Annotated in this window: 107 protein-coding genes and 12 pseudogenes (1 of these 119 cut by a window edge); 66 read left to right on the top strand and 53 right to left on the bottom strand. The window is 68.5% G+C overall.

What is annotated here, in order from left to right:
- On the top strand, positions 1-653 hold a 653-nt coding region (locus tag ACWCO8_RS17430), incomplete at its 5' end, for a tetratricopeptide repeat protein (protein WP_451032916.1).
- Positions 654-1,088: 435 nt separating this feature from the next.
- On the opposite strand, the gene ACWCO8_RS17435 is transcribed toward ACWCO8_RS17430, so the two are convergent.
- From ACWCO8_RS17435 to ACWCO8_RS17450, 4 genes are all read right to left on the bottom strand, one after another.
- Complete coding sequence (locus tag ACWCO8_RS17435; RefSeq protein ID WP_451032917.1) at positions 1,089-2,552, bottom strand: ATP-dependent nuclease; 1,464 nt, start codon at positions 2,550-2,552, stop codon at positions 1,089-1,091.
- A gap of 96 nt (positions 2,553-2,648) precedes the next feature.
- On the bottom strand, positions 2,649-2,879 hold the full coding sequence (locus ACWCO8_RS17440) for a hypothetical protein (protein ID WP_451032918.1): 231 nt from the start codon (positions 2,877-2,879) through the stop codon (positions 2,649-2,651).
- A 1,133-nt stretch (positions 2,880-4,012) separates the two neighbouring features.
- On the bottom strand, positions 4,013-4,378 hold the full coding sequence (locus tag ACWCO8_RS17445; protein WP_451032919.1) for a hypothetical protein: 366 nt from the start codon (positions 4,376-4,378) through the stop codon (positions 4,013-4,015).
- A 66-nt stretch (positions 4,379-4,444) separates the two neighbouring features.
- Positions 4,445-4,918, bottom strand: a complete 474-nt coding sequence (locus ACWCO8_RS17450) for a hypothetical protein (protein ID WP_451032920.1) — start codon at positions 4,916-4,918, stop codon at positions 4,445-4,447.
- Positions 4,919-4,978: 60 nt separating this feature from the next.
- On the opposite strand from ACWCO8_RS17450, the gene ACWCO8_RS17455 reads away from it, so the two are divergent.
- Entirely contained in the window at positions 4,979-5,749 is a 771-nt protein-coding gene (locus tag ACWCO8_RS17455) for a transposase (protein WP_451032921.1), read from the top strand.
- A 480-nt stretch (positions 5,750-6,229) separates the two neighbouring features.
- Here ACWCO8_RS17455 and ACWCO8_RS17460 read toward each other — a convergent pair whose 3' ends face one another.
- Positions 6,230-10,237, bottom strand: coding sequence for a polymorphic toxin-type HINT domain-containing protein (locus ACWCO8_RS17460; RefSeq protein WP_451032922.1), 4,008 nt, complete (start codon positions 10,235-10,237; stop codon positions 6,230-6,232).
- A 272-nt stretch (positions 10,238-10,509) separates the two neighbouring features.
- Between ACWCO8_RS17460 and ACWCO8_RS17465 the strand changes: the two genes are divergently transcribed.
- From ACWCO8_RS17465 to ACWCO8_RS17475, 3 genes are all read left to right on the top strand, one after another.
- Positions 10,510-11,019, top strand: coding sequence for a hypothetical protein (locus ACWCO8_RS17465; protein ID WP_451032923.1), 510 nt, complete (start codon positions 10,510-10,512; stop codon positions 11,017-11,019).
- 144 nt (positions 11,020-11,163) lie between these two features.
- Positions 11,164-12,690: an FG-GAP-like repeat-containing protein gene (locus tag ACWCO8_RS17470; RefSeq protein ID WP_451032924.1), complete on the top strand. Its 1,527-nt coding sequence runs from the start codon at positions 11,164-11,166 to the stop codon at positions 12,688-12,690.
- A gap of 369 nt (positions 12,691-13,059) precedes the next feature.
- Positions 13,060-14,286 (top strand): acyltransferase family protein, encoded by a 1,227-nt coding sequence (locus ACWCO8_RS17475; protein WP_451032925.1) that lies wholly within the window; start codon positions 13,060-13,062, stop codon positions 14,284-14,286.
- Between the two features lie 178 nt (positions 14,287-14,464).
- On the opposite strand, the gene ACWCO8_RS17480 is transcribed toward ACWCO8_RS17475, so the two are convergent.
- The 6 genes and pseudogenes from ACWCO8_RS17480 to ACWCO8_RS17505 all read right to left on the bottom strand — a co-directional run.
- Entirely contained in the window at positions 14,465-14,695 is a 231-nt protein-coding gene (locus tag ACWCO8_RS17480) for a hypothetical protein (protein ID WP_451032926.1), read from the bottom strand.
- Between the two features lie 102 nt (positions 14,696-14,797).
- Positions 14,798-15,178 (bottom strand): hypothetical protein, encoded by a 381-nt coding sequence (locus ACWCO8_RS17485; protein WP_451032927.1) that lies wholly within the window; start codon positions 15,176-15,178, stop codon positions 14,798-14,800.
- Between the two features lie 79 nt (positions 15,179-15,257).
- Complete coding sequence (locus tag ACWCO8_RS17490; RefSeq protein ID WP_451032928.1) at positions 15,258-15,626, bottom strand: hypothetical protein; 369 nt, start codon at positions 15,624-15,626, stop codon at positions 15,258-15,260.
- A 317-nt stretch (positions 15,627-15,943) separates the two neighbouring features.
- Positions 15,944-16,345 (bottom strand): hypothetical protein, encoded by a 402-nt coding sequence (locus tag ACWCO8_RS17495; RefSeq protein ID WP_451032929.1) that lies wholly within the window; start codon positions 16,343-16,345, stop codon positions 15,944-15,946.
- Positions 16,346-16,415: 70 nt separating this feature from the next.
- Positions 16,416-16,673: a DUF6221 family protein gene (locus ACWCO8_RS17500; RefSeq protein ID WP_451032930.1), complete on the bottom strand. Its 258-nt coding sequence runs from the start codon at positions 16,671-16,673 to the stop codon at positions 16,416-16,418.
- A 33-nt stretch (positions 16,674-16,706) separates the two neighbouring features.
- Positions 16,707-16,991: pseudogene (locus tag ACWCO8_RS17505) on the bottom strand (transposase); the annotation flags it as partial.
- A 296-nt stretch (positions 16,992-17,287) separates the two neighbouring features.
- Between ACWCO8_RS17505 and ACWCO8_RS17510 the strand changes: the two are divergent.
- From ACWCO8_RS17510 to ACWCO8_RS17525, 4 genes and pseudogenes are all read left to right on the top strand, one after another.
- Positions 17,288-17,665 (top strand): hypothetical protein, encoded by a 378-nt coding sequence (locus ACWCO8_RS17510; RefSeq protein WP_451032931.1) that lies wholly within the window; start codon positions 17,288-17,290, stop codon positions 17,663-17,665.
- 682 nt (positions 17,666-18,347) lie between these two features.
- On the top strand, positions 18,348-18,914 hold the full coding sequence (locus ACWCO8_RS17515; RefSeq protein WP_451032932.1) for a hypothetical protein: 567 nt from the start codon (positions 18,348-18,350) through the stop codon (positions 18,912-18,914).
- Positions 18,913-19,434: pseudogene (locus ACWCO8_RS17520) on the top strand (ISL3 family transposase); the annotation flags it as partial. The gene ACWCO8_RS17515 and the pseudogene ACWCO8_RS17520, both read left to right, overlap by 2 nt.
- A gap of 57 nt (positions 19,435-19,491) precedes the next feature.
- The gene (locus ACWCO8_RS17525) at positions 19,492-19,923 is read left to right on the top strand and encodes a DUF4259 domain-containing protein (protein ID WP_451032933.1); all 432 of its coding nucleotides are present in this window, start codon (positions 19,492-19,494) and stop codon (positions 19,921-19,923) included.
- A 24-nt stretch (positions 19,924-19,947) separates the two neighbouring features.
- On the opposite strand, the pseudogene ACWCO8_RS17530 reads toward ACWCO8_RS17525, so the two are convergent.
- The 3 genes and pseudogenes from ACWCO8_RS17530 to ACWCO8_RS17540 form a co-directional block, all read right to left on the bottom strand.
- Positions 19,948-20,172 (bottom strand): annotated as a pseudogene (locus ACWCO8_RS17530) (HNH endonuclease); the annotation flags it as partial.
- Between the two features lie 194 nt (positions 20,173-20,366).
- A complete protein-coding gene (locus tag ACWCO8_RS17535; RefSeq protein WP_451032934.1) occupies positions 20,367-21,302 on the bottom strand; it encodes a cupin domain-containing protein in 936 nt (311 codons plus the stop codon).
- A gap of 186 nt (positions 21,303-21,488) precedes the next feature.
- Entirely contained in the window at positions 21,489-22,304 is an 816-nt protein-coding gene (locus ACWCO8_RS17540; protein WP_451032935.1) for an SDR family NAD(P)-dependent oxidoreductase, read from the bottom strand.
- Positions 22,305-22,837: 533 nt separating this feature from the next.
- Between ACWCO8_RS17540 and ACWCO8_RS17545 the strand changes: the two genes are divergently transcribed.
- The 4 genes from ACWCO8_RS17545 to ACWCO8_RS17560 all read left to right on the top strand — a co-directional run bounded on the left by ACWCO8_RS17545 (position 22,838) and on the right by ACWCO8_RS17560 (position 27,559).
- Positions 22,838-23,800 carry an oxidoreductase gene (locus ACWCO8_RS17545; protein WP_451032936.1) on the top strand — a complete coding sequence of 321 codons (963 nt, stop codon included), beginning with the start codon at positions 22,838-22,840 and terminating at the stop codon, positions 23,798-23,800.
- Positions 23,801-23,965: 165 nt separating this feature from the next.
- Positions 23,966-24,835, top strand: a complete 870-nt coding sequence (locus tag ACWCO8_RS17550; RefSeq protein WP_451032937.1) for an SDR family oxidoreductase — start codon at positions 23,966-23,968, stop codon at positions 24,833-24,835.
- Positions 24,836-24,972: 137 nt separating this feature from the next.
- Entirely contained in the window at positions 24,973-25,983 is a 1,011-nt protein-coding gene (locus tag ACWCO8_RS17555) for a hypothetical protein (RefSeq protein WP_451032938.1), read from the top strand.
- A gap of 217 nt (positions 25,984-26,200) precedes the next feature.
- Positions 26,201-27,559 (top strand): aldehyde dehydrogenase family protein, encoded by a 1,359-nt coding sequence (locus tag ACWCO8_RS17560; RefSeq protein WP_451032939.1) that lies wholly within the window; start codon positions 26,201-26,203, stop codon positions 27,557-27,559.
- Between the two features lie 617 nt (positions 27,560-28,176).
- Here ACWCO8_RS17560 and ACWCO8_RS17565 read toward each other — a convergent pair.
- Complete coding sequence (locus ACWCO8_RS17565) at positions 28,177-28,797, bottom strand: TetR family transcriptional regulator (protein ID WP_451032940.1); 621 nt, start codon at positions 28,795-28,797, stop codon at positions 28,177-28,179.
- A 114-nt stretch (positions 28,798-28,911) separates the two neighbouring features.
- Between ACWCO8_RS17565 and ACWCO8_RS17570 the strand changes: the two genes are divergently transcribed.
- Entirely contained in the window at positions 28,912-31,137 is a 2,226-nt protein-coding gene (locus ACWCO8_RS17570) for an MMPL family transporter (protein ID WP_451032941.1), read from the top strand.
- 66 nt (positions 31,138-31,203) lie between these two features.
- Here ACWCO8_RS17570 and ACWCO8_RS17575 read toward each other — a convergent pair whose 3' ends face one another.
- The 3 genes and pseudogenes from ACWCO8_RS17575 to ACWCO8_RS17585 form a co-directional block, all read right to left on the bottom strand.
- Positions 31,204-32,298: a flavin monoamine oxidase family protein gene (locus tag ACWCO8_RS17575; protein ID WP_451033322.1), complete on the bottom strand. Its 1,095-nt coding sequence runs from the start codon at positions 32,296-32,298 to the stop codon at positions 31,204-31,206.
- A gap of 110 nt (positions 32,299-32,408) precedes the next feature.
- A complete protein-coding gene (locus tag ACWCO8_RS17580; RefSeq protein WP_451032942.1) occupies positions 32,409-32,780 on the bottom strand; it encodes a zinc-binding dehydrogenase in 372 nt (123 codons plus the stop codon).
- Between the two features lie 298 nt (positions 32,781-33,078).
- Positions 33,079-33,435: pseudogene (locus tag ACWCO8_RS17585) on the bottom strand (alcohol dehydrogenase catalytic domain-containing protein); the annotation flags it as partial.
- A gap of 143 nt (positions 33,436-33,578) precedes the next feature.
- Here ACWCO8_RS17585 and ACWCO8_RS17590 point away from each other — a divergent pair.
- The 4 genes from ACWCO8_RS17590 to ACWCO8_RS17605 all read left to right on the top strand — a co-directional run bounded on the left by ACWCO8_RS17590 (position 33,579) and on the right by ACWCO8_RS17605 (position 36,938).
- Positions 33,579-34,451, top strand: a complete 873-nt coding sequence (locus tag ACWCO8_RS17590; protein WP_451032943.1) for a LysR family transcriptional regulator — start codon at positions 33,579-33,581, stop codon at positions 34,449-34,451.
- Positions 34,452-34,840: 389 nt separating this feature from the next.
- Positions 34,841-35,374, top strand: a complete 534-nt coding sequence (locus ACWCO8_RS17595; protein ID WP_451032944.1) for a DinB family protein — start codon at positions 34,841-34,843, stop codon at positions 35,372-35,374.
- A 78-nt stretch (positions 35,375-35,452) separates the two neighbouring features.
- Positions 35,453-36,232, top strand: a complete 780-nt coding sequence (locus ACWCO8_RS17600; RefSeq protein ID WP_451032945.1) for an SDR family NAD(P)-dependent oxidoreductase — start codon at positions 35,453-35,455, stop codon at positions 36,230-36,232.
- A 154-nt stretch (positions 36,233-36,386) separates the two neighbouring features.
- The gene (locus tag ACWCO8_RS17605) at positions 36,387-36,938 is read left to right on the top strand and encodes an OsmC family protein (protein ID WP_451032946.1); all 552 of its coding nucleotides are present in this window, start codon (positions 36,387-36,389) and stop codon (positions 36,936-36,938) included.
- A gap of 227 nt (positions 36,939-37,165) precedes the next feature.
- Here the strand turns inward: ACWCO8_RS17605 and ACWCO8_RS17610 are convergent, their stop codons facing one another.
- Complete coding sequence (locus ACWCO8_RS17610) at positions 37,166-37,405, bottom strand: hypothetical protein (RefSeq protein ID WP_451032947.1); 240 nt, start codon at positions 37,403-37,405, stop codon at positions 37,166-37,168.
- 89 nt (positions 37,406-37,494) lie between these two features.
- Here ACWCO8_RS17610 and ACWCO8_RS17615 point away from each other — a divergent pair, with 89 nt between their 5' ends.
- The 9 genes from ACWCO8_RS17615 (at position 37,495) to ACWCO8_RS17655 (ending at position 44,418) form a co-directional block, all read left to right on the top strand.
- Entirely contained in the window at positions 37,495-38,211 is a 717-nt protein-coding gene (locus ACWCO8_RS17615) for a GntR family transcriptional regulator (RefSeq protein ID WP_451032948.1), read from the top strand.
- Positions 38,212-38,380: 169 nt separating this feature from the next.
- A complete protein-coding gene (locus tag ACWCO8_RS17620; RefSeq protein WP_451032949.1) occupies positions 38,381-39,598 on the top strand; it encodes an MFS transporter in 1,218 nt (405 codons plus the stop codon).
- A 54-nt stretch (positions 39,599-39,652) separates the two neighbouring features.
- Positions 39,653-41,014: an acyclic terpene utilization AtuA family protein gene (locus tag ACWCO8_RS17625; protein ID WP_451032950.1), complete on the top strand. Its 1,362-nt coding sequence runs from the start codon at positions 39,653-39,655 to the stop codon at positions 41,012-41,014.
- A gap of 4 nt (positions 41,015-41,018) precedes the next feature.
- Complete coding sequence (locus ACWCO8_RS17630) at positions 41,019-41,333, top strand: DUF4387 domain-containing protein (protein ID WP_451032951.1); 315 nt, start codon at positions 41,019-41,021, stop codon at positions 41,331-41,333.
- Complete coding sequence (locus ACWCO8_RS17635) at positions 41,330-41,557, top strand: hypothetical protein (protein WP_451032952.1); 228 nt, start codon at positions 41,330-41,332, stop codon at positions 41,555-41,557. Before ACWCO8_RS17630 ends, ACWCO8_RS17635 begins: the two co-directional genes overlap by 4 nt.
- Before the next feature lie 321 nt (positions 41,558-41,878).
- Positions 41,879-42,088, top strand: coding sequence for a hypothetical protein (locus ACWCO8_RS17640; protein WP_451032953.1), 210 nt, complete (start codon positions 41,879-41,881; stop codon positions 42,086-42,088).
- The gene (locus ACWCO8_RS17645) at positions 42,085-42,723 is read left to right on the top strand and encodes a sodium:solute symporter family transporter (RefSeq protein ID WP_451032954.1); all 639 of its coding nucleotides are present in this window, start codon (positions 42,085-42,087) and stop codon (positions 42,721-42,723) included. Before ACWCO8_RS17640 ends, ACWCO8_RS17645 begins: the two co-directional genes overlap by 4 nt.
- A gap of 138 nt (positions 42,724-42,861) precedes the next feature.
- Entirely contained in the window at positions 42,862-44,055 is a 1,194-nt protein-coding gene (locus ACWCO8_RS17650; RefSeq protein ID WP_451032955.1) for a protein-L-isoaspartate O-methyltransferase family protein, read from the top strand.
- 201 nt (positions 44,056-44,256) lie between these two features.
- The gene (locus ACWCO8_RS17655) at positions 44,257-44,418 is read left to right on the top strand and encodes a hypothetical protein (RefSeq protein WP_451032956.1); all 162 of its coding nucleotides are present in this window, start codon (positions 44,257-44,259) and stop codon (positions 44,416-44,418) included.
- Between the two features lie 332 nt (positions 44,419-44,750).
- On the opposite strand, the gene ACWCO8_RS17660 is transcribed toward ACWCO8_RS17655, so the two are convergent.
- Together ACWCO8_RS17660 and ACWCO8_RS17665 are read right to left on the bottom strand one after the other, a co-directional pair.
- Complete coding sequence (locus ACWCO8_RS17660) at positions 44,751-45,161, bottom strand: hypothetical protein (RefSeq protein WP_451032957.1); 411 nt, start codon at positions 45,159-45,161, stop codon at positions 44,751-44,753.
- 42 nt (positions 45,162-45,203) lie between these two features.
- The gene (locus ACWCO8_RS17665) at positions 45,204-46,418 is read right to left on the bottom strand and encodes an IS110 family transposase (RefSeq protein WP_451032958.1); all 1,215 of its coding nucleotides are present in this window, start codon (positions 46,416-46,418) and stop codon (positions 45,204-45,206) included.
- A gap of 330 nt (positions 46,419-46,748) precedes the next feature.
- On the opposite strand from ACWCO8_RS17665, the gene ACWCO8_RS17670 reads away from it, so the two are divergent.
- Positions 46,749-46,970 (top strand): hypothetical protein, encoded by a 222-nt coding sequence (locus tag ACWCO8_RS17670; RefSeq protein WP_451032959.1) that lies wholly within the window; start codon positions 46,749-46,751, stop codon positions 46,968-46,970.
- 94 nt (positions 46,971-47,064) lie between these two features.
- Here the strand turns inward: ACWCO8_RS17670 and ACWCO8_RS17675 are convergent, their stop codons facing one another.
- A complete protein-coding gene (locus ACWCO8_RS17675) occupies positions 47,065-47,541 on the bottom strand; it encodes a hypothetical protein (RefSeq protein WP_451032960.1) in 477 nt (158 codons plus the stop codon).
- A 483-nt stretch (positions 47,542-48,024) separates the two neighbouring features.
- The gene (locus ACWCO8_RS17680) at positions 48,025-48,288 is read right to left on the bottom strand and encodes a hypothetical protein (protein WP_451032961.1); all 264 of its coding nucleotides are present in this window, start codon (positions 48,286-48,288) and stop codon (positions 48,025-48,027) included.
- 1,969 nt (positions 48,289-50,257) lie between these two features.
- Here ACWCO8_RS17680 and ACWCO8_RS17685 point away from each other — a divergent pair.
- The 3 genes from ACWCO8_RS17685 to ACWCO8_RS17695 all read left to right on the top strand — a co-directional run bounded on the left by ACWCO8_RS17685 (position 50,258) and on the right by ACWCO8_RS17695 (position 54,737).
- Positions 50,258-52,939: a tetratricopeptide repeat protein gene (locus tag ACWCO8_RS17685; RefSeq protein WP_451032962.1), complete on the top strand. Its 2,682-nt coding sequence runs from the start codon at positions 50,258-50,260 to the stop codon at positions 52,937-52,939.
- 107 nt (positions 52,940-53,046) lie between these two features.
- Positions 53,047-53,979, top strand: coding sequence for a non-homologous end joining protein Ku (ku, locus tag ACWCO8_RS17690; protein WP_451032963.1), 933 nt, complete (start codon positions 53,047-53,049; stop codon positions 53,977-53,979).
- Positions 53,980-54,158: 179 nt separating this feature from the next.
- The gene (locus tag ACWCO8_RS17695; RefSeq protein WP_451032964.1) at positions 54,159-54,737 is read left to right on the top strand and encodes a hypothetical protein; all 579 of its coding nucleotides are present in this window, start codon (positions 54,159-54,161) and stop codon (positions 54,735-54,737) included.
- Positions 54,738-54,843: 106 nt separating this feature from the next.
- Here ACWCO8_RS17695 and ACWCO8_RS17700 read toward each other — a convergent pair.
- The 3 genes and pseudogenes from ACWCO8_RS17700 to ACWCO8_RS17710 all read right to left on the bottom strand — a co-directional run.
- Positions 54,844-55,452: pseudogene (locus ACWCO8_RS17700) on the bottom strand (SOS response-associated peptidase); the annotation flags it as partial.
- A 10-nt stretch (positions 55,453-55,462) separates the two neighbouring features.
- Positions 55,463-55,825 carry a hypothetical protein gene (locus ACWCO8_RS17705; protein ID WP_451032965.1) on the bottom strand — a complete coding sequence of 121 codons (363 nt, stop codon included), beginning with the start codon at positions 55,823-55,825 and terminating at the stop codon, positions 55,463-55,465.
- 400 nt (positions 55,826-56,225) lie between these two features.
- A complete protein-coding gene (locus tag ACWCO8_RS17710) occupies positions 56,226-56,564 on the bottom strand; it encodes a hypothetical protein (RefSeq protein WP_451032966.1) in 339 nt (112 codons plus the stop codon).
- Between the two features lie 342 nt (positions 56,565-56,906).
- Here ACWCO8_RS17710 and ACWCO8_RS17715 point away from each other — a divergent pair, with 342 nt between their 5' ends.
- The gene (locus ACWCO8_RS17715) at positions 56,907-60,368 is read left to right on the top strand and encodes a DNA polymerase III subunit alpha (RefSeq protein ID WP_451032967.1); all 3,462 of its coding nucleotides are present in this window, start codon (positions 56,907-56,909) and stop codon (positions 60,366-60,368) included.
- Positions 60,365-61,381: a DNA polymerase Y family protein gene (locus tag ACWCO8_RS17720; protein ID WP_451032968.1), complete on the top strand. Its 1,017-nt coding sequence runs from the start codon at positions 60,365-60,367 to the stop codon at positions 61,379-61,381. Before ACWCO8_RS17715 ends, ACWCO8_RS17720 begins: the two co-directional genes overlap by 4 nt.
- A 15-nt stretch (positions 61,382-61,396) precedes the next feature.
- Here ACWCO8_RS17720 and ACWCO8_RS17725 read toward each other — a convergent pair whose 3' ends face one another.
- The gene (locus ACWCO8_RS17725) at positions 61,397-61,819 is read right to left on the bottom strand and encodes a hypothetical protein (protein WP_451032969.1); all 423 of its coding nucleotides are present in this window, start codon (positions 61,817-61,819) and stop codon (positions 61,397-61,399) included.
- A 219-nt stretch (positions 61,820-62,038) separates the two neighbouring features.
- Between ACWCO8_RS17725 and ACWCO8_RS17730 the strand changes: the two genes are divergently transcribed.
- Positions 62,039-62,263 (top strand): hypothetical protein, encoded by a 225-nt coding sequence (locus ACWCO8_RS17730; protein WP_451032970.1) that lies wholly within the window; start codon positions 62,039-62,041, stop codon positions 62,261-62,263.
- Positions 62,256-63,443, top strand: a complete 1,188-nt coding sequence (locus ACWCO8_RS17735; RefSeq protein ID WP_451032971.1) for a sigma-70 family RNA polymerase sigma factor — start codon at positions 62,256-62,258, stop codon at positions 63,441-63,443. Before ACWCO8_RS17730 ends, ACWCO8_RS17735 begins: the two co-directional genes overlap by 8 nt.
- Positions 63,444-63,647: 204 nt before the next feature.
- Here ACWCO8_RS17735 and ACWCO8_RS17740 read toward each other — a convergent pair whose 3' ends face one another.
- Positions 63,648-63,857, bottom strand: a complete 210-nt coding sequence (locus ACWCO8_RS17740; RefSeq protein ID WP_451032972.1) for a hypothetical protein — start codon at positions 63,855-63,857, stop codon at positions 63,648-63,650.
- A 212-nt stretch (positions 63,858-64,069) separates the two neighbouring features.
- Entirely contained in the window at positions 64,070-64,678 is a 609-nt protein-coding gene (locus tag ACWCO8_RS17745) for a TetR/AcrR family transcriptional regulator (protein WP_451032973.1), read from the bottom strand.
- A 142-nt stretch (positions 64,679-64,820) separates the two neighbouring features.
- Between ACWCO8_RS17745 and ACWCO8_RS17750 the strand changes: the two genes are divergently transcribed.
- Both ACWCO8_RS17750 and ACWCO8_RS17755 read left to right on the top strand, forming a co-directional pair.
- Entirely contained in the window at positions 64,821-65,624 is an 804-nt protein-coding gene (locus ACWCO8_RS17750; protein WP_451032974.1) for an alpha/beta fold hydrolase, read from the top strand.
- On the top strand, positions 65,621-66,250 hold the full coding sequence (locus ACWCO8_RS17755; protein ID WP_451032975.1) for a dihydrofolate reductase family protein: 630 nt from the start codon (positions 65,621-65,623) through the stop codon (positions 66,248-66,250). The genes ACWCO8_RS17750 and ACWCO8_RS17755 overlap by 4 nt, the downstream gene beginning before the upstream one ends.
- A gap of 103 nt (positions 66,251-66,353) precedes the next feature.
- Here ACWCO8_RS17755 and ACWCO8_RS17760 read toward each other — a convergent pair whose 3' ends face one another.
- The 3 genes from ACWCO8_RS17760 to ACWCO8_RS17770 are packed head-to-tail and all read right to left on the bottom strand — an operon-like array spanning position 66,354 to position 67,716.
- Positions 66,354-66,755, bottom strand: coding sequence for a Tn3 family transposase (locus ACWCO8_RS17760; protein WP_451033323.1), 402 nt, complete (start codon positions 66,753-66,755; stop codon positions 66,354-66,356).
- Positions 66,647-67,087, bottom strand: coding sequence for a Tn3 family transposase (locus ACWCO8_RS17765; RefSeq protein ID WP_451033324.1), 441 nt, complete (start codon positions 67,085-67,087; stop codon positions 66,647-66,649). Before ACWCO8_RS17765 ends, ACWCO8_RS17760 begins: the two co-directional genes overlap by 109 nt.
- Positions 67,060-67,716 (bottom strand): restriction endonuclease, encoded by a 657-nt coding sequence (locus ACWCO8_RS17770; protein ID WP_451032976.1) that lies wholly within the window; start codon positions 67,714-67,716, stop codon positions 67,060-67,062. Before ACWCO8_RS17770 ends, ACWCO8_RS17765 begins: the two co-directional genes overlap by 28 nt.
- 390 nt (positions 67,717-68,106) lie before the next feature.
- On the opposite strand from ACWCO8_RS17770, the gene ACWCO8_RS17775 reads away from it, so the two are divergent.
- The 3 genes and pseudogenes from ACWCO8_RS17775 to ACWCO8_RS17785 all read left to right on the top strand — a co-directional run.
- On the top strand, positions 68,107-68,292 hold the full coding sequence (locus ACWCO8_RS17775; protein ID WP_451032977.1) for a hypothetical protein: 186 nt from the start codon (positions 68,107-68,109) through the stop codon (positions 68,290-68,292).
- 116 nt (positions 68,293-68,408) lie between these two features.
- On the top strand, positions 68,409-69,368 hold the full coding sequence (locus ACWCO8_RS17780) for a hypothetical protein (RefSeq protein ID WP_451032978.1): 960 nt from the start codon (positions 68,409-68,411) through the stop codon (positions 69,366-69,368).
- 166 nt (positions 69,369-69,534) lie between these two features.
- Positions 69,535-69,762: pseudogene (locus tag ACWCO8_RS17785) on the top strand (transposase); the annotation flags it as partial.
- A 413-nt stretch (positions 69,763-70,175) separates the two neighbouring features.
- On the opposite strand, the gene ACWCO8_RS17790 reads toward ACWCO8_RS17785, so the two are convergent.
- The 3 genes from ACWCO8_RS17790 to ACWCO8_RS17800 form a co-directional block, all read right to left on the bottom strand.
- Entirely contained in the window at positions 70,176-70,475 is a 300-nt protein-coding gene (locus ACWCO8_RS17790) for a hypothetical protein (protein ID WP_451032979.1), read from the bottom strand.
- Positions 70,476-70,532: 57 nt separating this feature from the next.
- On the bottom strand, positions 70,533-71,141 hold the full coding sequence (locus ACWCO8_RS17795) for a hypothetical protein (RefSeq protein ID WP_451032980.1): 609 nt from the start codon (positions 71,139-71,141) through the stop codon (positions 70,533-70,535).
- A 233-nt stretch (positions 71,142-71,374) separates the two neighbouring features.
- Complete coding sequence (locus ACWCO8_RS17800; protein WP_451032981.1) at positions 71,375-72,529, bottom strand: pentapeptide repeat-containing protein; 1,155 nt, start codon at positions 72,527-72,529, stop codon at positions 71,375-71,377.
- 217 nt (positions 72,530-72,746) lie between these two features.
- Between ACWCO8_RS17800 and ACWCO8_RS17805 the strand changes: the two genes are divergently transcribed.
- From ACWCO8_RS17805 to ACWCO8_RS17825, 5 genes are all read left to right on the top strand, one after another.
- Entirely contained in the window at positions 72,747-72,959 is a 213-nt protein-coding gene (locus ACWCO8_RS17805) for a hypothetical protein (protein ID WP_451032982.1), read from the top strand.
- A 31-nt stretch (positions 72,960-72,990) separates the two neighbouring features.
- Entirely contained in the window at positions 72,991-73,116 is a 126-nt protein-coding gene (locus ACWCO8_RS17810; RefSeq protein ID WP_451032983.1) for a hypothetical protein, read from the top strand.
- A 145-nt stretch (positions 73,117-73,261) separates the two neighbouring features.
- The gene (locus ACWCO8_RS17815) at positions 73,262-73,696 is read left to right on the top strand and encodes a hypothetical protein (protein WP_451032984.1); all 435 of its coding nucleotides are present in this window, start codon (positions 73,262-73,264) and stop codon (positions 73,694-73,696) included.
- A 78-nt stretch (positions 73,697-73,774) separates the two neighbouring features.
- Complete coding sequence (locus ACWCO8_RS17820; protein ID WP_451033325.1) at positions 73,775-74,158, top strand: DinB/UmuC family translesion DNA polymerase; 384 nt, start codon at positions 73,775-73,777, stop codon at positions 74,156-74,158.
- Positions 74,159-74,296: 138 nt separating this feature from the next.
- Positions 74,297-75,676, top strand: coding sequence for a pentapeptide repeat-containing protein (locus tag ACWCO8_RS17825; protein WP_451032985.1), 1,380 nt, complete (start codon positions 74,297-74,299; stop codon positions 75,674-75,676).
- Positions 75,677-76,600: 924 nt separating this feature from the next.
- Here the strand turns inward: ACWCO8_RS17825 and ACWCO8_RS17830 are convergent.
- Together ACWCO8_RS17830 and ACWCO8_RS17835 are read right to left on the bottom strand one after the other, a co-directional pair.
- A complete protein-coding gene (locus tag ACWCO8_RS17830; RefSeq protein WP_451032986.1) occupies positions 76,601-78,847 on the bottom strand; it encodes an FG-GAP repeat domain-containing protein in 2,247 nt (748 codons plus the stop codon).
- 391 nt (positions 78,848-79,238) lie between these two features.
- Positions 79,239-81,014: an FG-GAP repeat domain-containing protein gene (locus ACWCO8_RS17835; RefSeq protein WP_451032987.1), complete on the bottom strand. Its 1,776-nt coding sequence runs from the start codon at positions 81,012-81,014 to the stop codon at positions 79,239-79,241.
- A gap of 818 nt (positions 81,015-81,832) precedes the next feature.
- On the opposite strand from ACWCO8_RS17835, the gene ACWCO8_RS17840 reads away from it, so the two are divergent.
- Complete coding sequence (locus ACWCO8_RS17840; RefSeq protein WP_451032988.1) at positions 81,833-82,636, top strand: tetratricopeptide repeat protein; 804 nt, start codon at positions 81,833-81,835, stop codon at positions 82,634-82,636.
- 631 nt (positions 82,637-83,267) lie between these two features.
- Here the strand turns inward: ACWCO8_RS17840 and ACWCO8_RS17845 are convergent.
- Positions 83,268-83,570: a MerR family DNA-binding protein gene (locus tag ACWCO8_RS17845; protein WP_451032989.1), complete on the bottom strand. Its 303-nt coding sequence runs from the start codon at positions 83,568-83,570 to the stop codon at positions 83,268-83,270.
- A gap of 6 nt (positions 83,571-83,576) precedes the next feature.
- Positions 83,577-83,714 carry a MerR family DNA-binding transcriptional regulator gene (locus ACWCO8_RS17850; protein ID WP_451032990.1) on the bottom strand — a complete coding sequence of 46 codons (138 nt, stop codon included), beginning with the start codon at positions 83,712-83,714 and terminating at the stop codon, positions 83,577-83,579.
- 433 nt (positions 83,715-84,147) lie between these two features.
- Here ACWCO8_RS17850 and ACWCO8_RS17855 point away from each other — a divergent pair, with 433 nt between their 5' ends.
- Complete coding sequence (locus tag ACWCO8_RS17855) at positions 84,148-84,798, top strand: hypothetical protein (protein ID WP_451032991.1); 651 nt, start codon at positions 84,148-84,150, stop codon at positions 84,796-84,798.
- Between the two features lie 146 nt (positions 84,799-84,944).
- On the opposite strand, the gene ACWCO8_RS17860 is transcribed toward ACWCO8_RS17855, so the two are convergent.
- The 4 genes from ACWCO8_RS17860 to ACWCO8_RS17875 form a co-directional block, all read right to left on the bottom strand.
- Positions 84,945-85,271, bottom strand: a complete 327-nt coding sequence (locus ACWCO8_RS17860; protein ID WP_451032992.1) for a hypothetical protein — start codon at positions 85,269-85,271, stop codon at positions 84,945-84,947.
- 328 nt (positions 85,272-85,599) lie between these two features.
- On the bottom strand, positions 85,600-87,285 hold the full coding sequence (locus ACWCO8_RS17865) for an IclR family transcriptional regulator domain-containing protein (protein WP_451032993.1): 1,686 nt from the start codon (positions 87,283-87,285) through the stop codon (positions 85,600-85,602).
- A 5-nt stretch (positions 87,286-87,290) separates the two neighbouring features.
- Entirely contained in the window at positions 87,291-87,863 is a 573-nt protein-coding gene (locus ACWCO8_RS17870) for an RNA polymerase sigma factor (RefSeq protein ID WP_451032994.1), read from the bottom strand.
- Between the two features lie 20 nt (positions 87,864-87,883).
- A complete protein-coding gene (locus tag ACWCO8_RS17875) occupies positions 87,884-88,189 on the bottom strand; it encodes a hypothetical protein (protein WP_451032995.1) in 306 nt (101 codons plus the stop codon).
- Between the two features lie 664 nt (positions 88,190-88,853).
- On the opposite strand from ACWCO8_RS17875, the gene ACWCO8_RS17880 reads away from it, so the two are divergent.
- Complete coding sequence (locus tag ACWCO8_RS17880) at positions 88,854-89,078, top strand: hypothetical protein (protein WP_451032970.1); 225 nt, start codon at positions 88,854-88,856, stop codon at positions 89,076-89,078.
- Entirely contained in the window at positions 89,071-90,138 is a 1,068-nt protein-coding gene (locus tag ACWCO8_RS17885; RefSeq protein ID WP_451032996.1) for an RNA polymerase sigma factor, read from the top strand. The genes ACWCO8_RS17880 and ACWCO8_RS17885 overlap by 8 nt, the downstream gene beginning before the upstream one ends.
- A gap of 155 nt (positions 90,139-90,293) precedes the next feature.
- On the opposite strand, the gene ACWCO8_RS17890 is transcribed toward ACWCO8_RS17885, so the two are convergent.
- The 4 genes and pseudogenes from ACWCO8_RS17890 to ACWCO8_RS17905 form a co-directional block, all read right to left on the bottom strand.
- Positions 90,294-90,773 carry a hypothetical protein gene (locus tag ACWCO8_RS17890; RefSeq protein WP_451032997.1) on the bottom strand — a complete coding sequence of 160 codons (480 nt, stop codon included), beginning with the start codon at positions 90,771-90,773 and terminating at the stop codon, positions 90,294-90,296.
- Positions 90,774-90,822: 49 nt separating this feature from the next.
- Positions 90,823-91,005 (bottom strand): annotated as a pseudogene (locus ACWCO8_RS17895) (GNAT family N-acetyltransferase); the annotation flags it as partial.
- A 326-nt stretch (positions 91,006-91,331) separates the two neighbouring features.
- On the bottom strand, positions 91,332-92,270 hold the full coding sequence (locus ACWCO8_RS17900) for an SDR family NAD(P)-dependent oxidoreductase (RefSeq protein ID WP_451032998.1): 939 nt from the start codon (positions 92,268-92,270) through the stop codon (positions 91,332-91,334).
- Positions 92,271-92,326: 56 nt separating this feature from the next.
- A complete protein-coding gene (locus ACWCO8_RS17905; RefSeq protein ID WP_451032999.1) occupies positions 92,327-92,512 on the bottom strand; it encodes a hypothetical protein in 186 nt (61 codons plus the stop codon).
- Positions 92,513-92,654: 142 nt separating this feature from the next.
- Between ACWCO8_RS17905 and ACWCO8_RS17910 the strand changes: the two genes are divergently transcribed.
- The gene (locus ACWCO8_RS17910) at positions 92,655-93,245 is read left to right on the top strand and encodes a TetR/AcrR family transcriptional regulator (protein ID WP_451033000.1); all 591 of its coding nucleotides are present in this window, start codon (positions 92,655-92,657) and stop codon (positions 93,243-93,245) included.
- A 64-nt stretch (positions 93,246-93,309) separates the two neighbouring features.
- Positions 93,310-93,519 carry a hypothetical protein gene (locus tag ACWCO8_RS17915; RefSeq protein WP_451033001.1) on the top strand — a complete coding sequence of 70 codons (210 nt, stop codon included), beginning with the start codon at positions 93,310-93,312 and terminating at the stop codon, positions 93,517-93,519.
- 148 nt (positions 93,520-93,667) lie between these two features.
- On the opposite strand, the gene ACWCO8_RS17920 is transcribed toward ACWCO8_RS17915, so the two are convergent.
- A complete protein-coding gene (locus tag ACWCO8_RS17920) occupies positions 93,668-93,856 on the bottom strand; it encodes a hypothetical protein (protein ID WP_451033002.1) in 189 nt (62 codons plus the stop codon).
- 572 nt (positions 93,857-94,428) lie between these two features.
- On the opposite strand from ACWCO8_RS17920, the gene ACWCO8_RS17925 reads away from it, so the two are divergent.
- Entirely contained in the window at positions 94,429-94,785 is a 357-nt protein-coding gene (locus ACWCO8_RS17925) for a hypothetical protein (protein ID WP_451033003.1), read from the top strand.
- Between the two features lie 121 nt (positions 94,786-94,906).
- Here the strand turns inward: ACWCO8_RS17925 and ACWCO8_RS17930 are convergent, their stop codons facing one another.
- Positions 94,907-96,292, bottom strand: a complete 1,386-nt coding sequence (locus ACWCO8_RS17930; RefSeq protein ID WP_451033004.1) for a sporulation protein — start codon at positions 96,290-96,292, stop codon at positions 94,907-94,909.
- Positions 96,293-96,568: 276 nt separating this feature from the next.
- Between ACWCO8_RS17930 and ACWCO8_RS17935 the strand changes: the two genes are divergently transcribed.
- The 7 genes from ACWCO8_RS17935 (at position 96,569) to ACWCO8_RS17965 (ending at position 105,997) form a co-directional block, all read left to right on the top strand.
- The gene (locus ACWCO8_RS17935; protein ID WP_451033005.1) at positions 96,569-97,831 is read left to right on the top strand and encodes a hypothetical protein; all 1,263 of its coding nucleotides are present in this window, start codon (positions 96,569-96,571) and stop codon (positions 97,829-97,831) included.
- 82 nt (positions 97,832-97,913) lie between these two features.
- Positions 97,914-99,215 carry an aminotransferase class III-fold pyridoxal phosphate-dependent enzyme gene (locus ACWCO8_RS17940; RefSeq protein WP_451033006.1) on the top strand — a complete coding sequence of 434 codons (1,302 nt, stop codon included), beginning with the start codon at positions 97,914-97,916 and terminating at the stop codon, positions 99,213-99,215.
- 144 nt (positions 99,216-99,359) lie between these two features.
- Positions 99,360-100,682: a UDP-glucose dehydrogenase family protein gene (locus ACWCO8_RS17945; RefSeq protein ID WP_451033007.1), complete on the top strand. Its 1,323-nt coding sequence runs from the start codon at positions 99,360-99,362 to the stop codon at positions 100,680-100,682.
- Positions 100,683-100,753: 71 nt separating this feature from the next.
- A complete protein-coding gene (locus ACWCO8_RS17950) occupies positions 100,754-101,221 on the top strand; it encodes an N-acetyltransferase family protein (protein WP_451033008.1) in 468 nt (155 codons plus the stop codon).
- A gap of 67 nt (positions 101,222-101,288) precedes the next feature.
- Entirely contained in the window at positions 101,289-102,116 is an 828-nt protein-coding gene (locus ACWCO8_RS17955) for an SDR family oxidoreductase (protein WP_451033009.1), read from the top strand.
- Between the two features lie 561 nt (positions 102,117-102,677).
- Positions 102,678-103,481 (top strand): 8-oxoguanine DNA glycosylase OGG fold protein, encoded by an 804-nt coding sequence (locus tag ACWCO8_RS17960; protein ID WP_451033010.1) that lies wholly within the window; start codon positions 102,678-102,680, stop codon positions 103,479-103,481.
- Positions 103,482-103,798: 317 nt separating this feature from the next.
- Positions 103,799-105,997, top strand: coding sequence for a HEAT repeat domain-containing protein (locus tag ACWCO8_RS17965; RefSeq protein ID WP_451033011.1), 2,199 nt, complete (start codon positions 103,799-103,801; stop codon positions 105,995-105,997).
- A gap of 55 nt (positions 105,998-106,052) precedes the next feature.
- On the opposite strand, the pseudogene ACWCO8_RS17970 reads toward ACWCO8_RS17965, so the two are convergent.
- Positions 106,053-106,508 (bottom strand): annotated as a pseudogene (locus ACWCO8_RS17970) (HNH endonuclease family protein); the annotation flags it as partial.
- A 105-nt stretch (positions 106,509-106,613) separates the two neighbouring features.
- Between ACWCO8_RS17970 and ACWCO8_RS17975 the strand changes: the two are divergent.
- Complete coding sequence (locus ACWCO8_RS17975; protein WP_451033012.1) at positions 106,614-108,875, top strand: FG-GAP repeat domain-containing protein; 2,262 nt, start codon at positions 106,614-106,616, stop codon at positions 108,873-108,875.
- Position 108,876: 1 nt separating this feature from the next.
- Here ACWCO8_RS17975 and ACWCO8_RS17980 read toward each other — a convergent pair.
- A pseudogene (locus ACWCO8_RS17980) lies at positions 108,877-109,127 on the bottom strand (Zn-ribbon domain-containing OB-fold protein); the annotation flags it as partial.
- Between the two features lie 83 nt (positions 109,128-109,210).
- Here ACWCO8_RS17980 and ACWCO8_RS17985 point away from each other — a divergent pair.
- The 5 genes and pseudogenes from ACWCO8_RS17985 (at position 109,211) to ACWCO8_RS18005 (ending at position 112,032) form a co-directional block, all read left to right on the top strand.
- Positions 109,211-109,663 carry a hypothetical protein gene (locus ACWCO8_RS17985; RefSeq protein WP_451033013.1) on the top strand — a complete coding sequence of 151 codons (453 nt, stop codon included), beginning with the start codon at positions 109,211-109,213 and terminating at the stop codon, positions 109,661-109,663.
- A 111-nt stretch (positions 109,664-109,774) separates the two neighbouring features.
- Positions 109,775-109,906, top strand: a pseudogene (locus ACWCO8_RS17990) (ATP-binding protein); the annotation flags it as partial.
- Between the two features lie 78 nt (positions 109,907-109,984).
- On the top strand, positions 109,985-110,479 hold the full coding sequence (locus tag ACWCO8_RS17995; RefSeq protein WP_451033014.1) for a hypothetical protein: 495 nt from the start codon (positions 109,985-109,987) through the stop codon (positions 110,477-110,479).
- Positions 110,480-110,540: 61 nt separating this feature from the next.
- On the top strand, positions 110,541-111,074 hold the full coding sequence (locus tag ACWCO8_RS18000) for a transposase (protein WP_451033326.1): 534 nt from the start codon (positions 110,541-110,543) through the stop codon (positions 111,072-111,074).
- Positions 111,075-111,225: 151 nt separating this feature from the next.
- The gene (locus ACWCO8_RS18005) at positions 111,226-112,032 is read left to right on the top strand and encodes a nucleotidyltransferase domain-containing protein (protein WP_451033015.1); all 807 of its coding nucleotides are present in this window, start codon (positions 111,226-111,228) and stop codon (positions 112,030-112,032) included.
- Between the two features lie 120 nt (positions 112,033-112,152).
- On the opposite strand, the pseudogene ACWCO8_RS18010 reads toward ACWCO8_RS18005, so the two are convergent.
- Positions 112,153-112,326 (bottom strand): annotated as a pseudogene (locus tag ACWCO8_RS18010) (HNH endonuclease); the annotation flags it as partial.
- 311 nt (positions 112,327-112,637) lie between these two features.
- A complete protein-coding gene (locus ACWCO8_RS18015; protein WP_451033016.1) occupies positions 112,638-112,997 on the bottom strand; it encodes a hypothetical protein in 360 nt (119 codons plus the stop codon).
- Positions 112,998-113,482: 485 nt separating this feature from the next.
- Here ACWCO8_RS18015 and ACWCO8_RS18020 point away from each other — a divergent pair.
- A pseudogene (locus tag ACWCO8_RS18020) lies at positions 113,483-113,638 on the top strand (transposase) (its annotated part continues 299 nt past the right edge of the window); the annotation flags it as partial.

Below are 113,638 nucleotides of genomic sequence, written 5' to 3' on the forward strand. Positions count from 1 at the left end.
CTGCCGACCTACACCAACAGAACCTCGACGACACCCTCCGCCTCCTTGGCCCCAACCATCCCGACACGCTCTCCAGCCGCAACAACCTCGCCGCCGCACTACACAACCTTGGGCGGCACCAGGAAGCTGCCGACCTACACCAACAGAACCTCGACGACACCCTCCGCCTCCTTGGCCCCAACCATCCCGACACGCTCTCCAGCCGCAACAACCTCGCCGCCGCGCTCCACTTTCTCGGGCGGCACCAGGAAGCTGCCGAACTACACCAACAGAACCTCGATGACCGCCTGCGCAACCTCGGCCCCGAACACCCCGACACCTTCTCCAGCCGTAGTAACCTCGCCGCCGCGCTCGACAAACTCGGGCGGCATCAGGACGCTGCCGACCTGCTTCAACAGAACCTCGACGACACCCTCCGCCTCCTGGGCCCCGAACACCCACACACTCTCTTCAGCCGCAACAACCTCGCCGCCGCGCTTCATCACCTCGGGCGGCACGAGGAAGCTGCCGACCTGCATCAACAGAACCTCGACGACACCCTCCGCCTCCTGGGCCCCGAACACCCACACACTCTCTCCAGCCGTAACAACCTCGCCCATGCGCAGCAAGCCCTGGGCCGCCGCCGGCGGTACCGGAGGTTCGGGATCGGATAGCACGCTCCGGTGCCCTGAAGAGACCACCACTCCCACCGCCGGGTGGTCTCTTCAGGGCGCGGGGCCTGAGCCGCAATCTGAGACGCACTGAGTCGCGATCAGTATCTTGCGATCCCCCCTTCTGACCTGCGCTGAGACGCGTTGAGTTGCATGAGTCGCGATAATTCAGAAACTAGATGGAACATCCTCAGGGCACTGCCGGAACGGCAGCCTCCGGTGAATACCCGAGAAGAAACCAACGGCGTCAGCTCGGAGGGCGGCTGAGTAGCAGGTCAGTGGCGCGCGGCGGCCGGTGCGGCCAAGTCCCTTCTACGCATCGAGCCTCTGGTGCTGGCTCGACGGCAGTCGGCAGAGACTCCTGGTGGTGCCAGATGAGGTAGCGGTCTTCTTGGCGTAGCTTGGCAGAGCCTCACTGGAGAGCGACGTACGTGGTACTTACCGCCGGTCACCGACCTCTGAGCGGACGAAGCCGACCACATCATTGAAAGCGCTTGCCTGGTGGGCAGCCGCGTACGTCCGGCAGGCCACACTCACCACTGCGGGCTCATCCATCATGAGACGAGCCGCCACTGTCCTGGCGTAGTCATGGTGGTCGGAGACGCCGGCCAGAACCTCGTCGAGATCGATTTGGAACGGCGCTGCGGCAAAGTAGTCCTTGACTGCAGGATGGGCGAAGACTTCCCTCTCCGGTGGCTCCGTCCCAGGCAAAGTGCGCACTCCACCGGACCCATCGTGAGGCATGTCCCCGTCGCTCAGCCCGACAGCGCGCACGTTTGCGCCGCGCAGCAACTTCACCGCCGCAGGAATCTCCTGGCCTCCTCCGATTGTGAGGAACGAGCAGCCCGTGAGGAGATCAGGGTCCACCGTCCGGAAGATTTCGCTGGCGAGGCAGCGCGCGAAGTCATCCTCAACACATACCGTGATGCCCCCAGGCGTTCGCCCTTCCCGCTGGAGATGCGAGTCGATCTGGTATGTGCTCAGCCCGTGGGTGGCAGTTACGTCACCTGCCGGTGTGCGCCGCAGGTAGACGACTGAGTCACGGCCGAGCTGCCCAAGGATCGCGGAGCTGTGCGTGGTGATGATGATCTGGTGCCCTCGTCGAAGAGCCACTTCGACGAAGTACTTGGCGAGGCGGACCTGAGCGTCGCCGTGCAGGGAGGTCTCGGGCTCCTCGAAGATGACAAGGCTCTTGGGCGGGGCCGTCTCCAGGGTGTTCACCATGTACAGGACTCGGCCTTCGCCTGTCCCCATGTGGTTCTCGGAGTAACGCCGGCCTCCACGACCCGCCATGGCAAGTGTCGCAGTCTTATTGGCGGTCAGGACCTCAGTAAAGCTGAGATGGTCGTACGGGACCGCCAGGATCTGCCCGACATGCTGCGCTGCGGTCGGGTCGAGCGGATTCGCCTCTCCGAGCTCCAAGCTGGCCGCGCCGTAGATGGACAGGTCCCGTCGCTCCACCTTCGGGATGAACTGCGCGAATCCGCGGTAATAGGTGGCGCGTGCAGGCTGCCGGTGCTGCCCTGACCAGGACTTCGCCGACCGGCTTACGGTTACCGTCTGCGAGCCGCTGTCCGTGGCATAGAGGTACTGAAGGTGCGCGCCGGAGGTGAACGGGGACGGGTCGGCGACCGAGACCGGGAAGAAGTCCTTCACGTAGTAGCGGTACCACTCGTGGTCGGGGGGCTGGCGGAAGCCAGCGGCTGCGAGCTGTGCCACCGTGCTCTTCCCGGTCCCGTTGAGACCAGAAATCGCAGTGACCGGCGACTTGAATTCCAGGGTCAGGTCCGCGACGCCGCGAAAGCCCTGCACGGTCATCTCCAACAGCACAGGCCCGAACGTTGAGTAGCGCGCGTTCGTGAACTTCTTGCCCAGGCGCCGGACCCTGTCATCGTGACTCATCTGCACATCATCCCAGTGCTGTGTGGGCGGTCGTGCGGCAAATGCCATTGCCTTGCAGTCTGACGTGCACGGACGTGGGAGAACGCGGGCCCACAACTACTGCAGGTAGGCCAGTTGAACGAGACCGGGTGGCCGCGGCGACGTGAGGTGGGCCAGCACCTCAGGCGCGGCCGCCAGGACTGCAACCGCCTCGCAGTCCACCCCCGGCCCCGTCCCACGCAAGCTCACTGCTGAGAGCCGGGCCCCGTCAGCAATCACCTTGGACCACTGGCGAGCCTTCTGCTTGTTCACGTAGCCGGTCGGCTCCTTGCCGTAGTTGGGCTGCACGACCACAGCAAAGGGGTCATGGGGATTGTCGGCCTCGGGTGCCAGCCGCAGAGGGCGCCCTGGGCTCAGATCTGCCCGGCGGGCTGCCTCCGAGTAGCACTTGGCCCTTGCACGTTGGTCACGTAGAGCCCAGCTCGCTGAAGCCGTCGATCGGTCGGGCTGACCAGCAGCCCTGTCTCGTCTTCGCATAGACGCAGGCCGCCTTGGTATTCGATGAGGTGCAGCTGGTGAAGGCTACCGGGCGCCGCCACGAATCGATCTGCGGACCCGTCCGACAGAACGTACATGGCTTTGCCCCTTCGGTGCGGAGTTGCTCCACCCTTCCATGGGGAAGCAGCCCTTGTGCGCTGTTCGGTTTGGCATGACGGCAGCATCTGACGGCAACGTGGCCGAACACTCGCTGCCGTCGGCTGACGGGGCGCATGGTCAGCACGCGGTGCCATGGGAAACCTCCCGCCCCGCAGCGAGGCCCTGGGCGAACTTACAAAGCAGATGTCGGCGGTTCGAAACCGTCCGTGCCCACCAGTACGAAGGCCCCTCGCCGATCATGGCGGGGGCCTTTCGCATCTACATCTGACATCAAGGCGGAGGGTCAACCTCACCGGGGCCGAGCCTGAGCAGCCGATCCACGTGACTCACGGCCGCGCGCTACATGTCTTGGATGACGCGGGTACAGACAGACGTTCATGGTGACGACGATCTGACCGTGCCCGAGGATCCCATGACGACGCGGAGCCGAACGTTTACGGCGGTCAGGAGCCCATACGCGCGATAAGACTTTCCCTACTTCATCAAGGCACCCGCCGCGCACAGCGCGGCGCGCGCGGCCCGTCGCCCGGGCCTGCGCTCCTGTCTCCGCCCCGCTCCAGCCCGACCGCCGACCGCACGCCTGACGGCTCGGGTTGATGGGCGGGGAACCACGATGTGGCCCGAGTGAGTGCGCGAGGCGCGGTTCAGGGAACGCCTCCGGCGGGGGGATGCGTCCCCGGGGCTCGCGCCCTAAGGACTGTCCCGTAAATGATCTACGGTATGCCGATTGACCAGCGACGCTGTGCCTCATCCGGTGAGGGTGAGGTTGTGTAGGAGGGCGACGCCCGAGCATGGTGTGGAGGGGGTGCCGTTGAGGCTGCGTGTCAGCGGGGGATCATCTGTCCTGCTTCGGTGAAGGTCAGTGTGAGGCACCCCAGCCACGTGCCGGATGGCGGGTACTCCCAGTTCTCGGCGTCCGCCAGGACAGCGGGAAGGTCCTGCTTCGGGATAGGGGGACCGGGCTGCTCTCCGAGAGCGCCATCCGCCGCTGTCCAGGGAACGACCCGGCACACTTCGATCCATCCTCTGTCGACGAGGGGAAGGAGGATCGGGACGAGATCCGAGGCAGGCCCTGAGACCAGCGGCTCGTCGAGGTCACCCCAAACACCGGGGAGGATGTCGATCTCGGTGGCGTTGATCATGAAGGCGCGTTCGGCGGAGGACAGCTGGTCTGTCGCGGGATAACTCACGCGCAGAGTGTCGCAGCTCAGGAGAACGGCCGACGAGAGCCCCGGTGGCTCTCTGAGGCACTGTGATCAAGCTGCCGGGCACTTCCGCCACTGGTTCACCACGTCGCCTACTTCATCCAGGGCCGCTTCGCGACTTCCGCTGGGCGCGTAGGCCGGTGACCGGTCGGCGCGCAGTGGAAGATGTGCGCAGTACCAGGCTCGCCGGGCACCGGCTTGCTCCCCGGTCGTGCCCGTGCGGAGATAACCGAGCAATGCTGTCATGACCCTGCGGCGCCCGAATACATAGAGCGCCGGCTCGACGAACCAGCGGCAGAAGCTTGGATCCGGGTCGTAGACAGCAGCAGCCATCAGCGGATCGAAGAACTCCTCAGACAGGGTGACGCGTTCCAGCAGTGGCCTTCGTGCGGCTCCGGCCAGGTGCCGCGCACGTCGGTCTTCAGGCACGTCGGCCGCGGCCTCAAGGTCCAGCAGGCGAGCCACTTCGGCTGCGCATGCAAGGAACGAGCGTGTGGACGCCTCGTGGCGGTCACCTTCGGTCATAGCAGGATGGTCGACCACGGTCCTGAGCAGAAGTGGTCGCATTGGCGAGATGATTTCGATGTGGCTGGTGTGATCACGGCGTCGGAGCCGTCCTGGATAGCACCGTTCTCCGGGCTGAGCCCGCGCGCCTTCGGGAAGCTGGTGACGGTGCTGCGTCGCGCAGGTGCGGACTCGGTCCGCAAGGGCCGGCCGTGGAGCCTTCCACTGGAAGACCGGACCTTGCTGGTCACCGCGTACTGGCGAACGAACCTGACCATGCGCCAGCTCGCCCCGCTGTTCGGGATCTCGAAGTCGGCAGCGGACCGGATCATCGACCACCTGGGGCCGATGTTCGCGCTCCAGTCCCGCAAACGGTTCGCCAAGGATGCCGTGCTCATCGTGGACGGCACGTTGGTCCCCACCCGTGACCACGCCATCGCCGAGCAGTCGAAGAACTATCGGTACTCCACCAACCACCAGGTCGTCATCGAAGCCGACACCCGCCTGGTCGTCGTGGTCGGCCGGCCGCTCGCCGGGAACCGCAACGACTGCAAGGCGTGGGAGGAGTCCGGCGCCAAGGCCGCCGTCGGCAAGACCCTCACGATCGCCGACGGCGGATACCCGGGCACCGGCCTGGTCATCCCGCACCGCCGCAAGCGCGGCCAGAGTGAACTCCCGGACTGGAAGGAGGACCACAACAAGTCCCACAAGCAGGTCCGGGCCCGCGTCGAGCACGTCTTCGCCCGCATGAAGACCTGGAAGATCCTCCGCGACTGCCGCCTCAAAGGCGACGGCATCCACCAGGCCATGCTCGGCATCGCACGGATGCACAACCTCGCCCTCGCCGGATAGACCAGCGGGCCGCACAGCGGCCAGCCGCGCCCGAGACGACTCAGAGATCATTTACGGGACAGACCTTAAGGCGATGATGCGGAACGGTCGAAAATCAGCTTGCGCGTGACTCGCCCATATTGAACGCAGCTCATTTACGCGGTCGAAATTTCGATGAATCGCGCCGGGGTCTGCATGTCGGATCGCTTGGGCGAACCGACATGCAGACCCCGCCAAGTATTACCTCTATTTTTCCGAGTCACCTTCCAGGCGCTCAAGGTTGGACCAGAGCGGACTCACGTCGAACCTGGCGGCGTACTCTTCGAGGATCACGAAGGGAGGGCTGCTGGTTGGATCGACGTCCTCCCAGACGGTGTCGCACTCTTTGCATACCAGGAAGGATTCGCTCCTCCCGCGGATGCGACACAGCACCACCCATCCTTGTTCACACCTGGGGCACCAGATCAATTCAGACTCCTAGATAGATCGGGGCGGGAGTAGTCACTTCTGAGGGAATGCAGTGATTACTCTATTTGTTCCTGGTACGACCACTATTCGGAGATTCTTCTCACCGGCTGTCCCGACTTCTCGCCCCATCGGAACAATGTACCTGGCGGGGTCCTTCGGGTGGGGCGCGCCACGCTTTGACCATCCCTCGTCGATCAGCGAGAGAACGTCTGCCTGGTCAGTGTCCTTGAATACACTGTGTGTGAGCTTTGACGGGTCTGGGCGCGTGTGTTCCATGACGTGTGGAACCCGATGTTTGTGTTCCGATCCGGGCCCATAGATGAGTCCGCCTGGGGACTGGAATCGATCTCCGCCCAGATCCGTGAAACCGACGGGGCAGCTTGCGTTGTGAACCAAGACCGGGGTGGTCTCGGCCAAGACGTAGTAGGTGTGGAGAGAATCGACGGTGAGGGTATACGTGCGCGCGTTCTGCTTAAATGCTCGATTTCCATCGACGACTGCGGAGCTCCCATCGGTTGTCCGCAGTGTCATACCTTGGCGAAGATCGGCGGCATTGGTCCACGATTTATCTGACGCCGACCAGAACGGGTGCTCACTGGTGGCGGTAATCCGCTCCCTGCCACGACTGGTTTGGAGGGTGAGTTCGTTGAATTCCTTGTCGTGTTCAGTGGCGATAACGTTCGTCACGAGACTTGGCGCCGTCTGACCGGAGCTGGGGTCTGCGGAAACAACCTTGTCGCCCGGAGTGACGGATTCGATTCTCTTGACGGAGCTGTCCGCCATGAGAACCATTGTGCCAGCCGGGAAGCACTGGAAGCATTTCGCAGTTGTCTTCGCCGCTCGCGTGCCGTTCGCTATGTCGCCGACACCATCGAATGCCTTCCCAAGGAGCTTCACCTTGCCGATCGGCAGGAGTGACATTCCTGCCATGAGGCATTCGCCGAGGGCGGGGTTTTTGGCACAGGCGATGGCATCCGTGACACCAAACATTTCCATGGCCAATTGCGCGCTTGCGGGATCTGCCCGTGGAACGACGATCTCGTATTTGCTCGAGGCCACCGCGCAGGGCGGAAGGTGGTCCCGATAGATGTTGATGATGCAGCGCCGCTTGTTTTCTTCATCTCGCACAAAACTGCGCTGCTGTTCGGCTTTGCGGCGTGCCTCGGCTTCTTCAGCTTCGCGCAGTTTAACAACGCGATCCCACGCCTGGGAGGCCGAGCTATCCGCTTCTTCGGCGCTCTTCCCGGCCTCCAGAGCCGCCGTACGAGCCTCGGTTTTCGCTTCCTGTGCCATGAGCGCCGAAGAGCGCGCGTAGCTGGCGGAGAATTCTGCTTGTGCCGCGGACTCTTCGGCAGCTACAGCATCTTGCTGTGCTCGGTTGGCCGCGTTGCGGGCGCTATTGGCTGAATTGGCAGCCTTGGCAGCACTGTTTTCTGCGTCGTCCGCTGCTGCATCGGCCTGAGTAGCGTATTGGGTGGCGAGGTTGGCGCTGTTCTGTGCTTCGTCGGCGGCCTTGATGGCGTCGGCCTCAGCATGCTTCGCGTCGGCTGCGGCCTTGGCGGCGAGCCAGCGGTTCCGCTGCGCGTTGGCCGCGATGACGCCGCCCTCGGCGATCAGTCGCTCCACCTGGGCGATGTGGTTGTTTGCCAGCTGGTCCTTGCGATCGGCCACGTACTGACCAGCTTGGATGAAGTTGTGGAGTTCGTCGGCCGGACCCGCCAGGGCGACCTTGGCCGCAGCCTTTACCTCGGGGCCTCCGTCGTTGTACAGCTTGCTGGCGGCTACGCGTTCATCCGTGTGTCGGGCGGTGTACTGGCCGTTGTTGATGAAGGAGAGGAGTGCCTGGATGCTGCCGTTGGAGAGAGCGGCTTCGGCTCCTTCCTTGACGCTTACCCCGCCTGCGTTGTGGATCTTCGAGACGAGGACGCGGTACTCGGTCCCGGCGGCCGTGTGCTGTCCGTCGGTGTAGAAGTCTGCGATCTGCTGGTCCGTGCCGTTGAGCGCTTCGGTGGCGGCAGTGCGCACCGCTGCGTAGGGGCTGTTGGACGCGAGGTTTGCGACCTGCTGTCGGACTTCGCTCTGCTGGGCGGATTTCCAGCCGGTGCGCAGGTAGTCGAGCACGTCGTTGTCTGTGCCGGACAGGGCTTCGGCTGCGGTGTCCTGGCGCCAGGCGCCGAAGTACTTCAGCGCGCGCAGGGCTACCTTGCGCCCCTCGACCGCGATCGCCGCGTTGTCGGTGCCGGGCTGGCTGAGCCGGTCGCTCAGTGCCTTGGTGTCGTCTTCGATGGCCTTGCCTTCGACCACGGTTGCGGCGACCTCTGAGGTGAAACCGTCCGCAATGGTCTTCTGGGTCTTGGCTCGCTCGACAGCGGCAGCGGTGCGGGTGGTCAGGTCTTCGGCTTCAGCCGCTCGGGCGATGTCGAAGGTCTTCTGCGCGGTGGCGACCGCTGCGGTTGCCGCATCGGCGGCGACCTTGGCGGCGTTCGCCTTCTCGGCGGCGTCTGCTGCTGCGTCCGTCGCCTCGCCTGCGTGGGCCGCAGCTTGTTCCGCCGCGTCGGCTGCGTTGTTGGCGTGCGTGGCCGCCGAGTTGGCCGCATCGCGAGCCTCATTCGCGGCGGTGGCCGACTTGCGGGCCAGGGTCTCAGCCGCGGTGGCAGCCCGGTTGGCCTCGTTAGCGTGGCGGCGGGTCTCTGTCGCGGCGGCCCGTGCTTCGGCGGAGGAGACGCCGGCGGCGTCCGCGTAGCCGGCAGCATCGTCAGCAGCGTCGGCGGCGAGGTCGGCGTTCCCGCTCGCGTTCTTGGACGCGGCGGCTGCCGCGGCGGCGGCGAGGGAGGCCTTGCCGGCTTGTTCGGCGGCCTTTCCGGACTGGGTGGCCAGGTTGGCCGCCGCGCGTGCTGCCTTGGCCTGCTCGTTCGCCTTGCCGGCCTGGTCCTTGTCCTGGCCTGCCGCGATGGCGGCGTTGTAGGCACGGTTCGCGGCGTCTGCGGCAGCCGCGGCCGCGTTCGCGGTCTGCGCCGCTGCCAGCGCCGCGATCTTCGCTGAACGGTTCGCCGCGTTTGCCGCGCCGATGGCTGTCTGGGCTGCCTCGGCGGCGGCCCTCGCAGCGTCGGCGGCCTGCTTCGACTTGACCGCGGCGAGCGTCGCGTCGTTCTTGGCTGCCTCCGTCTCCTTTGCAGCCGTCTGCGCGGCCTCCTTGGCCAGCACAGAGGCGGTCGTCGCGCGCTGGCTGGCTTCCTCCGCGGCCTTGGTCGCGTCTTCGGCCTGCTTGCCGGCCAGCTTGGCCTGCTCGGTCAGCTGGGCGATGGTGGCGTGTTCCTGGTCGCGGTTGCGTGCCACGAACTGGCCCACTTCAAGGAACTCGACGAGCTCGTCGTAGGTGCCCTGGAGTGCGAGCTTGGCGGCCGCCTTGATGTTCGGACCGCCCGAGTTGTAGATCTTTGACACTTGAACGCGGTCGTCGATCTTCCGGGCGTTGTGCTGTCCTTCTTCCAGGAACTTCTCGACGTCCGCGGGCGTGCCCTTCAGGGCGGTCTCGCCGGCCTCCTTGACTCCGACGTCACCGAAGTTGATGGCCTTTGCGGCCTCAACCCGCTGGTCAATCTGGTGCGGCGCCTTCCAGCCGCCCGCGAGGAACGCCTCCACATCCGCCGGGGTGCCTCGCCGCGCAGCCATAGCCGCCTCGCGGACCGACGGACCGCCGGCGTTGATGATCCGGCTGAGATCCACGCGGTCGTCGATCTGCTGGATCAGTTCTTTGTCCGCAAGGAATTTCTCAATGTCCGCGTCGGTGCCAAGGAGGGCCCGCTCGGCGGCTTCCTTGACTCCTGTGCCGCCGTCCATCCAGTAGTCGACGGCCAGCCTGCGGTCGGGCGGCAGGTCGGCTTCCTCCGCGATCGCCGGTGTCGTACCCAGCAGTCCTGACACCATCACCGAAGCCAGCAAACCTGCGAAAGCCCGATGGGCATTCGAAGCCGGCTTGCGCTTGACGCTTCGGCTTGCCCTCCTACGCCCCACCCAGCCGGGGCGTGAAAGTTGCTTCACCTGACCGTTCCTCCAAGTCGAAAAAGGGCATGACTTGGCACATCCCGTTGCCACTCGGACATGACGGACATGATCGTCCGAAGCTAGTCAATACGAGGGTGACGCGATCGCCAGAGCCGGTCACGCGGAGCCCCCAGACCCGTGAACACGGCGCGAAATCTCCACAGTTCGGTGAACTCGTGGAGCACGTTCACAAGAACATTACATGTGATTTACTTTTGCCAAGCGGAGGGGGGCAGTCCGCTATCTGATCTTCATTGGGGAGGAACTACATGGCCATGTCACACGCCCGCAAGGCGTTCACGCTGGGAACCTCGGGCATCGTTGCCGCTGCAACGGGAGCGATGCTCCTGACGTCAGGTGCGCAGGCGGCTCCGCAGACTGCGCCCCGTGCGGAAGTTGCCACCGAGATGCCGGTGGCGGTCGAGAACTTCAGCTACCCGGGCGCCGACAAGATCCTTCAGGAACAGCGCATCACCCTGAAGCGGGGCGACGGGCACATCACCCTGGTCCCGTGCACGGGGCCTTGGGACATCAATATTGACTCCCGCTTGGTGTACGGCGGCTTCTGCTTCAAGGTCACCTCCGACACCGGATGGCTGACGCTCGAAATACCGGACGCCTTCTCCATGACGACCGATGACCACGCCGTCAAGGCCACGATCAACGCAGGGGGCGAGCAGACCGTGTTCAACGTCCCCGCCAACTCTCTCGGCACCTTCGGCGAGGCCGGCAACAACGGTGAACGCTCCGTACTGGTCGAGCTCCGCATCACCGGCTGAGCAGTCCACACGCTCACCCACCACGCCTTCTCCGCCCCCTGACCGGGATCGCGCCCAGGAAGCAGTCGCATCGTGGCTTCCCTGCGATCCGACGGGCTTGCGGGCATCTCGATCAGCCTTCCAGCACCGAGGAACATCCAACCCATGACCACGAAGCGTTCACGCCTGGTGTGGACCACCAGCGCCGCTGCCGCACTCACCACCCTGCTGACTACCGCTCCCGCCACTGCTCTCACCGGCACCGACGCCACAGCGCAGCTGAACTTCACGGCGAAGATCACCGTCGGGGAGCAGGGCGCCTGCACCGGCGCGCTCGTCGACACCCAGTGGGTCCTGACCGCAGCCACCTGCTTCGCACCTGACGGCAAGCCCGCCGCCGGCGCGCCCGCGGTCCCCACGACGGTCACCGTAGGCCGTACCGATCTTTCCCAGGCGGGTGGCAGCACCCAGAAGGCCGTTGAGCTCGTCCCCCACCCCGACCGTGACCTGGTCATGGTCAAGCTCACGACGAAGGTCCTCGACCCGGCCATCGCCCCTGTGCGCGTCTCGACCACGCCCGCCACCGGCGAGCTGCTGACGAAGGCCGGGTTCGGCCGTACCAAGACCGAGTGGGCTCCCAACAAGCTCCACACCGGCACCTTCACCGTGGCCTCCAGCACAGCCACCTCGCTGAACCTCAACGGCTCCGACACCGCGACGGTCTGCCAGGGGGACGCCGGCGGGCCCGCCCTGCGCATGGTCGACGGCACCCCCGAGCTCGTTGCCGTCAACTCGCGCTCCTGGCAGGGCGGATGCCTCGGCACCGATCCCGCGGAGACCCGCACCAACGCAGTCGACACCCGCGTCGACGACATCGCCACCTGGGTCGCCAAGACGGCCTTCCGCGTCCAGGACGACTTCAATAGCGACGGCCTCGGCGACCTCGTCGGCATCTGGGGCGACGGCAGCGCCCACGTCTACGCCGGCGACAAGGACAAGGGCCTGTCCGGCACCAGGTTCGCCCAGCCCGGCGGCACCACCTGGAAGGCGACCCTGCACCTGGCCAAGGGCGACTTCACCAACGACGGCGTCGCCGACATCATGGCCATCTGGACTGACGGCACCATGCACGTCTACCCGGGCAACGGGAGCGGCGGCACCCTCGCCAGCAAGACCGTCACCCAGGGCGGCGCCACCTGGAAGACCATGAAGCAGCTGACCGCCGGCGACTTCACCGGCGACGGCAACGCCGACATCATGGCCATCTGGACCGACGGCACCGCGCACCTCTACCCCGGCCTCGGCAACGGCCAGCTCGCATCCGGCATCAAGATCAACACCGGTGCCGCCACCTGGGGCACCACCCGCCAGCTCGTCGCCGGCGACTTCGACAGCGACGGCCTCGCCGACGCCCTGGCCGTCTGGAACGACGGCACCCTCAACTTCTACAAGGGCCTCGGCAACGGCCAGGTCGCCGGAGGCAAGCGCGTCACCACCGGCGCCGACACCTGGGACTCCGTCAAGCTCATGGCAGGCACCGACGTCGACGGTGACCGCATCGCCGACGTCCTCGCCATCTGGGGCGACGGCACCATGCACAAGTACAAGGGCCTCGGCGACGGCCAAATCGCCAGCGGCAGCGCGGCCCTCACCGGCGGAACCAGCTGGCTGACCTTCCTTCATCTCACATAGTCTGACTAAACACCTAAAGCGGAACATTTAGCGTGTCGGCTGGGCCACCAGGGCCCAGTCGACACGCTGCGCCATTCCCTACGCGCCACACCAGTGCAAGGCGACTCCAGCCGGCGTCCACGGCAGGGGCAGATGCTTCACGGCCGGACGCCATCCGGGATGCAGCCACGAGGTCGGACAGGGCGGCCGTTCGCTGCGGTCGTGACTGCGCGGCGTGGCCCGCTCAAGGCTGCGGGGCGGCCTCGTTCCGGCCATCGGCGGTGAGGTAGGGCGGCCGCGCGGTACGCGCCCCGCCCGTGGGATTGGACGCCACCATTCCGGTTGTGGAGCACATGTGAACTTCCTGTAAGGTCCCTGTGGCATATTCACATGAGGGAAGGCATCGCCATGCCCGGCACCAGGCGAGCCAGCAGCAGGAAAGAGCCGGGCACACGTCTCTTCGCGCTGGACGGCATACGGATCACCGCGGCGCTCGTCGTGGTGCTCTACCACTACATAGGCCTCAGCACGGCCTGGGGCCGGAACACCTCTGAGGTGTTCCCGGCGCTGCGCCCCTTCGCACTGTTCGGCTGGCTCGGCGTCGAGATCTTCTTCATCGTGAGCGGATTCGTCATCTGCATGAGCGTGTGGGGCCGGACGGTCGGCGACTTCGCCGTCTCCCGGGTGTCCCGACTCTTCCCCGCGTACTGGGCGGGCATCGCGCTCACCGCACTCACCCTGTGGCTCGTGCCCGGCATCCCGGAACTGCGCCAGATCAAAGAGTGGAGCGACGTCCTGGTCAATCTGACCATGATGCAGGGCGGCCTGGGCGTCGGGCACGTGGACCACTCGTACTGGACGCTGTTCGTGGAGCTCAAGTTCTACGCGCTCTTCGCGATCGTCGTGCTCTGCGGTGTCACATATCGCAATTGCATACTGTTCTGCGGAGTCTGGACCCTGGCCGCGGTCGCCGCGCCGACCACCGGCTTCCGGCTCCTCCAGTTCCTCGCGATGCCGCAGTACGCGCCCTACTTCATCGCCGGCATCGCCTTCTACCTGATGCACCGCTACCGGCCCACCATGCTCCTGTGGGCCATCGTCGGCGTCCAGTTCCTCCTCGCCCAGCACTACGTCCGCGGGCGCATGAACGTGAACCTCGGCCGACACCTCTCCGAGCAGCTGCCCACCTGGCCCGCACGGGTCGTCATCACGGCCGGCTTCCTCGCCATCGCCGCCGTGGCACTCGGGTACCTGAGCCGGATCCAGTGGCGCTGGCTGAAGACCGCCGGAGCGATCACATACCCGCTCTACATCATCCACATGGCCATCGGCATCACCCTGATCCACCACTTCCGCGACCGCGTCCCGCCGGTTCCGCTCGTCGTTTCCGTGACGGCCGCGATGCTGGTCCTGGCCTGGCTGATCCACCTCTGCGTGGAACGCCCGCTGTCGAAGCGCCTGCGCTCAGGAATGCGAAGCGGGATCCAGGAGATCCGGCTGAACACACCTGCCCCCGCACGCACTGCAGCACCCGCGCTCACTCCCGCGACCGCCCCGGATGCCGACCTCCTGAACAAGCCTCTCGTGCACGAGCCGGCATTCGCCGCCACCAGGTGACATGCGTTTGACCAGGCCCCAGGTACACATCCCGTAGTAGTCGAACACGATGTATCGCACTGATGCTGCAGGAGAGACGGCCTCTGCCGAGTCGGGATAACCCACCCCTGGGCGGTCACGCGTCCGGGGTGGTGTCTAGCGGCCATATCTCACCGGACACCACCCCGGAACCTCGCTCTCAGCGGGCGGCGAGCTCCTGGAGCAGGCGAACGGAACGCATGAAGATGCGTATCTCGGTGTCCCATGGCATCTCGCGGGCGAACCCATCGACGACCTCGGTGCTGTGGCGGAGCGGTTGGGGCAGGTGCTGATCGCAGAACCCGAGCAGCAGGGCGATGGCACGCCACAGGCGGGCGTCAGGACTCTGCCCGACGGCCGCGTGGTGCGCGGCAAGGATGTGGGCGGCCAATGGGTCACCTGCACCGGCGGCGAAACGCCACCAGTACAGCGCGCTCTCGCGCCGGCCGAGGTTGTACAGGAGGCAGGCGAAGGTGCGAGCTCCCGCCTCGTCCTAGTCGGCAGCGAAGTCGGCCAGGGTGTCGATGTCGTTGGAGCGCAGCACGGTCTCGCACAGGTGCTGGACGTAGGCGAGGACGGCGAACTGGGAGGCACCGCGGTCGATGGGGATGATCGGTGTGGGGCGGCGGCGTACCGCACGACGGGCGCCGGGCCGGGTCGATCCGCGGGGGCGCGTCGTACCGGCCGCCGGCCGAATGACCCGCTCGCGCCATGGCCTCTGCCCGTTGCCGCAGGCGGCCCGGTGGATCGCATGTTGCCGAAGAAGCAGAGCACCGCGGCCCAGAAGGCCCGCGCCGCCGCCCGCCAGGGCGAGAAGTTCACTACCGCGCCCTCGGGCATCCGGATCGTGTCCGGAGCAACCGCCCGGCAGCATCCTCAACGTCACCTACATGGAGGTCGACTGACCGCTCGCGCAGGGGTGGTCGCATCCGGCGTGGTCGCGGCGTGGCCCCTCACTCCTTCTCCTCCAGGCGAATGGCGCGCCGGAGTTCGTCGGCCGCTTCGTGGCTCGTGCCCTCGTGCTGCTCGAGCAGCGCTGCGGCGATCGCGTCCAGCTTGCGCTGTACAGCATGTGTGTCGCGCCGTTCGCTGTTCTTCAACAAGGCGAGTAGAAGGAGGTTGACCGACGCCATCACGTCTCCGGCGAAGATCAGCCAGGGCAACGGGGGGTGTACGAGGTGCAGCACGACCGTGCCGAGGACCAGCAGCACGCACAGCACATAGAACAGCGGGGAACTGGTGGCGTTCGACGCCCGATCCGAGAACGCAGCGAACCAGTCGCGTCCGGTACCGCCCCGCTCCGCGGGGTGATCAGTGGCCATGCCCGCCATAGTCCGTGATACGACACCCATCGCCCCCGCTTCATCGGCCGGCGGGCGCGCCTCGCCGCCGGCCCAGCACCGACGGCCCGGCAGGAGCACCGGAGCCGGGCGACAGGAACAAGGCCACTACATGCCCGCGGGGCGGGCGTGTAGTGAACGACAGACCCCGCCGGCACGGGGGCGCAGGCGGGGGCTGTCGGGTCTTGCGCGGTTGACGGCGCGCGAGACCCATAGACGAGCGGTGCGGTCCGCTCCGCGCGCATCAACGATTCGGCGCGCCTACGGGGGCACGGGCGGGCTCCCGCGCCCGTACTCGCCTACCGGCCGGATGCGGTTCGGCTGGACGCAATCCGCAGGCCCTGGTATCCGGGGCCGAGCCCGCGCCGCGCGCGTGGTCGCCGGAGCGAGGCCTGCGGTACGACGAGCTGTTCCTGGTGCCCATGGTCGGGGCTGGCGGCTTGCTGGCCGGGCGGAAGGCCGAGGCTTTCGCGGAGCTGGGCCAACTGCTGCCCGATGGCAAGCGTCGCTGCGGCGGCGTCGGGGTGGGCGGCCGCCAAGGCGAGCGCTGTGGTCTCCATCGACTCGACTGCGTCCTCAACGGCGGCCGCACTCCAGCAGGCCGGAGTGCCAGCGGCGTCGTGCAGCTCGCAGGCGGCATCGGCCAGGGCCTCGGCCCTCTCGATGACACCCGGCGCAGCGACGGTGGGCAACAGATCCATGGCCTGCTCAACGACGGCGAGGATCGGATGGCTGCTCCGTTACGTGGACTAGGTCCTGTCTCCTTGAAGGCTATGGGCGCCATTCCTGCTGGTAGGCGGGGTGCTCGGCGTATGACTGGCTGAGGACTCGCAGCGCGTATGCCAGCCCGGCCGAGCGGGAGTCCGAGGGGTCCAAGGCTTTGTAGGCGTGCACCAGTTGCTCGATCAGGTCGAGCATGGGGAGATGGCTGTCGAGAAGAGCCTCGCCGCCCAGGGTGTCGGCCACGTAGGCATAGGCGTGGTTGTCGTCCATGATGCGTGCGACGAGGAACTCCACAAGATCGTCCATGCGGCCATCTTTGCGGGCAAGGTGCTTCGGCGGTCAAGCGGCGGTCCACATGAGGATCGCGGCGAGGTGGAGTGCGGCCTGGTAGGCGATGGCGAGCTTGTCCGTTCGCGTTGCCAGGCCGCGCCACTGCTTGAGCCGGTTGATGCACCGCTCGACGGCGTTGCGCTGCTTGTAAGCCTCGGCGTCGAAGGTCGGTGGGCGGCCGCCGCCGCTTCCTCGCCGCAGCCGGTGGCCGACCTGGTCGGACGGCTGAGGGATGACAGCGCGGATTCCGCGCCGGCGGAGGTGATTTCGGATCGCGCGGGATGACGCCCGCCGGCTCGGACTGGGACGCAACACCGTCCGCAAGTATGCCCGCGCCGCCAGCCCGGAGGCGATGCTGCACGGCCAGTGGCAAGACCGGACCAGCAAACTCGACCCTTACCGGCCCTACCTGGAGCAACGGATCGCCGAGGGCTGCACGAACCTGTCGAGCCTCCATCGCTAGCTGCAGGAACGTGGGGCCCGCTGCGCTTACAGCACCCTGCGCGACTACGTCCATCCGCCGCGTCCCGGACGCCGAGCCGCCGCCGATGGCCCGGCCGCCCTCGCCTCGCGAAGCCACCCGCTGGATCATGAGCCACCCCAACCACCTACGCGCCGACGTCCAACTGCAGCTCAAGACGCTGCTGGCCCGCTCGCCCGAGCTCACGGCCGCCACCACCCACGTCCGGACGTTCGCGACCATCATGACCAACCGTGATGGAGGCCGGCTGCCCGGATGGATCGCCGATGTCTGTGCCGACCAGCGGTGCGGCCTGGCTTCCTTTGCCGCCGGGCTGATCACCGACCTCGACGCCGTCGTCTTCGGCATGAGCACCGAATGGTCCTCGGGGCCCATCGAACGCCGCGTCAACGACCTGAAAGCCCTCAAGCGCAGCATGTTCGGCAGAGCGAAACTGCCGCTGCTGCGCAAGCGGCTCTTCCTGATCGCGGCCAGCCGCCACCCCTAACCTCGGCCGTCGGGCTTGGCGGTCCAGGAAGTCGATCACTCGCGTCTCCGAACGGAGGAGCCGCTCTCGCTGCTCAGGAGGAAGAGAGGCGAGGAGGTCGACCAGGACTCGCTTCCGCGGGACGTGCACCATGTTGCCGGAGTAGATCCTGCAACCTGCACACCACGCGAGTCCGATGCCGCGCTCGAACATCGAGGACTCGGGCGGATGGAAGCGATACTGGTACGAGCAGACGGGCGTTCCGCAGACGACGCAGATAGGTCGATCGCCGTGGGGAATAGTGTCCCAGCTCCCGACCTTGCGCCAATGCTGTCGCCCGGCCGGTGCTCTTCAAGTCGTCATGCCGAGCATTCTCGCTCCCAGAGATCCGCCCAGCACAGCCGTCCGAGCAAGACTCCGGCCGACCGCAGACCGTAACCGCCTCTTGATCGCCTTCACGAAATCCGTGCTTGAACCTTTGAGCCGGCCCCTGTCGGGCGGTCCGAAGCGGCCCCGGTTTGCGCCGGATCCGGTGCTGGTGGCGGCTTGAAGTGGCCCCGGTTTGCGCCGGATCCGGTGCTGGTGGCGGCTTGAAGTGGCCCCGGGTGTTGGTGTGACGCGGCCCCGCCAGATCTGTCGTCGTCCTGTGCTGGGACAATCAGCTGATTCGAATGCAGCCAGCGAGACGACCGGAGGAGAGAAAGTGCCTGCTCAGCAGCCCTTTGATGAGGCTCCGGTGACGGTGGCCACGGACGCCGGAATGCTCGTCTTGTGGGATCCGCAGCGGTTCGAGGCCGTCGTCGATTACGACACCTGGGAGGACGAACTCCTCGACGACGAGGACATCGTCCGTCACATCCAGGCGGGCGCTCTTGTTCCGCTCAACGTCGGCGGAGACGGCGCGTTCAGTGTTCTGGTCCGTTCGGGCACTGCGGCCGCGCCGGCCCGGCTGACCGAGCGGGAGACAGCCCATCAGCCGGTCGCTTCCCAGCCCTACCTGTTCGTCTCCCGCGGCCGCGCGCTCGTGGGTGGCATCGAAGACGTCAGCGGGGACGCCCCGGATGGCGTGATCGAGCACCCCGTGCCCGAGGGCCGCCATGCAGCGGTCGTGCACTTGATCGACTGGCAGGCCGAAGCCGGCGGCCAGGTCAAGGACGGGCGGCCCGTTCCGGAAGCCCTGCCGGACTTCGTGGTGCTGATCAATCCTGCTCAACCCGGTCAGGAAGCCTTCCGGACTGCGGTGCATACGTTCGAAGCACCAAGCGGCTGAGGGCTGCACCAACGCCTGGAAGCTCTGGGAGGAGATCGTTCCCTTGGGCTACCGCGGCAGCTACGGCCGGGTCAGCGCCTACCTGCGAGAGAAGCGCACCTCGCCGCGGCCGGTCGCCGCGCAGCCGCCGGCACCCCGCGTGGTGACGAGATGGATCCTCAGCCGACCCGAGACGCTGACCGAGATCGAACAGCTCCGGCTCAAGGCCGTCCTGGCCAACTGCCCCGAACTCGATGCCCTGACCGGTCACGTCCGGTCCTTCGCCCAGATGCTCACCGCGCGCCAGGGGGAACGACTCCCGCAGTGGCTCGACGCCGTCCGCCAGGACGACCTTCCCAGTCTCCACACTCTCGCGGCCGGCATCGACCGAGACCGCGACGCGGTCATCGCTGGCCTGACGCTGCCCTGGAACTCCGGAGTCGTCGAAGGCCACGTCAATCGGATCAAGATGCTCAAGCGCCAGATGTTCGGCCGGGCAGGCTTCCAACTTCTACGCAAACGGGTCCTGCTTGCCCCGTAGTCATGTTGTCAGTCCCTGATGCGAGGATCCGGGCGACCTTACGCAAGGGAGATCAGCATGGGCACCTGGGATACCGGACCCTTCGACAACGACACAGCTGCGGACTTCGCCAACACTCTCGACGACGCCGAGCCCGAGGCGCGCGAAGCCCTGATCCGAGGCGTCCTCATCCGGACGATCGACACCACCGGCTATCTCACGGAAGCAGAAGAGGCGGTGGCCGCCGCTGCACTCATCGCGGCGCAATGCCCGGGAGGCGAACCCGTTGACACGTCCTACGGTCCGGAATCACCTATGCCCGTCTTCCCTTCCGACCTTCGGGCACTCGCCGACGAAGCCCTGGCCCGCATCGCCGGCGACGAGGACGGGCCAGCCTCAAACTGGGTCGACCCGGAGGACTGGAAGCAGTGGCGGTCCATACTCAGGCGCCTCCGCGCAGTGCTTGTTCCGCCGCCACCTTCCATCGCCCTCTTCGACGTCCAGCCATAGCGGAGCGTCACTCAGCACGGAAGTTGAGCCAGAACCGCTACTCGCGTACAAAGCCAAGCGGAGCTTGGTCGCGGTCCACTCCCCGACATACCGGCAGTGCGCCTCGGGCAGCGGTGGCATCCACTCCGCCGGATCCCGGTCGACCTTCGCCCGGTTGCTGCGCGCGGTGACTGCGACGAGCGAGGTCGCGGCGTCCTGGTCGTTCGCGTACGCCTCCCGACGCTTCGCATCCCACGCCGAGGCACCAGCTGGCGGGGAGCCTCATTCGAACCATGCGGTATTTCTGCTCGGCATCTGCGCGGATGTCGGGCGCGGGGTCGGAGGGGGATGCCGTGGTGTTGCCTGGCAGTCGTGGGTTTGAAGCAGTCGTAAACGAGTACTTCATCCAGGGCCTTGCGCACGACCCCGCCGAGCCGGAGCGCGACGACGAGTGCAAGGCCGTATCAGGCGTTGACGGTGGCTGTGCGGCGGTAGCGGCTCGGTGGGACACCCAGTTCGCGGGTGAAGGCCCGGGAGAAGGCATACTCGGAGGCGTAGCCGACCTTGTGGGCGATGATGCCGAGTGAGTCGTTGGTGTCCCGCAGCTGGCGGGCGGCTTGCTCGAGGCGGACCCGGGAGAGGTAGGCGAGGGGGCTAGCGCCGACGGTGGACTTGAACCGGCGGGCGAATGTGGGGCGGGACATGGCCACGGTGCGGGCGAGGCTCTCGACGGTCCAGTCTTCCTGGGGCTGTTCGTGCATCAGTGACAGTGCGGCGCCGATTTCGGGGTCACGCAGAGCGGTCAGCCATGACGGGCCCGAGTCTGCTTCGCCGGCGCGTTCCAGCCAGTTGCGGACGGTCAGTACGAACAGCACTTCGGTGAGCCGGGTGGCGATCGCCCGGGAGCCCGGCTGACTGTTGGTGGCCTCGGCAGCAAGGAACCGGACAACGCTCTGGAGCTGGGGGTCTGCTGCCATGCCGGGCACGTGTACCACCTCTGGCAGTGCCGACAGCACCGGGTGGCGGTCTGTGGACGTCGCGTACTCGAACTTCCCGCACACCACGCGGACCAGCGGGCCGTCGCCACCCATGTCCACAACGCCCCTGCGGCCGGGAGGATTCTCGGCCGCGATATCCGAGTAGGGGCGGGTCTCGGCGCCCGGGCTGCCCAGGAGCTGGTGCGGGGTGCCCCTCGGGAGCAGCACGACGTCGCCGGACACCAGCTGGATCGGTGCCGTGTTCTCGGTCTGGAGCCAGCATGCGCCGTCGGCGATCAGGTGGAATCCGGCGGTGCCCCCTTTGTTGAGGTCGCACCCCCACTGTGATCCGTTGGAGTGCAGCTGTGCGAGGAGTGCTCCCGTGAACCCTGTTGACGCTAGAACGTCGGCCAGTACATCCATGTTCGTCACGCTATCCGAGCAAGACACACTTCCGCACCTCGGATGAGATGTAGAACCATGCAATCAGGCTAGATCAGTATCAATGCTCTCACTTGATGAGACTGAGGTTCCCGCCCGCAGCGTGACACGCAGGGAGGTCCTGCAATATCACGCTGCGCCGCGCCTTCCCGCCCTGTGGCGTGAGGGCTACTTCAGGGCGCGGTGGGAGAGGTCGGCCCACTCGTCCCAGGTCTTGAGGCGGTCGGCGTAGATGGCGGGGAGCCAGTCGAGGCCGGCGTTGCCGAGGAAGACGCGCAGCGGCGGGTTCTCGGCGTTGGCGATCTCCACGAGGCCTCGGGCGGCCGCGGCCGGGTCGCCGGGGACGATGGTCTTGGCGAACTCCTGGCCGGCGATGCGGGCGGGGTCATAGGCGGGGATCATCGGGGCGACGGCCAGCGAGGGGCCGGCCCACTCGGTGGTGTACGCGCCGGGCTCGACCAGCGTGACCTTGATGCCGAGCGCGCCGACCTCCTGGGCCAGCGACTCGGTGAAGCCCTCCAGCGCCCACTTGGAGGCGTGGTGGCCGCCGAACAGCGGGAACGCCGCGACGCCGAAGGTCGATGAGACCTGGATGATGTGGCCGGAGCCCTGGGCGCGCAGGTGCGGCAGCACCGCCTGAGTGACCCAGAGCGCGCCGAGATAGTTGACCTCGATCTGGTCACGGGCCTGCTGCTCGGTGATCTCCTCGACCGCACCGAACAAGCCGAAGCCGGCATTGTTGACGACCACGTCGAGGCGGCCGAAGTGCGCGATCGCCTCCTGCGCGGCAGCGACAGCCGCAGCCCGGTCGGTCACGTCGAGCTGCAGCGGAAGCACGGCGTCTGCGTGCTTGACGGCCAGGTCCTCGACGTCGTCGATGTTCCGGGCTGTCGCGGCGACCTTGTCGCCCTGGGCGACTGCGGCCTCGACGAAGTGACGGCCCAGGCCGCGGGATGCCCCGGTGATGAACCAGATCTTGCTCATGGTCATAGGTCCTTGTCATGGTCTTCGCGGAGGGATGCCCCCTCTTGGAAAGCCACGCTACGTCTCACGGGTCGATACCTTCCATGGTCAAAAAGCTCATCGACATAACCCAGAGTCTCGGGACTTTCGGACCTGACGGCGACTGCCGTCTGGCACCGGAATGGCCCGCTGCCGTGCAGTGCGGCTACGGCTACGGCTACGGCTACGGCTACGGCATGCCGAACTTCCGACGTGCGCTGCGTACGACTCTTCGCCGGGCAGCTCTTCCTGGCCGTGGGGACCGCTCCCGAGGGCTGACCGGATTTCGCACCCCGCCGCGATCGGGGCTTCTGGCGTACAGCTGACCTCGCCGACACCCATACCCTCAACGCCCATTGGATGAGACTTAGGGGTATGAGAGTGAGAGTTTCTGTCATGGATGCTCTCGCATCGGAAGACGTAGCGTGTTCCTTGAGCGGGGATGTGAGCGGCCTGGAATGGGGCTGCACCCCTCGCTCGGACAGGACTCACGTACCGGAAATGGTGACAGCGCAATGGCAAAGGAACAGCAGACTCCCATGGGCAGCGGGTTCGGCCCCGAGAGCACTGTGTCCGATGTACTCGACGGGATTGACCTCACGGGTCGGCTGGCCGTCGTAACGGGTGGGTACTCCGGCATCGGTCTGGAGACCACGCGGGCCCTGGCTGGCGCCGGCGCCACCGTCGCGGTTCCCGCGCGTCGTCCGGACCTCGCCCTCGGGGAGCTGAAGGACCTTCCCCGAGTCGAGGTCGGTGCGATGGATCTGACCGACCTCGACAGCGTCGCCGCTTACGTCCGCAGCCTCGAGTCCGGCGGCCGGCGCATCGACCTGGTCATCAACAGCGCCGGTGTCATGGCCGCACCGCTCACCCGGGTCGGCCCCGAGGGCTGGGAGTTCCAGGTGGCCACGAACCACCTCGGGCACTTTGCGCTCGTCAACCGGCTCTGGCCCATGCTGAGCAGCGACGCCCGCGTCGTCTCGGTTTCCTCGCGGGGGCACTTCTACTCACCGATGCGGTGGGACGACCCGTTCTTCGAGCACAGCGAGTACGACCGCTGGGCCGCCTACGGGCAGTCGAAGACCGCGAACTCCCTCTTCGCCGTCCACCTTGACCGCCTGGCGCGTGACGCCGGCATCCGCGCTTTCAGCCTGCACCCCGGCGTCATTGCCACGCCGCTGGGGCGCTACCTGAGCGATGCCGATCTGATCGCCGCCGGTGCCATGGACGCCGACGGCAACCTCACCCCCAATTTCGGCAAGTCGCCTCAGGCTGGTGCCGCGACTCAGGTCTGGGCCGCCACCTCGCCGCTCCTGGAAGGCAAGGGCGGCTTGTACCTCAACGACGTCGAGGTCGCCGCCGTCTTCGACCCCGCTACGGAACAGGGCGATGTCCAGGAGTACGCGATCGACCCCGACGAGGCCGCACGGCTGTGGGCCTGGTCGGCGGAACTGACCGGAGTCAACGCCTTCAACTGACCCGCAGATCGCGTCACCTCATCGGCCGGTCGGGACGGTGGTTGATCTGCATCCGCCCGCCACTTCCTTCACCCCGGCAGCCATCTGCTCCCGGCATCCTCCGGCGGCCAGGGGCGACGGCTGCGGACCGCCGACGCGGCACCTACCGAACTTCAGGAGACAGACATGACGAACAAGACGTGGTTCATCACCGGCACGTCGTCAGGCTTCGGGCGCCAGCTCACCGAGCAGTTGCTCACCCGCGGGGACCGCGTCGCGGCCACCGTCCGCAACGCAGCGGCCATGGACAGCCTGGCAGCCAAGTACGGCTCCCAGCTCTGGCACACCGAAATGGACGTCACCGACACCACCCGGATGCGCCAGGTGGTCGAGCAGGCGTTCGCGGATCTCGGACACATCGACATCGTCGTGTCCAACGCCGGCTACGGACTGCTCGGCGCGGCGGAGGAAGCCTCCGACGACCAGATCGACCGGCAGATCGCAACGAACCTCACCGGGTCCATCCAGCTCGCCCGCGCCGTGATTCCCCACCTGCGCGCACAGGGCGGCGGCCGCATCATCCAGCTCTCCAGCATGGGCGGGCAGATCGCGCTGCCGGCCCTGTCCCTCTACCACGCCACCAAGTGGGGCATCGAGGGCTTCTGGGAGTCCACCGCAGCCGACATCGCCCCCTTCGGTATCGGCGTCACCCTCGTCGAGCCGGGCGGCGCCCGTACCGAGTTCGCGGGCGGCAGCGCCGACCTGGCCGAACCCATGCAGGAGTACGCCGATCACGCACCTGGCCAGCTGCGCCGCATGCTCGCCGGGGAGTTGCCCGCCGTCCCCAGCCCGGGCGACCCGGCCAAGATCGCCGCGGCCATCATCGCCTCCGCGGACCAGGCCGAGGCACCCAAACGCCTCACCCTCGGCTCCGACGCCTACGAACTCGTCACCGCCGGCCTCCGCGAGCGCCTCACAGCCCTGGAGGCCGCCAAGGATCTCGCCTACTCCACCGACGCCGACGACTTCACCGAAGCCCGTGCCAACGCGAACTGACACACCGGACAGCGCCGACAGCCCGCCGAAGACAGTCGCCACGGCTGCGACCACACGCCGCCCCTGCGCCCGTTGCCGGATCGGTTTCGGTGTCCAGCCGCCCAGCAGCACCCAGACCTAGACCGGAGACAACCGCCATGTCCAATTCCGCCACCTCACGGCCCCAGGCCCTCATCGTGCTCTCCTCGGCGCGCACGCTCCACCTGAGTGAGCCCGTCGACCACCCCGGTCTCCCCACCGGATTCTTCCTCGTCGAGGTCGCCGCGGTCCTGGCACAGTTCGAGAAGGACTACGACTTCATCCTCGTCACGCCGGACGGCAAGCCGCCGCAGATCGACGTCAACGGCTTGGGGCTCAACTTCATGGGCGGCAAGAACACCGGCAGCGTGGCGGCGCGCACGACGATCCAGAGCTCCCGCAAGAACTTCACTCCCGAAGGTATGCGGAAGAAGAACCCGAAGCTCGTCAAGCGCCGCAACGACGAACTCGCCCTGGGCCGACGCCATCTCGGACGCATCCCCGTCTCCGAGCCCCTGCCCAAGACGGACAAGGAGGCCATCTCCATCCGGGACGAGGTCGTCGCCGGCTTCGAGGCCCTGCCGGAGAAGAAGTACTTCTCCATCCAGGAACTGGTCGAGAAGGACCGTGACCCCAACGAACCGTTCTCCTTCCGGGACGTCGCCTTCATGCACGCGCCCGGCGGTCACGGTCCGATGGTCGACTTCCACGCCAACCCGTGGATGGGTGAACTGCTGAACAGCCTGCGGGAGAACCGTGTCCCGATCTCACTCATCTGCCACGGCCCGGTCGCGCTCACCTCGGCCCGGTACCGCGTCCGCAGGGACGGAGAGGTCATCACCAACAACCGGCACGGCTTCAAGGGCGCCAAGATCACCACGTTCGCGCAGGTCGCCGAACGGATCGTGCTCGCTTCGCAGTACCCCAAGGTTCCCGGGCAGCGCACACGGCTTCCGTACTTCGTCGACGTGGCACTCAAGGACGCCGGATACGACGTCAGCCTCGCCCTCAACCCCTCGGGGGTCAAGGTGGTCTGGGACGAAAAGCACGCCCTGCTGACCGGTAACGGCCCGCAGGCCATCGACGAGCAGGCCGCCCGCCTCGCCAAGATCGTGCAGAGCCGGTCCTGAACCCCGGAAGACGAGAAACGCTCCCAGCCCGAATTCCGGGCGACAGCCGGCTGACCGGCCGTCATTCCCCCGGGATCGGCACGGGTGTCATCTCTTCCACTCGATCACAGCGGTCAAGGCGTGTACGGGCCGCGATCCCATCCGTCGGAAATCTGAAGAAACGCAAAGGAATGCTGCGATGACGAAGCGTTATTCACACTGGGTCAACGGTCAGGAAATGGCTCCCGCGAACGGCGAATGGAGCGTCTGGTCGGACGCAGCGGTCGGCGAGATCGCGGTGGGTTCCCCCGACGACGTGGAGCGGGCGGTGGACGCGGCGTCCGCCGCTCTCGCGGAGTGGCGGGACCTCAGGCCGACCGAGCGGGGCCGGATCCTGACGGAGATTGGCGTACGCCTGCGGGCCGATGCGGCCCGGCTGGGGGCGCTGGAGGCCGCGGAGGGCGGCAAGCCGGAGTGGCAGGGACCCTTCGAGTTGACCTGGGCGGCCGACTTCTTCGAGTACTACGCCGGTCTGGTGAACCTTCCCCAGGGTGACACCGTGGACCTCGGCGCCGGTTCCCACGCCTTCACCCGGCGGGAGCCCTTCGGCGTCGTCGGGGTCATCACTCCCTGGAACGCCCCGATCAACCAGGCCGCGCGCGGGATCGCCCCGGCTCTGGCCGCCGGCAACACGGTGGTGAGCAAGCCCTCGGAGTTCACCTCGGCGACCACGCTGGAGATGGCCCGGATCGCGTCCGAGGCCGGACTGCCGGCCGGTGTCCTCAACGTGGTCACTGGTGACCGCGACGGCGTGGGCAAGGCCCTGGTCGCGCACCCGCGCGTGCGGAAGATCGCGTTCACCGGCTCGGTCGCGGCCGGCCGTTCTATCGCCCGCGAGGCCGGCGAGCGGCTGATCCCCGTCACCCTGGAACTGGGCGGCAAGGGGGCCAACGTGGTCTTCGCGGACGCCGATCTTCAGGCCGCGGCGAAGGACGTGGTGTTCGCGTTCACCGCGAACGCCGGACAGATCTGCTTCTCGCTGCCCCGTCTTCTGGTCGCCGACGAGATCCACGACCAGTTCGTCGACGCGATCCTGACCGAACTGCGCGACGTCACCGTTGGCGAGTCCTACGGCCAGACGGTGACCGAGGCCCAGTTCCACAAGGTGCAGGAGTACTTCGACATCGCCCACAAGGAGGGGGCCACGCTCGCGACAGGTGGCGAGGTCGCCGAGAAGGCCGGCCGGTATCTGCAGCCGACCGTCTACACCGACGTCACCAACGACATGCGTATCGCCCGTGAGGAAGTCTTCGGCCCCGTCCTGACCGTCACCCGCTTCAGCGACGAAGAGCACGCCGTTCAGCTCGCCAACGACACCGACTACGGTCTGTCGGCCGGAGTGTGGACCACCGACCTGGGCCGCGCCCACCGCCTCGCCGCCCGCCTGGAGGCCGGCACGGTCTTCGTCAACGGCTGGAAGGCAGGCCTGGTCGAAGGTCCCTTCGGCGGCTACAAGAACAGCGGATACGGCCGCGAGATGGGCATAGAAGCCCTCCACCACTACACACAGACCAAGTTCGTCGTCGTCACCCTCTGAACGGACGAGGTCCCGGCCGCTCACTCAACCGAGTGGGCGGCCCTGGGTATTCAGGCGTCCCCGGGCCAAGCGCCCCGGGACATCTGCGCGGCCACTGAAACCCGTTGCCTGTCAGGGGCAGTCGGCCACGGGGCGGGCTCGTAGACGACGGTGGTGGTAGAGCAGTCCTCGGCAAGTCCGAGGAGGGCCTGCCGCTCGGCCTCGTCGACGGCCAGGTCCCAGCGTAGTTTCGTGCCGACCCAGGTCGCGGCGTAGGTGCGGTGGTAGGAGCCGTCGGAGGGCAGCCATTCGGCCGGGTCCTTGTCGCTCTTGGAGCGGTTAGAGGCGGCGGAGACCGCGATCAGCGTGTCCAGGCTGTTCTGGTCGTTCGCGTACGCCTCCCGCCGCGCCGCACTCCACGGGGTCTGTTCAGCTGGCAGGCGGCGTCATTCGAACCATGCGGTATTCCCCGCTCCGAAGCAGCTGCCAGGCACAGGCGGGGACGTCCAGCGGCCGTCACAGCGCCATTGGCCATCAATCCGGCACGAACGCCCGTGGGCATTCCTCTAACGGCATCCTTCCCACGCAGCGGCACCACTCCGAGCGGGAACGGCTCCGCTCTGCCGACGCACGAGGCGTCAGGAGCTTTCGAGCGCGGCGAACGTGTCCTTGATCAGGTCGGCGAGCTGGCCGATCGTACGGGGATCGGTGGCGTCGTCGGCGTAGATGGTGAACAGGGCACGCAGCGCGGACACGCCGGCGCGGGCCTTCACCGCCGCGTGCAGGCGCAACCGCGCGGCGTCCGTCTTCGGTGCGGCGGCCTTCAGCCGCTGCAGCAGGGCCTCGGACAGGGCGCTTTCCAGATCGGAGAGCAAGAAGCGGTCGGCGCGGGTGTCGGGACCGAGGCGTCCGGGAGGGCCGGTGATGAAGATGGCCGGCGGCACGTCGTACTGCGCGACCAGCTCCAGCACCGCGTTGCGCATGGCGGTGTATGGGGCCTCGTCGGCCGGGCGGCCGGTCAGCAGCTCAGCGAAGCGGGGGATCAGCTCGCGCACCTGGCCGGCGACCAGGGACTCCTTGGTCGGGAAGTAGCGGAAAAAGGTCCGCTCACCGACGCCCGCCGCCTGCGCGATGTCGCGGACGGTCGTATGGGCGAAGCCGCGCTCAGAGAAGAGCCGGGCTGCGGCCTCCTCGATCGCGGCGCGGGTCTTCTGCTTGTTCTGTTCACGGCGTCCCGGACTGTCCATGCCCGCGATCATCCCTTCCCGTACCCCAGACCAAAAGTGGCAGTACTGCCAGTTTTCTGTAAAGTGGCAGTGCTGCCACTTTACGCGCCGGGGTGAACCCCCGCGCCCTTCACCTGGAGCACCTCCATGGCCACCCTTCTGTACCGGCTGGGCCGGGCCAGCTTCCGCCACCGCAAGCTGGTCATCGCCCTATGGCTCGCCGTCCTGGCGGCCGTGATCGCGGCGATGTCCCTGTTCGGCGGCGTCGGCAAGCTGAACGACGACTTCTCCATCCCGGGCTCGGAGTCCCAGCAGGCTCTCGACACCATGGGCAGAGAGTTCCCCGGCACCGCCGGCACCAGCGCCCAGCTGGTGTTCACCGCGCCGGCCGGACAGAAGGTCACCGACCCGCGCTACGCCGCCGCGATCGACCAGGCCCTCGCGGGCGCCGCGAATGCGCCGCAGGTCGTCAAGGTCACCACCCCGGCGAAGGCCGGCACGGTCTCCGCCGACCGGCAGGTCGCGGTCGCGCAGGTCTCCTACAGCGTCGTCAAGGACGACCTGAACTCCACCAGCCTCGACAAGCTCGACGCCACCGCGGCCCCCGCCCGCGCCGCGGGATTGGATGTCGACCTCGGCGGCGCTGCGCTCGGCGGCGGCGGAGCCCAGCCCGGCGCCCAGGACCTCATCGGCGTCGGCGTCGCCGTCATCGTCCTCGCCATCACCTTCGGTTCCCTGCTCGCGGCCGGGATGCCGCTGCTGACCGCGCTCGTCGGCGTCGTCGCCGGAGTTGCTGGGGTGCTGTCGCTGACCGGCGTGGCGGCGATCTCCTCCACCGCCCTGACGCTCGCGCTGATGATCGGGCTCGCGGTCGGCATCGACTACGCCCTGTTCATCCTCACCCGCCACCGCTCCCAGCTCGCCCAGGGCGACGAGCCCGAGCATGCCACCGGACTGGCCACCGGCACCGCGGGCGGCGCGGTCGTCTTCGCCGGCCTCACCGTCATCATCGCCATGGCGGGCCTGTCCGTCGTCGGCATCCCGTTCCTGACCGTCATGGGCCTGGCCGCCGCGCTCGCGGTGTTCGCCGCCGTCGCCGTCGCCCTGACGCTGCTGCCTGCGATCCTCGGGTTCGCCGGCCGCCGCCTCGCACCCAAGCCCGGCTCCCGCGCCGCCCGCCGTGAGCAGGCCGTCGCCGACGGCCCGAAGAACGGCAGGGCCGTCAACGCGGGCGAGAAGTGGGTCCGCCTGGCCACGGCCAAGCCCTGGCTGACGGTCCTCGCGGTCCTCGCTGCGCTCGGCGCGCTCGCCTGGCCGGCGAAGAACCTCACCCTCGCGCTGCCCGACAACGGCTCCGCCCCAGCCCACACTTCCCAGCGCGCCGCCTACGACACCATCGACAAGGCGTTCGGCCCTGGCTTCAACGGCCCCCTGATCGTGCTTGCCGACGCCAGCGGCGCCGTGAACCCGCAGCAGGCCGCCGCCACCATCGCGAAGGGCCTGGGGGCCCTTCCGGACGTCGCCGCCGTCGCTCCGCCGTCGCTGAACGACGCCGACAGCTACGCCATCGTCCAGGTCGTCCCCAAGAGTGCACCGGACTCCAAGGCCACCCAGGACCTCGTCACCACCATCCGCGACAAGGAAGCGGCCATCGCCAAGGAGACCGGCGCCGGCATCCGCGTCACCGGCAAGACGGCCGTCTCCATCGACGTCTCCGCCCAGCTGTCCTCCGCGCTCGTCCCCTTCGGCGCGGTCGTCGTCGGCCTGTCGCTGCTGCTCCTGCTCGTCGTCTTCCGCTCGATCGTCGTCCCCGTCAAGGCCGCCCTCGGGTTCCTGCTGTCGATCGCCGCGACGTTCGGCGCTGCGGTCACGGTCTTCCAGAACGGACACTTCCAGTCCCTGGTCGGCGCGGACGGCGCCACTCCGATCGCCTCGTTCCTGCCCGTCGTGGTGATGGCGGTCCTGTTCGGCCTCGCGATGGACTACGAGGTCTTCCTCGTCTCGCGCATCCACGAGACCTACCACCACACCCGCAGCCCCCTGAACGCCATCCACTCCGGCGCCCGCCACAGCGCCCGTGTCGTCACCGCCGCCGCGCTGATCATGATCTCGGTGTTCGCCGCGTTCGTGCACAGCGAGTCGATGATCCTCAAGCAGATCGCGTTCGCCCTCGCCCTCGGCGTCCTCATCGACGCGTTCATCGTCCGCATGACGCTCGTCCCCGCCATCCTGGCCCTCACCCGCAACGCCGCCTGGTGGCTGCCCGGTTGGCTCGCCAAGCGCCTGCCCGACCTCGACATCGAAGGCAACCGCCTGACCCACACCCCGCAGCCCGCCGGCCCCGCGCCGGCGCCCGTCGAGGCCCCTAGGTGACCTCGGCCCACCCACGAAGGGGCCCCGCGCGACGGCGCGCGGGGCCCCTTCTCACGTCGGCAGCCGTCAGTTCCTCAGGGCCGACGGTGCGTCCGTCTCACGGCCGCGTGATGTCAGCACGGTCTGAGCGGTCCGTTCAGCGGCGGCCAGGGCACCTTCGATGTGCCCGGCATGCCCGGCCGATGTCTCCGTCGAAGCCCAGTGCAGCCGGCCGTCCAGCGCCGCGCGCCGATAAAGGGGATGACCGAAAAGCGAGTAGTCGCCCAGGTGCTGCACGGTCGACGGCGCGGTCCACCGCTCGACGCTCCAATTCTGCAGATGCAGTGAGGTAGGCGTGGCCGCCTCCGGCCCGAAAAGCCGGGCAAGCTGGTCAGTCACCCGCTCCAGCCCAGGCCCGATCGTCCGGGCATGGGCGAAACCAAAAAGGGCGGCGGGCGATGCGCTGGGACCGGACATGTCGTGGATCTCCTGCAGCGGACCGCTACGGCTGAACGCCGCACCCGCCAGGCCGTTGTCACGCCAGAACGCGGACGGGTACTGGGCGACGATCTTGACGGCGTTCCCCATCCACACCGGCGTGGCCCGTGCCAGGCGCGCCAGTTCGGCGGGCAGAGCGTCGCCGAAGTCGATCCGCTCCATCACCAGAGCGGGAGGCAGCGCCAGGACCACGTGGCGGGCCTGCAGCTCACCGGCAGCCGTCCGTACGTGCAGGCCCCGCAGACCGTCCGGGCGGACGGCCAGGACAGGTGTGCCCAGGCGAAGCCGGTCGGTGGGCAGTTCGGCGGCCAGGGCGGTGGCCAGGTGCTGGGCTCCGGTGGCGAAGCGGTAGGACGGGCCGTCGATCAGGTTGCCGGTGAGCCGCCGTACACCGCCCGCTTCCTCCAGCATGGTGTCGCCGGCAAGTGGCTGCTCGAAGGTCTCCAGCCCCACACGCGCAGCCAGGTCCCTCACGCGTAGCTCGCCGTCCCAGAACCAGGTGGCCCCGAGGTCCAGGGCACGCCCAGTGCCCGGTACGGGGGTGGAGAGCAGGCGTCCTCCGACACGGTCGCGGGCTTCCAGACAGACGGTGTCGACGCCGGCGGCGTGCAGGGTGGCGGCGGTGGCCAGTCCGGATATGCCAGCGCCGACCACGATCACGTCGTGCCGGTCCTGATCGGACATGGGTGTTTCCCTTCTGCGGGCGGCACTGCGAACCGTCCGGCTCGTGCAGTGCCTTGTCGCGATGACTCGGACGCCGTCCCCGCGCAGTGGGCGGACGGCGAAACGGCTGGTCAGATCGTGGCGTTGGGGTCCAGCACGATGCGGAAACGGGCATGGCCGCCTCGCAGCCGGTGGACGGCCTCGTCTGCCTGCGTGATCGGCAGCCGTTCGATGACGGGGCGGATGTCGTGGGTGACGGCGAACGCCATCGCCTCTTCCGTTTCGCGCGGAGTGCCGGTCAGGTACCCGGTGAGGGTGTGGCCGTTCATGACGAGCTGGGCGGCGGGGACGGTGAGAGCGCCGGCGTCGACGCCGACGAGGGTGAGCCGGCCATGGACGTTCAGGCCGGTGAGGAGTTCGTCGGCCGGGGCGGTGGAGGAGGCGGTGTACACGATGAGGTCGGCGCCGCCGAGCTCCTTGAGAGCGGCGCCAGGCGCGGGCACTGCTGTCGAGGTAGTGGTGGGCGCCGAGTTCACGGCTGACGGCTTCGCGGTCGGTGCCGCGGGCGATCGCGATCGTCTCGTAGCCCAGACGGCAGGCGAACTGGACGGCGAGGTGGCCCAGACCGCCGATCCCGAAGACGGCCACCCTTCCCCCGGCGCGGATGCCAGCCTTGCGGACGGCGTTGAATGCCGTCACGCCCGCACAGCCGAACGAGGCCGCGTCGACGAGGCCGAGTCCGTCCGGGACGCGGGCGAGGGCGTCGGCGGGCACGGTGAGCGACTGGGCCCAGCCGCCGGGGTAGGACAGCCCGGGCACTTTGCGTTCGGGGCAGTGGACGACGTCGCCTGCCCGGCAGAAGGTGCAGTGTCCGCAGCTGCCACCGAACCAGCCGACCACCACCCGTTCCCCGACGGACCAGCCCCGCACATCGTCACCGATCTCGGCGACGACACCGGCGACTTCGTGCCCGGGGGTGACAGGGAAGCCAGTGCGGGGACCGGCGGCCTTGGCCGTGCCGATGTCGGCGTTGCAGACCCCGCTGGCCGCGACGGTCACCCGCACCCAGCCGCCGGCCGGCGAAGCCGTCTCGACAGGCACCGGATGCACGGGGCCCTGCGGCTCGGTCACAACCATCGTCACAGCAGTGTTCGACATGGGTCTTCCGGTTCTCTCATACCGACGCCGTATATAGCACTGGTTATGCTTGATCGGCAGAGGTTTCACCGTAGGTGGCCCTCATCAGTGCCAGTAGGCGACACGAGTGAATGAGGCAATAAGCGATGGCTATGATTGATCGCTTGAATCTCGAAGGCCTGCGGTACGCGCAGGCGGTGGCCGAGACGAAGTCGTTCAGCGCTGCCGCGCGTGCCTACGGGGTCACCCAGCCGGCGCTGTCCAACGGAGTGGCGAAGCTGGAGGATCGGCTCGGCGAGAAGTTGTTCCACCGTTCGCCGCGAGGCGTCACCCTCACGGCTTTCGGCGCCCGGATCCTGCCGCTGATCGAACGGTCCCTGATCGCTCTCGACGCAGTCGCGGCCGAGGCGAAGCGTCTAACCGAGCCGGGCGAGCAGAGGATCCGCATGGGCGTCTCACCACTGATCGGGTCCCACCTGGTCGCCCGCGCTTTCAGCATGGTCCAGGCCCTCCCGGCCCCCCGCGACCTCGTGCTGCGCGAGGCGAACATGCAGGATCTGCGGGAGTGCCTGCTCGCGGGGCAGCTCGACATCATCCTGATTCCCGCCGTGACAGCGATGCCGCGTTTCGAGCACCGGGTCATCGACGTCGAGCCGATCGTTGTCGTCAGCCCCGACGCAGAACAGGCTGCCCCGCTGGAGCTCGCGGACGCCGGCAAGGAGTGCTTCATCCTCGTGCCCGACACCTGCGGCCTGACCACCTTCACCACCCAGCTGTTCCAGGCCCACGAGATGCCCCTGCAGACCTATCCCGGCGAGGCGGCCAGCTACCAGGTCCTGGAGGACTGGACCAAGCTCGGACTCGGCTCGGCCATGGTGCCCCGCTCCAAACTCACCGCACCCGACGTCCCCCACCGGCCCCTCATGGACGACGGCCGGGAAGTGCAGATCTCCTTCGAAGCGGTCTGGAATGCCGACACCCCGCTCGCCGCCGACCTCCTGCGTCTGGCCGACAGCCTGGCGGCCGCCCGCCGCTAGCCATACGCATCGCTTATAGCTGGATTCAGCGAGATCCCCTACCGGACCTTGCGCACAATGCCTAACTTGGCAGACACGTCGCGGCAACACCCGCTTCGCTGAACACCTGCCGAGAAGTGAGGCATAACCATGACTTATCTCCAGACCGCGACATCGTCGCCAGCGCCGTCGGCAGCGAGCTGCTCCCACGCGCAGAGGGCGTCCAGGTCCTCCACGGCGTCGAGGCCGCAGCCGGCGCCCGCGCCTACCTGTCCGGCGAGCTGTTCACCCGCGACGTGACCGGCGCGCTGTCGCCACTGCCAAGGCCGCACCCGACGTTCGTGTCCACGACACGATCTGAGCGTCGCCCCCCGGCCACGTGCTTCCCCCTCCCACTGACAGGCGGAGCCATGCACGACCTTCGCGACCTGCTGCGCGAGTACGACAGGGCACGGGCCTACACGGACGATCTGTGGAAAGACCTCTCCCCTGACGAGGTGACCTGGCGCCCGCACGAGAACTCCAGCGCCATCGGCTGGCACCTCGGCCACCAGGCCCACGTCGGCCACTTCATGATCCGCAATCTGACCGCGGCCGAACCCAGCCCCGACCCGGAACTCGACGGGCTCATGGACTCGGCCAACCCGGAGAAATTTCGGGGCGCCCTGCCCACGGTGAGCCGGCTCGCCGCGTTCCGCGACACCGTCGCCGAACGCGTCCACGCCCGCATCGGCGACATCGCCGCCAGCCGCGTCGGCGCCCCCACCCAGCTGACGGTCGTCGGCGCCCATCTGCTGGTGGCGCTGATCAACCACGAGTACCAGCACGACCAGTGGATCAGCGAGGTCCGCGCCGAGAACCTCGGCCACGCGCTTCCACCTGACCCCGTCTCCGGCCGGCTCGCCCGCGTCGACGGCTACCTCGTCTGCAACTCCTACACCTGACCACCCCCACCACCCCCTTGCCCCCGGACCCCGCGCACAGCGGCGCCCGGGAATCCGACCTGCAACAGGAGCACCACCATGTCCACCACGCTCGACTTCACCGGCCAGAAGGTCATCATCATCGGCGGCACCAGCGGTATGGGCTACGCAATCGCCCGCCACGTCCTCGAAGCCGGCGGCAGCGCAGTCGTCACCGGCCGCGCCCAGGCAGGCGCCGATGAGGCCCAGGCCGCGCTGTCCGCCCACGGCCAGGTGTACGGTCTGGCGGCCGACCTGGCCGAGCCCGCCGTCGTCGACGCCTTGCGCACCACCCTTACCGAGGAGCACGCCGACGCCACCCTCCTGGTCAACGCCGCCGGCGTCTTCGCCCCGAAGCCCTTCCTGGAGCACACCGGCGACGACTACGACCGCTATCAGGCCATCAACCGGGCCTTCTTCTTCCTCACCCAGACCGTCGCCGCCAACATGATCGAGCGCGGCGCCAAGGGCTCCATCGTCAACATCGGCTCCATGTGGGCCCACCAGGCCATCGCCGCCACCCCCTCCTCCGCGTACTCGATGGCCAAGGCGGCACTGCACTCCCTCACCCAGCACCTGGCGATGGAGCTCGCCCCGCACGGGATCCGCGTCAACGCCGTCGCCCCCGCCGTCGTGCGCACCCCGATCTACGAAGAGTTCATCCCGAAGTCCGACGTCGACTCCGCGCTCGACGGCTTCAACGACTTCCACCCGATCGGCCGCACTGGCACCCCCGACGACATCGCCGCCGCCGTCACCTTCCTCCTCTCCGGCCAGACCGACTGGGTCACCGGCGCCGTCTGGGACATCGACGGCGGCGTCATGGCCGGCCGCAACTGACCCACCGCCCCCGGCCCAGACACCTAGTCCTTCGGGCCGGCCCGGTGCGGTGGACACCGTCGGGCCCGAAGGCACACCGGCCCGCCCGAAAGCGGCGGACCCGACCCGTTCCTCAGGCAAGGACTGGACCACATCCTCAAGGAGCAGTGCTTCCATGACCACGGTCAACGACATCGACATCCAGGCCCTCGCGGACACCAAGTCCGCCGTCCAGGCCAACCCCCTGGCCGGGCAGGCCACCTTCTCTCTGAGCGGCTCGTGGAACGGCGGCTGCCGCCTGGACGCCCAGACCGGCGCCCTCACCGCAGGCGGAGAATGCGACGAGACGCGTGTCGCCCGGTACACCCTGAGCAGCGACGAGCCGGTCGCCCTCCTCGGCAGCGACACCGCCGTCTCGCCCGCCGAGTACCTGCTCCAGGCTCTCGCCGGCTGCTACACCGTCACCCTCGCGGCCCATGCCGCCTCCCGGGGCATCGAGCTCGGAGGCTTCCGCCTCGACCTCGAAGGCGACGTCGACCTGCGCGGCTTCCTCGGCACCGACCCCACCGTCCGGCCCGGCCTCCAGCAGATCCGCGTCCGCCTGCACGTGGACGCCCCCGGCACCACCCGGGAACAGGTCGCAGAGCTCGTCGCCCTCGTCGAGAAGCACTCCCCGATCCGCGACACCCTCGTCAACCCCGTCGAGGTCGTCACCACCCTCGCCTGAGCGGCGAAGGACCAGCCCTGCCGTCGGGCACGCCCCGGCCCGAGGACCCGCACTACGGCTCGGACAGGAATGGGGACAGGTCAGTGGCACGGCCCTTTCGGTGCAGTGCCTGCCTTCTCCTGGCCGGCTGGTACAGCGGCAGGCGACGAGGGCCCGCCGGTGGGCGGTCCGCTGCGGTAGAGGATCACGATGATCAGCAGGCCGGCGGCGATGAACGCCGCCGACCATCAGTAGGCGGTGTCATATCCGTGCAGCTGCGCCTGGGCCACAGTGGACTCGTTCGGCAGTTTCCCGTGGAGGTAGGTGATGGTGGCGCTGGTGGCCAGGGCGTTGAGGACGGAGGTGCCGATCGAGCCGCCGATCTGCTGACTGGTGTTCACCATCGCCGACGCCACCCCGGCCTCCGCGCTGCGTACGCCTGCGGTGGCGACGGCGATCGCGGGTGCCATGACCACGCGAGCGAGCACCGGACAGGTGGTTGGCTGGTGAGTGCTTGACCAACGATTTACTGCCGACCCATTGACTGTTTGCTATAGCAGGAGCCACTCTTGCTGGCATGAGCACTGATGCTTTGGGTCCCGTGGAGACGACGTCGCTGGCCGACCAGGCCTACCGGCGTCTTCGAGACGCGATCCGGGACGGCGTACTGCGGCCGGGCGAGAAGATCACCGAACGTGATCTGGCGTCCCGGCTGGGTGTCAGCCCCACCCCTGTCCGGGAGGCGCTGCGCCAACTCGTGCACGAGAAGGTCGTCGAACGCGTCGGCCCTCGCGCACTGCGGATCGCCGCGCATTCACCGGCGGCCCGCTCCGAGATCGTCGAGGCGGAGGTCCGGCTGTCAGGGCTGATGGCCCGCCTCGCGGCCCGCAACGCGACCGCAGATCAGCTCACCGGCCTTGTCTCCCTGCTCGCGCAGGCTGACCGGATCGTGGCCGAAGTTGAGAAGGCGGTCGCCGAGCAGGGCCTGGAAGCCGACGTCGCCGACCAGCTCACGGCCGTCTTCCACAAGCTGCGCCTGTTCCACCACCAGGTGGAGGAGTGTGTGGGCAACCCCGTCCTGGAGGGCCTGCTGAACCAGGCCCGAGCTTTCAGCGACGAGGAACGGCTCGACCTGACCATGAAGATCGCACCTGAGCGGGCGGATGAGTTTCGCGCCCGCTACCACGAGCACCGCGAGCTCCTGGACGCTCTCCTCGAACGGGACGAGGACCGAGCTGAGGATCTTGCCGCGCGCCACCACCGCGCCGCGCTCGTCCAGCTCTCCCAGAGCTGACAATTTCTTATCACTGCCTGCCCCGCTACCCGGCGTTGGGACGCGCTCCGCGCGCAGGCACCACCCTTTTGCTATAGCATGTAGCACAGGAGTCGTCATGATGCCCGATTCACCGCCCGCCCCCGGGCCGGCCGCCGCCACCCCGCCTCCGCCAGGCGCGGGTGAGCGCATGAACCGCAGCGCGGTGCTGTGGGTGACCCTCGCGGTGTTTGCCCAAGAGGCGGTCTGGAACTTCTATGACGCCCAGGTCCCCGAACAGCTGCGGCACTACTTCGCCTCGGCGGGCGTGATCGGCCTGATCATGGGCCTGGACCACTCCTGGGGCATCTTCACCCAGCCGTTCGTCGGGTTCTTCTCCGACAAACTCGTCCGCCGCCGCACCGGCCGCTGGCCCATTGTCCTCGTAGGCGCCGCAGCCGCGACCGTGCCGTTCGTCATGATCCCCTGGGCGAACAACCTGCTCATGCTCATGATCTGCGTCGTCGGCTTCGCCGCCATCGCCAACGCCTTCAAAGGCGTCACCGAAACACTGGTCTCCGACTACGTCGTCCGCTCGCAGCGCAGCAAAGCCCAGGGCTTCATCAAGGCCGGCGCAGCACTGACGATCATCGTCTCCTCCCTCATCAGCCTCCTGGTCGTCGACCGTTCCCTGCACCTGGCGTTCGCGATCCCACCACTGCTCATGCTGATCATGCTCGGCCTGTCCTGGACGTTCCTCGGCCGCCGCCACAGCCAGACGGTGCTGCCCGAGGACAAGACCGAGACGGCACGAGAGTTCACCTCGCCGTTCGCGGTGATGAAGGACGCGCTGCGCACACCCTCCAGCCCCACCTTCCTGCTGATGATCGGCATCTTCTGCTTCGCCGGCATGTGGTCCGCGCTCCGCTCCCTGATGACCCCGTACGGCACACAGGTCCTCGGCCTGACCCGCGGCGAGGCCGGCGGTCTGGCCCTGCCCGGCGCCATCGCCTTCCTCGTCTGCGTCCTGCCGATCGCGTACCTCTCCAACCGGCTCGGCCAGCTGCGGTCGATGCGCTACGGCGTCGGGCTGTTCATCGTCGGACTGCTCGTCGGGTTCATCTGGCCGACAGTCCCCGGCACGATCACCGCGATGGTCCTCTCCTCCCTCGGCTACGCCTCATTCGCTGTCAACGCGCTCGTCGCCCTGTGGAACCTCGCCCCCACCCAGAAAGTCCTGGGCACCTACACCGCCCTGTACACGATCGCGTCGCAGTCCGGGATGGCACTGGGCCCCGGCATCCTCGGCACCACGATCGACCTCACCGACTGGCGCTACATGCTGCTCAACGCCGCCGTCTTCGCCGTCATCACCTTTCTCGTCTTCACCCGCCTGGCCCGCCGCGTCCCCGACCGATCCGCGGCCTGAGCACCCCCCTCGTCTTCCGCCTCCGCACGCGTATCACCGAAAGGCACCACACTCATGGAACTCCGCATCCTGGCCCCCACCGGCGCACTCGGCGCCGGGTTCGACGCCGACGCCTTCGCGCGCGGTGTCGCCGCTCGCCCGGACGTGATCGCCTGCGACGCCGGCTCCACCGACTCCGGGCCCTCCGCCCTCGGCTCCGGCACCCCCAAGCTCTCCGCCCAGGCCGTCGCCCGTGACCTGCGCCTGCTGCTGCGCGCCCGTGACGAGCTGGGTGTGCCGCTGATCATCGGCTCCTGCGGCACCTCGGGCCGCGACGTCGGCGTCGACTCGGTCGCCGACCTCGCCCGCGCCATCGCCGCCGAGGAGGACCTCCACTTCAAGCTGGGCCTGATCTACTCCGACCAGCCCGTCGAGCGCCTCGAAGACTTCTACGACGACGGCCGCATCGTCCCCCTGCCCCACGCCCCCGGCATCGACCGCGAGGTCTTCGAGCGCGGCCACACCGTCGCGATGATGGGCGTCGAGCCCATCCAGGAAGCTCTGACGGACGGGTGCGACGTCATCCTGGCCGGCCGTGCCAGCGACACCGCCCTGTTCGCCGCCCTCCCGCACCTCAAGGGCGCCGACCCGGGCCTGACGTGGCACATGGCCAAGACCATCGAGTGCGGTGCCGCGTGCGCGATCCCGCCGTCCGCCAACGGCCTGCTCGCCACCCTGCGCGAGGACCACTTCGACGTCACCACCCTCGCCACTGGCAGCCGCCTCACCCCGCGCTCGGTCGCCGCGCACACCCTGTACGAGAACGCCGACCCGTTCCACATCGCCGAGCCCTCCGGCGTCCTGGACACCACCGACGCCACCTACGAGACGGTCGACGAGCAGACGGTCCGCGTTCGCGGCGCCCGCTACGTCCCCGCCGACGGCTACACCAACAAGCTCGAAGGCGCCGAACTCGTCGGCTACCAGACCGTCATCATCGGCGGCGTACGCGACAAGGTCGTCATCGACACCCTGCCCAAGCTCCTGCCGATGGCCAGGCACTACTTCGACGCGAAGATCGCCGACGTCTTCCGCGGCGCGGTCAACCCCGCCGACATCGACATCGACTACCGCCTCTACGGCGCCGGCGCCGTCCTCGCCGGAAGCGAGCCCGACCCGCTCGACCCGCGCGAGCTCGGCGTCCTGATCACCGTCACCGCGCCCGACCAGGAGACCGCGCACGCCGTCGCCACCTTCGTCGCCCACGCCAGCAGCCACCTGCCGATCCCGCAATACGACGGCCTGGTCTCCACCCTCGCGTACCCCTTCTCGCCGCCCGAGATGGACCGCGGCCCGCTCTACCGCTTCACCCTCAACCACGTCGTCACCGGCATCACCCCCACCGAGCTGTTCCGCACCACCACCGAGGAGCTCTAACCCCATGACCACCCTGCTCGACTACTGCTCCCTGGTGCGCTCGAAGAACGCCAGCCCCTTCGCCCTGACCTTCGACTTCATGTGCCACGACCAAGAGAGCTACGAGGCCCTGGTGGCCACCGGCTTCCTGAACAAGCAGCTGTTCGCCACACTCTTCGACACCGACCCGGACAAGATCCTGCTGGTCCACCACCCGCTCGCTCTCGCGGTGAAGGTGTCGCTGCCGCGCCCGGTGGTCCAGGGCAGCCTGGACGACACCGACTGCTACGCCGGCCAGCAGTACGCGCCGCTGATGGACATGGATGTGGTCCCGGCATGACCAGCCCCCCGCCAGCCGTCCCCATCCCCCGGGGACTGCCGGTGTCATGGGTCATCACCGTCCCCACCCGCCGGATCCTCGAAGGCCGCACGATCCACGCCTCCCGGACCTGGATCGTCGAAGCCTTCGACCACGCGCACGCCCTCAAGCAGGCCACCGCCCTCGTCCAGACGGTCCTCGACCTCATCACCGGACCGCCCGCCGTCCGGCCCCTCAGCGCCTGAAACAGCGCACCCCTCATAGCCAGCCCGCGTCCCCCCGTCGCGGGCTGCGGGGTGCCCTTCGCCTCCCCGCGAAGGGCACCCACTCACGTGGCCTGCCCGTACCAACCCCCGGCGGGCAGGCCACCCTCCCGCCTTCCTCCCGCAGCCGGCGATCCCGGGGCACATCCTCACCGCACGCGCCTGTCCCGGAGCCGCACATGCCCGCCCCCAACGAACCCTTCGCCGCCTTCCAGCCCGCCAACCGGCCCCCGGCCGGCCGCCACACCCCCGCACCTCCTCGCCACCACCGTCCGCCTGCGCACACGCCTCACCGCCGTCAACGTGGGCGCCGCTGGTGGTGTCATCGTCCTGAGCTGGATCGTTCAGGACGGCCTGGCCACCCGCATTGCCGGGCCTCTGACTCTCGGCATGGCCCTCATCGCCCTGTACGTCCTCACCCTGGCCACCAGCGCCATCTGGTTCGACCGGGCCTGCGCCCGCCACCTCGACCCCTCCACGGGCGACACAGCGGCCAAGGGGGAAGAGAGATGACCACGACCTTCGCCGTCTACGGCGGCTTCGGCACCTCACTGACCGCGTTCCTCCTGGTCATCGTCGCCGCGTTCTTCCTCTGCCTGATCGTCGGCGCGAGCGAGGACACCATCTCCGGATTCCTGACCGCGAACCGCACCCTCGCCTCCCTCCGCAACGGAATCGCCATGTGCGGCGACTACATCTCCGTCACCGCTCTCCTCGTGCCTGTCGGCACTATCGCGCTCGCCGGACAGGACGGCATGGCCTTCACCGCCAGCAGCATCGCCGCCCTGATCATCCTCCTGCTGCTGGCCGAACCCGTCCGCCGCACCGGCGCCTTCACCCTCGGCGGCGTCCTCAACACACGCTTCACCGGCCAGCCCGTACGCGCCGCGGCCGCCGTGGTCACGCTGCTGGTGTGCGTGCCGCTGACCGTGGTGCAGCTGAAGGTCGCCAGCAACGGCCACCTCCGGGTGCCGACCAGCGGTTTCGCGCACAGCTCAGCCCTGTGGGTGAAGAGGTTCACCGGCGAAACGGTCCGCCGACCCGCCATACGGCCGGACGCCGTGCTGGCGGTGACCCGTTGCCGTTGGGCGCGTTGGCCTGTGTGCGCCCTGCCGCCATGGCCGGTCTGCTTCTACGGTGGTGCCTGAGACCTCGAGGAGGACACGGTGTCTGAGGCGATACAGGGCAAGCACCGCTCGCCCGTGGGGGATGACGGGCATCAGCCGAACCGGCCTGTCCCGCCGCCCCCTCCCCCGCCGCCGCCCCCGCCGAAGAAGAGCTGACTCATGACCGTCCCTTCCCCCGCTCCGGTCCCAGCCGTGGACCGGTTGCTCAACGACATCGCCGGCCAGCTCGGCCAGCCCGTTCCCGCGCGGATCGCGGCCGCCGTACGAGCTGTACCGCGGCACCTGTTCGTCCCGGACCGGATCTGGCTCCGAGACGGAGAGGGCGGCTACGAACCGTGCGACCGGGCCGAGCGACCGGAGGCGTGGATGGCCGCGGCGTACTCAGATGCGCCGCTCGTCACCCAGTTCACCGATGGGCTGCCGTCATCGTCGGCGTCGATGCCCTCGATGGTCGTACGGATGCTGATGCTCGCCGGCCTCCACACCCCTCCCCGGAGTTCGGAGGGAGGTGGCGTGGGTGGTCGTTGGCGGCACTTGGAGCTCGGGGCGGGCACCGGGTTCAACGCGGCGCTGCTGTGCGCTCTCGCGGGCGAGAACGCTGTAGCAACCATCGAGCTCGACCCCGTGCTCGCCGGGCAGGCGGAGCGGAACCTGAAGGCGGTCGGCTACACACCGGCGGTCGTGTGCGGGGACGCGGCGGCCGGCTGGGCACCGTGCGGTCCATACGAGCGGATCGTCGCGACGTTCTCCGTCGACCACATCCCGCCCGCCTGGCTTAGTCAGACCGCCGCCGGAGGGCGGATCGTGACGCCCTGGACGTCGTCCTGGTGCCGCTACGGCACCCTCGCTCTGACCGTCGACGACGACGGCGCCGCGCAGGGCCGGTTCCATCCGTTCGCCGCCTTCATGCCCATGCGCAACCCCACCGCGACGGCGCCCGGCCAGGTCGCCGCCGAGGCGGTGCCGGCGGGCGCCGCCGTCGAGACGTCGACGAGCCTGTCGCCGTGGGTGGTCGCGGGCGGTGACCTGGATGCCGAGTTCCACATCGGGCTCGCCGTGCCCGGCGCATGGTTCGCCTGGGACACCAGCGGCGAACACGCCCCGGCCCGCTTGGAGATCGGCGACGACACCACCGCCTCGTGGGCGACCGTCAACTACGACGGCCAGCGCTCCGACCGGTTTACCGTCACACAGGCTGGCCCCCGGAGGCTGTGGGACGAGATCCACGCCGCCCATACGCAGTGGGAGCGGCTCGGCCGCCCCACGGTCGGCCGGTATGGGCTCACCGTCGGGCCGGACGGCTCGTCAGCCCCGTGGGTCGACTCCCCCGCGACGCTCGCGACCGCTGCCTGAATCCCCCCACAACTCCGGCCGGTACCCGTGGTCTCGACATCGCCTACGGCTGCGGCTTCGCCACCGCAGCCATCCGTAGCACGGCGGCCTGACCACCCACTGTCAGTGGCCCGTGCGAGTCTGTTCGAATGCCCGGCGGAGGCCCATCACCTCGAAGCCGATGCGATTCCGCCGGGCACACCCCAGACAGCGGAGGACGCGATGGACAACTACAGGTTGCGGTGGACCAAGGCCGGCAAGGACGAGCGGCAGGTCTCGGCCGTCTCCTACAGCGCATCAGCCGCCCAGACCTACAAGGCGTTGAAGGAAGCCCAGGAAGGCGTCTCCGCCGTCGAGGTGGTGAAGGTAGAGGCAGGCATCTAGCCGGCCCCACCTAGCCCCCACGCAGGCGCCCCGCCCCGGGCAGCACACGGGACGGGGCGCTTCGCATATGCCGAAGGTTCTTTCACGCACGCCCCTGTTGCCCATCCGGGGCGCGGTGGCAGGGTGTGCGCACGCGGTCCTCGCAGACCACCCCCGGAGAAGGATCGCGTACCTGGTCGGCCCCGCCTGCCGTCGAGCAGGCGGGGCCGCGCCGCCCCTTCCCGGCTCCCCACGGGAAGGGTCCAGGCGCACGCCCGGACAACCACGCGGAACGGCCGCACTGATGCTCCTATTGGCAGTCAAGGGCTGCCGAGAACCTGAGATTGGCCCGGTCAGGTTTGGTAGGGGTGCAGGGCGGCGCTCTCCGATCCGATGCTGATCTGCACCCAGGAACCGTCCAGGCCGCTGGGGATGGGTGATGCCAGATCGAAGAGCACGGGCCAGTGGCCCATCTGGAGGTAGGCGGCGCCGTCGTCGGTCAGGTGGAGGCGGCCACTCATGATCACCCGGTCACCTTCCTGCCGGAGTTCCGGCTCGGCGGCAGCGGCTGGCCGGGTGTTCTGGCCCCAGTGGATGTCCTCGTCGACGGTCCATTCGATGAGGTGCCGGCCATCGGCTTCTCGCGGATCACCGCGCCAGAGCACCACGGCGGTTCCGATGGGGGTACGAACCCGAACTGTCATGTGCTGCTGCGGCGTGCGCGGCAGGCTCTCCGTGCGAACGAACATCGCCTCATCATCCATGACCTCAGGTCTCGGGATCGAGGAGTTGTTGGGTCGCCGGGGTCAAGCGGCAGTGAGCCAGTCCCGGTAGGAGTTGGCGAGGTCGTCGTCGCGGCGTGTGCCACGTTCGATGCAGGAGATCACCGCCGGCCAGACGCCGAAGTGCTCGGCGACGGTGGTGAGGGTGATGTTCTTGGCCTGACGTGCGGGCCGGAGATCGGAGACGTCCGGGACGGTGACTGGCGTGGTGAGGTAGCGGAAGACCTCCCGAGCGATCGCCCGCTTGAGCAGGCGGATGATCTCCTTCTTCGTGCGTCCGGCGGCGGTCTGCCGGGCGACGTATTCGCGGGTGCGGGCGTCGCTGGACATGCGGACGAGAGCGATGCGGTAGAGGGCTGAGTTCGCTCCGCGGTCGCCGCCCCGGGAGAGGCGGTGGCGGTTGGTCCTGCCGCTGGAGGCGGGCGCGGGTGCGAGGCCGCAGAGCGCTGCGAAGGGTGCCTCCGTGCGCAGGCGGTCGGGGTTTCCGCCGGCGGTGACCAGGAGCTGGGCCGCGGTGTCGGGGCCGACACCGAACGCGGCGTGTAGGCCGGGGTTGTTGTCGGTGGCGGCGGTGTCCAGGGCGGCGGTGAGGGTGTCGTGTTCCGTGGTCAGGGCCTGGACCCGGCGGGCGAGGGTCTTCAGCGCGGTCAGGAGGGCGACGCGCGGTCCGTCGCCGGTGGGGCGGAGTCGGGAGATGGCGTCGACCTGTGTCTTGCCGCGCAGGGCGGTGTACTTGACGCGGATGTCGTCCGGGGCGGTGATGAGGATGTGCGCGATCTGGTTCAGGGTGGCGGTGCGGGCCTTGACGGCGGATCGGGCGGCGTTGTGGAGGGCGCGTATGCCGCTGACGGTGTCGTCCTTGGGGATGACCGATGCCCGTCCGGACAGCGCGGCGCGGGCGGCTGCGTAGGCGTCGATGGGGTCGGACTTGCCGATCCGGCGACGCTCGGCCTTGTCGGGCCGGTTGACCTCGACCACGGTCAGGCTCGCCTGGCGGGCGGCACGGGTGAACCCCAGGCCATACGAGGAGGTCCCCTCGACCGCGACGGCGGTCACGGTGCCATGGGCGTTCAGGAACGCGATCGCCGCGGCGTATCCGGCCGCCGTGGTGGGGAACTCAGCGTCGGCGACGTGGCCGCCCCGATCAGTGATGACAGCGACGTGGATCGTGTCCGCGTGGGAGTCCACTCCGCCGAACACCGCGTCCAGTTCGGTGGCGGGCGTGATCGTCACGGTCATCCTGTCAGTTGCCTTCCCGGGCCGGAGGTGACGCCGGCCGGGTGGGTCAGACAGGACATTGAGGGGGCCGCTGGCCAAGCTCCTATCAGGTCATGTTCCACCTGGCCGGAGCCATGGAGAACGGGCCCCGGCGGCCGGACAGAACAGTCGCAGGACAGCCCAGCAGGACGTCAGTCAGACCCTGAGCCACGACCACCGGAACCCGCTACGAGTATCAATGTCAGACCCTCCTCGTAGCGTCGTGAGCACAGGCCGGAGATGCCAGCCGCCGGAGCACGGGAGCGGTCATGGGCGAGATCAGTGTCGACAGGCAGCACCTGGACCACCTGCTTGACGACAGCGCCGGCACGTACGGCGCGCCCTACTCAGGAAGCGTTCACCGAACTCGCACCCACGCACCGCGGCCGGCCCACAGGCGAGATCCTCCCCCTGCTCCGTGCGGCCGCAGACCGGGCCCTGCTCGGCTTCACCACGGCGGACCTCCGTGAGCAGGCCGAGGCGATCAGCAGTGGCCAGCCCTACATCCTCCGCGTACGTATCGCCGGCCGCTGACCTCAACTCGACGGCGTGCGATCACGACCGGAGCGTGCATGGCCTGAGGTTAGACCAGGGGGCAGTGCAGGACGCGATGCCTGGAGATCCGTGGTCAATCCTCGAACCATTCGATGCTCCAGTCATGTAGCAGCTTGAAATTGTAGCCCTGAGCTACGTGACCGAACGCTTCTGGGTTGCCCGAGCACTTGCCCTTGATGTTCCAATAGTCGAAGAAGAGCGCATTGCAAACATCGCAGTAGCGCCAGTCCCTTTGGGTTGGCGAAGCATTGTGGCCGTTGTGCTGCAGGTGGAAGTTGAATCCTTGTGCCACGTGCGCGGGTGCGTTAACGCACTTCCCCTTGATGTTGTACCCGTTGTAGAACATCGCGTAGCAATTTGTGCAGAAGCGCCACTCGGATTGAAAATTAGCATTGGTGACTTGGTCGTGAATGGCCCAGAAATAGTAGCCCTCGGCCTCGTGAGCGCCGCCCTTCTGGCATGCCCCTTTGTGGTCGAAGCCGTTGTAGAAGAGGACGTAGCACTTTCTGCAGTAGCGCCAATTGCCTTGGAGAGTTGGCAGATCCGGCATATTGGACCTCCCTGGCGTAGCGTTCATCTTCAGGCTAGTACTAGAGCAGCCGTCTGTCCTCTGAGCGTTGCGGCGGTCAGGACCACCAGCGCGGCCAGGCACACGAGAATCAGCCGCAGGTGGCGCGGGCAGCGCGAGCGGGCATCCGGCCGGATGCCCGCCCAATTGCTGATCAGTCAGCAGCGGTTGTACTCCCGGACCCCCACGGAGCCGCGGAAGCGCTGTGCAGCGATCTGAGGGCCTATCGCCACCTGTCCCGCCCAAAAGGGGAGTCTTAGGCGGGGCGGGGAGGGCGGGGGACGGCCGCACAGGGGCCTAGGTGGGGGCTGGTTGGGCCTCGGCCGCCGTCGCGGCGGCTACGGCCGCATCCCAGGTGGCTGCCCACTCGGATTCAGCGGCCCGCTTGGCTTTCTCGGCCTGGAACTTGCACCGGCGGCACAGACCCTCCGTCAGAACCGTTCGTCCGCACGGGTGGCCGCCGTGTCAGAGGCAGACGCCCGAGTGGTCCGGCAGGGTGAGGCGGGGGCACATGCCCTCGTCCCCGGCGCAGAGGCGGTGCCGGCCGACGCCCAGATCCTCCGCCTCCAGCCGCGCACGCTCGTCCGCCCACGATGCCGGAGCCGGGGTCTCGTCCCGCTCCTCGGGTTTCTGCCGCGCCAGGGTGCTGCCACCGGTCGACTGGGCGGGGGTCGGGCGGACACCGGCAGCCGGGCCGACCGCGGTCGGATCCCGCCGCCGCGCGACCACCGCAGCAACCGTGTCCCGCAGCGGCCTCTCGCCGCTGCCGGGGTACAGGGCCCGCCAACCAGCGGGCCGGACGGTTCCGCCGGGATGGATGAGGGTCAGTGCTCGGTGAGTCCCAGACGCTCCAGCCCGCGTCGATCATCACTGCGCTTGCCCGGACGATCATGGGGTGGTTTCAGTATCTGCGGCAAGGCGTACGATCAGGAGTCGGCGTCGGCCATCGAACGCCCCCGTGAATTTGGGGCCACCGCTGGCAGGCGCAATAACTGAATATCGAGAGGACGAGCATGAACACCTCCAGCAAGCTCTTCGCCGCGCTGCTCCTGTGCTTCCAGAGATGCCCCGGCAACGGAGGTCTGCATCGCCTGCGTCACGCTGAACGCCGAGCGCTAGGTTCCGCGCTCCATGAGGTCGACGGTGGCTCGTTCGCCGCCAGCATCCGGATGAATACCGGCCGAGGAGGAACCCCTGCACGCCGGGGCCTCCTCGGCCAGCATGTGAGGGCCTGGCACACGGGAAGGGTTCGGGTTCGGCCAGTCCAGCCCAGGTCCCGGGCAAGGCCCCATTCCAAATCGCGCTGCGGGGTGACGCCCCAGCCGCTGTCCTGCACTCCCCATCCGATATGGACCGACGAGGAACTGCGCTAGGGCCCGTACCCCAGGCGCGACACCCGTCGTCGCCGGTCAAGGTCGCCGAAACCGCCTAGCGCGTCGCGGAGGAATCCCTCGCCGGAGAATCACAGGGCCGGAGCGTGCGATCACCGAGGCCGTCTGCCTAGCCTGGACGTCCGAGCCGCCAGGGGGGTCCTGGAGGTACCGATGCCCGGTCGATCACTGTGGTCCGGAGCTATCTCGTTCGGCCTGGTCACTTCTCTGAACTAGCGCTTCGGGCGGCGGACCTCTGACCGTCCCGGCAGGCGATCGGTCATGACGGCTTGCATGTTGTGCCCTGCTGGCACTTCGGCTTGAGCCGTGCGACCCCGTACCGCCGGGTACACGCGCTGCAACCCAAGTCACGCCCTCCTGCCTGACCCTGGCCGGGCTCTCGCCCGGCCAGTTTTCCGGACGGGCGCGTAGTGCCTCTGGCCCGACCGGAGGCACTAGCACCGTCGAGTGCCGTAACGGATGCTTCGCAGACCTCGAGTTCCCCTGGGACCGGCGACCCGAACACCTTCTCGGCGAGGCGACGTACGCCTACGTCGTTCCGCGCCGGTGGCCACAGTGCGGGCGGAGGCCGCGCGGTCGACGACGAACTCCTCGCGCGCGTCTCCCCGGCCCACAGCGAGAAAGCGAAATTCTTCGGCACGATCCACGTCGAGGTTGACACCGAACCCGTCAAGCTCGCAGGCGGGCTACCAGCCACGACGAGCCCGCCCGCGCAAGCGGCCCTGAGCGCCACTGCTCGCTCTTGTTCGAACTGAAAGTGGGCAAGTGCGGTTCAGAGCTGGGATGTTGCTGCGATCGTGGAGGTGGATGCGGACGGTCGGCGAGGTTGGGGGCAGCGTGGGATGGAACCTCAGGTGGGTGGTGGCGGGACTGGTGACGACGGCGACCCTCGCTGTGCCGGTGTGGCTGGGTGGGGCGGTGGTGCTGCCACCGCTGGTGGGGGATCCCGCGATCCGCTGGTCACTGGCCTCCGCACTGGGTACGGCACTGGCCGCGCTGTCGGCCTCCTGGGGTTACGGCTACGCCACCCGGGCCCGGCCAGCGAACGGGCGGGCCACAACCAGTCCGTCGGTGCAGGCCACGGCTGAGCGCGCCGTCGCCATCGGCGGGAACAGCCAGGCCCCCGTCTCCACCGGCGACGCTGCCCAGGGACCGATCCCGACCGCACCAGCGGGACCTTCTGCCGGAAACCCCCCTGCCCCGCCGGCGCCGGGAACGGTGTCCGCGTCCGGTGAACGCTCGATCGCCATCGGCGGGAACAGCTCCGGGGCACTCTCCACCGGCGACCAGCCCGGAAGCCCCAACCCGTGAAGGGGCCTTTCCGCCGCGCCGTGGAGCAACCTGTCGCCGACACGCGGGTGGAGGCGAATGCCGAGCGGGCGGTCGCGATAGGGGGCAACAACTATGCGCCCGTGCTGACCGGGGACCACTCCAGGGTGGTGTCCCTGCCACCCGAGGTGCTCCGGCCACCCGCCGAAGTTGCGGCCCGGGCCGGACTGGACACGCTGGCGGTGCGTACGGGCCTGTTCGTCGGCCGCACCCACGAGCTGGAGCGGCTGGACGCGGCACTCGCCAGCCCTGGCGGTGCAGTAGTGCAGGCGGTAGCCGGGCTGGGCGGGATCGGGAAAAGCGCCCTGGCCGCACAGTGGGCCGCCACCCGCGCCCACGGTCGCGCCCCCGTCCGGTGGATCACGGCCGACAGCCCCTCCGGCGTGCAGGAGGGACTGGCCGACCTCGCCACAGCCCTGCAGCCAGCCCTGTCCGGCGCTCTCCCTATCGAGGCCTTGGCGGAGTGGGCCATGCAGTGGCTGGCCAGTCACACCGGCTGGCTGCTGATCCTGGACAACGTTAACGACCCCGCCGACATCACCCCGCTCCTCGATCGCGCCGGGACACGGGGACGCTTCCTGATCACCAGCCGCCTCGCCACCCCCTGGCACGGCATCCCCACCGTGGTGCGCCTGGGCGTCCTGGACGAGGCCGAAGCCCTGGACCTGCTCACCCGCATCACCACCGCAGCCGGCCCCCGGGACCTGTACGGCGCCGCCGAACTGTGCGCTGAACTCGGCCACCTGCCCCTGGCCGTCGAACAGGTGGCCGCCTACCTGGCGCAGAACCCGCTCACCACACCCCGCGACTACCTCGCCATGCTCGACCAGTACCCGGCGGCGATGTACCGCCACGGTGCCGTCGGCTTCACCTCACCCGAGCGCACCATCGCCCGGATCTGGCACATCACCCTGGATAAGATCAACGATCATCAACCCCTGGCCGCAGACCTGCTACGGCTCCTGGCCTGGTACGCCCCCGACCAGATCCCCACCACCCTCCTGGGGGGCCTGGCCGACGCCCCCGCGCTGCAGGCCGCACAGGGTCTCCTGACTGCCTACGGCGTGATCACCCCCGACCCAGCCACAGGCTCCCTGGCCGTCCACAGGCTCGTCCAGGCACTCGCCCGCACCCACGACCCCGACGAGCCCCACCGCACCCCGCAACTCGTCGCCCAGGCCCGCGACCACGCCACTACGCAGATGCACGCAAACCTGCCCACCACCTGGGACACCCCAGCAACCTGGCAAACCTGGCGCACACTGCTCCCCCACATCGACGCCCTCGTGGGCCACGCACCCGCCGACACCGACACCAACACCACGACGCTCCTCCTCAACCGCACAGGGCTCTTCCTCAGGAACCAGGGCCAGCTCACCCGCGCGACCAGCCACCTCCAACGCGCCCTCAGCGGTCGGCTCCGAATACTGGGCGAGGGCCACCCCCACACCCTGATCTCCCGCAACAACCTCGCCTACGCCTACGAGTCGGCTGGGGACCTCGGCCGGGCCATCCGCCTGTACGAGCAGACCCTTACCGACCAGCTCCGTGTGCTGGGCGAGGACCACCCCGACACCCTGATCTCCCGCAACAACCTCGCCTACGCATACGAGTCGGCGGGGGAGCTGGACCGGGCCATCCCGCTATTCGAGGAGACCGTCACCGCCTCCCTGCGGATACTGGGCGAGGACCACCCCAAATCCCTGATCTACCGCAACAACCTCGCCCACGCCTACCGGTCGGCTGGGGACCTGGGCCGGGCCATCCCGCTGTTCGAGGAGACCCTCGCCGACCGGCTCCGTGTGCTGGGCGAGGACCACCCCGACACCCTGATCTCCCGCAACAACCTCGCCAGCGCCTACCGGACGGCTGGGGGCCTGGACCGAGCCATCCCCCTGTACGAGCAGACCCTCGCCGACCAGCTCCGTGTGCTGGGCGAGAACCACCCCCGCACTCTGCTCTCCCGCAACAACCTCGCCAGCGCCTACGAGTCAGCTGGGGACCTGGGCCGGGCCATCCCGCTGTTCGAGGAGACCCTCGCCGACCGGCTCCGTGTGCTGGGCGAGGACCACCCCGACACCCTGTCCTCCCGCAACAACCTCGCCAGCGCCTACCGGTCGGCTGGGGACCTGGCCCGGGCCATCCCGCTGTTCGAGGAGACCCTCGCCGACCAGCTCCGTGTGCTGGGCGAGAACCACCCCGACAGTCTGCTCTCCCGCAACAACCTCGCCAGCGCCTACAAGTCGGCTGGGGACCTGGGCCGGGCCATCCCGCTGTTCGAGGAGACCCTCGCCGACCGGCTCCGCGTGCTGGGCGAGAACCACCCCGACACCCTGTCCTCCCGCAACAACCTCGCCAGCGCCTACCGGACGGCTGGGGACCTGGGCCGGGCCATCCCGCTGTTCGAGGAGACCCTCGCCGACCGGCTCCGTCTGCTGGGCGAGGACCATCCCGACAGTCTGATCTCCCGCAACAACCTCGCCAGCGCCTACCGGACGGCTGGGGACCTGGACAGGGCGATCGCCCTGTACAAACGGACCCTCGCTGACCAGCTCCGTGTGCTGGGCCAGGACCATCCCGACACCCTGCTCTCCCGCCGGAATCTCGCTTCGGCGTTGGAAAAGCGGGCGGTCGACCCACGGCGGCCAAAGCCGCAGTGAGGGCGGCGGCGGTGATGACGCGCTGACCGCAACTCGACGGTGTGCGATCACGGACGAAGTCTGCATAGCCTGAGGTCAGACCGCCTGGGGGGCACCTGGAGGACGGGATGCCCGCTCGCTCGCTGTGGTCCGGAGCCATCTCATTCGGCCTAGGCACTGTTCCGTGCAAGCTCGAGACCGCGACCGAGAGCCACAGCGTGGCGTTCCGGCAGATACACGTCGAGGACGGCGGCCGGATCCGCTACCGCAAGGTCTGCGAGCTGGACGGCGAGGAGCTGACCGAGGCCGACATCGGCAAGGGCTATGAGATCGCCAAGGACGAGGTCATCCCGATCACCGAGCAGGACCTCGCCGAGATGCCCCTGCCCACAGCGAAAGCGATCGAGATCGTCTCCTTCGTCCCTTGGGAGTCAATCGACCCCCGCCATATCGGAGAATCCTCGTACTACATCACCGCCGACGGCCCGGTCGCCGCGAAGCCGTACTCGTTGTTGCGGCAGGCGCTCGGCCGGAACGAGAAGGTGGCCGTCGCGAAGTTCGCGCTCCGCGGCCGCGAGCGCCTCGGCCTGGTCCGCCCGTACGGCGACGCATTGCTCGTGCACGCGATGCGCTGGGACGACGAGGTCCGCGACCCCACCGATCTGGCGCCGGACGCGGTGGACCTGACCGAGCAGGAGGTCGCCGAGGCCATGGCGCTGATGGATGTGCTCTCCGTGGACCGACTCGACGAGTTGGAGCTGACGGACCAGTACCGGGACGCGTTGGTCGAGGTGATCGAGGCGAAGGCCGAGGACCGGGCCCCTGCCGCCCTCGAGGGCGCGGAGGCCGCGCCGGCCGGGCAGGTCGTCGATCTGATGGCCGCGCTGGAGGATTCCGTCGCGAGGGCGAAGAAGGCCCGCGAGAGCGGCGAGCGCGCGGCTGTGCACGAGATGCCGAAGAAGAAGGCTGCGGCCCAGAGGAAGCCGGCTGCGAAGAAGGCGGCTCCTGCCAAGAAGACGGCTTCGAAGAAGGCGACGGCCCGGCGCCGGAAGTCCGCCTAACCGTCAGGCCGGTCACCCTCAAGAGCCCAGAGCAGGGGGCGCGCGGCGGCCGCTTGCGCCACCTGCCAGGGGAATATGCCGGGATTCGGCTGCGGAGTGCCCGCCCGGTTCTGCATCGTTGGGCAGAGGCCCCCGGCCGTGGGCGGCCTGGCGAGACGACGCGGGACAGGGGAGGCGCGATGGGCTGGGAGCGTGAGGGTTTCGAGTCGCACGAAGGCGAGGTGGGGGTGCTGCTGGGCGACGGGAGCGAGCCGCGCCCGGTCATCTTCGACGTGGGCAGCACCGCCCAGATGTACGAGTCGACGTCATGGTGGCACTACGACGGGACGCGGAACCGGCCGACGGCAACGTCGATGCAGGGCCGGTGCGCCTGCGGCTGGCGCGGCGAGAAGACCTACCCCATCGACTGGGACAAGGTCCGCCGCGACGACGACCCGGACCTCTACGACACAGACGGCCCGTACGACGACTGGGACGCCCACATGGACCAGGTGGCCGCCCGCCAGGCCGTCCTGCCCGAAGACATGGCAGAAGCGCTCCGGCTCCTCCACGAGCGGATGGACGAGCTCATGGACGAGGAGCCGCTGGTCGTGCTCCTGGCCGCCGAGAAGCTGGAGCAGGTGGTCGCCTCCACAGCGCCGGTCGCGGCCCGGATCGTGTCCATGGATGACATGCCGAAGTCGGAGGTGGCCGCGGCCCTCGGAGTCACAGAGAAGGCCGTCGGCTGGCGCCTGTCGCACTACGCGTTCCTGAGATGACGCGATGCGGTCGTTGTCCTTGACGCCGACGGAGAACCACGACCATGTGAGGCGGGCGGCGGATTGCTAATCCCGGGCTGCACCACGGCTGGCAGCTGGGAGGGTGTCAGGTGACTTGGTCGAGTAGGTGCGGGCCGTTGTTGCGGACGTTGTTCACGGCCATGGAGACGGGCCGGGCGTCGAGTTGGCCGTCCGCGGGCTGGGCGAGCAGGGCGCGGAGGTCTTCGGTGTTCTGGTGGTGGGGGTCGAGCCAGGCGTCGTAGTGGTCGGGGGTGAGGGCCAGTGGCATGCGGGGGTGGACGCGGCCTGCTGCGTCGGTGGCCTCGGTGGTGATGATCGTGCAGGTCACCAGCCAGGCCTCAGGGGCGTCGTCGCTGGTGACGTCGGGGTTGCGCCAGTACTCGTAGAGACCCGCCATGGCCATCACCTGCCCGTCGCCAGGGTGGATGAAGTACGGCTGCTTACGGGTCTTACCCGTCGCCTCGTCCTGCACCGGCTCCCACTCGAAGAAGCCGTCGGCCGGCAGTACGCAGCGGCGCTTGGCGAAGGCACGCCGGTAGGCGGGCTTCTCATGGACCGTCTCGACCCGAGCGTTGATCATCCGCGAACCGACCTTCGCGTCCTTCGCCCACGACGGCACCAGACCCCACTTGAGCGCCCGCAGCTCACGGTGCACTTCGTCACCGTCATTCCGCCCGGCGCGTTCGAGGACCGCCAACGCGGCTCTACGCGGCCTCGACGACCGCCGGCAGGACGTCGGAGTGGTTCTTCACCTCCATGCGGGCCTTCACCACGTCTTCGCCCTCCCAATGCCGCCAGCAGGAGTGCGTACTGACCTGGATCGACAGTTCGCGGATCAGCCCGAGCAGCCGTACGCACTCGGCCTTCTCCTCCTCGGTGTACCCGGGGCTGTCCTCTCGGCTCCCGGTCACCTCCCCGGTGTGCGGGTGGACCTGACCGGGCCAGCCCGGCATGGGCTCGACGGACCACGGCAAGGTCCGGCACAGCGCCGCGTACTTGGCCTTGGCCTCGTGCAGGTCGCGCTGGGCAGTCAGCAGGTCACTCGGGAAGGAGGTAGTTTCAGCCACGGCCGAATGATACTCCTGTTCGAATACCGGATAGCGGCAGCGACATGCAGGCACCTCAGCTGCGACTGAGCGGGATAGTTGGCCCCGCCGGACAACTGCGATGCACAAAACGCGCGCGACGTGGTCTAGGCCGGCCGCTTGGCGCGCCCAGCGATCAGGGTTCCAGCCGTGGACGGTGGCCGACGAGAAGGCGCTGGCCGGACCGGCCAGCGCGAGGCTCTGCTGGTGGAGTGCCGGGCCGGCAGTCGAGCCGCCGGGCCGGGCCCGCTGGGCGGCTGAGGACAACGAGGGAGGCACCGCTCTGCTGGCCGCGCTCAAGCGCGACCCCGGCGCAGTAGGACTGGACTCTGGAACGCGTTCTCCCGCAGGCCGGCCAGCGGCAGGCACCGCTTCCTCGGGATCAGCGGTAGTAGTTATGTTCGTTGCTGTTCGCGTTGTATGCGATTGAGACAGATCCGACGGTGGCGACCGCGTCCAACAGATGGTTCTCGTCGCCCACTCTGATCTTTGCATGACTGCCCTTAGAGGCGATCTGCGCCTGTAGGTAGGCCGCGACGACGGTGCCCTGGGCGTCGACCACCGGGAGGTGGGCCGGAAGCGCGGTCCCGCCGGTGACGACGAGCTGGGCGGCGCCGTCCACGTAGCGCACGCTCAGCACGCCGATTTCCTCGGGCTTGAGGTCGTCTGCCGGGATGACGGTCAGGCCGGGGCTCTCGGTCGGTTCCTGCTGGTCGGTCATGTCCGTCTCCCTACTGGTCGGCACCCTGCCGACCAGCTTCGAGTCTCGCACGACAGAAAGTCACGACGCGATCACCCTAGGCACACGAAGGTTCTCGCCTGCGGACAGGCTCCGACTGGACGGACGGGCGAGGCCAGCTCAGCGTGTGCCTGCCGCCTCGCGCGGGCCATCTATCGCGCACACGGACCAAGCGGCGTGCTCAAGAATCTATCGCGCTCAGTCACATCGGCCCGGATTCACGCCCGGCGGCATCACGCTGGCGTGTTCGAATATCTGTTCGGTACGGTGGAGGTCTAGCCAGTCGGTTAGTGCATGTTTGGGGGCATTTAGCCGGAGGTTGTGATGGGCGGAGGTGTGCATCTGCATGTCGCGTCCGGGTTCTCGGCCCGGTACGGCGCCTCCCACCCGCAGGACCTGGTTGCCCGAGCCGCCGAGCGCGGCATCGGCGCGCTGGCGCTGACCGACCGGGACACCGTCACCGGCATCGTCCGCTTCGCGAAGGCCACGACCGCGGCCGGAATCCGGCCCGTCTTCGGCGTCGACCTGGCCGTCGCCCCGCACGAGCTCATCGCCCCCGACGCGGTACGGCGGCGGACTCCCGTGCGTGGTGGCGCGCACGTGGTGGAGGCGCCGCTGCGGGTCACCCTGCTCGCCCAGTCCGCAGAGGGGTGGGGGCGGCTGTGCCGGATCGTTTCCTCCGCCCACGCCGACGTCGTGGGCGCCGCGGCTGGGCCGCCGGTGGCAGACTGGCCAGCACTTCGGCAGTACGCCGACGTCGGCCTGACCATCCTGCTCGGCCCGGCCTCGGAGCCGCTGCGCGCGCTCGCGGGCGGCCGGCCGGACATCGCCGAGCGCCTCCTCGCGCCGTGGCGGGAGCTCACGGGGGTGAACCTGCGCCTGGAGGTCGTGTGCTGGGGCCTGGCCGGTACGGGCCCGGGTTCCGTACGGCACGCCGCCCGCACGCTCGCGCTCGCCGACCAGCTCGGCATCAAAGCCGTCCTGACAAACGCCGTGCGGTACGCCGACCCGGGCCAGCACCGGATCGCGGACGTCCTGGACGCCGCCCGGCTGCTCCGCCCGATCGACCGGCGGCGCCTGGACTGCGGCGAACGCTGGCTCAAGGGACCCGACGACATGACCGCGGTCGCGGAGCGCGTGTGCGCGGCCGCCGGAGCCGACCGCGGGCGCGCGGCCGCGCTCCTGGCCGAGACCGTACGAACGGCGGACGAGTGCGTCGTCGACCCGGTCGCCGACCTCGGCCTGGGGACCCCGCACTTCCCCGAGCCAGTCGTGGTCGGCGCGGACCCGGGAGCGGGCGGGGCGATGCGGCTGCTGCGGCAGCGGTGCGAGGCCGGCATGGCGGCGCGCGGCCTCGACCTCGACCGTACGGCGATGGACCAGCTCGACTACGAGCTCGGGATCATCGGCCGGCTCGGCTACGAGCCCTATTTCCTCGCGGTCGCCCAGGTCGTCGCGGACGTGAGGGACATGGGCATCCGGGTCGCGGCCCGTGGCTCCGGCGCCGGGTCGATGGTCAACCACAGCTTGTTCGTGGCGACGGCGAACCCGTTGGAGCATCACCTGCTGTTCGAGCGGTTCCTGTCGGAGCGGCGGGCGTCGCTGCCGGACATCGACGTCGATGTGGAGTCCGCGCGCCGCTTGGACGTCTACGACCGGATCATCGAACGGTTCGGGAAGGAGCGGGTCGCGGTCACCGGGATGCCCGAGACCTACCGGGCCCGGCACGCCCTTCGGGACACCGGGCTCGCGCTCGGCCTGCCCCCGCACGTCGTCGACAGGGTGGCGAAGTCGTTCCCGCACATCCGGGCCTGCGACATCCGCGGCGCGCTCGCCGAGCTCCCCGAGCTGCGGCAGCTGAACGCCGAGGCCGCGTCGTACGGCCATCTGTGGGAGCTGGCGGAGGGCCTGGACGCGCTGCCGCGTGGGATCCCGATGCACCCGTGCGGCGTCATCCTCTCCAACGCAACCCTGCTCGACCGCCTCCCCGTGCAGCCGACCCCGGGCGGCCAGTACCCGATGGTCCAGGCCGATAAGCACGACGTGGAGGATCTGGGCCTTCTTAAGTTGGATGTGCTGGGTGTGCGGATGCAGTCCGCGATGGCGCACGCCGTCGGCGAGATCCGCCGTACGACAGGACGGCAGATCGACCTCGACAACCCCGATCACGTTCCGCTCGACGACGTGTTCGCGTTCAAGATGATCCAGGACTCCGACACGGTCGGCATGTTCCAGCTGGAGTCCCCCGGTCAGCAGGACCTGGTCGGCCGGCTCCAGCCCCGCGACCCGCAGGACGTCATCGCCGACATCTCGCTGTTCCGGCCGGGCCCGGTGCAGGGCGGGATGCCCGCGCTCTACATCGCCGCCCGCCACGGCGCCGCCCCGGTGTACCCGCACCCCGCCCTCGAACCCGTACTCCGGGACACCTACGGCGTGACGATCTGGCACGAGCAGATCATCGACATCCTCGCCGTCATGACCGGCTGCGACCGCGCCCTCGCCGAGGTCGCCCGCCGCGCCCTCGGCGACGAGAAACGGCTGCCGAAACTGGAGGCCTGGTTCCGTACGAAGGCCGGCGCCCGCGGCTACACGGCGAAGGTCCTGGACGAGGTCTGGGACATCGTGGCCAGCTTCGGGGCGTATGGGTTCTGCCGCGCGCACGCTGTCGCCTTCGCCGTCCCCGCCCTCCAGTCCGCCTGGCTCAAGGCGCACTACCCGGCCGCGCTCTACGCCGGGCTCCTGGAGCACGACCCGGGAATGTGGCCGCTGCGTGTGATCGTCTCCGACGCCCGCCGTCACAACGTGCCCGTGCTGCCCGTGGACGTGAACAAGTCCCGCCCCGCCTACACCGTGGAGGAGACCGACAACGGCTCCGGCGTCCGGCTCTCCCTGTCGTCGGTGAAGGGCATCTCTGAGGACCAGGTCGCCCAGATCGCCGCCGGCCAGCCCTACAACTCCCTGCAGGACTTCTGGCAGCGCGCCCACCCGGCGCTGCCGATCGCCGAACGCCTCATCCAGATCGGCGCGCTCGACCAGCTCAAGGGCGAGCAGACGCGGCGTGACCTGCTGCTCCAGGCATCCGAGCTCCACCGTCACACCCGCACCCGGCCGGGCGCCGGTCAGCTCCCGATCGACAACGCGCTCGTCACGGCCGGCCCTTCCGGGCTGCGGGAGATGACCAGCCGGGAGCGCCTGGACGCCGAACTCGGCGTGCTGAAGATCGACATCAGCCAGCATCTGATGGAGCACCACCACCGGCTGCTGAGGGAGATCGGCGCCGTCGACGCCAAGCACCTCAAGGCCATGCACCCCGGGCAGCCCGTCCTCGTCGCCGGCGTACGCGCCTCCACCCAGACTCCGCCGATCCCGTCCGGGAAGCGGGTCATCTTCGTCACCCTCGAAGACGGCTTCGGCCTGGTCGACATCGCGTTCTTCGAGGACTCCCACGAGGCCTGCGCGCACACCATCTTCCACAACGGGCTCCTCCTCGTACGGGGCACCGTCGAGGCCCGCGGCCCGCGCCGGACCGTCGTCGGGCAACTGGTCTGGGATCTGGAAGAGCTCGCCGCCGCCCGCCGCGACCACGGACCCCAGGCCGTCCTCGACCTCCTCGGACGCACCACGCCCTCCCCCACCCCCGCCCAGACGACCGGCACACCGGCCCGGACGCTGACGAACGGCACCGCCGGCGCGCGCCTCCACCCCTACGCCGACCTCCAGCCCGCCGGCACCCGCTCCGCCGATCTCACCCGCCTCGGGCACACCAGCCCCGGGAGCGCCGGATGACGACCAGCCCCCGCACCCTGATGCGTATCTATTTCCACCTGCCCGAACCCGATGCGGGCCTCTACGAGCAGCTCCTGGCCCTCCTCGAAGGGATCACCCCGCAGGTCGAGGCACACCCGGCCGACTACTCCGCCGACGTCTCCCTCACCGGGGCCCTGAGGTACTGGAAGCAGGACGCGGCCGGGCTCGTGGGGGTGATCCGTCTGCGGGCCCTCGCCCTCCACGGCGTCCAGACGAGCGCGGGCGCGGGACCGAACCGGATGATCGCGGCGATGGCGGCCGCCATCACGCCGCCCGGCGCCGCCACCATCGTCGGCAACACCCCGTACGACACCGCGGCCTTCCTGCGGGCCCGGCCGGCCGCCGCGCTCCCCGGCATCGGCCCCGCGGCCGCCCGAGCCCTGGACCGCCTCGGGATCCGAACCGTCGGAGACATCGCCGACACCCCGCTCGCCACCCTGCAGCGCATCCTCGGCACCGCCGCCGGACGCCAGGCCCACGACCGGGCACTCGGGACCGACGACCGTCCGATCGTCCCCGCCGCCGCCCCGAAGTCCCTCTCCCGCACACACCGCTTCGACCGCGACGAACTCGACCCCAAGCAACACCACCGCGCCGTCCTCGGCCTCCTCGAGCAACTCGGCGCCCAACTCCGACACGACCAGAGCATCGCGGCCGCGCTCACCCTCAACGTCACCTACGCCGACCGCACCACAACCAGCCGCACCCGCACCCTGCCCGAAGCCACCGCCCACACCCCCGCACTCGCCAGCACAGGCCGCGAACTCCTCGCATCCCTCGGCCTTCAACGCGCCCGCGTCCGCGCCCTGACCGTACGAGCCGAGCGCCTCCAACCCGCCAAGTCCGCCACCCACCAACTCACCCTCGACACCCTGGACGACAAAGCCCGCGGCCTGGAGACCGCCCTCGACCGCGCCCGCACCCGGTACGGCCAAGGCGCCGCCGGCGCCGCGGCCGCCTACCGACGAACCATCAGGACCACCCGGACCTGACAGGGACAGCCGGTGTCAGAAGGTGTCCGTGGACCAGCTCAGGTAGGTGAACGACGCCCAGTCCAGTGCCTCCCTGACGCCATCCTGCCAAGCGCGCTGCGCGACATCCTCAGGTACAGATGCGAGGGCGGCGCGGACTTCGGGCGGCAGCCACTCCCCTCCCCAGCCCGAGATCGAGGCACGGGCCGTCATGTCAGCGGAAGGATCCGGCGTCAGGGGAATGTCATAGCCCTCGCGCCGGAGCCACCCCAGCGCGGCCTGGCGCTGCTGCTTCATCAGGTGCCCAGCCGAGTAGATCCCCCACGAGTCGCGGAAGCAGCCCGTCTCATCGAGGTACCTGTTCCACGCCTCCTCCGCTGCGGTCTGCTCGCGCCAGTCGACTATCGGGATGTCCACGGTGAAGTACCTCTCGGAACGGCTCGGATCGATGAACTCCATGATCCACGCCCACCTGGAGAGGGGGACGCGCACGGCATCCGCATGACAGCGGATTCAAGATTCTTTTCTCGGCCGCCGGGCGCGCCAACACCTGACAAGGAGCCGGGAAGAGTACGGGCACCTCGTGTCATGCAGAAGGCCGCCACACGCCCCTCCTCCCATGAACGGCTTCACGCGGACCGCCCGCGCAGCCCGTCCGAAGGGAACACAATGGAGATCGTGATCGCGGCAGCCCTCGTCGTGCTCGTCCCCATCGCCGACAAGCTGATCAAGATCGCAGGCGACCGCAGCCGCGCCCGAGGGGAAGCCGAATTGATCCACGCGAACGGCATGGCCGACCTCGCCCGCGCCCACGGCGCGGCACAGGTCATCAAGGCCCAGGTCCAACTCCCTGCCCCCACCGACCACCACGGCGCCGGCACGAAGGACCACGAGCGTGCCTGACGCCGACCACCTGCCGTTCGACCAACGGCTCACCCAGGTCCACCAGGACAAGGGCAAGGCGCTCCGGCGCCTTGCCCGGCGCCAGCTCAACGCCGCCGGCCTGCCCGCCTCCCGCGTCGACGCCGAGGACATCCTCCAAGAAGCCCTCCTCACCGTCCTCGAAAACGCCCGGGACAAGCAGATCGACGACCTGTACCCCTACCTGTGCGCCGTCGTCCGCAACAAGGTCAGGGACACCGCCGACAAAGCCCGCCGCAAGCCAGCCGACCCCATCGACACCACCGACCGCACCGCCGAGACCTACAAGCCCCTCCACGTGTCGGACGTGGAAGAGGACACCGAGGGACGGCTCGACCTCGAAGACGTCCTCAAGGGGATGTCGCCCCAACAACGGCGCCTGATCCTGCTCTCCAAGGCAGTGGGTTACACACACGCCGAGCTCGCAATCATGACTGGCCTGAACAAGGGAACCGTCGCCACCCACATCCGCCGCGCCACCGCCGTCCTCGCCTCGCTGATCCTTATCGGCTGTATCGCTCTCAGCCTCTGGTACAGGAAGCTGATCAGCGGCTTCCAGTGGGTCGAAGTGGGCTCCGATGACGAAGTGGCACTGCTCCAGGCCGCCGTGAACTTCCTCCTCTTGGCCCCGGTGACCTTGATCATCCTGGTATCGGCGGTCGGCGTGGGATGGGTGGTTCTACGGCAACGTGTGGAATCGAGGAAGCCTGGGGCAGCTCGGGGGCCGCGTTTTTTGCTCGCAGATCTAGACGTGCTGCATTCCTCGCAGTTCGAGCGCGCGGTCAGGGACATGATGCGGCGTGACGGGTGCGCGGATGCGGCGGTCGGCGGTGGCTTCGGCGATATCGGCGTGGACGTGAAGGCGACGGACCCGTTCGGGCGGCGCTGGGTGATCCAGTGCAAGCATCGCAGGGCCGGTCTTGCCGGCGCCCCGGTGGGCGCCCCTGATCTGCAGGCCCTCAGCGGCACCGGCCGGTCGGTTCACGGGGGCGATGTCGTCGTGCTCGTGACCAACGGCAGGATCTCCAAGCCTGCGCTCGAATTCGCCGGATCGCAGCAGTTGCTCGTGGTCGATCGAGCGGTCTTGGGCGAGTGGGCGGGAGGGTCCGGGCCACTGTGGGACTTGCTGCAGGCTGGTTCACCATCCGCTGGGCGGCGCTGAACCCCTCACCTTGCCGTTGGACCGCGACCAACCTGCGACCGGCGCCTCCGGCCGCAATTGTCTGGGGCCGGTATGGGTCACCCAGGAACCCCACCGTGGTCAGCTGAACCGGTGCCCAGCCGGCTTTTACGCCCTCCGCGGCTCCGCACATATGGGGACGCCGTAAGACGCCCCATACCCGTACGCCCGTCATCCGTCTCTCGCTCACACACCCGCCGTCGCCGCTACCGAACACGAGATGCACCGGGCGCTGGGCTTCCAGCCCGAGGGGGTACGCGGCATCGCGCAGCGCTGCGAGCAGCCGGCGGCCATGACCTGTTCGCGGGTGAGGAGGTCGGTGTACTCGCCGTACGTCGCGCAGTCGCCCCGGTGCAGCAGTGGCATTCCGGTGCGGGAGGGCTCGATCTTCCACATCCATTCGGCCCGAGCGATGCCACCCGTGGACTCTGCTTGCGTTCCTGGGCTTCGAGTTCGGTGATCTCTCGGCGGAGTTCGCTGCGCTGGTAGTCGAGCCAGGCGAGCACCGCCCGCTTCATCTCCAGGCGCTCGGAGATCGGCATGCCCTGCACTGATGGCGATTCTGAAAACTTTCCGGGTCTGGCAGATCGGCTGTTGCGGAGTGGTGGTCAGCGGTAGGCGGCGAGGAAGACGCGGGTGCCGGCGGCGGCATAGCGGTCGAGGTCAGCGTCGGTGTGCTGGGCGCTGCCGGTGAACATGGCCTTGTTCACCGGGATCCACAGCAGCAGTCCGGAGAAGTGGTTCGCGGCCAGGAGCGTGTCGTCGATGCGGAGCAGTCCCTGGTCGGTCAGGCGCTGGAAGGTCGCCGCCAGCGTGGCGAGCCCTCGTTCGAAGCCCCGCTCGTACCACTCGGTTCCCAGGTCGGGAAAGACGTCGGCGTTGGCGATGATCAGGCGCCGGAGCTGGATCACTCGGGGGTCGGTGAGGGCGGCCAGGAGCTGGCGGGCGAGCCGGGTGAGGATCTCTTCCAGGTCGGCGCCGTCGGTCGGGAGGTCGGCCAGCAGGTCGATCGTGGTGTCGAGCCGGTCGGTGGTGGCCAGGACGATGTCGGCGAAGAGCTTCTCCTTGTCGGAGAAGTGCTTGTAGACGGTCTGCTTGGACACCGCGGCCAGCTTCGCGATGTCGTCCATGCTCGTCCCCGAGTACCCCTTGTCCAGGAACACCGTGGTCGCGGCCTCCAGGATCGCCTGGTGCTTGCGCTCTGAACGGCTGTCCATCATCGACTCCTTCTCCATCCGTCTCATCCCCCACAGAAGAGTACTGGACTGACCAGTACCCGCATGGGTACTGTACCGTCTAGTTCCGATGGCCCTGAGTTTCCGGCCCCGCGTACAGCGCAGAAATTGGGAGTGGTTCCTCATGGACAAGGTGTTCTCTACCGACGGCACGACCATCGCATACGAGCAGCAGGGCTCGGGCCCTGCTGTGGTGCTCGTCGGCGGCGCTTTCATGACGCGCGGCGATTCCGCCGAACTCGCCGGCCAGCTGGCCGAGCACTGCACCGTGATCACGTACGACCGCCGGGGCCGCGGCGACAGCGGGGACAGCCCGGAGTACGACGTGCAGCGCGAGGTCGAGGACCTGGACGCGCTGATCGAGCGCGCGGGTGGCGAGGCGATGGTGTTCGGGATGTCCTCCGGTGCCGTACTGGCGCTGGAGGCCGTAGCCCGGGGCAGCGCCGTGACCCGGCTGGCCGTGTACGAGCCGCCCTTCATCACCGACGACAGCCGCCCGCCGCTGCCCGCCGACTACGTCGCCCACCTGACGGAGCTCGTGAAGCAGGGGGCATACGGCGATGCCGTGGCCTATTTCATGACCGCGGCCGTGGGTATGCCCGCCGAGGCCGTCGGCGGGATGCGGCAGGCCCCCTTCTGGGCCGGTATGGAGGCCACCGCCCGCACCCTGCCCTACGACGGCCGGGTCATGGGCGACACCATGTCCGGCCGGCCGCTGCCCGCCGACCGCTGGCAGTCTGTGACGGTGCCCGTCCTCGTCGGCAGTGGGGACGCGGGCGCACCGCAGATGCTCACCGGGGCGCGGGAGCTCGCCGCACTGGCCGACAACTTCTCCCTGCACGTCTTCCCCGGCCAGGAGCACGGCATCGCCCCGGAGGTCCTCGCCCCCGTTCTGACCGGCTTCTTCACCACTGGGGAGCAGGCGTGAGCAAGGTCTTCGCCAGTCTGGGCATGTCCCTGGACGGCTTCATCGCCGGGCCCAACTCCCGCCCTGACAACCCGCTTGGCGACGGCGGAATGCGCATCCACGAATGGGTCTTCGGCGTCGAGAGCTGGCGGGAGCGCCAGAGCATCAAGGGCGGGGAGACCAATCAGGACGACGACATCGTCCAAGAGAACTTCTCCCGTGCCGGCGCCTACATCATGGGGCGGCAGATGTTCGCCGAAGGCGAGGTCGGCTGGCCCGACCCGCCGCCCTTCCGCGCCCCCGTCTTCGTCCTCACCCACACCCCGCGGGAACCGTGGGTGCGGCAGGGCGGCACCACCTTCACCTTTGTGACCGAGGGGATCGACAGCGCGCTGGCCCAGGCTCGCAAGGCTGCGGGGGGCAAGGACGTTCAGATCTCCGGCGGTGCGGACACCGTACGGCAGTACCTCGGTGCCGGGCTGCTGGACGAACTCCAGATCCACCTCGCGCCCCTCGTACTCGGCTCTGGCGTCCGGCTCTTCGACGGCGTCTCGCCCGGTCTCGGCCTCGTGCCCACACGGGTGGTCGACTCTCCCCAGGTCACTCACCTCACGTACCGGATCGCACCGTCCCAGGCACGTACTTGACAGGGCGGTACAGCCCAAGATCGCGAAACCAGGAAAGGCTGCAGCGGCCACCTGCGGGAGGCTGCCGACTGATGACCCCTCGTGGTTCTCCTGGCGCGGGTAGTCAGGCCGCCTGACCGTAGCGGTCGCTGCCAGGGCCGTCGCCGCGCAGCGGACTGAAGTCGACGTCCAGGTGCGGGTCGTACGCCTCGGGTTCAAGGCCGAGTTCGTGGGTGGAGTACTCGCCGAAGCGGCGGATGTGCTCGGTCAGGTACGGCGAGATGTGCGCCAGGTCCTCGGGATCGATGGCATAGCCCTCCTCCTGGAGCCGACGGACGATCTCGGCGATGTCCAGGGCGTTGTGGAAGATGACCGCGTTCGTGAGCAGGGCGTTGAATTTCGCGGTCTTCTCCTGCTCTACGGGGTCGTTGTCGGTGATGACCCCGCCGTTGCCGAAGCCGATCCACTGGGAGAAGCCGTTGAACGCCTCGACCTTGTTCGTGGCCGCGGTGACCCGCCGGCGCAGCGGGCATCGGAGAGGTAGCGCAGCAACTGGACGGTGCGGATGACGCGGCCGACCTCGCGAAAGGCGGTGTAGGTGGCGTTCTTACGCGAGCCCGCGCGCAGGCGCCGGAGCAGCAGGGTGGAGGAGATGGCACCCTCGCGCACCGAGATCGCCACCCGCATCAGGTGCCGGAACTGGGACTCGATCAGGTCGAAGTCGATGACGTTGCGGCCCGCCTCGTCGAACAGGGCATCGATGTGCACGTACTCCGTCTGCTTGGCGGGCCGGTAGAAGGTCAGGTCCTTCCAGTTCCTGATCCTGGGCATCAGGTCGAAGCCCAGCAGGTGCGCCAGGGCGAAGACAGGGAAGCTCTGGCCCTGCGTATCCGCGTGCGATGCAGGGCCACGATGCCCTGGCGCAGCGCCAGGCCGAGCGCGTCCCTCATGAACGCGCGGCAGGTGGTGACGAACAGGGCGACGTCCGCACCGTGCTCGAGGCGGACGGTGCCGACGAACTTCTGCATGTCCTGCGAGGACACGCTCCGGTGCGCCGCGTACTTCTTGCACTGGATGACCAGCTTGCGGCCGTCGGCCAGGTAGCCGACGACGTCCGCGCCCAGGTCGCCGCTCTTGCCGCTGACGACGACCTCTCTGCAGCCGTCCCGGCGGCACAGCTCCGCGACGTAGGTCTCGAACTCCTGCCACGTCAGGGCGTCGACCTGGGCCCTGGACAACTCGCGCGCCCGAGCCTCCTCCTGCGCCCGCCACGCGAGGTCCTGGCCGACCGCCCGGCGGTGCGCCCGCAGCAGCGCCCAGCCGCCCCCGCCCAGCACCGCTGCGGCGAGTACGGCCACCAGGACGGGCCAGACACGTGACCAGTTCCCGGCGGCCCACACGACAGCGATCACCGCTGCCACCGCACCCCAGACCTGCAACTGCTTGCGGGTCTTCTTCAAGCGCCGGCGCCGTCGATGTGCCGCCATCACTCCCTCGCTCCGCAGGTCCGTGGTCCGCAGTGTGTGCCGGTACGCCGGCTCATCGGCCGGTCTGCGTGACGCCGGTCGCCAGCTGCCCCAGGAAGTTCGCGATGCCCTCACCGGCCGGTGTGGGGGCGATCAGGATGCCCAGCGCCAGGACGATGACGACGGTCAGCTTTTCGTCGAAGATGCGTACTCACCACGGGCCTGTGAGCTGTGGTGGTAAGCGCGGGGCGGACCGTGGTAACCCAGTGTTTCTTCCGTTCATGGTGCAGGGAGGGCCATCACTTCGCGCGCTCGTCCCGGCCTCTGGACAAGGAGTCGTGCCGCAGGCGTTGAGTCCGCGTTCTTGCCGTTTCCGACCCGGGCGTGCGGCCCGGTGGGCAGGATGGCGTGATGAGCGAACTCACGCACGTGCCCGTCATGGACCTCCTTCGCGCCTCGCTCGATCCCGCGAGCCACCGCCGAGATGTCGTCTCGAAGCTGGACCTTCCGACCGGGCGCCTGATCGCGGCGGCGGCCCACGCGGACGCCGACGACAAGGGAACCGACCGCCTGGCCGGCCTCGCGGCCAGTTCTTGAACTCGATCTTCATGGCCGGACCTCTTCCGTGCTCGGTGTCGCGCTGAAGGTGATGTCGAACTGGATGGTCATGTCGCCACCTGGAGCATGGAGTTGAGTTGAATTAGGGTCCCGGCATGGTTGAAGTCATCATCGCGGCGGTCGCCGGCGTCATCGGCGCAGCCCTCGGCTCCTGGGCCACCATGCGCTCGGCTCGAACCGTGCAACGAGCGGCGCTGGAGACGGCTCGAACCGCTGAACGGGCAGCGCTACAGGCGGCCTGGATCGCGAAAGAGGTCAAGGAAGCTCAGATCGAGATCGTCGATGCCTCGTTCGTCGATGTCGAAAACCTTGTCGAGGGGGAGCGCGCTGGCCTCGCAATCGACGAGAGTCGACCGGGATCGCAGGTGATCATCGACGTTAAGTTGCGCAATTCCGGAGGCGAGACCGCCTATATCTATGAGATCGTATTGAGCGTTCTGGAAGTTCGACATGGCTTCCGTATCGCTTTCCCGGAAAATGTGAGATCCACGGGCTTCGACAGCCTCCAAGGATCCACGTACTACTACAGCGGTCCTAGCCGAAAAGGAAAGAAGGGTGAGCAGTTTCAGTCGGTGTCCCAGGTGTTGCTGCCGGGAGAAACCGATCGATTCCTGGTTGCCTTCGACTCTCCTGCCGCCTTCTTTCGGGCTGATGTGAAGGTGCTTTTCAATGCAGGACGCGCTGTCGAAGCTGCGGACGTGAAATACCTCAACAAGCCCCTTTGGAGTGAATCCGATGAAGTGCTTGGACTCTTGAGGCAGTTCCTTCAGCGGTCCGGCCAGACTGCCGAATGGCGAGGCGAAGAGATGCCTGCGGCGGAGGCCGGAAGGCGATGCCTTGCCGAATACGAGAAGGATCTTCTTGGGGTTGCAGGCCTCTACGAGCTGGTAGGTCGCACCGTCGACCCCGAGTACGAGGCCATCTGCGCCGCCCGATCTCGGATCCCGCAAATGCGGCGGGAACTGGGGCTGGACGAGCAGCCCAGTAGCGCACCCCTACGGCCTGACCGCGGTCCCCTACGGCCACCGGATGGATCAGGATCGTTGTGTTGTTGAAGACTATGCCGACACAGTCGTCGCACGGGGCCGTCGTGACGTACAGCGTGGCGTCGATCAGGCGGGCCGGGATATCGACATCGTCGCAGGCCCGGGAGCGCCACAGTCGCCTCCGTCCCAGGGCCTGTTTTAGAAGTGGATCAAGGCCGTGCGATGATCTTGCTTCGTGGCTCGGGGAGATCTGACTGACGCTCAGTGGACGGTGCTGGATCCGCTGCTGCCGAAGGGCGTCAAGCCCGGACGGCCGCCGGTGCACAGCAAGCGGCAGCTGATCAATGGCATACGGTTCCGGACCCGGACCCGGACCGGGATAACGTGGCGAGATCTTCCCGAGCGATACGGGCCATGGGAGACGGTCTACGGTTTGTTCCGCCGCTGGCAGCGCGATATGACAAGCTCGCCGTCCGCTATGAGGCGACCGTACTGGTCGCGGCCATCAACAAGTGGCTCTGGCAAGGCCATCGGCCTTCATGCCGGACCAGCGCCGGGCATGATGGACACCATGAACACGCCGAGCGCCGACTGGATCACTGTCACCGCCTACGTTAACCTGCCGGGCTGCCCCCGGCCCATGGCGGCCGTCCGCGCTTGACTGCGCGATCGGGGCATCGACTGGATGCCCTTCGACGAGACCGAGGTCCGTTGGGATCTGGCCTGTGGTGTCGGTACCGATGGTCGGTGGCACGGCTGGTTCGACGTCCATATCCATGTCGACGCGCTGCGACGTCATGGACTGCATCCCGACCAGCCGACCGCCCGGGTCGCAGCCCCCTCTCCGCCCGGCTGGTGGCACGCTGCAGCCGAACGTCACGCTCGTTCGTGATCCACTTCTGAAACAGGCCCTAGGGCTTCGCGACCGTCGATCTGTCGGTCGCGAATCTCCAGAAGCTGCACGTAGACCTGTCGGCGCTGGTCGACCGCCCGGGTCCGCCGCTGCTCGTCGAGGGTGGCCTGGACGGTGGCGATCAGGGCGTTCGCCTGCGCGTTGCCCGCGGCCTCCGCTGCGGCCGCCTGGCGGTGGCCGGCCTTCCAGGCGAAGAACCCTGTCGTAACGCTGCCCAGGATGGCCGACCCGGCGGCGATCAGAGCGATCCCCCACTCACTCATGCCGGGGATCCTTCCACGCTGACGACGATGCCCGACAGGTCGTGAGCTATTGGGCAGTTACCAGACAGTCGTGTGGCCGGTTGACGTCAAGGCTCCCGCGATGGTCTGTCCGGTGGCGGCCTCGGTCATCTTGATCAGGAAGTCACTGATATTGCGGCGCAGAACCAACGCGCGGCTGCTGAGCGCCTGAAGTTCGTAACTGGTGGCAGGCGTCTCCGCGTGCCTCACTACGAGCCGCAAGACCTCGTTGGATATCTCGGTCAGGCTGTCGACGAACGGCGGGTGATCGGCTGCCCGCTCGTCCTTCTCGTAGGGAAGCTTCGGGCGCCCTGCCAGCCTGTACAACGGGTCGGCGCAGGCCTGTACCTCATTGCGCACCTGGACCATGAGCTCCAAGTCGCTGGGGCGGCTGCGTCCCCCTTCCAAGCCCGCAAGGGTCTGTTCCACGAACAGGAACCAAGCCCTGGCTGCAGCGCGCGCTGTTGCGAGAATCTCCAAGGTGAGCTCGGTGTCGGCTCTTTGTTGCGCCGCGCTGACCGCTTCAGCATCGTCGCGGCGCTTCGCACGCTGGACCCGCAGCGCGGCGAAGGCACCGATTCCCGCTCCGCTGATTCCGCTGACCGCTGCGACGATCGTTTCCCCCATGGCCATGGCGTGATCGTCCACCGCGCCCCCCAGCGGCCACAACGCTGTTGCGGGGGATCTGGCCGAGATGCGTATAGCGTGGCGGGTTCCGATCCGACGGCGATCAGGGCGATCCCCCGGTCACTCATGCCGGGCGTCCTGTCGCCCGGGGCTGACAATGGGTTGCGCGCCGACTGTCCCCCGCCAGCTGGAAGCACCCGCGAAGTAGGCGAACCCGAGCAAGATCAATCTCGCCGGGATTTCCTGTACCTCAACTACTCACGTCCGGGCGCCCGGGACCCCCTTTGAACTCCCGGCAGCCCGGTCGTTCCGGTAGTGACGGCGTGCTTGAGGCTCGCTCCGCTGAGTTTTGCGCCGCGCAGGTCGGCGTTCGTCAGGTTGGCATAGTCGAGTACAGCGTTTGACAGGTCCACCCCATGAAGATCCAATCCAGCGAGATTGGCCTCCGTAAGGTCTGCTTTCCGCAAACTGGCGCAGCCGACCTCCTGCTCGTCGCCATCCTCCCCCAGCACGATGAACACGCCGCGTTCGCAGAGGTTCGCTTTCCTCAAGTCAGCGCCAATGAGCACAGCTTCTGCTAGGTCGGCGCCCGAGAAGTTCGTTCCGTTCATGTCGGCGCAGGCTGTTCCGGCGATGGCTGAGTCTGTCTCCTCGTAGTTGCACAGCCAGGCACGCGTGAGGTTGGCTTTCGTGAAGTCCGCACTGTTCAATCGGGCGCGCTCGAGGTAGGCGTCGGTGAGATCTGACGCGATTATCTGTGCCTTGGTTAGGTTCGCGCCCACCAGATCTGCGGCGCCGAGGTCTGCAAAGTTGAGGATCACTCCGCGAAGGTCCGCGCCTCCGAGCCACGCCTCGTGTAGATGTGCCTCGTCCACTGGTTGAGCCACCGCCCCCCAGTCTCGTAGATCAGTGCGGCCGAGATATAGGTGCTGGCCCTTGTCGTGATCTGGGTTGCGTCGTGCCAGGACGTCCATGGCGGCGTACACGTCGAGTGCCGGTGGGGCCTTCCGCGGTAGCGGCGCATTCCGGCGTACGTACGCGCAGAGCACGGACACAATGGTGGGCTGGTCGGCGGCGGAGTCCTTCATGATGCGCTCGAGTGCAAAGATCCCGCCCATGCGCACGTCGACCGAGTCCGAGGACAGGTTGCCGATGGCGGTGTTGAAGCGTGCGGTGATCTGCTGGTCCTCGATGATCTTCAGTTCCTTGCCCGACTGACTCACCTGCAGCCAAGTGAAGAGCAGCGCGGCAATAGCAGCCAGTCCCGGAAGGCTGAGCAGAAGCACCGACAGGCGCGAGGTCTGTTGCGTGGTGCCAGCGGCACGGCGGCGGCGTCTCGCCAGACGGCGCCGGGCCGCGCGTCGCTGCTGGCTCTGGCGGATGGTCCGGAAGAATGCGAATCGGGTCACTCGCCCATTGCCTCACGACGGGATCATCGGTCAAGGTCCGCCACACCGGCATTCCTCAGAGTCCAGCCCCCGACTTGATTCCCGCAGCGCGGGACGGAACTCTATCTCGGCCTGAACCGCGCTCGCAGCGGTCGCGGGCCGATCGCCTACAAGGACGGGCCACACCTGCCCATGGCTGCGCTAGCCTCAGAGGCGTACCCGACCGCCGGAGGATCCGATGGCGCACCTGATCTTCGATGAGGCCGAGCAGCGCGAGCTCCGCGACGCCGCCCGGGCGGAGTTCCCCGGGAACCCGGCGCTCGCTTACGTCTTCGAGAACCTGGCCTCCGAGGGAATCGACCTGGACCGGTGCCGCGACTGGGACGACATCCGGGCCGAGCGAGGCCTGCCCGACAGCGACCGAAGCGACCAGGACCCGCATGTCGCCTAAGCACTCCCGCAGCGGTCGTCGGCCGCGCATCGTGTTCATCGAGCCGGCCGAGACGCAGGTCCGCACCCTCACGACCGTGCAGATGGCGCAGCTGGACGCCGCGTTGAACGAGATCGCCGCCGATCCGGCCGACGTGAAGGCGCACGCCACCGCCTAGGCGCTGCGCGACTACCAGGACTCCGGCGTACGGATCGTGTTCTTCGCGACCGCGCCCGGGAGCATCCTGATCGTCACGTACGTCGAAGTCGATTGACCAGGCCGCCGAGCAGCACGAGCCGACTCCCGCCGAGCTGCGGGCCCTGATGGCCGAGGCGGACGACCTCGAGGGCCGCATCCGAGATTTCCGGGCCCGGCTCCAGACCGCGGATGAGGACACACGAGGCACCGGCTTCCGCCTCGAGGACGCAGCCGGAGCCATCCGGCATGCCCGCGACGCGCTCTCCGAGGGGACGAGCGACCTTACCCGCGCCCGCGCGGTCCGGGACGGCAGCGTATGCGCCGTCCCGTGGGGCGTCTGCCCCGATCACGGCAACACCCTCCGGAGCAGCGGCGGCCGCTGCTGGTGCACCGAGCTGGCCTGCGCTCGCTCCTGGGGGTACGACCGGCTGGGCAGTGCCTGCGGGGAGCCGCTGACCCACAACGTCACCGACGCGCACGGTGGCTCGTTCCTGGCTTGTCGCGCACATGCGATGGACGCGGACGAACGGTTGGAGGGTGGCACCGTCACCGCGCTGTGAGCACTGGGAGGGCGCCGTGGCTCCAGCATCCCCGGCACCATCTTCTGGTTCCTGCTCGCCACTCTGGTCCGCGCGGCCCTGCTCGACCTCGTCTTCGAACTCGGCGACCGGATCCGCGGCCGCGACCAGATCGCCGGGGGCCTCACCCTCGCCGTCCGGCTCGCCGACGGCTCCAGCGTCCAGCGCTCCCGCCGCCTACCCCAGCCCTCCGCCCACACCGAAGACCTCCGCACCGGGGCGCTGCGGCTTCTGGACGCGCTCGCGTGCCAGCGGGCACGGATCCGGCGCCTCACCCTCATCGCCGACGCCCTCGCCCCGGCCGACCAGGGGCCCGGGACGCAGCTCTCCCTCGACCACTCGCGCGAGATGCGGCTGCGCCTGGAACCCGTGATCGACCGCCTCAACCAGCGGTACGGGCACCGGGTGGCCGGCCCCGCGGGGGCCTACGTGACCGCGAGCTGAGCCGCGCCGCTGTCCTCCGGAGGGTGCGGACGAGAGGTTTGACCCCCAGGGGCTGAGGCGGCAGAGCCGGTCGCTCGCGCCCTTCGGGCTTTCGAAGAGCACCGCAACCATTGGCCATGGAGCCCGGTCTTCATCCTCATGAGAGCCATCCGACGACCGCGATCAGCCCCGAACGACCGGGAGTTACGACTGTGGAAGGTCGGCCGGGCCCTGACGGTCACCTTCGCTGCAGCAGTCCTGGCAGCGGGCAGCGCCTTCTACAGTCTGATCGTCCTGCTCGACATCCAGGAGATCGACAGCACCGCGAAGCTCGACGCGAAGACGCTCTTCGACCTGGTGAAGCTCTCCTTCGGCGTGGTCGCCGGGGCCGGCGCGCTCGTCGCCCTGGTCGTCGCCTACCGCCGCCAGCGCGTGGACGAGGCCGGCGCCCATCGCGACGCCACCCGGCTGCACACCGAGCGGTTCTCCCAGGCCGTCGACAAACTCGGCTCGGACTCCCCGGCCGTCCGGCTCGGTGGCGTCCACGCCCTGGCCGGCCTCGCCGACGACGCTCCCGACGACGGCCTGCGCCAGACGTGCATCGATGTCCTGTGCGCCTACCTCCAGCTGCCCTTCACCCCCGACCCCGGCACCGACCCCGCCGACCAAGAGGAACGACACCGCTACCTGGCCTTCCGAAAGGTCCGGCACACCATCCTGCGCATCATCGGTGACCACTACAGACGCCCCAGGGGAGCCCACCGCTCCTGGCAGGGCTGCGACCTCGACCTCACCGGCGTCACCATCGACGGCTTCATCGACTTCAGCAACGCGGTGTTCTCCGACGGCACCGTGTCCTTCGACGGCGCGGTGTTCTCCGACGGCATCGTGTCCTTCGGTAACGCGGTGTTCTCCGGCAGCGAGGTGTCCTTCGACGGCGCGGCGTTCTCCGACGGCTTCGTTTCCTTCGACGGCGCGGCGTTCGCCGGTAGCAGGGTGTCCTTCGACGGCGCGGCGTTCGCCGGCGGCATCGTGTCCTTCGGCCGCGCGGCGTTCTCCGACGGCACCGTGTCCTTCGACGGCGCGGCGTTCTCCGACGGCACCGTGTCCTTCGACGGCGCGGCGTTCCCCGGCGGCACCGTGTCCTTCGGTAGCGCGGCGTTCCCCGGCGGCAGGGTGTCCTTCGGTAGCGCGGCGTTCTCCGGCAGCGCGGTGTCCTTCGGCGGCGCGGTGTTCTCCGGCAGCAGGGTGTCCTTCGGCGACGCCGCGTTCTCCGACGGCTTCGTGTCCTTCGGCCGCGCGGCGTTCTCCGACGGCACCGTGTCCTTCGACGGCGCGGCGTTCTCCGGCAGCACCGTGTCCTTCGCCAGCACGGCGTTCTCCGGCGGCAGGGTGTCCTTCGGTAGCGCGGCGTTCTCCGGCGGCAGGGTGTACTTCACCGACGCGACGGGACCAGCCCCGGACGGACTTCTTGTTGCCGTCGGAAGTCCTATAACGACGACGGTGACCTTGGCCATGGCTTGGCTTCCGAGTCCATAGGGAGAGGGGGCGCAATCGGTCGGCTACGCCCCTCGGGGCCATTCCGATCTCTCTCCCCCCAGACTGGTGAAGATCGGGGCCAGAGCCGGCCGCGACCCCGGCGACCGACTGGTCTTCCGTCTTCGCCGCGCTTGCCGACTTCATCCGCGAGCTGAGTCTCTCTGGCACCCGTGACGGCCTAGCCGGCACGCTTGCCCGTGGCCGGGTCGGCGGACGCCCCACGCCGCCCCCGGGATCAGCCGGACAGCCCGCTCACGCCTAACCCGCTACACCTCCCTACGCAGACCACGCCGCCGCGCACCCTGTGGCACGTGCGGGTGCCGCCCGGACACCTCCCCCGAGGAGACCACCGGGCCGTCCTGGACCTCCTCGCGGGGTTTCACCCCGCTCGTGCAGGCACTGCCGCCCACGGTCGCGCTCGCGCAGGTCAAGGGAGCGCTGCGCCTGTTCGGCATGGGCGCGGGCGAGCTGGCCGAGCAGTTCCGAACCCGGGCCTGGATCCAGGCCGGGGTCGACACCCGCATCGGGGTGGCGGACACCTGGGCCACCGCCGCCACCGCCTCCGCGCACGCCGGCCACCGGGGCGGTGTGCTGCACCTGCCCGACCGGGACGCGGTCACCCAGTTCCTCGGCCCGCTGCCGGTCCAGGTGCTGCACGGCATCGGCCCCGCCCAGGCGGCCCAGCTGCGGAAGGTGGGACTGCACACGATCGGCGCGCTCGCCGCGATCGACGAGACCACCGCGTGCCGGATCCTCGGCGGGACGGCCGGGCGGACCCTGCGGGGCCGAGCCCGCGGCCGCGACCCCCGCACGATCGCCGTAGAGAAACTGCCCGAGTCGACCAGCGCCTCGTGCGGGTTCCACCGGGACATGTGCGACCCCGTCCTCGTCCGCGCGGCCATGCCCGGGCCGTCTGTCGTCGGATCAGGCGACGGAGGTGGGCCTGTTGTTGGGCAGGCCGGTGGCCTCGCGCTGCCCGAACGGGGCTCTCCAGCTTCCGGTGCCCTTGTACAGGTACGTGTCGGTGTTGCCAGCGACGGTGGCGAACAGGTCGGGTCGGCCGTCACGGTCGGCGTCGCCGACGCCGACGATGTGGCTGTACCCGCCCCAGCCAGCGCCGACCCTGCTGCGTGGTGCGAAGGTGCCGTCGCCCTTGCCGAGGTACAGCCAGAGGACGCCCGAGCTGTCACGGGCGACCAGGTCTCCGGCAGGCGCTCCGGCGATGTCGCCGGTTGCAGTGATCAGGTTGTATCCCTGCCAGCCCGTACCGATCTTCACGCGCGTCGCGTACGGAGTCCGCCAGCTGCCGGTGCCCTTGTAGAGCCACATGGCCCCGGCGGCGTCGGTGGCCAGGAGATCGGGCTTCCCGTCGCCGTTGAGGTCGCTTCCGGCGGCGATCTTGTTGTAGACGCCCCAGCCCGAGCCGATCTTGTACCGGCCGGCGAAGGTACCGTCGCCGTTGGCGAGGTAGTGCCACAGAACACCGGCCGTGTCACGGGCGACGATGTCCCCGTGGGCGGCTCCGCCGATGTTCCCGGCTGCTTCGATCTGGTTGTAACCGCCCCAGCCGGCACCGAGGAGCTTCTCCTCCCCCGACGACAGCCGGTATTTGGAGGGGTCGTAGTAGTCGTAGGGGCCGTAGTGCGAATCGGCGCGCCACAGCCGTCCCGAGCCGTCGCGCAGGAGCACGTCTGGGGAGCCGTTGTCGTTGTAGTCGTGCGGAGCGGGCTTGCGGACGACTTTGAATGTGCCGGTGGCGGTCAGGGCCGGACCCATGCCGTTCAGGGGATGGGCCTTGATCTCCCAGGTGTAGTCGCCGTTGTACGCCGTCTCGTCGTTCATGGGCGCGTTGTCGAGATTGCCCATCCAGTCGAAGCGCACGACCCCGTTGTCCGGGAATCGGAACCCGTGAGTGCTGCCCATGATCTTTCCGGTCCGGACGTGGCGCAGGGTGACCCGGGCCTCCACGTTGGACCGGGACAGCTTCCATTCGAGCGGCACCTGGCCCCGGTTCTGATCGAGGTCGACCGTGGCAGGGATGTTGTGGCTGAGCAGGGCGACCTTGGTGGACTCGCCACTGCTCGCGACGAGCGTGGCCGCGGGGGTCCCGTCGGCACCGGGGGCGATCCGGTAAAGACCCTCGCCCTGCCCGACCGTGCCGCCGCGCACGATCTGCGCGCCGTCGGGCGCGGCAGCGGCCGTCAGGGTGTGGTCGAGGAGCTTGCGGGTGGTGGTCCCGTCCTTCAGACTGCGCGCGGTCAGGGCATGCAGGGGATCCGCCCTGGGGTCGGTGAGGCCGCTGCGTGTGCCGTAGGTGACCCAGTCGCCGACCAGACCGACCTCGAGGTCGCGCCGCCAGAGGTTGCCGACTGCGAAACTCTGCGCTGCCTTCGTCGCGCGGTCGTAGGCGACCACTGTGGCGTTGGACGCCGCGTCGTACTGGACCCAGGCGAGGTGCGTCGTCGAGAGGATGATGCCGTCTGTATAGGCACGGGGCAGTTCGTATGTCTCGGTCACCGTGTTGGTGGCGAGGTCGATTGTGGCCACGTACCTCTTGACCACCGCATCCGTCTCGACGTTGTAGGTCAGCAGGGCATGATCGGCTGTGCCGGCGCTGACGCTGACGTATTCGGCGTCCCCTGGAAGACCGGTCGTCACCTTGCCCGATCCGCCGGTCGCGGTGTGCATGTGGAGGACCTTGTCGCCGTCCACGTCGAACAGGGTGGTGAACAGAGCCTTGCCCGCGGCTCCCGCGTACCAGCCCTCGGCGGTGGAGACCGATACCAGCTTCTGGCCGGTTGCCATGTCCGTGAGGTCGGCACCCGTGGCCCAGCTGGAGGACACGATGTCGCCTGAGCCGGTGCTCTTGGTGTCGGCGGCCCAGTCGAGTCCCTTCGCGGGAGAGCCGTCCGCCGGAACCCAGGACCGCGTGGCGTCGGAGTCCAGGGGGTGGGATTCGGTCAGGTAGCCCGTGGCGGTCGCGCCGAAGATGGTGCTGTTCTTCGGGAACGGTGCGGCGTTCGTCGTGGTCACCGCCGCCGCTTCCGTCGCACCCTCGACAGTCGGGGCGGCGATCGCCGGGGCGGTCAGAGCGGTCGAACCGGCGGTGACTGCGAGCACCGTGACGACGGCGGCTGCGAGACGCCGACGGGCGGGACGGGCGTGGGACAAGGTGTGTTCTCCTCAGGAAGACCAGGCGCACCATGCGTTTCGCCGAGTCAGACTCTCGAACACGAAGAAGGTTGTACGTGCCCTGCGCGATCGGAGCTGCTGGAGCGCGGGGATCTCGAGATGCAGGTACGGATAGACGCCCCGGGCCCGTGCCTGTGTCCGTACGGGGGTCGGATCGTTGGTGTGAACGGAGCGGACCGCACCGCTCGTCAGGGTCCCGCGCGCCGTCAACCGTGCGACACCCCCCGGCCCCGCCCGTGCTCACCGCATCGGCGGGGCCTACTCGGGCCATGCGAAGGGCGGGTACCGTTGCCCGCTTCGCCGAAACCCCTGTGATCGGCACCCGGCCACAGTCCCGGTGACCCAGCAGTCAGCTTCGCTGGTGTTCTCGTCACACAACGGAGGTGTGTGACAGGGGTGCCGTGTCGGGAACTCCGGTCCTCTCCCTCGCTCCGAAGGGTGCGGACGCGCTGCCCGTTCCCTTGTACAGGTAGGTGCCGTTGGCGCCATAGGCGTACAGGTCGGGGCGTCCGTCGCGGTTCGCGTCCCCGACGCCGACGAGGTGCGTGTACGTATTCCAGCCGGCACCGATCTTCGTTCGGGCGGCGAAGGTACCGTCCCCGCGGCCCTGGTAGAGCCACAGGACACCGCTTGCGTCACGGGCGACCAGGTCACCGGCGGCGCTGCCGGCGATGTTGCCGACGGCGGTGAGCTGGTTGAAGATGCCCCAGCCGGTGCCGACCTTCACGCGTGCCGCGTAGGGTGATGCGGCGTTGCCGGTGCCCTTGTAGAGGTAGAGTCCGCCGGCGGTGTCGGTGGCGAGGAGGTCGGCCTTGCCGTCGCTGTTCAGGTCGGATCCTGCGGCGATCTTGTTGTAGATCTGCCAGCCGGCCCCAATCTTCGTTCGGGCGGCGAAGGTACCGTCCCCGCGGCCCTGGTAGAGCCACAGGACACCACTTGCGTCACGGGCTACCAGGTCACCAGCCGTGCTTCCGGAGATGTTTCCCGCGGCCTCGATCTGGTTGAAGATGTTCCAGCCGCCGCCCAGCAGTTTCCGTTCCGCTGGACGCAGCTGCTTGTTGAGCGCGTCGTAGTGGGTGTCGGCGCGCCAGAAGTTGCCCGCGGTGTCACGCATGAGGACGTCCGGGGAGCCGTTGTCGTTGTAGTCGTGCGGGGCTGCCGTGCGCGTGACCTTGAAAGTCCCCGACTCGCTGAGAGCTGGCCCGATGCCGTTCATCGGCTCGGCACTGATCTCCCACGTGTAGTCACCGTTGTAGGCACTCTCGGGAGTGAAGCCTCCGTTGTTGAGCTCGCTGATCCAGTCGAAGCGTACAACCCCGTTCGGTGGTTGGGTGAAGTGCGCGACAGTGAACTTCCCGGTCCGTGCGTGCCGCAGCGTCACCTTCGCCTGCACGTTGTAGCGCGACAGTGTGAATTCGAGGGGCGCGCTGCCGCCGTTCAGATCGAGGTCGATCACGGCGGGAACCTTGCTGCTCAGCAAGGCGACCTTCGTGGGCTCCCCGCTGCTCGCGACGAGCGTGACGACCGGGCCGCCCTCCGCGCCCAGCGCGATCCGGAAGAGACCCTCGCCCTGCGCCACCGTGCCACCGCGGACGACCAAGGTGCCGTCAGGGGCGGTGTCGGCAGAGATGGCATGGGTCAGGAGGTTGACGGTGGTTCCGTCCTTGATGTTGCGCGCCGTCAAGGCATGCAGAGGGTTCTGTTCGATGTCCGTCAGGCCGCTGCGGGCGCCGTAGGTAACCCAGTCACCGATGAGTTCGACTTCGATATCGCGCCGCCAGGCGTTGCCGACCTCTGTGGCCTTTCGCTCGCCGGTTGCCCGGTCGACGACCACGACGGAAGCTTCATTGTTCGCGCCGTATTCGACCCAGGCCAGATGGGTACCCGACACGGCGACATTACCCTTCGCCGCAGCGGGAAGCTCATGCGTCTCGTCCACTGTGGCCGTGGCGGGGTCCAGCAGGGCCACGAACCTCTTGACTGCCGTGCCACTGCCCACGGAATAGGTCACCAACGCCCGCTCGGCAGTAGCGGGTGCGACGTCGATGTTGGTGGCTTCGACCGGAATCCCAGTTGCGGTCGTGTTGCCGGACCGGAGCACGTGGAGGTGCGAACCGCCGGTCCAGTTCTCCTTCGCGACGAACAAGGCAGTGCCGGCTGCGCCCGCGAACGTGTATCCGCTCGCTCTGTAGTGGGGCCGTGAGCAGCGTCCGCCCAGTTGCCATGTCGGTGAGGGTGGCCTGAGAGCCGTTGTCGACGACCACGTTGTCGCCGAGGCCGGCATCGCGGACAGCGGTACTCCACGTTCCGAGCGGCGTCATGGTTCCGTCCGACGCACGCATCCAGGACCTCTCCGAGGTCTTCGGGTTCCAGACCAGGAAGCCGCTGGAGGTGACCCCTCCGAATTCAACCCCGGGCGGGAAGGCCACGGAAGCTTGTTCGGCTGTCACGTCCGCGGCCGTACCGTTGAGGGCCGGGGCTGCGCTTGCAGCGCCGGTCAGCGCGCCTGCACCAGTGGTGACGGCAAGGACGGATACGACGGCGATGGCGAGCCGCCGACGGGCCGGGCGAGCATCGATCAACGTGGGTTCCTTTCAAGGAGCCCACGTACACCCTGGACTGCGCATGATCAGACCCTCCATCCCATCGAATAGTTGTACGGCACTGACGAATCAACCGTCCCAACCGCGTGGCGACCTGAGGGCCACGACACCATCCAACGTCTGATGGCGAGGCTGGCGCGACCTGCGCGGACTTCACCCGGGCCTGTGATCTCACCCAGCCTTTCACCGACCTGCTCCGCCACCGAGTCGGAACCTTCCTTGCTGCTCGCGACCGCGAACGGAGACCGGCCGCGCCAGCGCGGATCACGGCGCTACTACATGTCGTCCGTAGGCCAAGGGAAGCATGAGGGCAAGCGACGAGTGGTGTCAGGCGAGCCACTGATGAGAGGAAGGCCGTGACATGCAGGGATGGCCGGTGTACCTGGGTCTGCTTCTGGTGATCGCCCTGTGGGCAGGCCGGCAGTGGTTGACGCGGCGACAGGTACGCAAGCTCACGGGAGAGGTGACCACTGATCCGCCCTTTCCCGCACCTGACCGCCCCGAGCCCTTACTGCGCGCAGCAGCGGCGCAGGGGGAGGCACGGGCCATGCTCGGACTCGGCGACCTGAGTGCCCTCAAGCGAGACGCGCCCGAGGCTCTGGCATGGTGGACGAAGGCCTTGGATGCTGGTGACGATCTGGCGGCCTACCGCCTTGCCGATCTTCACCAGACACTCGGTGACTCAGAAACGGCCTCGCTCCATTTCCAGCGCGCCGTCGAGGCCGAAGTGCCCGGATCCGCCAACGACTACGCGCTGTTCCTGATCACTCAAGGCGACGACGCCGGTCATGAATTGCTGCTGCGCGCCGCCGAGGGAGGTGACGCGTTGGCCATGTACAACCTCGCCTCCATAGCGGCTGAACGCGGCGACCTGGCCGAGAAGGAACGATGGGCCCAGGCCAGCGCCGAGGCCGGACACCCTCACGGAGCCTTCTCCCTGGGCCTCCTCGCCTACGAGAGCGGTGACCTGGAGAAGGCGGAGACCTGGTACCGGAGAGCGGCAGAAGCACACCACGCCAACGCCACGTTCAACCTCGCCAACCTTCTGCGCGAACGCGGAGACTTCGACGGCGCAGAACACTGGTACGGCCGGGCCGCCGCAGCAGGCGACCGCGAAGCCGCCGAGAACCTTGTCATCCTGCGCCGTCGGCGCCACCGCCTGTGATGTTCCGTCCCGAAGTGCCACTCCCGCATGCATGGTTCGACGCACTCGACTCCGAGCAACACCACCGGGCCGTCCTCCGCCTGGTCGAGCAGTTCGGCGCCCGACTCCGACACGACCAGAGCATCGCGGCCAGGCTCACTCAACGTCACCTACGCCGACCGCACCACAACTGCCGCACCCTCACCCTGGCCGAAGCCACCGCAGACACCCAGTGCTCGCTGGCACCGGCCGCGCTGCGGCGCCGGGAGCAGACACGAGCGGCCGAAGAGCTTTGGAGGGCGGAGAGAGTCACACCCCGACCAACGAGCGGGCCGGCGGCGCGTGGCTCGAAGGTCAAGCCCGACGGCTCCCGCCCCGGGATCTTCAAGGGCTCGCCGGACGGCTTGCAGCCGCCGGCGTCCCCGCCTGCGGTCTTCGGCCCGCAGGAACAGGAGCCGCGGCGCTGTCCGAGCCACCAGCTCCCGGTGGCGAGCACAGCCAGGACGGCGGCGAGTGCGGGCAGCCAGCCCACCACCGCTCTGGCGCCCGCGCCGACGACCCCGGCGGTGATCAGGGCCGGCAGTTCGCAGCACGCCACGCAGGCCAGAGCGGCCAGGCCGCCCAGGCCTTCGGGGTGTGGTGGGGGCGCAGGTCAGGAGCAGGGTCCGGCATGGCGGTTCTCCTCGGCGAGGGTCGGTGCAGGGATGGGGCAGCAGGAACTTCCGGCGCACACGGTCAGGTCGTCGCACCCGGCCTCGACGGCTGCGGCGAGCGCGCTGCGGATGGTGGTGAGATCGGCGATCTTCGCGTCGACCTCGGTGAGCTTCACCTGCGCCCGCTCCTGGAGACCGGAGACGGGGCGGCCGTGCCGGTGTCGGCCCGGCTCCAGCAGCTCGGCGACCTCTTCCAGTCTGAACCGGAGCCGCTGAGCCGCCTTGATCACCCGCAGTGCCACGACGGCCTACTCGCCGTATAGGCGGTGGCCTCCGTTACTACGTTCCGGCTCGGCCAGCAGCCCGCGCCGCTCGTAGTAGCGCAGGGTCTGGATGTTCACCCCGGCTGCCTCGGCGACCTGCCCGCTGCGCAGCCCCGCGTTCACTGCCGACCCCCGGCGGTCCGCGCGGCCAGGGCATCGAGGACCGCGGCGTGCTCCTGGTCCACCTCGATGTCCAGGCCCATCAGGTGGGCCTAGAGGACCGCTTCATGGCTCGCGCCGAGGACGAGCGGCCCGAGGCCCGTGAGGGTTCCCAGGTCCACGTCTGGCGTTCGCTCTCCACGACGTGCTCGCCGGTGTGCCACACGCCTGTCTCCTGCCGGGGGTTCGAGTCGGGAGATCGTTGTACCTGCCTCTGAAAACACTGCCGCAGTCCCATGTTGGGGTGGTCACGAGGGCGCCACCGTGACGGTTCTGCTCCTGGAACCTGTGATCGACCGGCTCGACCAGCGCTACAGGCACCGGTGGTGGATCCTGCGGGGGCTTACGTGACCGCGAGTTGAGGCGTACTGGCGAACTCGGCAGTCGGCGCTGCTGGGTGGCACACGAGGCGGCGCGCGAGCGGGTACTCATTCGGCGGTACCCGTCGCGGGCAGCCTCGGAGACTCTGAGAAAGTGTGAGTGGATCACAGCCGTCGTTGGACTCGGTGGAGCACTTGTCGGTGCGGCCCTGTCCTTCCAGGGCACCGTCTACCAACAGAAGAAGCTCGCCGGGGAGCGGCGACAGGCCGCAGAGGGCACTGCCGCCGCCGCTCTGGTCGGTGAACTCATTCGGATGCGGCAGCACCTGGCCGCGATGCCCGCCGAGTACGACCGCGGACAGGCCAGAGACCGGATCGCATGGGTCGGACTCATGACGAGAGCCAGGGAGAGCGAGTGGCACCGGGGCTTTGAGGAGATCTTCGCACCGGCGGAAGCTGCCGCTCGCACCCTTCGGAACTCGATCCTGCGCGAACGCCTTCTCCAAGTGCTCGACATGCTCGACCACTGGTGGGCCCTCAACTCCGTCAACCCCGGCGCTATGAACAAGCGCTCGATGCGCGAGATGATCAACAATGCGCTGGAGTGGCTTGGCGCCTGGCAACGCGAAGATCCGATCCCAGAGCCGGGTGACCCGTACCTACGAACCTACGAGCTCTGGAAGGAGACTCAGGATGACCGGGTGCTCAAGAAGCGGCGACAGGGCTGAGCTCTCCGCAGAAGAAGCTACCCGTCGATCGTCATGATGCTCGTGAACCACGACCAGTACGCCACGGAGCTCCAGCTCACCTCCGCTGGTGCAGCCTGAGGTCGGCGATAGCGCGGTGGGTGGTGGGTGGTGCGAAGGAGCTCAGGTCACCAGGCGACGTAGGCCACGTGGACGATACGGGCGCCGAGGTCGCACCACACGGTCGAAGTGTGACCGGTCGCCACGATCGGGCCGTCGTGACGGTACTCGTAGCCGTTGTCCCACCGCTTGCAGGTCACCGCGGTGTTGAACTTGTCCGTCCATTGAGTCCCGAAACACTGGAGCGAGACACCGGCATGCCCGCCGCTGCCCGTCACGTACTGAGGTGCGTTGCACGTCCAGATGGCGGTCGGCGCGGCGGACGCGGGTGCCGCCATGAACAAGAGCCCGCCCACGGAGGCGATGGTGGTGGCGATTCGCTTCACAGGGGTCACGAGTACTCCTCAGTCCTGTAGTTGGTCCAGCCGGACTGGCAGTCTCTCCTGCCCCACCATGCCCTGCCTGGCCAGGAGCCAGCCATTCCCACTGGCTCCATGGCCGATGCTCACCCAGGACTCAAGCGGCATCCACCCGCGCCGCGAAAGCGCCGAGGACCTCGCCGCGACCCGGCGACGGGGGCTGCTCGAGGCCAGCGCAGCGCACAGCGTTGACCTCGGCACCGGACTGCACCGTGTTCCTGGGCCTGACGCTCGGATCCGAACTGGGACTGATCCCGGCGGGCGGTTCAGGGGCTCGGTCAATGTGGCGAGCCCTGAACCTCTCCTACGGTAAGGCGCGCCGGGTTTCAGGAGCCTGTTGCTGCCACGCGGTCCGCTGCTCTCTGGTCGTTTGCTGCACGTCCTCGGCCAGCAGGCTGGCGAGGAGGATTCCTGTGGCACGTCGGCTCAGCGTGCGTGCGGCGTCGATGAGGCGGAGGTGTTCATGGACGGGCAGGGACAGGGCGATGCTGGAGGCCCGTCCTGGAAGGCCGAGGGAGTAGGCCACGCAGAGCACCGCCTCTGAGTATTCGAGCAGGTCGAACTGGGCGCTGTGCGGTCCTGGGCCGTCCAGTTCCTCGATCAGCACCCGACGGTTGGTGATGGTGCGGCCGGTGAGCTGGACCGAGGGGTAGCGGGAGAGGTGGTCCATGCGGGAGGCGAAGTCGAGCTGGGCCAGGAGGCTTTTGCCGTTGGCACTCGCGTGCCCGGTGTCGCGGAAGGGTGCGACCTCCTCGACCGGAGGTGCGTCTTGGCTGGACGCGGATTCCCGGACCGTGATTTCCCCGTCGGTGTAGGTGCTGATGTAGACCGCCGCGCCGAGTTCGTCGCGCAGGGACGCGAGCGTGTCCTTCAAGAGCGTGTGGTCTGGGTCGGTGCCGGTGGCCAGTTTCATCAGTGGCCCGGGGAAGTGGGCGCCGGCGATGCTGTCGACGAACTGTTCCGAGCGGAGCCAGTCCACGAGCCGGACGACCTGGTTCATCGGCATACGGGTTCGCCGCGCGAGGGTGCGGGAGTCGATGCCGTCGGCCTGCTGGATGAGCAGGAGCATGTCGCGTGCCCGCTGCGTGATCTGCCAGCGGGCCGGGACCACCGCGGGGGTGGCGCTGTGACGTGCCATGTCGGTCAGAACGGCTGGGCGCAGGGCGCTGGCTGACCACCATGGTTCCCCGCGCAGGTCGACGGGGGTGTGTACGACCAGGGGTGTGACCGGGGGCGGCGGCGTGAGGTCGGGGACGGGCAGGACCAGGCCGCCGGGCAGCGCGGTCAGCCGGGGCCGGTCCGCCTCCGGCACCGTGTGGGGGTGCGGTGCGCGCCCGTACTGCGTGGGCAGGACGGGGGCGGGGACGAGGACGAGCCCGGCCCGTCCGACGTCGGCGCCGTTGACCGGGTCGGCCGCCCGGCGGGTCTCCTTGGCAGGGCCGGGTTCCGGCGCCGGAGTCGGCTGGGCCGGGACTGCGTCGGGCTGCAGGAAGTGGAGCGGGGTGCCGAGCCGGCGGCGCAGCTCCTCGAAGTAGGGAGGGTCTTCGGTGCGCGTGGGCTCGGAGGAGAGGGTGCGGCCGGCGTCCGCTGCGAGCAGGCGCCGGGCGTCGCCGTGTCCGTGCCGGGCGGCCTCGATGACGAGGAACCGCGCGTTGTCCGCCCACTCCTCGCTCTGCCCTGCGGCCCGTAGCACAACCAGAGCGAGGCGGAACAGCGCTCCGGGGTGTCCGGCCGAGGCCGCCTCCCCCAGCCAGTCCGCCGCGGTGGCCAGCTCGCCCCGGCCCAGGGCCTTCGAGCCGAGCCGGTAGTGGGAGTTCGCACGCTCGCGCGCCTCTGTGTCCAGCTCGTACAGGTGGGTAAGGGGGCCGAAGTCGCCGTCGGGACGGTCCCAGAAATCGCGCGGCCCGGTGATCCGGTTCATGAGCGCCCGCAGCTCGGTGGGAGTCTCCGGCGCCGGACGACGGCCGCTGTCCTTGTTCAAGCGGCTCACAGCCCTCACCTGTCCTTCTTCACGCGTCGCGTTGTCTTCTTCTTCCGATGCCCATCCCGGATGTACTTGCCCAGTTCGCCGCGCAGCTCGATGACAGCGTCGTAGCGGTCGCGGTGAACACGGTCGGGGCCTATGCCGAGCACCTTGGAGATCTGGTTGTCGTTCAGTCCCTGGCTCTGTAGCTGCACCACCTTCCGGCGGCGGCTCAGCGGCATCGCGTCGATCGCGGGAACGACGAGCTCCTCAAGCACATCGACGTCATCGGCAGCCCGGCGTCGCTCCGGCACCAGCACGTCCAGCTCTGCGTCGTCGCCCACGGAAGTGAGCCGGGCCTGCGCCTTCAACGTATCGATCGCCAGATTCCTCGATGCCGTCCTCAGGTACGCCGCCAGCTGAACTCCTGGGCCCAGCCGGCCTGCCATGACCCGTTCCGCCACCTTCACGTACGCCTCCTGGGCGACGTCCTGGCACGCCTGCCGGGAGAGGCGGTAGTTCGTCATCTTCCGCAGGATGATCACCTCCGCCTTCATGAACGTCGGATAGCAGTCCAGCAGCCTCTGGGCCAGGTCGGCGTCCATGGTCGCCGATGGCCCCTCCCCTACCACGGGCCATGACCCTTCGCCGGTGGCAGCGGCATCCCGTTCGCGCCGCCGGCCTCGCCCACCCGCACGATCACCGATACCAAGGCGCGGGAGGGCAGCACGCCGACCTGGACGTGAACCGCGAGGCAGCCGCGCGCCTCGGGCCCGACGCACCCGGGCACCGGTTCGCCGCAGACAGGGCGCCGCGTCATCCGAGCCCCGCGCTGCCGCCGGTCCCAGTACACCTGCGCCACAACGGCCGCCGTCTGCACGGCGGCCGCGATGGCCGGGACAAGCCCGGCCCAGTCCAAGGACGACATCATGTGAGTCGCTCTCCGTATGAGGTAACGAGGCGCGCGGGATGCGCCCTCGCCCTCTTGACTGTCCGGCACCCCCCGTTCTCCCGCCGCGACCGGAGAAAACCGGAACTGCCCAGAAACGACAGAACCGTGATCAAACTTGAACACCACGTGCTGACGGGCTGCCTCGCCCCCAGCGCCTGGCGACGACATCCGCGCGACCGCCCGCCGTGACGGGGTTCCTGAAAGGGCTCTGACGGGACTTCCGCGAAGTCCAGGTTCGCCCAGCCCCTGGCCACAGCAGATGCCCGGTTTGGCGAAGGTGGCGACGCATGCCCGTCGTGCCGGTCCGGTACCGACAGTGCGCGCTCCCCGCGGACCCGGCTCCTTCTCGATCAAGACAGCGGCAGTGAGGGCGCGATTGGCGTTCTGTTTGCTGCTACTGCTGTCGGGTCGGGTGCGGACGGCAGGGCGGGCCTCACCTGGAGAGGGGGACGAGCACGGCATCCGCATGACAGCGGATTCAAGATTCTTTTCTCGGCCGCCGGGCGCGCCAACACCTGACAAGGAGCCGGGAAGAGTACGGGCACCTCGTGTCATGCAGAAGGCCGCCACACGCCCCTCCTCCCATGAACGGCTTCACGCGGACCGCCCGCGCAGCCCGTCCGAAGGGAACACAATGGAGATCGTGATCGCGGCAGCCCTCGTCGTGCTCGTCCCCATCGCCGACAAGCTGATCAAGATCGCAGGCGACCGCAGCCGCGCCCGAGGGGAAGCCGAATTGATCCACGCGAACGGCATGGCCGACCTCGCCCGCGCCCACGGCGCGGCACAGGTCATCAAGGCCCAGGTCCAACTCCCTGCCCCCACCGACCACCACGGCGCCGGCACGAAGGACCACGAGCGTGCCTGACGCCGACCACCTGCCGTTCGACCAACGGCTCACCCAGGTCCACCAGGACAAGGGCAAGGCGCTCCGGCGCCTTGCCCGGCGCCAGCTCAACGCCGCCGGCCTGCCCGCCTCCCGCGTCGACGCCGAGGACATCCTCCAAGAAGCCCTCCTCACCGTCCTCGAAAACGCCCGGGACAAGCAGATCGACGACCTGTACCCCTACCTGTGCGCCGTCGTCCGCAACAAGGTCAGGGACACCGCCGACAAAGCCCGCCGCAAGCCAGCCGACCCCATCGACACCACCGACCGCACCGCCGAGACCTACAAGGCACTCCACGTGTCGCACGTGGAAGAGGACATCGACGGGCGGCTCGACCTCGAAGACGCCCTCAAGGACATGTCGCCGCAGCAACGCCGCCTGATCCTGCTCTCCAAGGGAATCGGCTACAGCCACGCCGAGATCGCGACCATCACCGGCCTCCACAAAGGCACCGTAGCCACCCACATCGGCCGCGCAACGCAGTACCTCGCCACCGCCCTCGCCTTCATCGCCTGTGTCGGCCTCACCCTCTGGACCGCAGCAGCCGCCACCCTGTGGCTCGACGCCGGCTCCGACGGCGCAGCGCCGCAACCCAGCATTCCGCTCGTCGAAATGGCCCTCGCTGCACTCACGACCGGCCTCATCGCAACCGTCGGCCTGGTCACCCGGCGGCGGCGGCGCAACCGCGTCAACCAGCAGGCCCGCGACACTCACGTCCTCCAGGCCATGCTCCAGATCGACCCCGAGCTCACCAACCGGCGAAATCCACCCACCCCGTCCCACTACGCCGACCGACTCCAGATCCCCGAAGACTGGATCACCCTCGACACGCTCCGCCGCGGCCGCCTGTCTACCGCCTCAACCGACCGGATCCGCTTGCGCTGCCGGTTCAGCGATACCGACGTCACCGACATCGTGCCCGGATCACCCCACAACCAGGTCCTCGGCCGCCCACACAGCTCTGGCCCCGCCGTACCACTCCGGGAACAACAAACAGACCGCAGCTACGACGGCTTCGGCGGCGCCGAAGGCGCGCCATAAATAGCACGGCGCAGCTCCGTTCATGCGGCTCCGGCGGATGCCCACCCCCGAGCTGGTGGCCTGCTGACGGGCCATGGGCGCCGAGCCAATCACACCCCAGTCAGAAGATTTTCAGCTCTCCCTCTCACACTCTCGGGCCGGATCGCCTGGCTACTTCACGGTGCCGCCTGCAAGCCGGTGCGGGCGCCCGAGAAAGCCTCGAGCGCGCCCACGGCCGCACAGATGTGGCCTGGCCCGCCCCCCGACCGCCTCCCGGCGCACCACCAGGAGAGCAGCCCCTCCACGTCGCGCGTATGCATGCCCAGGTCGTGTTCGACACACAGGGGCCACGCCTGCCACAGACGCTCAGCGACGGTGTCCTGGGCGGCGTCGGCGACGATCGCCAAGGCATGAGCAGAGTCCTCTGGCGTCTTCGGGTACAAATGACTGCCGTGCCACTCGCCGTTGGCCAGGGCAACGTAGACACACTCCGGCTCGCCCACCTCGTAGGAAGGCTGGGCCAGAAGTTGCAGAGGTCCCTGCTCAGGAAGAGTCACGGCCAAGTCCTGGTTGAGGACCGCAAGAGCCTCGTCCCACAAGGGGTACTCGCCCCGCGAGACCCGACGGACTTCGGGTTGATCGATAAGAGCATGCATAGAGCCATCCTCGGCTACGGCCCCCGGACCTCAATCGCGCACAACCTCGTTACTCCAGTTCCTCCGCCAACAGGTCCATCAGCAGCCCGTCGTGCCAGCTGCCGTCCGGGCCGCGCTCGTACTGCCGCATAATGCCCACCGGGCGGAACCCGACCTTGCGGTAGCACCGAATGGCGGCCGCATTGTCGGCGGCCGGGTCGATCACCAGTCGGTGGTATCCGTGATCCATCACAGCGGGGGCAGGGGTAGCGCTCGACGTCGTCCGCGTTGCGCGGCGAGGGGTCCTGAGTGTCCGTCACGACCCCGGATTCCCGTACAACACAATTCTCAGAGGGGGTCCGGCCAGCCTTTGCGTGAGAACGGGTTCTGAGAACCGATCGAAGACCAGCAAGGATTCGGCCGACCGTTCTTGATCTTGCTCGGGGAAAGGTCGTTTGCCCGAGACGGATCTGGCCGTGGCCGGTGTTCACCGGTCAGGTGGCGGCGGATGGTGGGGTGCTCAAGTGCATCGCTGGTGGCAAGAGCTGTGCCGGGTCGAGGTCAGGTATTGATCGTGGGTCAGAGGTCTGGCGTGATCTCGGTGATGGAGGCGGTGAGCTGCCACAGCTCGCGTGCGAGTTTGGGGTTTCGTGCGGTCGCGGTGCGGCGGGCGGGACCGGCTGGGCCACGGATCTCGAAGGGGCCGGTCGGGCCAAGGTAGTCACCACCACGGACCGGTCCGGTGGCGGCGAGTAGCTGGGGTTGGATGCCCGCGGCCACCGGCTGGGAGAGGTACCGGTCGGGTATCACGAGCATGCGGGCGCCCCAGGTGTTTCTGCGGGCGAGGGCATTGTTGAGCAGCTCCGAGGCTGTCAGTCCTGGATGGGCGGCGATCGAGAGTACTGAGTCCCCGGTGCCCCGCAGTCGCCGGTCGAGTTCGGCGGCGAACAGCAGGTTCGCGAGTTTGGAGGCTCCGTAGGCGCGTGTCGGTGAGTAGCGACGGCGCTCCCAGTGCAGGTCGGTGAGGTCGAGGCCGCCGGTGCGGTGCCCGAGGCTCGACGTCGTGACCACCCGCGCGGGCCGTTCTGGCTGCCCGGCCCCGCGCAGCGCCGGCATGAGCAGCCAGGTCAGTGCGGCCGGGCCGAAGTGGTTGGTGCCCATCTGCATTTCGAACCCGTCACAGGTCTGCTCGTGCGGTCCCAGTGACACGGCGGCGTTGTTGACCAGTACGTCGACCCGGTCGCCGGTGCGGTCCCGGATGTCCGTGGCGGCGGTGTGCACCGAGGCGAGGTCGGCCAGGTCGAGCAGCACGAGTTCGGCCGAGCCCGGCCCGTCGATGCCCGCCCGCACCTGCTCGACGGCCGCCGCTCCGCGCCTGGCGTCACGAGCGGTCATCAGGACCCGGGCGCCGGCCCCCGCCAGCACAGGGGCGAGGGCACGGCCGAGGCCGGAGGTGGTCCCGGTGATGACGATGGTGCGGCCAGCAAGGTCGGGAACGGCGTGGGGTGGTGGTGCCATGGCCAGGTGTCTCCAGTTCGAGGGTCTCGTCAGGGCGTTTCGGCGGACGGCCTGCTTCAGGCCGGCGTGGCGGCGTTCTGGGGCCTGAGGGCCGTCTGGAAGACGCCGAAGTTGCCGGTCACCCAGAGGGCGGTCAGCTTGAGCCGGGCGGTCCGCCAGCCGTGCGGGGTCCGCTCGAAGTCTTCGACCTCCTCGGTAAAGCAGCTGCGGAACAGCTCCCAGTCGCGGGAGTCGGTGCTCACGGCGTAGCGGATCTGAACATCGCTCCTCCCCGGCGCGATCAAGCAGGCGGAGCACGCGAGCGTCGCCGCCCAGGGTTTCATGTGACGTTGTCACGTGATCCAGGGTCGCATCTCAGATGACATTGTCAAGTAAGATGGCTGTATGACACGAGCGGAGACCGCAGCGACCACGCGACGAGCGCTCATCAGTGCCGCGTCCGAGCTGCTTGACGAAGGTGGCCCGGACGCGGTCACCCTGCGCGCGGTGGGCGCGCGGGCCGGGGTCTCCCGCGGCGCGCCCTACGGCCACTTCGTGAACAAGGACCACCTCCTGACCCAGCTTGCCGTCAACGCGTGGAACTCACTGGCAGAGGAGGCGGGGCGGCTTCGCGCGAACCTCGAGGCCCCTGTGCGAGCGCGGCTTGAAGGAGGTCTTCTGGCGCTCATCGCGGTCGCCCGCCGGCAGCCGCACCTGTTCGCGCTGATGTTCGGCACTCCGGCGAACACTCCGGCCGCCGTCGAGGCCGCGGACCGCCTCGCAAGCGAGTTCTTGGCGCTCGTCGCGGATGTGGTCGGCGAGGCCGACGCCCCTCGTTACGGCGCTCTGCTGATGTCCAGTGCTTACGGCATCGCCGGGATGGAACTCAGCGGCCACCTGGCCAAGGAAACGTGGCACGTCAGCGTCGAGCAACTCGTGCACATGCTGGTCGACCCCATCCGGCCCGGTCTCGGCGAGGCCGGGCGATCCGGCTAGGTCCTGTCCGGCGGATCACACGCGACGGGCGCCGTCGGCCTTCTCAGCTGGCTATCCTCACTTCGTGACCAGTCATGCGTTCGAGCTGGTGTGGGGAGTGGTCGCTCTTGTGGGCGGCGGACTCCTGGCTGCCAACGTCCGAGGCTTCGCCGACCGGTTCCAGGGCATGTCGTATGCCTATTGGACCTGGCCTGGTGGTGTGATCACGTGCAGGGTGATCGGAGGCGCGTTCGCCGCTGCTGGCGCTGGAACGCTGATTTTCTCAGGAATCTGACCTGCATGTGTTTGTTTACGGTTGTCGGTCCCGATGGCTGAGCTGGTGTCAGAGCCGGAGCCAGAGCTTGCTGTCCGGACACCGTGTCCGCGGTCTTCGTACACGGTGTCCACGCCGAGGCTCTGGCGGAGGTGTGCGCGACCTCTGCTCAGTGCCAACCGGAGTACCCGTCGGGGTGCCCTCCGCTGCCCTCACCCCGTGTGAGGCCGTACAGGAACAGCCCCAGCACGATCAGCGCGAGCAGCACGGTCCAGAACGTGCCTGGGAAATCTGAGGAACCCCGGCGCCGTGGGGGCACGTCGCCCTGGCTCGCGGTGTCGCTGTCCTCGTCCTTCATCCCGCACCCCCTCGGTCCATATTCATGGCACTGCGCCACGTAGTCGGCGTCAAGGTTCCCGGCGCCGCTAGGCCGGGCGCGAGTCCCCCGCGTACAGGACCTACGAGAGCTGGTGCTACCGCAAGGTCGGCAACCGGCAACCCTTCGCCGACTCCCCCTTGTGCGCCGTGATGCTCCTGGGTCTAAGACGGTCTTCGTGGCACGGCTGTGACAGCTTTCATCTGGCCCCGTTAGCAGCGGTTCGAACTGTCCCCACCTGGCTTCCAGGAGGGGCCCGTCGGCGTCAATGTCGGTGGCGGCACCTACCTTGCGCCCCATGAGTGATCAGCATTGGGCGGCATCCGTCGACGGGTCGAGGCTTTGGGCGTGTTCGCCGCGAGCAGCGAAGTGTTCGGGGCCTTGGGGCACAGATGGGTTGAGGAGTAGCCGCTCAGCCACTCCGAGCTCGCAGAGCTCGAGGCGCAGATAGAGGTGCGGCTGCCGGTGGAGTTCCGAACACTCTTCCTTAATCTCGGCGCGGGTGGCGCTGGTCCCGCTTACGGGTTGTTCTCGGTGCGGCAAGTGCAAGGCCGTTGGCGGTGGGAGGGCGACGGCGCGGACATGGCAGACCTGTCCCGGCTTGCCGAGTCCTTTCCCGAGCAGGCCCGGACCGCGAGCTCGTCGAAGCTCTCCTTGCTGAACGTCCCGAGGAAGAGGACTTCGACGAGATCGAGGAGTTCGACGACGCCATCGAGGCATGGGAGGAACGGTGGGACGCCGTCATGTTCGCCCCCGAGCGGGCAGTCGGCGTGATCGTGATCTGCCACCTGGGGTGCGCCCAGCAGGAGTGGCTGATCATCGGCGGCAGTCACCGCAGCACGATCTCGTCGGACTCCCGGGTGGACGACGCCGCCTCACACCGCTCCTTGGCATCGACGGAAGGCCAGTGACATTCGCACACTGGTGCCTCGGCTGGCTGCGCCATGCTGAGCGCACAGCGCAGGAGCCGTCTGAGCCCCGGATTCGGACCCACCGAGCTCGGGCGAGCAACTGCCCTCGAGGGTTCTATTCCTAGGGTGTGGTGGCGAGTTTGGTCCGGGTCTGGTGGATGAACTCGGAGACGTGGTGGTTCTTCCTCCAGGGTTCTAGCGAGGCGGTGTAGTCGAGCAGGTATCCGTGAGCCCTGGTCGAGGAGACCGTGCGGAGGGCCGTGAGAGCCCTGGAGCCGACGGCGAGGCTCTGGTCCAGGTCCTTGGCTTGGAGGTGGCTGCGGGCCAGGACCGCGAGGCGGATGCCGACGGAGCGGGTGAACCGGTCGGACGGCATGGCGTCGGCCTGCTCGTTCCATGCGAACGCGGCTTGCGGGTCTCCCAGGTCGCCGTAGATTTCGGTCGCGTCCGCGGCGAGGCGGGCGGGCGTGAAGTAAGACAGCCACTCCGGATCCCGGGTGCCGGGGCGGATGGAGCCGAGGAAGTTCTCGGAGCGGGCGAGCGCGGCACCGGCCAGCTTGTGGTCGCCCGCGCGGCCGTGCGCCCGGGCCTCAGCGAGTTTGACGAAGGCGAGCACGCGCGGGGCAGCCACGTTCTTCGCGCGTTCGTAGGCGCCTTCGGCCATGTCCGCGGCGTGTTGCGGGTAGCCGCGCAGCAGGGTCTGCAGGGCCATCGTGGCCATGATGTAGCAGCCGGCCTGGACATCCCCGGCCGCGCGGGCGAGGCGGAGCGCCTGGACGAAGTGACGCTGCGCGGCTTCGTGCTGGCCGATGTCGAACGCGGACCAGCCCACGACCCGGGACAGCTCGGCCGTCGCGGAGAACAGCTCCTTGCCGATGCTCTCCGAGTAGGTGCCGGAGAGCAGGGGAGCGGCCCGCAGCCGGAGGCATTCGGTGACCGAGCTGGTCTTCCAGTTTCCTCCGCCGTATTTCGAGTCCCACAGTCGTGCCTCGTCAGCGGCCTGCCACAACTCGTCGAGGTCCGCCCGTCCCACCCGCTGGCCGCCATGGTGGACTGATGCGGCGTCGGCCGGCTGGGTAAGCCAACGGGTGACGGGGGTGGTGAAGGCGGAAACGGCGAAGCCGTTGCGGAGGAACTTTCGGCGGTCCACGGTTCTCCAGTAGGTCGCGGCGACGCGGATGGCATCGGTGGGGTCGCGGGGGAAATCCAACCCCATGTCAGCGTCACCGCGTTGACGTGAGAACATGCCGATTTCCTCGACCGTGACCCGCCTGCCCAGACGTTCTCCCAGCGCAGCGGCTAAGAACTGCGGGACGGGATCTCGCGGGATCATCCCCAGGTTCACCCAATTGGCGATGCTGGTGTGAAGGTACTTCGTCTCCCGTCCAGCCTCCCGGGCGATCCGGTTCACCTGGTGGGCGAGAGATTTGTGACTGGCGCCGGCCGCCTGGATGAGCCGTGCCAGGTCTTCGTTGGGCGTCCCGGATCGCCGCCGTGTGGCTGCCACAGAAGCCCCCTCGGTTCGGGGTCCCACGGCCTCGTTGCCGTGGGGTGGGTCACCGAGCGTAGGCCCAGGAGCAGGACCTGGTGAACCCCCGGCTATCCCTTGTGATCTGTTAGCCCCCTCTGTGTGCCTCCTCCGCGCAGGACGCAGCCGGTTACCTGGGAGTCGTGCCGCCCGCCCGGACCCCTGAGGCCGAGGTTGCGGACGGTGCTCGAAGGCCGCGCGGCGTGCTCCCTGCGCGCCCGCAGCCCAGCCCCCAACGTGACCTGAGGAGGCATCGTGTTCTTCCCGCACAGCGTGATCGAGCAGCTCACGGACGAACAGGTGAAGACCTGGAACCGCCACTACGCGCCGAGCGGCGCGCACGAGCGGGACCGGCGGTTCGAGGACGGCATCTGGCGCAGGACCCAGGACAAAGCGAACGCCGAGCAGTCCGGCTGGTCCCAGGACAGCCAGGGGCGACGCCGGATCGTGCACTACCGCAACCAGTACGACCTCGACTACACCTTCCCGGTTCCGCGCCTGGTCCTCGCCAACCTGTACCTCTACCACTCGGTCCTCGCCCCGGCCGCCGAAATCGACGCGTACCTGACGCGGGTCGACGCCTGGCTCGGCGAGGGCCGCTGGAAGCAGAAGGACGACGGCACCTGGTGCAAGGGCGACCTGCGGGTCACCATCACCCCGTACGACGAGCACCCGCAGGACGAGCGGGCCGACCGCGACACCCCGGCCGGCTTCCGCAGCGTCGACATCTGCTACATCACCGACGAGTTCGAGGTCCCCAGGACTGTCCGGCAGCTGCCCTGGAACGTGCTCGCCGGTGGTATGCGGATCAAGGAGCAGCGCGGCGAGCCGACGATCGCCGAGGACCTGGCCGAGCTGGTGGACCACATGCCGTTCATGGTCGAGCTCGGGTGCGGTTCGTCCATCGAGGCGGGGGTGCCGCCGCTGCACTTCCTGCACGAGGTGTACCGGGTCACGTCGCGGAAGGACAACACGCTCACCCAGTCGCACCAGTTCACCCTGCGGCCCGGGGACGACACGCTGATCGAGGAGATGCTGACCGGACCGACTGCGAAGGCCGGGCAGCTCACCGCCATGTTCAAGGCGGCGTTCGAGGCGGAACCGACCCGCGCGCACCAGGTTCTCAAGGAACTGCACGACGCCGGACACCTCGTCGGCCCCGTCATCCAGCACAACTTCGACCTGCTCGCCGCGCGCGGCGGGCTGGAGGAGTGCTTCGTGCGCCGCTACGACCAGAAGATCCCGCCCGTACCGTTCGACGAGCGAGCGAAGGCGATCCTCGTCATCGGCCTGCACGCCGACCGCCGAGCGGTCCAGGCCCGCGCCCGCGCCCTGGGCATGAAGGTGTTCTTCGTCGACCCCGAAGGGCTCATGGAGAGCGGCGAGTTCAAGCCCTACCCGATCGAAGGCGCACGCGAAGGCGACGTCATCGTCCGCGCCGGGGCGATCGAGGCGCTGACCCACCTCAAGGTGCTGATCGACGACCGCGACCGCCAGCCGGTAGCGCTCACGAGCTGACCCGACTGCCCTCCGGGGCCGCGCACGCTCGGTCATGCGCGGCCCCACCACCCCTGAGACACACCCTCGAGGAGGACCCCACGTGGATCAGTACGAGAACCGCCGCGCACGGCTGCTGACCTCGACCCGGCCCCTGCCCGGCTTCGAAGTCGTCGGAGCGGACGGGCCCTGGCTCCACCGCGCGGACGGCAGCCACATCTTCGACGGATCGAGCGGCCTGCTCTGCGCGAACGTCGGCCAGAACAGCCCCAAGGTCCGCGCCCGGATCGAGGAGCAGTTCACCCGCTACACCTTCGGCGGAGCCGCCGTCGTCCAGCCGCACATCCAGATGGAACTGATGGACCGCCTCTGCCGCGCCGTCGGCCGGCCCGACGACTCCGTCGCACTCACCACCTGCGGAACACTCGGCGTCGAGGTCACCGTCGGCCTGGCCCGCAACATCGCCCGCGTCCGCGACGGACAGCAGCGCCGCGACATCCTCACCTCCACCCTGAGCTACCACGGCAACAGCGCCCTCACCCTCGGACTCGCCGGCAACCACGCCCGCCGCCCCCACCCGGAAGACACCCTCGGCCTCGGCCCGGCATTCCCCGCGCCCTACCCCCCGACACACGCCCACGAGGACGGCCGGTGCGACGCCTCGTGCGCCGAGGAGATCGCGAAGGAGATCGACCGCCGCGGCGCGCACACCGTGGCCGCCGTCCTGATCGAGCCCGTCAACGGCACCACGGGCGGCGCGTACGTGCCGCCGGAAGGCTTCCTGCGGCGCGTGTCTCAGATCTGCCGAGAACGGGGTGTCCTGGTCATCCACGACGAGGTGCTCACCGGGCTGTGGCGCACCGGGACGCCGCTCGCCAGCCACCACTGGGAGGGCTGCGAGCCTGACATGGTGATCCTGTCCAAGGGCCTCGGAGCCGGGTACACGGGCGTCGGCGCGATTCTGGTGTCACCCGAGATCGCCCCACTGATCCGGCACGAGGACGCCGCCCCCCTGCCCGCGATGGGCACGATGGCCACGCACCCGCTCATGGCCGCCGCGTGCCTCGGCGTGCTCGACGAACTGGAGGCCATCGACATGGCCGCCTTCACCGCCCGCGCACAACGCCTCGGCACCGCCCTTCACACCCTGAACGGCGTGGGCCCGGTGCGGGACGTACGGGGCCTCGGCTTCCTGTACGGCGTCGAGGTCACCGCAGGCTCCCTCTGGCCCCTGATGAAGGCCGTCGAGGACCGAGGTGTCTTCCTCTACCCCTTCACTGGAGCCGGCCACCCGACGAGCGAGGGCCTGGTCGTCGCCCCGCCGCTCACCTCGACCGACGCAGACATCGACTTCCTGGTCACGGCGCTGTCCGAGGCCGTGACCACCCTGAACCGAACCACCTAGATACCAGGCGACCCGCACTCGCACGACCCAGTCGAACAGCCCAACGAACCTGTGAGCGACTCGATTTGGGGTCCGCTCGCCAACCGATAGCGTCGGGGGCACACCGCTTCCGGTGTGCCCCCGACCAGACAAGGACGACCTGCAATGCGTGTTTCCGTGATCGGCTGTGGTCACCTCGGCATCCCGCACGCGGCGGCGATGGCCGAGCTCGGCCACGAGGTCATCGGCGTGGACGTCGACCAAGCCAAGGTCGACCGGCTCAACGCCGGCGAATGCCCCATCTACGAGGCCGGTCTCCCCGAACTGCTCGCCGCCCACACTCAGAGCGGACGCCTGCGGTTCACCACCGACATCCACGAGGCCGCCTCCTTCGCCGACCTGCACTTCATCGGCGTCGGAACCCCCATCGACGCCGACGGCCGCTCCTACGACACCGCACAGGTCTTCGGCGCGATCCGCCAGCTCGCTCCCCACCTCGACCGTCCCTGCACGATCGTCGGAAAGTCCACCGTCACGGTCGGCACCACCCGCCAGGTCACCGCACTCGCCCAGCGCCTGGCCCCCGCCGGCGAGCGGGTCGACGTCGTATGGAACCCGGAGTTCCTCCGCGAAGGCCACGCAGTCCAGGACACCCTCCGCCCGGACCGCCTCATCGCCGGCCTCACCACCACCGAGGCCGAGAAAGCGATCCGCACCGTCTACGCCCCCATCCTGGACGCCGGTGTTCCCCTGTTCGTCGTCGACCCGCAGACCGCCGAACTCGCCAAGGGCGCCGCTAACACCTTCCTCGGCCTGAAGATCAGCTACATCAACGCCGTCGCCGACATGTGCCAGGCAGGCGGCGGCGACATCAACCAGATCGTCGACATCCTCGGCATCGACCCCCGCATCGGCAGCGGCGGCATGAGGCCCGGCATCGGCTACGGCGGCGGCTGCCTCCCCAAGGACGTCCGCGCCTTCACCGCCTCCGCCCGCCAGCTCGGTGCCGACAAGGCCGTTGCTCTCCTGCGCGCCGCCGAGGAAATCAACGAGAGCCGCACCAGCGTAGCCATGGACCTCATCCACCGCGCCCTGGCCGACCGCCCCGTCGCTGGTGCCCGCGTGACGGTGTGGGGGGCTGCGTTCAAGCCCGGCACGAACGACGTTCGCGAGTCCCCGGCTCTCGCCCTCGCCCACGCACTCCAGCATGCCGGCGGTACCGTCACCGTCCACGACCCGCAGGCCGTGGCCACAGCCATGATGCGCAACCCCGAGTTCGACTACTCCGACGACCTGGCCGCCTCCCTCGACGGCGCCGACCTCGTCGTCCTGGCCACCGAGTGGCCCGAGTACCACCAGGTCGACCCTCAGGCACTAGTGGACCACCCGGCCGACCCCGTGCTCGTCGACTGCCGCACCACCCTCGACCCCGAACCCTGGCGCGCGGCGGGCTGGAAGGTCCTGCAGATCGGCCGGCCCGAGAAGTAGCCCGAACCCCGAGCGGGTGAGCCCCTGCGGGCCGGCACCAACACCCTCGAAGGCATCGGAGGTCTCACGCAGTGAACAGTGACACCGTCATTCTCCGCCCAGCGAGCAGCGGCGACGCGCTCCCCGCGGCCAACGTGTGGCTGCGGTCCTTCGCGGCCGCACTGCCGACCGTGCGCTGCGCACACCAACCCGCCGAAGTTCGCGACTGGTTCACACGCGTCCTCGTGCCGCAGTACGAGACCTGGGTGGCCGCCACCGACAACACCGTGGTCGGGGTCCTGGTTCTCAACGGTGCGGAGATGAAACAGCTCTACCTCGACCCGGCATGGCGCGGACGGGGCCTCGGCGACCGGTTCATGTCCCTGGCCAAGGGGCGGCAGCCCGACGGGCTGTCGCTGTGGACGTTCCAGGTCAACGAATCCGCACGACGGTTCTACGAACGGCACGACTTCGTCGAAGCCGAGCGGACGGACGGAACGCGCAACGACGAACGCGAGCCGGACGTCCGCTACGTCTGGCAACCCCACCCCGCACGCTGACGACGATGGCGGTCACTCCAACCATGGGGTGACCGTCATCGTCGCGCCGCCGGACTACGGTGTCGCAATGACAGTTCTGATCGTCGGCGGCAGCGGCTTCCTCGGGACCGAGCTGGTCCAACAGGCGACAGCCGCCGGGCACATGACAGTAGCGACGTACGCGACCAAGCCCGGCCCCGCCTCCGCAACCACGTGGTGCCCCCTCGATCTGAGGGACGCCGGAAGCGTGGAGGCCGTCATCGCCGAGGAACGGCCGCAGCTTGTTCTGAACGCATCGAGCGGCCTGGCCGACTGGGCGACTACGGCGGAGGGCCCTGTCCGGCTCGCGCTGGTGGCTGCACGGTACGGATGCCGCATGGTCCACGTATCCAGCGACGCCGTCTTCTCCGGCACGCGAGTCCACTACGACGAAACCAGCCTTCCCGACCCCCTCACCCCATACGGCGCGGCCAAGGCAGCGGCCGAGACCGGGATCCTCGCCGTGCACCCGAAGGCAGCTGTCGCCCGTACCTCGCTCATCATCGGCCACGGGCGCTCGGTCCACGAGAGAGCCGTTCACGAACTCGTTGCCGGCACTCGCGAAGGCACGCTGTTCACCGACGACATCCGCTGCCCGGTCCACATCGCCGACCTGGCCGCCGCCCTCCTGGAACTCGCGGAGGCCGACGCGGCCGGCGTCCACCACCTCGCAGGCCCCGACGCTGTGAGCCGCCATGAGCTCGGCACCCTCATCGCCCAGCGCGACGGACTCGATCCCTCCCGGCTGCCCCAGGGCCTGCGTGCCGACAGCACACTACCCGGCGCCCTCGACGTCCGCCTCAACAGCCGGGCGACACAGCGGATCCTGCGGACCACACTGCGCGGCGCACGGCAGTTCTGCACCGTGCCCGCCTGACGATGCCATGCCCGGGACATCAGAGGCTCCCGATCGTCTTGCCCCTCTCGCCCACAGTACGGCGCACCAGGTCAGGGCCGCCGACGACGAACCTGACGCCGGTACATGGCCCTTCCGCAGTTCAGGACCCCGCCACCGTTTGGGCCTCGGACATGCCCTCGGCGGCCGCACTCTGCGATCCGGGGCCGAGGCTGTGGCCGCGGGTGCTGAGCATCGCCTCCAACCGCCATGCGGACTAGCTTGGGAGCCGCCTGCGGGGTGGCCAATGTTCTGCTCGACGTGCGACAGCAGTCGGGCGCGGAAGCCGGTTCGGGAAGCGGATCCGGGTGGGGGGTCGAACGATCGGAACCGAGCCCGGGCAGACTTCACCAAGGTTCGGCGCGACAGGACCGTGGTCCTGTATCGGCGAACCTGGATCGATTGCCACCGTAGTTGGACTGGTGGGCCAAGCTGTTGTGCGGCGCATCGCAGGACTCGAGTGAGTATTCACCAGGGGGCACGCGGACACAATCTCGGCAGACGGCCCCTGCGCCATGCCGGAGCACTTCGGGAGGGGTGAGGGTGAGACGACAGGAGCTCGCGGATGCGTTGGACGCCGAGCTGATGAAGCGGTTGTTGCCGACGACTGCCGTGCGCGCCGCACGCGGATGGCTGGCTGGAGCTGGAGCTCACTACGCAACCGGTGTCGGCGCTCACGCCGTTGAGTACGTACCCGCACTCTGGTCTGGCATCGCGCCGTGGCCCGCCCGGCTCCCTGACCGGTCGTATGCAGAAGGCGCAGCGATCAGCCGCGCCCAGGTAGTGGCGGCTACGCGGGACGCGGTGAAAGGGGGTGTGTGGTCCGAGGCCCTCGTCGCCTCGTATGTGTGGGGGCAAGGCAGAACTGGCTACGGACCCCACCGCCTCAAGGAGATCTTGGCCGAACCGGACGTCTCCGATGTGCTGGTCAAGGCAGGCGGGACTCTCCGGGAGAAGGGCGCAGTCGAGGCGTATCGCGTGTTGTACGGGACCGTGAGAGGGCTGGGGCCGGCATTCTTCACCAAGCTGCTCTACTTTCTCGACCTGGCAATGGACACTCCCGCTGCCCCTCCTGCGCTGATCCTTGACCAGAGGGTTGCACGCGTCGTGCGCACCCACGCCACGCAGGTCGGACTGGAGGCGGGACTGACGTCGACGTCGGATGTGGCGGCCTGGACCTGGTCGGACGGTGGCTGGACGCCACATCGATACAGGGTCTATCTGCACTGGCTCACCGCCGCCTCCGAGCAGCTCGCCGCTTCCGGGATCGGGTGGCCCGAGTCAAGCCCGGACCTGCTGGAACTGGCCTTGTTCGACGGCGCCTGGGATCCAGGGTGTAACTCCTGACGGAGACGCCGACCTCCGCTCCGTGCCTCACGCCCACTCTGCCGTCAGCGATCAGCCGGTCCGACATCAATTGCGGGAAGCGTCGGCCTTCAACTTCGATGGCAAACGCTTCAAGTTCACCGTCACAGGACAGCCGTGCCGTTCTCACCCGGCACGCAGGCGGAAGAGTCCGGGCGGAGCTGGTAGGGAGCGTTATTCGGGATGGGCGGTACTCCCGCGAGTCTGCAGTCACTGCGTCGGCTCTGTCCTTGTTGTGGGACGGGCCTCGTTGATCGGTTCCGTCGGAGGTGTCAGTGCCGCCCGGCATAGTGCCGGTCGTGATCAACGACTTGGACAGCATCGACTGGGCATCTTTGGAGCACGCCTACGGTCCGGCCGACGACGTGCCGGGATGGCTGCGCGGCATGGTCTCGCCCGACCCTGACGTACGGAAGGAGGCATTCAGCGACTTCTACGGCAAGGCGCTCCACCAGGGGAGCGTGTATCCGAGCACGGTGGCCAGTCTGCCGTTCTTGTTCGCGATGGCGGACGACGCTGAGACTCCTGACCGCGGGGAGGTCGTCGCGCTGTTGCTCAGTATCGGGCGGGAGGTGATCGGCGCCGAGGAGATCTGCGCCGTCGTCTGCGGTACCGACGGGGAGGATTCCACGGTCTACCCGGACACTGCGAAGCTGCTGCGCGAGCACGCCGATGCCTTCGTCGCCTACGCCTGCGACCCCGATCCGCGGGTGCGCATGGCGGCGATCGGGGGCCTGGGGCTCTTCCTGGACGACGCCGAGCGGGCGGTGGCGCTCCTGCGGGACCGCCTCCTGGAGGAGAGGGGGGTCGCTGAGCGTGGGCTGGTGGTGCGGACGATGGCGGATCTGGTGCTTCGACTGCCCGCAGCCGGCGCGTCGGCGCGGAGATGGTTCGATGCGTTGGCCGACAGCGGCGCCACGGATCCGGACACCCGGCTGGCGGCGCTTGTTCACCGGGCCCGCTGCGCTCCGGAGTCCGTCGACGACCGGACGGTGCCGACCGTGATCCGGCTGCTCCGCCAGGTCACACCTTCGCGCCAGCCGGAACAGGATCAGATGCGCGGGGACCGGGATTCCTCACGTCCGTGTATATGCGAGGCCGAGCCCGAGCCCGACCCGGATGTCCCCGGGCACATCGCCGCCGCGTTCGCCGCCCTGGAACGCCACGGACGCGTCCACGCCCCCACCACCCCTCTTCTCACGGCATTCCACGAGGCCCTGGGCGCCCGCTTGGACGACCGGACGGCTCTGCTCGCCGAGCAGTTGTGCAGCACGGATCCAGGCACCCGGTACGACGCCATCGACATGGCCCGCCGTCTGATCACGTCCTGGCGGGGTGATCACACCGGTTTGGTGCGGCTGATCGGCGACTGTCTGCTGCCGGGCGACTCCTACACCGCCGCGGCCGCGGCAGAGTGCCTCGGCTCCCTGGCCTCTCTCGCCGAACCGGCCCGCGAAGCCCTGGCCGCCTACGTCACCACCCACCTCACCCAGCACCGGCCCGATGCATGGGCGAGCCCGCACCGCGGTCTGCGCCGCGCTCACCAGCAGGCCGTTGTGACGCTGGCCGGCCTCGGAGACGAACGTGCGCTGCCCAGCCTGCTGACCGCTCTGGACTCCGGCACCGACGCCTGGCTCGCGGTGAACGCAGCAGGCCACCTGCCCCAGGCATCCGCCGAACTAGCGCCCCGCCTCATCTGCCGACTCGCCGGTGCCGACCTCTCCCAGGAGCAGCCCGATTTCAGCTTCACGGCCCTCATCTCCGCCCTTGCCAGGCTTGGTGATCCGACGGCCGTACCCGCACTCACCAACACCGTCCGGGCCGCCGTCCGGCACAAGCAGTGGAGCACCGCGCAGCCCGCCCTCAAGGCGCTTGCCTCGTTCGGCCCCCGCGCCGCTTCCGCCCTGGACGTGCTCCGTCCCCTCACCGAGGCGGACAGCGTCACCCTCCGCACAGCCGCGGCGAGCGCCGTCTGGGAACTCGAACGCCGCCCCGAACGTGTGGTGCCGCTGCTGGACGGCCTCCTGGAGCACCGCCGGAACTTCGACGCGACCGGCCTCGCCGGCCGGATCGGCCCTCCCGCCTCTCCCGTCCTGCCGCGCCTGCGGCAGATACTGAACGAGCAGATCGAGCAGAACGCGCGCAACGAACAGAACGGGTCGGCCGTGCTGAACGACTCGTGGACCCTCGTCCACGTCGCGTCAGCCCTCTGGGACATAGGAGGCGCCCGCGAGGCCGACATCGCGGTGCCGGCACTGCTGAACGCCTGGAAGGACAACGACTCCACCGCACGCGATGTCGTCGCCTGCCTCAACCGCATGGGCCCGGCCGCACGCCCCGCCCTGCCCCAGATCCAGGCCGCCCTCGCACTCCCCCACCGCGGCAACGACCGCTGGAGTGGCGCAGTCGCTTTCGACCTAGAGGTCGAACACACCTGCCGGACCATCCAGACACGCCTGCTCGATCTCCCGGACCCCGCGCCGACCGACGACGAGTAGCACTGACCGTGAAGGTGCAGGGCTCACCAAGTCGAGCCCTGCCCACCGGCCGGTCCTACGCGGCCGGGGTGTAGTGGACGACCGTGGTCTCGCACGCCTCCGCGTACACCCTCAACGCGTCGGCCTCGACCTGGTCCGCGGACAGGCCCCAGCGAAGCTTGGTCGCCGTCCACTCCCCCACGTAACGGCAGTGCGCGTCGGGCAGCGGCGGCATCCACTCCGCGGGGTCCCGGTCGGCCTTCGCGCGGTTGGACCGGGCGGTGACCGCGACCAGCGAGGCGGGGCCGTCCTGGTCGTTCGCGTACGCCTCACGACGAGCGGCCGTCCATTCCGCCGCTCCAGAGTCCCAGGCCTCGGCGAGCAGGACCAGGTGGTCGATGTCGAGCTTGGCAGGGTCGATGGCCTCCTGGCCGTCGTAGTACGAGCGCCACTTGCCGCCGGTGAGCTTGCAGCCGGCCGCCACCGCCGGAGACTCGACGGCCTCCGCCAGGAGGACCTCCGCGCGGGTGTTGCTCATGTGCCCCATACGGCGCCGTACAACCAAAGCCCCCACTCGATCGTCTGATCACGGAAGGCGTCATTCCGCGCCCCGGTTTCACTGGCCGAAGGAACAGACTTGTCCCACCCTCACCGCCCCCGTCAGCAGCTCGCCGCCGCGGTCACCGCCGTGATGGCCGTCACCGCCGGCACGCTGGCATCCGCCCCAGCCACCGCTGCACCGGTCACCGCTGTCCCCGCCGCCGTGCGGGCCGACACCGTCGTGGGCACGGAGGCAGGGCAGCAGGACGTCCTCGCGTATCCGCGCAACTCCGAGATCATCGCCTCCGGCACGACGGGCTTCCTGACGAGCGAGCGCAAAACCCAGGGCTCCGCCACCGTCTACACGTACCGCTGGACCCGCTTCGCGGACGGATCCACGACCGTACTGCCGGGGGCCAACTACCTGGGAAGCGGTGCGTCCGACGTGATCGTGTCGGTGCAGAAGGACTCGTTCAAGCTGTACGACATGGCCACCGGAGCCGATCCCGTGGAGATCGACACCACAGGGCGGGGCCTCACCCTGGAGAAGGTCACAGGCTCCACCCTCGTCATGAAGGCCGCCAACGCGACTGGCGGCACCGACCTCCACCTCGTCAGCAAGCCCCAGGGCACGGTGCTGGACCACAAGGTGTCAGGTCTGCCTGGGAACGCTCGGATCACCCGCGTCGACAACGGCACACCCGGCACACTCGTCGTCCTTTATTCCGGCAACGTCGACGGGACGTACAAGGACCGAATAGCGCTGGTCGACGTCGCCACGGGCGAGGTCGTCGAAGACCGCGACACCCTCGCTGTCGAACAACTCTCGGACGCCTTCGTGTCGCCGACGCACACAGCCTGGATCGAGAAGCCCTCGTGGGGCACCGCGACCCTGGCGGTCGCCCCCCGGGGCGTCGGCCAGACCCAGCGTTTCCCGCTGGGGCCTGCGGCGTACCCCACCGTCGGCCTGATCGGCGACTGGGTGGTGTACGCGGTACGGAACGGCGCCACGGCCACCACCCCGGACCCCCTGCACCCGCTGACAGCACGTTCCTTGAAGACCGGCGACACCGTCAAGCTCCTGGAACACATGACGTCGGCCGCGCTCGCGCCCGACGGCAGCATGCTGGTGCGGGGCGGCACCCTGGAGCAGGGCGAGGGCCTCTACCGGGTCTCCCTCGACTCGGACGGCAAGCCGGTCACCACCCTCGTCGCGACCACGGGCGAGCCGACAGAGACCGAGCTGCTGGGCCAGGACGTGCCCGGCCTGGTCGACTTCGACCAGAGCGGTTCCGCCCCTCTGACGTTCACCTTCAACAAGGGCAGCGTCAGGGTCGACGTCGAGCTGACCCACACCGCGTCGGGCAGGAAGTCCGGGGTCAGCGGCCTCACTCCGCCCGGTGCCGGCGGACCTGCGACCTTCCGGTGGACCGGCCGGTTCACCGACTCACCCGCCTACAACGGCGACTACACCTGGCGGATGAAGGCGACACCCGCGAACGGCATCGGGCCCACGATGGAGACATCCGGAGCGCTCACCGTCACACGCAAGGCCGTCGCCCACGACTACTCCAACAACGGCAACCCCGATCTCCTCGTCCGGGACGGCGCGGGCAACCTCACCGGCTACGACAGCGGTCAGGTCGTCTTCGGGTCCATGATCCGCCCGTTGGAGGCTTCGAAGATCGGCGGCGGCTGGAACATCTACAACCAGATCATCCCCACCGGCAATCTGAGCGGCTCGTCCCACGCCGACCTGGTGGCCCGGGACAAGAGCGGCGGGCTCTGGCTCTACGAGGGCACCGGCGCCGCCCCCGGCGCCCCCCTCTCCCCGCGGAAGTACATCGGCGGGGGCTGGCAGATCTACGACAAGGTCGTCGGCGGGAGCGAGCTGACGGGCGACGGAAAGCCCGATCTGCTGGCCACGGACACGGCCGGAACCCTCTGGCTCTACGCCGGCACCGGGAACACGAAGGCGCCGTTCTCACCCCGCAAGAAGATCGGGAGCGGCTGGGGCATCTACAACCAGATCACCGCCACCGGCAATCTCGGCGGCGCCCCGGGCGGCGACCTTCTCGCCCGCGACAAGACCGGCGTCCTCTGGCTCTACCTCGGCAAGAGCGACGGCACGTTCGCCAGCCGCGTCAGGGTGGGTGGCGGTTGGAACGCGTACACCCACCTCGTCGGAATCGGCGACATCGACAGGGACGGCCGCCCGGACCTCCTGGCGCACACCCCCAAGGGCATGAACGACAGCCTCTTCTTCTACAAGGGGACAGGCGACTGGCGCGCCCCCTTCACGTCCCGCTCCTCGGTCTACAACCCGGGCCTCGGAACGGCCCCAGTGTCCCTGTACTGACCTAACACAGGAACGCAGTGCGGAAGGCGACCTCCAGATCCATCCCGATCCGGAGGTCTCCCTCCGCCACCCCACCACTCGGTCAACATCCAAAGCCCCTCTGCGAGGTCGACCACCGCCGCCACGTGCGGGAGGCGTTCGCCGAGCGGCGGGAGGTCGTTCCGTTTACGACCGACCAGGCGTAGAGCGTGGCACGGCCGCTCGCGGGCCCCAGGCCACGTCCGCGCTCCAGCAGTGCACACGGAAGTCGCGCGCCTAGGTCCTATTGTGAAATCCAACACGCCCTCGTCGCTACCCTGGATACGACTGCGACGCAGGGGGCAATGGTGGGACGAATGGCACGACGGGCCGCGGGGACACAGTCCTTCACGGACCTGCTGCTGCAACCGAGTCGCCTCATCGAGCAGTTCACAGGGGCCGCTCGGCATCGCACCGAGGCGGACGTCACCGCGTTGAACGCGGGAGAGGCCCGCGAGGTCTCCGCGTTCGTCCGTGACGCCCACCGTTTCCGGCAGGGGTCGCTGATTCTGGATCCTGCCGCAGCGTCGCCAGTGGTGTGGCGGCCGTTTCGAGTCCTCCGCAGTTCCGGTGAGGACGTCGCCTTGGTCGCTCCGTTCCACGTTCATGGAGCGGGCCCGGTCGCCGGCCCCGGAAGCGGGGCGGTCGACAAGGGAGTGTTCCGTCTGCTGTCCCTGCAAGCCGCTGATCGCTACTGGGAACTCGCCGTTGCCGCTACGGACGTTGACCTGGTCCGTGCTGCGCTGCGCGGGGACGGCAGCGGAAGGTAGCCAGGGAGTCGCTGCTTACGGACATAAGACCGACGAAGTACGTCACGGCCACTCGTTGAGGACCGCAACCAGGACGGTCGCTTCGTAGCGAACGACAAGTTTGATCAAACGCACGGTGCCGAAGTCCTCACCACGGCCATCCTCGACCGGCTCCTGCACCACTGCGACGTCGTCTCCATCAACGGCCCCAGCTACAGACTCAAGAACCGTCTCGCAGCCATCGAACGCGAGACCGCAGCCTAGGCCCCTACCTTCGGATCTGGCCCTTACCTGCATACCCCTGCCCCTCTGCTGCCGCCCGCCGGGCGGCAGGATGGGCGGATGGCAATGAGCGAGACGGAACTGCTGGCCCTCCTGCGCGAACTCGACGACCCCGAGCGGCTGGAACAACCGCAGCACTACGACCGCGCCGTGACCGGCCTCGCGTTCAGCGGTCTGATCCGCCGGCTCGAAGCGGACTTCGGAGCCCCGTGCGAGCCCGAGCGGGACACCCAGGACTCCAGTGAGTACGGGCGCATCCACGTGCCCGCGGACGCGACGATCTGCGGAACACGGATCGTGGTCTGCGTGAGCAAGTTCGGCTCCCTCGCCGAGGTATGCGCCGACAATCCGGGGGCCTTCCTCGGCACGGACGAAGCCCGTGAGGAGGGCGCGCTGGATCCCGCTGACCTAGCCACAGTGAAGCAGGCCCTGACTGAGCTCGGCTACGTGAGCGTCCCCGAAGAACTGCTGGAGAGCGACTACGAGGGCCCCAGCGCGCTGGAGCACTTCGCGGCGCGGCCCACGTGGTGGACGCGGTTCTTCGGCCTCTGGTGATCCGCCCACCGAGCCGAGCGAACAGCCTGTCACCTCGCTGAGCACGTTCATCCGTACTTCACTGAGCACATTCTCAAGTACGCCGACACAAGCCCGACGAAACCGTCTCGAAGGCGCCACCCGCGGATACGACACGGGCAAGAAGATCAACGGCCGTAAGCGGCACGTCGTCGTGGACACCCGCGGCCTTCCCCTCATGGTCATGGTCACCCCCGCCGACCTGCACGACGCCGCAGCCGCGAAGGAAGTCCTCTTCCGTATCCGTCTGATGCACACCCCGAGATCACGATCGTGTGGGCCGACTCCGCCTACGCGGGTCGTCGACTGGGCGAAACAGCACCTCAACCTCACGATCAAGCCTGTCAGCCGCCCCAAGGACGCCTCCGGCTTCGTCGTGCTGCCCCGCCGCTGGGTCGTCGAGAGGTCGCTCGCGTGGATGATGCACGCGCGCCGCCACGCGAGGGACTACGAACGGCTCATCCAGCACTCCGAGACCTTGATCACCTGGGCGGCCATCACCCTCATGACCAGGCGCCTCGCGCGGAAAGGGGCCACCCCCAGCTGGTCGAGGAAACCCGCGCCGGCCGACATCTGACGGCGCCGCTCCTTGGCCGCATCCGGCATCTCCGCCGTCCTGTGCTGGCACCACGTCTTGCTGACCTAGTCTGGGCGGGGGGATTCACAGACGCCACACCGCCTGGGAAATCCGCTCGGCGGCACGCAGCAGCACAAGGCACGGTGGCCCCATGAATGAACGAGGGCTGGACCGCGACGGAACGATCACACGCGAAGGCGCACTGGACCGAGTGCCGGCAGCGTTCGTCCCCGTCGTCGATGCCGCCCGCGCTCATATCACCGAGACGTTCGGCAGAACGCGCCTGCACAGCGCCTACCTCTACGGCAGCATCCCCCGTGGCACCGCCACTCCTGGAGTCTCCGACCTCGACCTCCAGCTCGCCCTGCACGACGAGCCCACCGAAGCCGACCGCGCCGAGGCCAAAGCGATCGAGGCCGTACTCGACCGTGCATTCCCGCAGATCGACGGCGTCGGGATCCTGCTGACCAGCACACGGGTTCTTCTCAGCGACGTCGAACGTCACGATGGCGGATTCTTCATCGCCTGCCTCTGCACCCCGTTGCTGGGCCCTGACCTCGCAGAAGAACTGCCCCGCTACCGCCCCACAGCCCTACTCGCGCGGGAGACCAACGGTGACCTGGCCCATGTGCTTCCACGCTGGCGTGCCAAGGCAGCCGAAGCCGCCACGGACGCAGATCGCCGGATCCTCAGCCGTCTCGTCGGCCGTCGCGTCGTCCGCACAGGATTCACTCTGATCATGCCCCAGTGGGGCGGCTGGACCAGCGACCTCAAGCAGTCCGCCGAGCTCTTCGGCCGCTACTACCCCGAGCGCGTCGAGCAGATGCGCCTCGCCGCGGCCGTTGGTCGTGCACCCTCGCCTGATCCGGCGGTGCTCGGAATGCTCATCAATGACCTCGGACCTTGGCTCGCAGCCGAATACACAGCCGTGCACGGCGAGAAGGCCCCGCGTCCCTGACGGGCAGGGCAGGATCAGGCCGTTCCCATTCACGCAGCCATCCAGCGGAGCGCGGCCCGGCGCCACGCTAGCCGAACTGTCACTGGCTACAGATTAGAAACACGCGCTCAGGCCCCATCAGAGCTTCGTCGCGGTCCACTCCCCCACGTAACGGCAGTGCGCCTCCGGCAGCGGCGCCATCCACTCCGCCTTCGCCCGGTTCGACCGCGCGGTGACCGCGACCAGGCTGGTCGCGGCGTCCTGGTCGTTCGCGTACGCCTCACGACGAGCGGCCGTCCATTCCGCCGCTCCAGCTGGCAGGGAGCGTCATTCCAGGCATGCGCTATTCCCGAGTTTCCGCCGTCACTGCGTTGACTCTGTCCCGGTGTGGGGCGGCGTGCGCCGGGCGTGTCAGTGCCCTCCGGCATCGCGCCGTTCGTGATAGACGATTTGGACAGTGTCGACTGGGCGTCCTTGGAGTACGCCTACGGGTTGTCCCGCGTCTGGAAACCAGCACCGCCGAGTGGCCGAAGAGGCCTACGAGCCGTCCTGACCGGCACGCCCTGTGTACCGACAACCCTGCGGCACACGACCGGCTCTGGGGGACCAGTTGGTCTCACCGAGCGTCAACGAGGCGCAGACACCGGCTTGAGGACCACCGACCCGAACCGCAGATGCTCCCGATCGAGACGCCACCCCAGCGCACCGGCCAGCTCATCAAGGCCCTCAAGCCCCAAGCCGCGGTAGGCACTGACGGGAAGCGAGATCGTCTCGTCAGAGCCCTGGGACCCTTGTGCGATGGCTCGCCACAGGGCGAAGCCCGCACGCTCCCGCCACTGCTCGGGTGTGCCGTTCAGTTCCAGCCGGTACTGACGCCGCGACAGCAACACACCGTCACCATACGGATCCTTCGGCACGCCCTTCCGTGCGCTGCCGAACAGCGGTGTCCCGCCGCCACCGGCGAAGAGCGATGCGACCATGGCCACGGCGAGACCTACGGGAAGATAGATCCACTGCAGAGAGAACTGGCATCGCAGCCCCCAGACCAAGCGCGGCGGCAGCGGTCCGTATTCGATCCTGCCCGATGTCCTCGCGCGCGAGCCCCCACCCATGAACAGCCCCCGCTTCTCACCCCGACGCACTGCTCCCTGCGTGAATCATGCCGTGGATCCGGTAGGTCTGTCACGGCACCCCGTTCGGGGTCCCCGGCCCCGCGGGGCGGCCCGACAGCGCCGGTCCAGGCGCCGTGGAGGATTCGCCGTAAGCGAGTAACTCATCTGCTGACGTGGAAGCGACGAAGGCTGCTGCCGGAGAGGACACTCGCCGGCCCACGTTCATGGACTACTTAGCCTTGCGCTTTCATGAAGCGGGCTTTCCGACGGGTGGTCAGGTAAGCGAAAAATGCCTCTGAACAGCAAGAATGAGGATTGTCGAGGTCCTTGTTCCTGCCACCGCCGGAGGCACTTCCCAGGTGAAGAAGCGTATCGGGTCCTACCCACGCGTCCGCATCGAGGGCGGTGGCCGTGGGGTGGTGTCCCAGGCTGGGGCCGTGCTGCTGGTCGAGACCGTCCGCAAGACCGGGTTGGACCAGGCGATATATCGACGGCGCTTGCGCCGTGGCAACGGC

The sequence above is a fragment of the Streptomyces sp. NPDC001927 genome (assembly GCF_053594455.1).

Coding starts and splice junctions, on each gene's coding strand:
- ACWCO8_RS17985 (WP_451033013.1), top strand. CDS start 109,211: ATGGCACGACGGGCCGCGGGGACACAGTCCTTCACGGACCTGCTGCTG.
- ACWCO8_RS17660 (WP_451032957.1), bottom strand. CDS start 45,161: ATGGATGATGAGGCGATGTTCGTTCGCACGGAGAGCCTGCCGCGCACG.
- ACWCO8_RS17665 (WP_451032958.1), bottom strand. CDS start 46,418: ATGACCGTGACGATCACGCCCGCCACCGAACTGGACGCGGTGTTCGGC.
- ACWCO8_RS17740 (WP_451032972.1), bottom strand. CDS start 63,857: ATGTGGAAGATCGAGCCCTCCCGCACCGGAATGCCACTGCTGCACCGG.
- ACWCO8_RS17485 (WP_451032927.1), bottom strand. CDS start 15,178: ATGCTGCCGGGCGGTTGCTCCGGACACGATCCGGATGCCCGAGGGCGC.
- ACWCO8_RS17695 (WP_451032964.1), top strand. CDS start 54,159: ATGGGCTGGGAGCGTGAGGGTTTCGAGTCGCACGAAGGCGAGGTGGGG.
- ACWCO8_RS17595 (WP_451032944.1), top strand. CDS start 34,841: ATGCACGACCTTCGCGACCTGCTGCGCGAGTACGACAGGGCACGGGCC.
- ACWCO8_RS17870 (WP_451032994.1), bottom strand. CDS start 87,863: ATGGACGCCGACCTGGCCCAGAGGCTGCTGGACTGCTATCCGACGTTC.
- ACWCO8_RS17710 (WP_451032966.1), bottom strand. CDS start 56,564: ATGACCGACCAGCAGGAACCGACCGAGAGCCCCGGCCTGACCGTCATC.
- ACWCO8_RS17900 (WP_451032998.1), bottom strand. CDS start 92,270: ATGGCACCACCACCCCACGCCGTTCCCGACCTTGCTGGCCGCACCATC.
- ACWCO8_RS17500 (WP_451032930.1), bottom strand. CDS start 16,673: ATGGACGATCTTGTGGAGTTCCTCGTCGCACGCATCATGGACGACAAC.
- ACWCO8_RS17655 (WP_451032956.1), top strand. CDS start 44,257: ATGGACAACTACAGGTTGCGGTGGACCAAGGCCGGCAAGGACGAGCGG.
- ACWCO8_RS17540 (WP_451032935.1), bottom strand. CDS start 22,304: ATGAGCAAGATCTGGTTCATCACCGGGGCATCCCGCGGCCTGGGCCGT.
- ACWCO8_RS17545 (WP_451032936.1), top strand. CDS start 22,838: ATGGCAAAGGAACAGCAGACTCCCATGGGCAGCGGGTTCGGCCCCGAG.
- ACWCO8_RS17875 (WP_451032995.1), bottom strand. CDS start 88,189: ATGATGTCGTCCTTGGACTGGGCCGGGCTTGTCCCGGCCATCGCGGCC.
- ACWCO8_RS17630 (WP_451032951.1), top strand. CDS start 41,019: ATGACCACCCTGCTCGACTACTGCTCCCTGGTGCGCTCGAAGAACGCC.
- ACWCO8_RS17715 (WP_451032967.1), top strand. CDS start 56,907: ATGGGCGGAGGTGTGCATCTGCATGTCGCGTCCGGGTTCTCGGCCCGG.
- ACWCO8_RS17745 (WP_451032973.1), bottom strand. CDS start 64,678: ATGGACAGCCGTTCAGAGCGCAAGCACCAGGCGATCCTGGAGGCCGCG.
- ACWCO8_RS17465 (WP_451032923.1), top strand. CDS start 10,510: ATGGCCATGTCACACGCCCGCAAGGCGTTCACGCTGGGAACCTCGGGC.
- ACWCO8_RS17535 (WP_451032934.1), bottom strand. CDS start 21,302: ATGGATGTACTGGCCGACGTTCTAGCGTCAACAGGGTTCACGGGAGCA.
- ACWCO8_RS17450 (WP_451032920.1), bottom strand. CDS start 4,918: ATGACCGAAGGTGACCGCCACGAGGCGTCCACACGCTCGTTCCTTGCA.
- ACWCO8_RS17470 (WP_451032924.1), top strand. CDS start 11,164: ATGACCACGAAGCGTTCACGCCTGGTGTGGACCACCAGCGCCGCTGCC.
- ACWCO8_RS17615 (WP_451032948.1), top strand. CDS start 37,495: ATGAGCACTGATGCTTTGGGTCCCGTGGAGACGACGTCGCTGGCCGAC.
- ACWCO8_RS17645 (WP_451032954.1), top strand. CDS start 42,085: ATGACCACGACCTTCGCCGTCTACGGCGGCTTCGGCACCTCACTGACC.
- ACWCO8_RS17550 (WP_451032937.1), top strand. CDS start 23,966: ATGACGAACAAGACGTGGTTCATCACCGGCACGTCGTCAGGCTTCGGG.
- ACWCO8_RS17995 (WP_451033014.1), top strand. CDS start 109,985: ATGGCAATGAGCGAGACGGAACTGCTGGCCCTCCTGCGCGAACTCGAC.
- ACWCO8_RS17525 (WP_451032933.1), top strand. CDS start 19,492: ATGGGCACCTGGGATACCGGACCCTTCGACAACGACACAGCTGCGGAC.
- ACWCO8_RS17650 (WP_451032955.1), top strand. CDS start 42,862: ATGACCGTCCCTTCCCCCGCTCCGGTCCCAGCCGTGGACCGGTTGCTC.
- ACWCO8_RS17675 (WP_451032960.1), bottom strand. CDS start 47,541: ATGCCGGATCTGCCAACTCTCCAAGGCAATTGGCGCTACTGCAGAAAG.
- ACWCO8_RS17575 (WP_451033322.1), bottom strand. CDS start 32,298: ATGTCCGATCAGGACCGGCACGACGTGATCGTGGTCGGCGCTGGCATA.
- ACWCO8_RS18005 (WP_451033015.1), top strand. CDS start 111,226: ATGAATGAACGAGGGCTGGACCGCGACGGAACGATCACACGCGAAGGC.
- ACWCO8_RS17475 (WP_451032925.1), top strand. CDS start 13,060: ATGAGGGAAGGCATCGCCATGCCCGGCACCAGGCGAGCCAGCAGCAGG.
- ACWCO8_RS17775 (WP_451032977.1), top strand. CDS start 68,107: ATGAGCGAACTCACGCACGTGCCCGTCATGGACCTCCTTCGCGCCTCG.
- ACWCO8_RS17620 (WP_451032949.1), top strand. CDS start 38,381: ATGAACCGCAGCGCGGTGCTGTGGGTGACCCTCGCGGTGTTTGCCCAA.
- ACWCO8_RS17840 (WP_451032988.1), top strand. CDS start 81,833: ATGCAGGGATGGCCGGTGTACCTGGGTCTGCTTCTGGTGATCGCCCTG.
- ACWCO8_RS17570 (WP_451032941.1), top strand. CDS start 28,912: ATGGCCACCCTTCTGTACCGGCTGGGCCGGGCCAGCTTCCGCCACCGC.
- ACWCO8_RS17600 (WP_451032945.1), top strand. CDS start 35,453: ATGTCCACCACGCTCGACTTCACCGGCCAGAAGGTCATCATCATCGGC.
- ACWCO8_RS17955 (WP_451033009.1), top strand. CDS start 101,289: ATGACAGTTCTGATCGTCGGCGGCAGCGGCTTCCTCGGGACCGAGCTG.
- ACWCO8_RS17770 (WP_451032976.1), bottom strand. CDS start 67,716: ATGGCGGCACATCGACGGCGCCGGCGCTTGAAGAAGACCCGCAAGCAG.
- ACWCO8_RS17605 (WP_451032946.1), top strand. CDS start 36,387: ATGACCACGGTCAACGACATCGACATCCAGGCCCTCGCGGACACCAAG.
- ACWCO8_RS17625 (WP_451032950.1), top strand. CDS start 39,653: ATGGAACTCCGCATCCTGGCCCCCACCGGCGCACTCGGCGCCGGGTTC.
- ACWCO8_RS17495 (WP_451032929.1), bottom strand. CDS start 16,345: ATGGATCTGTTGCCCACCGTCGCTGCGCCGGGTGTCATCGAGAGGGCC.
- ACWCO8_RS17720 (WP_451032968.1), top strand. CDS start 60,365: ATGACGACCAGCCCCCGCACCCTGATGCGTATCTATTTCCACCTGCCC.
- ACWCO8_RS17490 (WP_451032928.1), bottom strand. CDS start 15,626: ATGGCCACTGATCACCCCGCGGAGCGGGGCGGTACCGGACGCGACTGG.
- ACWCO8_RS17560 (WP_451032939.1), top strand. CDS start 26,201: ATGGCTCCCGCGAACGGCGAATGGAGCGTCTGGTCGGACGCAGCGGTC.
- ACWCO8_RS17555 (WP_451032938.1), top strand. CDS start 24,973: ATGTCCAATTCCGCCACCTCACGGCCCCAGGCCCTCATCGTGCTCTCC.
- ACWCO8_RS17825 (WP_451032985.1), top strand. CDS start 74,297: ATGAGAGCCATCCGACGACCGCGATCAGCCCCGAACGACCGGGAGTTA.
- ACWCO8_RS17910 (WP_451033000.1), top strand. CDS start 92,655: ATGACACGAGCGGAGACCGCAGCGACCACGCGACGAGCGCTCATCAGT.
- ACWCO8_RS17565 (WP_451032940.1), bottom strand. CDS start 28,797: ATGATCGCGGGCATGGACAGTCCGGGACGCCGTGAACAGAACAAGCAG.
- ACWCO8_RS17435 (WP_451032917.1), bottom strand. CDS start 2,552: ATGAGTCACGATGACAGGGTCCGGCGCCTGGGCAAGAAGTTCACGAAC.
- ACWCO8_RS17945 (WP_451033007.1), top strand. CDS start 99,360: ATGCGTGTTTCCGTGATCGGCTGTGGTCACCTCGGCATCCCGCACGCG.
- ACWCO8_RS17890 (WP_451032997.1), bottom strand. CDS start 90,773: ATGCATGCTCTTATCGATCAACCCGAAGTCCGTCGGGTCTCGCGGGGC.
- ACWCO8_RS17805 (WP_451032982.1), top strand. CDS start 72,747: ATGGCGCACCTGATCTTCGATGAGGCCGAGCAGCGCGAGCTCCGCGAC.
- ACWCO8_RS17635 (WP_451032952.1), top strand. CDS start 41,330: ATGACCAGCCCCCCGCCAGCCGTCCCCATCCCCCGGGGACTGCCGGTG.
- ACWCO8_RS17510 (WP_451032931.1), top strand. CDS start 17,288: ATGAGCCACCCCAACCACCTACGCGCCGACGTCCAACTGCAGCTCAAG.
- ACWCO8_RS17920 (WP_451033002.1), bottom strand. CDS start 93,856: ATGAAGGACGAGGACAGCGACACCGCGAGCCAGGGCGACGTGCCCCCA.
- ACWCO8_RS17815 (WP_451032984.1), top strand. CDS start 73,262: ATGGCCGAGGCGGACGACCTCGAGGGCCGCATCCGAGATTTCCGGGCC.
- ku (WP_451032963.1), top strand. CDS start 53,047: ATGCCCGCTCGCTCGCTGTGGTCCGGAGCCATCTCATTCGGCCTAGGC.
- ACWCO8_RS17780 (WP_451032978.1), top strand. CDS start 68,409: ATGGTTGAAGTCATCATCGCGGCGGTCGCCGGCGTCATCGGCGCAGCC.
- ACWCO8_RS17750 (WP_451032974.1), top strand. CDS start 64,821: ATGGACAAGGTGTTCTCTACCGACGGCACGACCATCGCATACGAGCAG.
- ACWCO8_RS17790 (WP_451032979.1), bottom strand. CDS start 70,475: ATGAGTGAGTGGGGGATCGCTCTGATCGCCGCCGGGTCGGCCATCCTG.
- ACWCO8_RS17725 (WP_451032969.1), bottom strand. CDS start 61,819: ATGGAGTTCATCGATCCGAGCCGTTCCGAGAGGTACTTCACCGTGGAC.